Below are 113,904 nucleotides of genomic sequence, written 5' to 3' on the forward strand. Positions count from 1 at the left end.
TGAACCAGCCACGATGCTGGTCAGAACCTTCCAGATACATATCGGCGGCATGACCGGAGAACTCCGGACGCACGTCAACGACGGAGGAGTGGGTAGACCCGGAGTCGAACCACACGTCCAGGGTATCCGGCACTTTCTCGTAGCTATCGGCGTCGGCGCCAAGGATGTCGCGCGCGTCGAGATCCCACCAGGCCTGAATGCCGTCGGTTTCTACACGTTTAGCGACTTCTTCCATCAGCTCCAGCGTGCGCGGATGCAGTTCCTGAGTCTCTTTGTGTACAAACAGGGACATCGGTACGCCCCAGGTACGCTGACGAGAGATACACCAGTCAGGACGGTTAGCAACCATTGATTCAATACGCGCCTGGCCCCAGTCCGGGATCCACTGCACGCCTTTGATCTCTTTCAGCGACTGCGCGCGCAGGCCTTTCTGATCCATGCTGACGAACCACTGCGGTGTCGCCCGGAAGATGATCGGCGACTTGTGGCGCCAGCAGCATGGATAGCTGTGCTGCATTTTTTCAACGTGCAGCAGCGCACCGCTTTCACGCAGCATCTCAACGATGATGTCGTTCGCTTTAAAGACGTTAATGCCGTCCAGCGCCGGGTAAGTCCCCGCCAGGTAAGCACCATCCGGTCCTACCGGGTTGGCGATTTCCAGACCGTACTTCTGGCTGATGGTGTAGTCATCCGGACCGTGGCCGCCGGCGGTATGCACCGCACCGGTACCCGCATCCAGAGTCACGTGATCGCCGAGGATCGCCGGCACGTCAAAGCCGAGGAACGGATGCTTAAAGCGCATCAGTTCGAGTTGATCGCCCTGCACCGTCGCCAGGATGGTGTAATCCGCGATGCCCGCGCGTTTCATCACGCTTTCAACCAGGTCTTTCGCCACAATCAGCGCCTGACCGTCAACCTGCACCAGCGCATAGTCGAATTCCGCAGACAGGGAGATTGCGCGGTTTGCCGGCAGGGTCCACGGGGTTGTGGTCCAGATAACCAGGGAAACCGGACCGTTGACGTCGGCCACGCCGAATTTCGCCAGCACCGCCGCTTTGTCTACCGCGTTGAAAGCCACATCGATAGACGGAGACGTTTTGTCGTAGTATTCCACTTCGGCTTCCGCCAGCGCGGAACGGCAGTCTACGCACCAGTGCACCGGCTTCGCGCCTTTGTGCAGGTGACCGTTGCCGATGATTTTACCCAGCGCACGGATGATGTTGGCTTCGGTTTTGAAGTCCATGGTCAGGTACGGACGCGACCAGTCACCCAGCACACCCAGGCGAATAAAGTCTTTACGCTGCCCGTCAACCTGCGTCGCCGCGTATTCGCGGCACTTGGCGCGGAATTCCGCGGCGGTGAATTTCTCACCTGGCTTGCCGTATTCCTGCTCGACTTTCAGCTCGATCGGCAGACCGTGACAGTCCCAACCCGGAACGTATGGGGAATCATAGCCCGTCAGCCCTTTGGACTTAACGATAATGTCTTTGAGAATCTTGTTAACCGAGTGACCAATATGAATGCTGCCATTCGCATATGGAGGGCCATCATGCAGAATGAAGGTTTTTTTGCCTTTTTTCGCTGCACGGATGATGCCGTACAGGTCATCATCGGTCCAACGCGCCAGCATTCCCGGTTCGCGCTTGGCGAGATCGCCACGCATCGGGAACCCTGTTTCCGGCAAATTCAGGGTCGATTTATAGTCACTCATCAGATTCTCGGTTCCGTATTTCGGTTTGATAAACACCAACAGGCTTATGCCTGCCTGGCCAGCCCAAAGAACTCGCGGGCCGTTAACTCATCTCGTGCAATTTGCGCCTTTAGCTCATCAAGCGACGCAAATCGCTGCTCGTTACGTATTTTCTTACGCAGTATTACATCTATATGGCGACCATAGAGGTCCATTACAACGTCCAGAAGATGCACTTCCAGCTGCTGGCGCACGCCGGCAACCGTTGGACGGGTGCCAATATTGGCGACGCCCACTAGCGGTTTGTCGCCTAAGCCTGTTACTTCAACCGCATAGACCCCTTTCACCGGGGAAACCTGACGGCGCAGCGGTAGGTTCGCCGTCGGAAAACCAATGGTGCGCCCCAGCTCATCGCCGTGAACCACTCGCCCGGATATAGCAAAAGGATGTCCCAGCAGGGTTTCAGCCTGTTCGAGGTCGTCATCCGCCAGCGCCTGACGCACCGCGGTGCTGCTGATACGCACCCCGCCTTCACAAAAGGTTTGGGTACTGGTTACGTCAAAGCCGTATTCTGTTCCTGCTTTTTGTAATAGCAAGAAATCCCCCTGGCGACCAGCGCCAAAGCGGAAATCATCGCCGACCGCAAGGAACTGCACGCCCAAACGGCGCACCAGCAGTTCACTGATAAAATCCTGTGCGGTCAGCGCGGCAAAGCGTCGGTCAAAACGCACGCACAGCACATAGTCAACGCCGCTCTCAGCCAGATAGCTCAGTTTTTCCCGTAGCCGCGTTAAACGCGCGGGTGCTTTATCGGCTGCGAACAACTCCAGCGGCTGTGGTTCGAAAATCATCACCACCACCGGTAAACCACGCTGGCGGCCCTCTGCGCGCAAACGCTGCAGCAGCGCCTGATGCCCGCGATGCACACCGTCAAAATTACCAATGGTCAGCACGCACCCGTGCGGCGCCTGACTGAGATTATGTATGCCGCGTATCAGCTTCATGTCTGGCTCAAAACAGTGAAAATCGTCCGAGTATACCTTGTACAACTGACGACGTTAACCAGCGATTGCACCTCTTCACCGAAAGATCCCGGTAATTCATCAACTCAGCGTAGGAATGCGGCAAAAACTCGCCGGGGTCATCGATTTTTATGGTGGAAAGGCTGTATTCGCCAGCAACAAGCTGGTAGAATCTTGCGCCATCACTACGTAATAAAGCGTTGTTGTTTTAAGCGGCGCTTATTTGCACAAATCCATTGACAAAAGAAGGCTAAACGGGCATTCTCCTCGGCCTTTGAATTGTCCATATAGAACACATTTGGGAGTTGGACCTTGGCTAATATCAAATCAGCTAAGAAGCGCGCCGTTCAGTCTGAAAAGGCCCGCAAGCACAACGCTAGCCGTCGCTCTATGATGCGTACTTTCATCAAGAAAGTATACGCAGCTATTGAAGCTGGCGACAAAGCTACTGCACTGAAAGCATTTAACGAAATGCAACCAATCGTGGACCGTCAGGCTGCTAAAGGTCTGATCCACAAAAACAAAGCTGCGCGTCATAAAGCAAACCTGACCGCTCAGATCAACAAACTGGCTTAATCGCCCGTCTGTTATCGCTTTGAAAAAAACCCGCGAAAGCGGGTTTTTTTATGCCTGTTATCCGCGCCCGGCAACGCCGGCCGCGCGCAATACTTTACGGCTGCGGTACGGTGAAGAGCGACGAGTAGTCGCGATTGCAAATACGCTGCACCGCCGGATGCTGAATCATCCTCTCGGCAAAAATGGCGTGATACTCTTCCATCACATTATCCATCCGGCCGATCTCAATAATTGACTCATCCTGATAGAAATCGTGGGCGTAGAGCGTCGGCGCGACGAAAATCGCGTTGTGTGCCGCCCCAAATGCCTTCATCAGTGCCGCATCGTCAAACTCGCCGAGGATCTCAACCTTCAGTCCCTGCGAATTGAACCAGTTGAGAAGCTTGCGACCGAGCATTGAGCGACGGCCAGGGATCAGCAGGCGGCGCTCCTCAAGACAGGCGGGGAACGGTTTCTCTGGCGGTGGGTTCATGCACCAGAAGCTCACGCTGCACTCGCCGATACGCACCGAAAACAGCCCTTCCTGTTGGGTAGAGTCGATAGGACAGTCAGAGATAATCATATCCAGCTTGTGCTGGCTGAGCTGCTCCAGCAGCATTTCGTGGGTCGACTCAAAACAGCGTAAATGAATCTGCTCATCCTCAACCACTGCCGCATCCAGCACGCCGCTCACCAGACGCTTCGACAAGGCATCGGCGACGCCAACGTCGAACAGCAGGTTAGACTCTTTGCGGTAATTCACGATATCGAGCATTTCCTGGCTGAGGGTGAACATCCGGTCCGCATAACGGAATACCAGCTCGCCCAGCTCACTCGGCTCCAGCCCTCTGCCCTTACGCTTAAACAGCTTCCCCTGTAAACGCTCTTCAAGCGCTTTGATTTGCCCGGTGATGGTTTGCGGCGTCAGGAACAGAGCCTCCGCCGCGCCAACAACGGAACCTTCCTTATAAACGTGCCAGAAGTAATACAGATGGTTGTAGTTAATATGCGACATGTTTCGCTCCCTGATAATGCCAGGGAGAGCCACCACAGGCTCTCCCTCAAATGTTAGACAGCAGCCGTATTCGCAACGCGCTGGCGAAGGATCATGTACCCGGTAACCGCCGAGAGGACGGAACCAATCAGGATACCCAGCTTAGCCCAGTTGATGAGTCCAGGATCGACGTTACCGAAGGCCAGGCTGGCGATGAAAATCGACATGGTGAAGCCGATACCACACAGGATCCCGACCGCCACGATTTGTTTGCAGGTGGTGCCTTGTGGCAATGAAGCCCACTTTAATTTCAGCGCCAGCCAGCAGAACAGACCGATACCCAGCGGCTTGCCGATAAACAACCCGGCAATGATGCCCATCGGCAGCAGCGAGGTCAGCCCTTCAATTGTCACGCCCTGCAGCGAGACCCCGGCGTTCGCAAAGGCAAACAGCGGCAGAATCAGATACGCCACCCACGGGTGCAGCACGTGCTCAAGCTGCTTCGCTGGTGACTTGCCTCCCTGCTCTTTCAGCGGGATCATAAAGCCGACAATCACCCCGGCGAGCGTTGCGTGAACGCCGGATTTCAACACCGCGGTCCATAGCACGGCGCCCACCAGAATATAGATACCGGTGCGCCGCACGCCGCACAGGTTCAGGGCTGCCAGCACGATGATGGCTCCCGCCGCAACGACCAGCGACAACACGGAAAGATCGTTGGTATAAAACAGGGCGATGATGATAATGGCCCCTAAATCGTCGATGATCGCCAGCGCCATCAGGAAGATTTTCAGCGCCGGTGGCACACGGCTGCCGAGCAGTGCCAGCACGCCCAGGGCAAACGCGATGTCGGTCGCCGCCGGAATAGCCCAACCCTCACGGGTGATCGGATCCTGGGCGTTAAACGCCAGGTACACCAGCGCAGGAACCACCATGCCACCCAGCGCGGCCACCACAGGGAAAATAGCCTGACGGCGGCTGGCCAACGCGCCCTGCATCATCTCGCGCTTCACTTCCAGACCAATCAGCAGGAAGAAAATCGCCATCAGCGCGTCGTTAATCCACAGCAGCATGTTCTTGTTGATTTCTAATGCGCCAACACGCAGCTGCACGGGAGTGTCTAAAAAGGAGTGATACAGGCCGGTGGTGGCACTGGTATTAGCCAGCAGCATTGCCAGCACGGCCGCACAAATGAGGATAATGCCCCCTGAAGCATCGCTACTGAAAAAACGCTGCAGATGTTTCACTTTTACTCTCTCTATTAAGGCTAATTCATCGATTAAACTATTCTAGTCGCCATAATATTTCGAAAAAATAAGATTATTATTGCTGAATAGATCGGTTTTAACGATCTAATCGTAGCACATCATCAAAGCGCAACACGGAAATCGGGCATCACTCAGGTAGCGTGAGTCAGAAACAAAAAAGCCACTTAACGATGAAGTGGCTTTTTTAAATAACAGCAGCTTAGCGGGTCAGGTCGTCGAAGAATTTCTTCACACCATCAAAGAAATTTTTGGAGCGCGGGCTGTTTTTCTCGCCCGTTGGTCCGCCAAAACTTTCCTGCAGGTCCTTCAGCAGCTGTTTCTGCTTATCGTTCAGCCCGACTGGTGTTTCAACCACCACGCGGCACAGCAGGTCGCCCTGAGCACCACCGCGCACGGATTTCACACCTTTACCGCGCATGCGGAACAGTTTGCCGGTTTGCGTTTCGCCAGGCACTTTGAGATTCACCCGGCCATCCAGCGTCGGGACTTCAATCTCGCCGCCGAGGGCTGCCATGGTGAAGTTAATAGGCACTTCGCAGTACAGGTTATTGCCTTCACGCTCAAAGATGGCGTGCTGCTTAACCTGGACCTGAACGTACAGATCGCCTGCTGGTGCACCGTGTTCGCCCGCTTCGCCTTCTCCTGACAGACGAATACGATCGCCGGTATCCACGCCCGCCGGGATTTTGACCGACAGGGTTTTGGTTTTCTCAACGCGACCGTGACCGTGACATTTGTTGCACGGATCTTTAATCAGCGTACCGCGCCCCTGACAATGCGGACAGGTCTGCTGAACGGCGAAGAAGCCCTGACGCATCTGCACCTGGCCCTGACCATGACAGGTCGGACAGGTCTGCGGTTTGCTGCCAGATTTCGCGCCGCTGCCGTGGCAGACGTCGCACTCTTCCAGCGTCGGGATACGAATCTCTTTGGTCACGCCGCGAACGGCTTCTTCCAGCGTAAGATCCATGTTGTAACGCAGGTCAGCGCCACGCGCCGCACGCTGACGACCACGACCGCCGCCAAAGATATCGCCGAACACGTCGCCAAAGATATCGCTGAAGTCGGCGCCACCGCCAAAACCACCGCCGCCACCGCCCATGCCACCTTGTTCAAAGGCGGCGTGGCCGTATTGATCGTAGGCCGCACGCTTCTGGTCATCAGTCAGGATTTCATACGCTTCTTTGATTTCTTTGAATTTCGCTTCGGCTTCTTTATCACCCTGGTTACGGTCCGGGTGGTATTTCATCGCCAGGCGCTTATAGGCCTTTTTGATTTCACGCTCTTCCGCTGTTTTGGAAACGCCTAAAATCTCGTAATAATCTTGCTTTGCCATTGGTGTTTTTCAGCCCCTTAACATGCGTGCACGGGCGGAGAGGAAACCTCTTCGCCCGTGCCAGTGTTTTACCCGTTCAAAGGGCGATTATTTTTTGTCTTTCACTTCTTCAAACTCGGCGTCAACGACGTCGTCGTCTTTCGCGTTGCTTTCGGAAGCTTCAGCACCGCCAGCCTGCTGCTGAGCGTGTTGCTGTTGAGCAATTTCCATCAGCTTCTGAGAAGCCTGTGCCAGCGCCTGCATTTTCGCTTCGATATCGGCTTTATCTTCACCTTTCAGGGAAGCTTCCAGCGCGGTCAATGCAGATTCGATCGCAGTTTTGTCGTCAGCCGGCAGTTTGTCGCCAGCTTCTTCAACCTGCTTACGGGTGCTGTGCAGCAGATGGTCACCCTGGTTGCGGGTCTGAACCAGTTCTTCGAACTTACGGTCAGATTCAGCATTCGCTTCCGCATCGCGAACCATTTTTGCAATCTCTTCTTCGTTCAGACCGGAAGAAGCTTTGATGGTGATTTTCTGCTCTTTACCGCTATTTTTGTCTTTCGCGGACACGTGCAGGATACCATCAGCATCGATGTCGAAGGTGACTTCGATCTGCGGCATACCACGCGGTGCCGGGTTAATACCATCCAGGTTGAACTGACCCAGTGATTTGTTATCAGAGGCGCGTTTACGCTCACCCTGAATCACATGGATAGTTACCGCAGACTGGTTGTCTTCTGCAGTAGAGAACACCTGGCTGTGTTTAGTCGGGATAGTGGTGTTCTTGTTGATCAGCGCCGTCATCACGCCGCCCATGGTTTCGATACCCAGCGACAGCGGAGTAACGTCGAGCAGCAGAACGTCTTTCACTTCACCGGTCAGTACACCACCCTGAACCGCAGCACCGATCGCCACTGCTTCATCCGGGTTAACGTCTTTACGCGGCTCTTTACCAAAGAATTCAGCAACTTTCTTCTGAACCATTGGCATACGAGTCTGACCACCGACCAGGATAACGTCCTGGATATCGGAAACGGACAGGCCCGCATCCTGCAGAGCAACTTTCAGCGGCTCGATGGAACGGTTCACCAGGTCTTCGACCAGGGATTCCAGTTTCGCACGAGTCACTTTGATGTTCATGTGTTTCGGACCGGTGGCATCTGCAGTGATGTACGGCAGGTTCACGTCGGTCTGCTGTGCGGAAGACAGCTCGATTTTCGCTTTTTCTGCTGCTTCTTTCAGACGCTGCATCGCCAGCGGGTCGTTACGCAGGTCGATGCCCTGATCTTTCTTAAACTCGTCAACGAGGTAGTTGATCATACGGCTGTCGAAGTCTTCACCACCCAGGTGGGTATCACCGTTGGTTGCCAGAACTTCGAAGGTTTTTTCGCCGTCAACTTCGTCGATTTCAATAATAGAGATATCGAAAGTACCACCACCGAGGTCGTAAACCGCGATAGTACGGTTGCCGACTTCTTTATCCAGACCGTAGGCCAGTGCAGCAGCGGTCGGTTCGTTGATGATACGTTTGACTTCCAGACCTGCGATACGACCGGCGTCTTTGGTTGCCTGACGCTGAGCATCGTTGAAGTAAGCAGGTACGGTGATAACAGCTTCAGTTACCGGCTCACCCAGGTAATCTTCCGCGGTTTTCTTCATTTTTTTCAGCACTTCAGCAGAGATCTGCGGCGGTGCCATTTTCTGACCTTTCACATCAATCCATGCGTCGCCGTTTTCGGCGCCGATGATTTTGTACGGCATGATGGATTCGTCACGCTGAACTTCTTCGTCCTGGAAGCGGCGACCAATCAGGCGTTTAATCGCAAACAGGGTGTTTTGCGGGTTAGTCACTGCCTGACGTTTAGCCGGCTGACCTACCAGGATTTCGCCGTCCTGAGTGTAAGCAATGATAGAAGGCGTGGTGCGGTCGCCCTCGGCGTTCTCCAGCACACGAGCAGTAGTACCATCCATAATCGCGACACAAGAGTTGGTTGTCCCCAGGTCGATACCAATAATTTTACCCATCTAAACGTCTCCACTAAAAATTCGATCAACATGTGGTTGTGAACCTGTAATAAGGGCGAAACCTACGGTTTCAACTGCCCGGTCATGATTTTTTTCAGGTTCATTCACTGCGGTTGACTACAAGATGGGGTCGCCTGCCGCTTCATCAAGGGGGGAGATTAAAAATTTTTTATCTTTATCTCATTGAGTAGGGCACAGGAATTCAGGATATCGGCGTAAATCGCCAGTGGAAAAGGCAGAACCAACGCCGACGATAACCCCGTCAGACGGCGATTGAGCCAGACAGCTGGCGCTGAATCTTCCGTATTTTCCGGTACCTGCGTAAATTGGCGAAAAATACCTCGCCAGATCATAGACAGTTATCCCGCGCCTCATTATTATGCCGCGCCCCGCCACCGAGTCGCGGGGTAATGCTTCCCTTTCTAATCATTATTTTGAGGAATTATGGGCAACACTAAGTTGGCTAATCCGGCACCGCTGGGCCTTATGGGTTTCGGCATGACCACTATTCTGCTTAACCTGGCAAATAGCGGCCTGTTCGCGTTTGATGTAGCTATCCTGGCGATGGGCATTTTTTACGGCGGCATTGCGCAGATTTTCGCAGGCCTGCTGGAATTTAAAAAAGGCAATACCTTTGGTTTAACGGCTTTTACTTCCTACGGCGCCTTCTGGCTGACGTTGGTTGCCATTCTCCTGATGCCGAAAATGGGCCTGGCAGAAGCGCCGAACGCGCACTTCCTGGGCATGTATCTCGGACTGTGGGGCGTCTTTACCCTGTTTATGTTCTTCGGCACGCTAAAAGCTGCACGTATGCTGCAGTTCGTGTTCCTGAGCCTGACCGTACTGTTTGCACTGCTGGCAATCGGTCACCTGGCTGATAACGAAGGCATCGTAAAAATCGCGGGCTGGATTGGTTTAGTCTGCGGCGGTAGCGCCATTTATCTGGCGATGGGTGAAGTCCTGAACGAGCAGTTTGGTCGCACCGTACTGCCTATCGGCGCGCCTCACTGATAGTACATACCCTCGTCCCGGCGGGACGAGGGTTGTCATGCATTAAGGCAGATGCGGCACTTCACCGCCTTTTGCCGCCACATCACGATACTTTTCCTGGCGCAGCCAGATCCCCAATCCTAATCCCATCAGCGACAGCGCCAGTACGTACCAGGCAGGAGCCATCGGCGACACCCCCATTAACATGGTGACTGCAATCGGCGTCAGGCCGCCGAAGATCGCGTAAGAGACGTTATAAGAGAAGGAGATACCGGTAAAACGCACTTCTGCCGGGAAGGCCCGCACCATTACGTAAGGCACCGCCCCCACTACGCCCACACACAATCCTACCGTGCCGTACAGCAGGAACAGCTGCTCCGGGCTGTCGCCGGAGAGGTGATAGAACGCCCAGCTGGACGCCGCCAGTAACAGGCTACCGACAATAAACGTGCGGCTGGCACCGAAACGATCTGCCGCCAGCCCCGCCAGCAGGCAGCCGAAGCACAGCATAATCGTCGCAATGCTGTTGGCCTGCAGGGTAATCGCCGGCGCATAGCCGTAATGTTTTTGCAGCCACACCGGTGACATCAGAATCACCACCACGATGCCGGCAGATAACAGCCAGGTCAGCAGCATGGAGACCACCACCGCTTGCTGATGCTTCAGCACCACCGATTTCACCGGCAATTCCTGCGCTAACGCTTTACGCTGCTGCATCTCGAGGAAGATCGGCGTCTCCTGCAGCCAGCGGCGTAAATACATCGCCACCAGGCCAAACACGCCGCCCAGCAGGAAAGGAATACGCCAGCCGCCATCATGAACGCCCTGTGGCGTCAGGCTGGTATTGATGAGGGTAGCCACCACCGAGCCCAGCAGAATACCGACCGTCAGACCGGCGGTCAGGGTCCCGCAGGCGATGCCAATCCGTTTTTCCGGGACGTGTTCGGCAACAAACACCCAGGCGCCAGGCACTTCACCGCCAATGGCCGCCCCTTGCAGCAGGCGCATCAGCAACAGCAGTAACGGTGCCGCAAGCCCGATCGACGCATAGGTCGGCAACAGGCCAATCGCCAACGTCGGCAATGCCATCAGCAGAATGCTCAGGGTGAACATTTTTTTGCGCCCGACCAGATCGCCAAAGTGGGCCATGATAATGCCGCCTAACGGACGAGCCAGATAGCCGGCGGCAAAAATGCCGAACGTCTGAACCTGGCGCAGCCATTCCGGAATATCAGCCGGGAAGAACAGCTCGCCAACGACGGCGGCGAAGAAGACAAAGATAATGAAGTCATAAAACTCCAGCGCGCCACCCAATGCAGCCAGCGTCAGCGTTTTATAATCCTGTCGATTCAGAGGTCGGGTATGTTGTGACATAACGAGCAATTCATCCAGAGGTGTGTAGAGTTATCACGCAATGTGTAAAGTAAAAAACACTATATCGTAAATAAAACAGCACACCACCGACATTGCAGGTTATGTCAGGAAAGTATTAAATTCAGGATAAAGTTTCGCGTCTTGCACTTTTAGGGCGAAAAGCCGCTACGACATCGCCGTCTGTCTCGACATAAGGCCCTTCAAGCAACTGTACACAATACGGTACACTTGCGAATACCCCATGCACCAGCACCTTGCCCTCGGCATCTTTGACGCCTTCAAGTGTTTCCTGAATGGCTTTCGGCTGGCCTGGCAGATTCAAAATGAGCGCCTGCTTGCGGATCACGCCCACCTGACGAGAAAGGATCGCCGTTGGCACAAAGTGTAGGCTAACCTGGCGCATTTGCTCGCCAAAACCCGGCATAACGCGATCGGCAATGGCCAGCGTCGCATCCGGCGTGACGTCGCGTCTGGCAGGACCGGTCCCGCCGGTGGTTAACACCAGATGGCAGCCCATCTCGTCCACCAGCTCACACAGCGTCTGTTCGATAATCACCTGCTCATCAGGGATTAAGCGGGTCTCCAGCTCAAAGGGGGTCGTCAGCGCACGCGCCAGCCACTCTTCAAGTGCCGGGATGCCTTTATCCTGATAGACGCCGCTGGAGGCGCGATCGGAGATGGAAACTAAGCCGATTCGTAAGGTATTCATCGTTATTCCGTTCAAACTGTGCAATTAGACGGAATGATACACGCTGGAGGGAAATACAGACAGGGTTCAAAAGAAGTAGCGTGACCGGAAGCCCGGTCACGCCGCAATGATTACAGCAGGTCGCCGATCATTTTTTCCAGTTTTTCCTGGTCGATCGCAAACTTACGGATACCTTCCGCCAGTTTGTCTACCGCCATCGGATCCTGGTTGTGCTGCCACAGGAACTGGGATTCAGTGATGCGTTCCGGGCGTGCTTTCACTTCGCCGCTGAACGTCAGTTTGCGCTCGATAGCGCCTTCGCTTTCTGCCAGCTCTTTCAGCAGAGCCGGTGCGATGGTCAGGCGATCGCAACCAGCCAGCTCAAGGATTTCGCCGACGTTACGGAAGCTTGCACCCATCACCACGGTTTCATAACCGTGCTGCTTGTAGTATTCGTAGATTTCGCTGACGGACACCACGCCCGGATCTTCAGCCGGCGCGTACTCTTTCTTATCCGTGTTTGCTTTGTACCAGTCGAGGATACGGCCAACGAACGGAGAGATCAGGAATACACCTGCTTCCGCACAAGCGCGAGCCTGAGCGAAGGAGAACAGCAGCGTCAGGTTACAGTTGATGCCTTCTTTTTCCAGCTGCTCGGCGGCACAGATGCCCTGCCAGGTAGAAGCCAGTTTAATCAAAATGCGGTCGTTACCAATGCCGGCGTCGTTGTACAGCTTGATGATGCGTTTCGCTTTGGCGATAGAAGCCTGCGTGTCGTAGGAGAGACGCGCATCAACTTCAGTCGAAATACGGCCTGGAATCAGCTTAAGAATTTCGAGACCAATGTTCACCGCCAGCTTATCGGAAGCATCGATAATCTGCTGCGCGCGATCGCTGCTCTGGCTACGAGCCCATACGACAGCGTCATCAATCAGCTTACGGTACTCAGGAATCTGAGCCGCGCCGAGAATCAAAGAAGGGTTAGTTGTGGCATCCTGAGGCTGATACAGCTTCATTGCCGCAATATCTCCGGTATCAGCTACGACAGTGGTGTACTGACGCAGAGAGGTCAATTTATCCGTCATGATAGTGTTTCTCTTAAACAGCAGTTAAGGGGATGTAACCGGTCTGCCAAGATGATAACACGCTGCATCTTCAGCGCAACAGCGGACCATGCAAGAGCGCAGAGTGTGATAAACTGGATAAATTAATTCTCTGAATGCTAAGGGATTGTCACTAAAATGGTAACGCTTACATTAGCGGGCCTGCATGGACAAGAGGATAATTGATGCCTGACTTTTTCTCTTTTATCAACGAAATACTCTGGGGCTCGGTACTGATTTATCTGTTACTGGGCGCCGGCATTTGGTTTACCTGGCAAACGAAGTACGTGCAGTTTCGCTATGTTCGCCAGTTTGGGAAAAGTCTAAAAAAGAGCCTCCTGCCGCAGCCAGATGGACTGACCGCTTTTCAGGCCCTGTGTACCAGCCTCGCCGCCCGCGTCGGCAGCGGTAACCTGGTCGGGGTGGCGTTGGCTATCTCAGCGGGCGGGCCCGGTGCCATCTTCTGGATGTGGGTTTCCGCCCTGCTCGGCATGGCCAGCAGCTTTGCCGAATGCTCCCTCGCCCAGCTCTATAAAGAGCGCGATGCGCAGGGGCAATTCCGCGGAGGTCCGGCCTGGTACATGTCCCGGGGCCTGGGAATGCGCTGGATGGGGGTGATGTTCTCTATCCTGCTGCTGCTGGCCTATGCCGTTATTTTTAATACCGTGCAGGCCAACTCGGTCGCCCATGCCATGTCCTATGCCTTCGGGCTGCCTTCCCTGCTGACCGGCGGGGCGCTTGCCGTCCTGACGCTGCTGGTGATTATGCGCGGTTTACGGGGCGTGGCGCGGCTGATGCAGTGGATTGTGCCGCTGATGGCCCTGCTGTGGGTTGCCGCCAGCCTGCTCATTGGCCTGTGGCATATCACGGCGCTGCCGGCGATTTTCGACACCATTTTCCGCTGCGCATTCGGCTGGCAGGAAGCCGCCGCCGGCGCAGTGGGCTACACCATCAGCCAGGCGCTCACCAGCGGTTTTCAACGTGGTATGTTCTCGAACGAAGCCGGGATGGGCTCGACCCCTAACGCCGCGGCAACCGCCGCCTCATGGCCTCCGCATCCGGCGGCGCAGGGGATCGTGCAGATGATCGGCGTCTTCATCGATACGATTGTCATCTGTACCGCCAGCGCGGTGATTATCATGCTGGCCCCGCCGTCAGAGGTGGAAAATAGCACCCACGGTATCCAGGCAATACAGCACGCCATGACCGGCATTGTCGGCAGCGGCGGCGCGGGTTTTGTCGCCATCATCGTCCTGTTTTTCGCCTTCAGTTCGATCGTGGCGAACTATATTTACGCCGAAAACAATCTTATCTTTCTGCGCCTTAACCGCCCATGCCATATCTGGGCGCTGCGCATAGTCACCATACTGATGGTGCTCATCGGCACGCTGGTCGGTTTACCGGTCGTCTGGCAGCTGGCGGATACCATCATGGCGCTGATGGCCATCACCAACCTGACCGCCATTTTACTGCTATCACCCACGGTGCGGATCCTCGCCGGCGACTATCTCCGACAGCGACGACTGGGCGTGCAGCCGACCTTTGACGCCACGCGATACCCGGAAATCAATCAGCAGCTGGCGCCCGGCACCTGGAATGACCTGCCGCATGAATAATGCGGCAATCGCAGCTATCGATCCCTCCGTGACCTTTTTTTGTTAAAGTCACGGATAAAACACCTGCAAGGACTGGATATGCTGATTCTTATTTCACCGGCAAAAACGCTCGATTACCAAAGCCCGCTGGCGACATCGCGCTACACGCAGCCTGAACTGTTGGAATATTCCCAGCAGCTGATCGGCATCGCGCGCCAGCTCTCTGCACCGCAGATCGGCAAGCTGATGAGTATCAGCGATAAGCTGGCGGACCTGAACGCCACCCGTTTTCACGACTGGCACCCGGACTTTACGCCGAAAAACGCCCGCCAGGCGATTCTGGCCTTTAAAGGTGACGTCTACACCGGGCTGCAGGCGGAAACCCTCAGCGAAGCCGATTTTGATTTCGCCCAGCAGCATTTGCGCATGCTTTCCGGCCTGTATGGCGTGCTGCGCCCGCTGGATCTGATGCAGCCCTACCGCCTGGAAATGGGGATAAAACTGGAGAACGCCAAAGGCAAAGATCTCTACCAGTTCTGGGGGGACGTAATTACCAATACGCTGAACCAGGCGCTGCAAGCCCAGGGCGATGACATCGTGATTAACCTGGCCTCTGACGAATACTTCAGGTCGGTCAAAACAAAACAGCTGCAGGGCACGTTGATTAAGCCGGTGTTCCTCGATGAGAAAAATGGCCAGTTTAAAGTGATCAGCTTCTACGCCAAGAAGGCCCGCGGTTTAATGAGCCGCTATATCATTGAAAACCGTCTGAGCCATCCGGAGCAGCTTACCCGCTTCGACAGCGAAGGTTACTATTATGATGCCGACGCTTCCGGTGCCGGTGAAATGGTCTTTAAGCGCCACGAGCGTTAATCCCCTCCCCGGCCACCAAATGGCAGACCGGGGAGAGCGCATTAGTGATGATGCCAGTCGCGATCCGGGCCGCGCCCGCGATCGTGGTCATCATGGCGATCGCGGTCGTGGCGACGATCGTCATGCGGCCGCCAGTGGTTATCACGCCAGTCGTAATGACGGCCCCACCATTCGTGGTCGCGCCAGTGGCCGCCATCCCAGTAATTTCCGTGATTGTCGCGATCGCCGATTTGCAGTTTAATGGCCGGCACCAGCGTAATTTCCGATGCGTGAACCACAGCAGGAGCCACCAGCGACATCGAAAGCGCAAGGATCACAGACTTCAGTGTAGACATAGGTTTCTCCTTTCTTAACAGTCCCCTCGATGGGGCGATAACAAAAGATTAACCTCGCGCAACACCGCACGTTATTCTCCGCAATCCTAATCTTTGCGCGCCGGCATTTAATGGTCATTCATCCATTTTTTCTGCCACTTATCTGCATAATTCCTCCTTTTTCGCCCATAAAAAAACCGGGCGCAGAGGCCCGGTTTGCAAACATCGCACAACGATAATCGCCGTTATGCTTTGCCCATCATCAGCTGACGCAGTGCGGCGAAATCGGCCGGCAGATTATGCGACAGCAGCGGCAGGTCGGCACGATCGGCCAACGCTTTCGGCAGCGGCAGCGTCTCCTGCAGGATCTCTTCCACGCTCTCTTTAAACTTAGCCGGATGCGCGGTGCCAAGGAACAGACCGTATTCACCCGGTTGCAGCTGGTCACGCAGTGCACGCCAGGCAATCGCCGCATGCGGTTCCGAGGTGTAGCCAATGGCTTGCAGCTCGCGCATGGCCGATTTCGTGGTTTCATCATCCACCGCCGCGTAACCCAGTTCATTGAGACGCCAGACTTTACGGCGGAACAGCTCTTCCACGCGCGGCCAGTTGTTAGGCTGGCTGACGTCCATGGCGTTGGACAGCGTCGCCTGGGTTGCTTTTGGCGCCCACTGACCGTCCTGCAGGAAGCGTGGCACGGTATCATTGGCGTTGGTCGCCGCGATAAAGCGTTTGATCGGCAGACCCAATGACTTCGCCAGCAGGCCGGCAGTCAGGTCGCCAAAGTTACCGCTCGGCACCGAAATCACCAGCTGGTTGCGCGCTTCCTGCGGCAGCTGGGCCACCGCTTCGAAGTAGTAGCAAATTTGCGCCAGCAGACGGCTGATGTTAATGGAGTTCGCCGAATTTAAGCCGAGAGCCAGCTTCAGCTCTTCGTCGTCAAAGGCCTGTTTCACCAGCGCCTGGCAGGCATCGAAATCGCCATCGATGGCCACGGTTTCGATATTACCGCCCAGGGTGCAGAACAGTTTTTCCTGCAGCGGGCTGATCTTGCCGCGCGGATAGAGAATCACGACCTTCACATTCGGCAGACCGTAAAACGCGTGCGCAACCGCAGCACCGGTATCACCTGAAGTTGCCGTCAGAATGGTAACCGGTTTGTCGCCGGCGATTTGGGTCAGCATCTGCGCCATAAAGCGGCCGCCGAAATCCTTAAACGCCAGGGTCGGGCCGTGGAACAGCTCCAGACAGCCGATATCATCCTGCACCTTGCTCACCGGCGCCGGGAAGGTGAATGCCGCCGCGATACGCGCTTTCAGCACATCCAGCGGGATCTCATCGCCAATAAACGCCGAGAGAATTTTGGCGCTGCGGGAGACCAAATCCATCTCCAGCATGTCGTCGATGTCAGTCAGGCTAAATTCCGGCAGATCGTGCGGGAAGAACAGCCCCTGTTGCTTGCCAAGCCCCTGCGTGATGGCCTGCGCAAAGCTGACCTGTTCGTTATGATCTTTTAAGTTATAGAGTTTCATTGGTTTCCCACTACGCGTGCGCCCGCCGTGTCCAGCCGGCAAATATGAACGAAGCCTTCCTGATTCTGCAGATAATGTGTCGCCAGCCAGTCGGCAACGCGTTGCGCGGTTTCTGGCTTATCGCACAGCGCAAACAGCGTTGGGCCTGAACCAGAGATGCCGCACGCCTGCGCGCCGATCTCCATCGCCGCCTGTCGCGCTTCGCTGAAGCCCGGCAGCAGTTTGGTACGATACGGTTCGGCAATCACATCTTTCATTAATTTCGCTGCCAGCTGCGGCTGGCGGGTATAGCAGGCATGAATAAAGCCCGCCAGGTGACGACCGTGGGCGATACAGTCCTGGCGACGATACTGCGCCGGGAGTATCGCACGCGCTTCCGCCGTCGAGACTTTGATCCCCGGATAGGCCAGCACCCACAACCATTCGTCAAAACCGGGAACCTGCTGGCTGATGATGCCATTCTCTTCAATCATCAGTTGCATACCGCCGAGGTAGCACGGTGCGACGTTGTCATAGTGGATACTGCCGGAAATACGCCCTTCCATCTCGCCCATCAGCGCCAGCATGCGCGTCTCATTCAGCGGCTTACCGCAGAATTCATTCATCGCCACCAGCGCGGCAACGACGGAGCAGGCGCTGGAGCCGAGGCCAGAGCCGATCGGCATGTTTTTTTCCAGCACCATCGAAACCGGGACGTTTTTACCGATTTCCTGGCAGAAGCGCTCCCAGCACTGGTAAACAATGTTCTCCTGCGGAGCGGTAGGCAGTTTGCTGGCAAAGCGGCCAACGTTTTGCAGACTAAAATGTTCTGCCGCCTCAACCGAGACGTTATCCCCCAGCAGCGTACCATCGACTGGCGTCACCGCCGCGCCCAGCACATCAAACCCGACGCTCATATTGGCACTGGAAGCCGGGGCATATACTTTGACCATCTTAAACTCCTAACTTCCATGACAGGGTGCGCAGCAGATCGGCAAACACACCGGCCGCCGTAACATCGTTACCCGCACCATAACCGCGCAGCACCAGCGGCAGCGGCTGATAATAGTGGCTGTAAAAGGCCAGGGCGTTCTCACCATTTTTCACTTTAAACAACGGGTCGTTCCCGTCAACTGCGGCAATTTTCACTCGACAGGTACCATCCTCTTCGATGTTACCGACGTAACGCAACACTTTACCTTCATCACGCGCTTTGGCGACGCGAGAGGCAAATTCGTCATCGAGCGAAGGCAGGCGCGCCATAAAGCTCTCGACGTCGCCGCTGGCATCAAATTGCGCGGGCAGCACCGGCTCGATAACGATATCCGACAGCTCCAGCTCACGACCGGTTTCACGGGCCAGGATCAGCAGCTTGCGGGCAACGTCGACGCCAGAGAGATCGTCACGCGGATCGGGTTCGGTATAACCCATCTCACGCGCCAGCCCCGTCGCTTCAGAGAGATTCATCCCCTCATCGAGCTTACCGAAGATAAACGACAGCGAACCGGAAAGAATGCCGGAAAAGTGCAGAAGTTCATCGCCGGCGTTCAGCAGGTTCTGCAGGTTTTCAATGACCGGCAGACCCGCACCCACGTTTGTATCGTAGAGGAATTTACGGCGTGAGCTGCTGGCAGCATGACGCAACTGGTGATAGTAATCCAGCGAGGACGTGTTGGCCTTTTTGTTCGGCGTGACGACGTGGAAACCTTCACGCAGGAAGTCGGCGTATTGATCGGCAACCGCCTGGCTGGAGGTACAATCGACAATCACCGGGTTCAGCAGGTGATACTCTTTAACCAGACGAATCAGACGGCCCAGATTCAGCGACTCTTTCGCTTCAGCAAGCTCCGCACGCCAGTTTTCGAGGTTCAGGCCATGCACATTGGTCAGCAAGGCCTGTGAATTGGCCACGCCGCAAACGCGCAGGTCGATGTGTTTGTTCTTCAGCCAGCCCTGCTGGCGCTTGATTTGCTCAATCAGCGCCCCGCCGACGCCGCCGACGCCGATAACAAAGACCTCAATCACCTGATCGGTGTTAAACAGCATCTGGTGGGTCACGCGCACCCCGGTGGTGGCATCGTCATTGCTGACCACCACGGAAATAGAGCGCTCAGACGAGCCCTGGGCAATGGCCACGATATTGATATTTGCGCGAGCCAGCGCCGCGAAGAACTTCGCGGAGATCCCGCGCAGCGTGCGCATACCGTCACCCACAACGGAGATGATCGCCAGACGATCCATGATCGACAGCGGCTCCAGCTGCCCCTCTTTCAGCTCCAGATAGAACTCATCTTCCATCACTCGCTTGGCGCGGGCGCAGTCGCTCTGCGGTACGCAGAAGCTGATGCTGTATTCCGAAGAGGACTGGGTAATCAGAACCACGGAGATCCCGGCGCGGGACATCGTTGCGAAGACGCGGGCGGCCATGCCGACCATGCCTTTCATCCCCGGACCGGAGACGTTGAACATCGCCATATTGTTGAGGTTGGAGATGCCTTTCACCGGCAGACCGTCTTCATCGAGGCTGGCACCAATCAACGTGCCCGGCGCCTGCGGATTGCCGGTGTTTTTGATAAGGCACGGGATCTGGAACTGAGCGATAGGAGCAATGGTGCGCGGGTGCAGCACTTTCGCGCCGAAGTAAGACAGCTCCATCGCTTCCTGGTAGGACATCGACTTCAGCAGACGGGCGTCGGGAACCTGACGCGGATCGCAGGTATAGACCCCATCAACATCGGTCCAGATTTCGCAGCAGTCAGCGCGCAGGCAGGCAGCCAGCACGGCGGCAGAGTAGTCAGAGCCATTACGCCCCAGCACCACCAGTTCGCCTTTCTCATTGCCGGCGGTAAACCCGGCCATCAGCACCATGTGGTCAGCGGGGATCTGGCTGGCGGTAATGCGACGGGTAGATTCCGCGATATCGACGGTAGACTCGAGGTAATGACCGACAGCCAGCAGTTTTTCGACAGGGTTGATCACGGTAACTTTGTGGCCACGCGCTTCCAGCAGGCCCGCCATCACGGCGATCGATAACTTCTCACCGCGGCAAATCAGCGCGGCATTGACGCTATCCGGGCACTGCCCGAGCAAGCTGATCCCGTGCAGAACATGTTTAATCTGAGCAAATTCCTGGGCAACAAACGCTTTCAGCTGTGCCAGCGGAAACCCCGGTTGCGCGTCCGCGAGGCCCTGCAGCAGTTCGGCAAAAATGCGTTCAGCGTCAGCGATATTGGTGAGCGCATCCTGACCGCCGATGGTTTTTTCAATCATCGCGACCAGATGGTTGGTAATCTTCGCCGGGGCAGACAGGACGGTCGCTACCTGCCCCTGCCTGGCATTGCTCTCCAGAATATCGGCAACTCGCAGAAAACGTTCTGCATTTGCCACTGATGTACCGCCGAACTTCAACACGCGCATGGTTGTTACCCCTAGATTTTTTGTCGAAAAAAAAGCCCGCACTGTTCAGGTGCGGGCTTTTTTCTTTGTTTCCTTTACGCGTCAGCCCGCACCGTTACCTGTGGTAATGGTGATGGTGATAATGGTTGTCATCATGCTGATGCGTTTCATGGATGTTGTGTGCTCTGTCATTGTTATCTGTCTGTGTCCTGCCTATATTGGTTAAAGTATCTGCCGGTCTAAGTCAACGAATTTCTACATTTCACCCTTTCAGACACATCCGGGCAATGCGCCACAACGACCGGATAAAACATCCTGATCCGCCAACTTTCACCGTTACGAATCGGCATGTATCACCATAATCAAAACTTATAACAGAGCTTTATTCTGGGAGGTTTTTTTCAATATCGTGCAGTAATCGGTGCAACATTGCCGTGTCTCGCTGCTGCAAAAGCCCGATCCGCTGCTGCAACCAGTCGGTCAGTTTGACGTCCTCAGCAACGCCCAGCCGGGTCAATAATTCGAGCGTCCGCAGACGTAATGCCTGGAGCTGGTTATCATCGACGCTGGCAGAAACAGGCGGCGCCTGCTGCAGCAAAGTGGTCAGTTGATAGCAGTAGACCATCACCGATTGCCCTAAGTTAAGCGAAGGATAGTCCGCCACCATTGACACCCCGGTCAGCACATCCGCCAGCGCCAGTTCGTCGTTGGTCAGCCCGGAATCCTCCCGGCCGAATACCAGCGCCGCGTGGTTCATCCACTGCGCCTTTTCCTCCATCAACGGCAGCAGCTGCTGCGGTGTGGCGTAGTAATGGAATCGCGCCCGGCTACGTGCCGTCGTCGCCACGGTAAAGTCGACATCATGCAATGCCTGTTCAAGCGTCGGATAGACCTTGATGTTATCGAGAATATCGCCGGAACCATGCGCCACCCAACGTGCCGCAGGTTGCAGATGGGCTTCGCTGTCGACAATACGCATGTCGCTAAAGCCCATCGTTTTCATCGCGCGTGCCGCCGCGCCGACATTTTCTGCCCTGGCCGGGGCCACCAATATGATAGATATGCGCATTGTGGTCTCTTCTACTCTCATACGTCGCGTAAATGAAAATCATCCCATTTTACGCGTCGAAAATTTACAAAATTGCAACAAAAATCACTAAAATTGCCGTTGATTACCGTTAAAAAAGCCTAAACTATTTCCATCAAACCACGACCCGAGGTATGTTAACAGAACGCATTTATCCATATGTTTGCCAATGATATTTCGCGTTATGCCTTCGGACGAGCATTAGATTCGACAAATTTATTAATTTACCAGCGTAACCATTTGAGTCGTGTAAAATTTGTGACTATAAATAGCATTTCAACACGATGATTTCACAACACTGTTAACGTGCTACAATTGAATTTGATATATGTCAACGAAGCGTAGTTTTATTGGGTGTTCAGCCTCTCTTAGCCTGTTATATTGCTGTTAAAATGGTTAGGATAACAGCCGTTTTTGACACCGTCGGGTCCAGAGGGAAAGTACCCACGACCAAGCTAATGATGTTGTTGACGTTGATGGAAAGTGCATCAAGAACGCAATTACGTACTTTAGTCATGTTACGCCGGACATGTTAATTTGCGACATGTACCAGGCAGGTCAGGGACTTTGGTACTTCCTGTTTCGATTTAGTTGGCAATTTAGGTAGCAAACATGCAGACCCCGCACATTCTTATCGTTGAAGACGAGTTGGTAACACGCAACACGTTAAAAAGTATTTTCGAAGCAGAAGGTTACGATGTGTTCGAAGCCACCGATGGCGCGGAAATGCATCAGATCCTGTCTGAAAATGATATCAACCTGGTGATCATGGACATTAACCTGCCAGGTAAAAATGGTCTCCTGCTGGCGCGTGAACTGCGTGAACAGGCTGACGTCGCACTGATGTTCCTTACCGGTCGCGACAACGAAGTTGATAAGATTCTCGGCCTCGAAATCGGCGCAGATGACTATATCACTAAACCGTTTAACCCTCGTGAACTGACGATTCGCGCACGCAACCTTCTCTCCCGCACCATGAACCTGGGCACCGTGAGCGAAGAACGTCGCAGCGTAGAAAGCTACAAGTTCAACGGATGGGAACTGGATATCAACAGCCGTTCACTGGTCAGCCCGCAGGGCGAGCAGTACAAGCTGCCGCGCAGTGAGTTCCGCGCGATGCTGCATTTCTGCGAAAACCCAGGAAAAATTCAGTCTCGTGCTGAGCTGCTGAAGAAAATGACCGGTCGTGAACTTAAGCCGCATGACCGTACCGTCGACGTGACCATCCGTCGTATTCGTAAGCATTTTGAATCTATTCCGGATACGCCGGAAATCATCGCCACCATTCACGGCGAAGGTTACCGTTTCTGTGGCGATCTGCAGGAATAAGACGGTCTTTTAGAAACACGGCGCTTCGGCGTCGTTTTCTATATTATTGAAATGATAACCCTGGTTATCAATATGGTACTGCTCTCTTTTTTCACCGTTTTCCCGCCTGAATCCTAAAATCCCGCTTACTCGATCCATCCTGCATGTTTTACTTCCTGGACCCGTTTTTCCGTTGACCTGCGTCGCATATCCACCCCTCTTCCCCCTGACTGGCATACCTATTGCTCTTTGAAAAGCTTCCTGAAAGCCGGAGAAAAGCGATATGCAATTAAGCAATGAAACACCCATCAATCACGTTTCGTTCTTTTCTAAAAAGCGAATAATAGCCAAACCCGGGTTTAACCGATGGCTGGTTCCTCCCGCGGCCCTGGCTATTCACCTGTGCATCGGTATGGCCTATGGTTTTTCAGTATTCTGGCTACCGATGTCTAATTTGATCGGAAAGACCTGTGCTCCGGAGTCCTCAGTCTGGCAGCAGCTCTTCACGACAACCTGCGACTGGCGAATTTCCCTGCTTGGCTGGACCTACACGCTGTTCTTTATCTTCCTGGGATGCTCTGCCGCACTTTGGGGACAGTGGCTGGAAAAAGTCGGCCCTCGCAAGGTCGGCATGGTAGCCACATTTTCGTGGTGCGGAGGATTGCTACTGGCCGCGCTTGCCATCAATCAGCACCAGCTTTGGCTTTTATGGCTAGGTGCCGGGGCTATCGGCGGAATTGGGCTAGGGCTGGGTTACATTTCCCCCGTCTCTACGCTGTTACGCTGGTTTCCCGATAAGCGAGGGATGGCTGCAGGAATGGCCATCATGGGATTTGGTGGTGGCGCAATGATTGGCGCCCCGTTTGCCAATAAACTGATGGCCTTTTATGCCGAGGGAGCTGAAAAGGGAGTCTGGCAAACGCTGTTAACGCTGGCGGCCATTTATTTCATCTTCATGCTTGCAGGTACGCTCAGCTACCGGCTACCGCCCATGGGCTGGAAACCGAGGGGCTGGCAGCCTTCCCCGACGCAATCCGACCTTAATGTGCACTATTCCGTTCACGTCAGCGTCGCCTGTAAAACGCGCCAGTTCTGGCTGCTTTGGCTGGTGCTGTGCCTTAATGTCACCGCCGGAATTGGGATTCTGGGCATGGCATCCCCCATGTTGCAGGAGGTTTTTGCCGGAAAATTGCTGGGTAACGACCTGAGCTGGCAGCAGCTGGACGCCCCCGCGCTCACCAGAGTCGCCGCCGTAGCCGCGGGTTTTACCGGTCTGCTGAGCTTGTTTAATATCGGAGGGCGCTTCTTCTGGGCCTCGATTTCAGACTATCTGGGAAGGAAAAAGACGTTCACGCTGTTCTTTGTGCTTGGCGCTATCTTGTATCTATTGACCATATTTGCGGCAAGTTCGAATAGCTTATGGCTGTTTGTGCTGACCTTCTGCATCATTATTTCGATGTACGGCGGCGGCTTTGCCACCATCCCGGCCTACCTCGCCGACCAGTTCGGCACACAAATGGTTGGGGCTATTCATGGTCGCCTGCTGACGGCCTGGTCCGCCGCCGGAATATTTGGCCCGGTCCTCGTCAACTACTTACGCGAATACCAGCTTGCCCAGGGCGTTGCTCCCGCCAGGATTTATGACGTTACGCTTTACAGCCTGGCCGCGCTGTTATGCGTTGGCTTTATTTGCAATATCCTGGTGACCCGGGTGCCCGAAAAGTACGCGATGAGCGATGAGGAGCTAAAACAGGCCGCCTCAACCTACAAGGTGGATCCCAACACTCCCCTTGAATGGCAGGCGAACCGTTCAAGCTATCCCTGGGCTGTGCTCGCCTGGCTAGTCGTCATGCTTCCGCTGCTGTGGGGAATTGCCATCACCCTGCAGCAGAGCATCCATCTTTTCACGTAACAGGAAGAGCTACTGTTGCGCGCGTTAACAGTACTGCTTCTGTCTTTGGCCATCGGCCTGGTGACTCAGCGGACGACCCGGTGGTTTCTGGCATACTTCGCCGAAAGCCGAGAAGACCCGCTGATTGACCTTATACTGACGCTAACCATCGCCGGCGGTTCGCTGGCGGCAGCGCTGTATATCACGCGCCACTGGCGTCAATGAGCCTCCACGCCCCACGGCATGATCGGCACGGCGCTGATGGCATTTTTCGGCGAACCGTCGACCACTTTATCCGAATAGCTCATGTAGACCAGCGCATGACGTTTGCTGTCGTAAAAACGGACCACCTGCAGTTTTTTAAACACCAGAGAAGTACGTTTCTGGAATACCACACTCCCTTCGGATTTGCCGTTTTTGATTTTGTCGTTCAGTTCAATTGGGCCAACCTGCTGGCAAGAAATTGCCGCATCAGAGGTATCTTCCGCCAGTCCGAGACCGCCCTTAATCCCGCCGGTCTTCGCCCGGCTGATATAGCACGTCACGTTCTGAACATCGGGATCGTCAAATGCTTCTACGACGATCTTATGATCAGGACCAAAAAATTTGAATACGGTATCCACGGAGCCAATTTGTTCCGCATGAACAACCTGAGACCCCGCCAGTAACAGCAGCCCCGCAACTAACTTCTTGTATTTCATATTGTTACCATTGTATTAAAATTTCACTAAATAACGATCGTCGACTTAGCAGAAAATATTTAAAGATCACAGCGTTACAAATAAAAGTATAAGTCTCGCCGATAAATCGCATTTATAAGCAAAAAAAACACTGAATGCTAAAAGATCAAAAAATGCTATTATCCGCTACCTTAGTAGCAGGCACCTGAGTTTATGGATGAGGACATTTTATGGATCAAGCAGGGATTATTCGCGATCTCCTTAGCTGGCTGGAAGGTCACCTCGATCAGCCACTTTCACTGGATAATGTGGCAGCCAAGGCGGGTTATTCCAAGTGGCATTTGCAAAGAATGTTTAAGGACGTGACCGGCCATGCCATCGGTGCCTATATCCGCGCTCGTCGTTTATCAAAATCCGCGGTCGCCCTGCGCCTGACTGCTCGCCCTATTCTCGACATCGCGCTACAGTATCGCTTTGATTCACAACAAACATTCACCCGTGCGTTTAAAAAGCAGTTTTCTTTAACGCCTGCGCTGTATCGTCGCTCGCCGGACTGGAGCTCTTACGGGATGCGCCCGCCGCTGCGTCTGGGCGAGTTCACCATGCCGAAGCATGAATTCGTCACGCTAAGCAACACGCCGCTGCTGGGCGTAACCCAGAGCTACACCTGCAAGCTGGAGGAGATCTCCGACTTCCGCAGCCAGATGCGCGTGCAGTTCTGGCGGGATTTTCTCGGCAATGCGCCGTCGATTCCGCCGACGCTATACGGCCTGCATGAACCGCGCCCGAGCCTTGAGAAAGACGATGAGCAGGAGGTTTTCTATACCACTGCGCTGACGCCGGAGATGGCCAACGGTCACCTGCAAAACTCCCATCCGGTCATGCTGGAAGGCGGCGAGTATGTGATGTTCACCTACGAAGGTTTAGGCACCGGATTACAGGATTTCATCCTGACGGTTTACGGCACCTGCATGCCAATGCTGAACCTGACCCGTCGCAAAGGTCTGGATATCGAGCGCTTTTTCCCTGAGGATGACAGCCGGGACCAGGAAACGCCGATTCAACTGCGTTGTGAATACCTGATCCCGATTCGTCGTTAACGCTGCAGTTCATCCATGGCGGGGGCGTCAAGATGCGAAATATCCCCCGCCGTCTCCACCACCCAGCCAGGCGCCAACCACAGGCTCTCCTGATAATCCACACGCGAAATAGAGCAGTTACGCAGGCGTAGACGACGCTCTGCATGTGCCGGCAGTCCGAGGATCGTACTCACCAGGCAGCCCAGCGCAATACCGTGGCTGACCAGCAGCGGACGGCTTCCGGCAGGCAGCTCCAGACAGGCGGCCAGTGCCGCGTGCATACGCTCGCTCAGCTCCTGCATAGATTCGCCCTGCGGAATGCGACCATCCGGGGTTCCGTCAACCAGACGACGGCGCCATGCCTCTTCTTCCACGCTCAGTGAATCGATATGGCGCTTCTCAAGCACCCCCATATCCAGTTCACGCAGTCGCGAATCCAGAATGACATCACAACCGCAGGCTTCTGCGATAATTTCAGCCGTCCGGCGCGTACGCCCCAAATCACTGGCGATGATATGCGTGATGTCCAGCGTTCTGGCGCGCTCGCCGACCTGCCAGGCCTGTCGCTCACCGTGGGGGGTTAACGGGCTGTCTGACTGCCCCTGAATGCGCCTTTCGGCGTTCCACTGCGTTTCGCCATGGCGAACAAGGTGTACCTGTAACATGCTATTTTTCCGTTCTCTGCTCTTCACAATTTCGGCTGCAGGTCTCTCGCGCTGCAACGAAAACGATTTGGAGTATACCCGTCATACTTCAAGCGACATAGGTGTTGGCTGCGCCCGCGCCCCCAGTCACTTAGCGGTGTAAGCTGCTGGAAATTTGCGGCCTTACCGCCTTTATGCAACTTGAATTATTTAGGGTATATACTACGACGACGTAAATTTATTCTGAGTCGTTTGATTATGCACCATGTTGTCTCAGCTACCACTAATCCCGCCAAAATTCGCGCAATTCAACAGGCTTTTAACGAGATCTTCGGCGAAGGATCCTGCCACATTGAGTCCGTCTCCGTCGAGAGCGGCGTGCCCGAACAGCCCCTTGGCAATGAGGAAACGCGCGCTGGCGCACGAAACAGGGTCGCCAATGCCCGAACAGCGCAGCCGAATGCTGACTACTGGGTGGCGATTGAAGCCGGGATCGATGATGGCAGCACGTTCAGCTGGGTCGTTATTGAGGATCGTCATCAGCGCGGGGAAGCGCGATCGGCAACGTTGCCCTTACCCGCCGTTATTCTGGAAAAAGTGCGCGCTGGCGAAGCGCTAGGACCGGTGATGTCGCAGCAAACCGGCATTGATGAGATTGGCCGTAAAGAAGGGGCTATCGGCGTCTTTACCGCGGGTAAACTCACCCGCAGCAGCGTCTATCACCAGGCGGTGGTGCTGGCGCTCAGCCCGTTCCATAACCTTATTTACCGCTAGCGTTCAGCAGCGCCTGCTCCAGCCACTGTCGCAGCTCGGGTGGAGCGGATTTTAAGCTGTTAGAACCACGTGTAATGGTGGCAATCCCGGCGCCAAGTTCGCTTTTCAGCTCCCGCTGGCTCATTTCTCCACGCAGCAGCTCTTCAATGATGCGCACGCGAGTGCCCAGCGCTTCACGCTCGTCCGGGGTCAGCATCAACTGCAGTAAAGGCAGATGCAGATCGTCGCTGTAGGCCTGCTGAAGCAGGGCGACGAAGCGCAGCCATTCCTGATGACGCTGTTCGGCCACAGCCGTTGAATAAGGGGATTGTTGGGTCATGTTACGCCGCCTTGTTGGAACAGGCGGCCATGGCCGCCTGTCGGTGTACTCACTAACGAGTACAAAGCATAACATACTCCGCTCAATACTCTATGGATTTCGCGCCATCCACCGGCGGCAGGCCGGGTACATGACGCGAAACCTCAGCGTATCAGTAGCGCTGCTTCCACTCCGCGTCGCTCAGCATCGGGGCCGTTTGCCCCATGAAGTAACGGTAGTAGGCATCGTAGGACAGCACGTTCTTCACGTAGCCACGGGTTTCCGAGAACGGAATGCTCTCGACAAACGCCACCGCATCAATGCGCCCGGCGCTGTTGCCCTGCCAGGTGCGTACTCTTCCCGGACCGGCGTTGTAGGCCGCGGAAGCGTAGATACGGTTATTCCCGAACTGCTTGTAAACATATTGCAGATAGCTGGTACCAATATTGATATTGGTTTCCGGATCCAACAGCTGCGACGGGCTGCTGTAGCCAGGGATGTTGAACATACTGACCGTATGGGTCGCCGTTCCCGGCATGATTTGCATCAGGCCGCTGGCACCAACCGGTGAACGGACTTTCGGATTCCACGCGCTCTCCTGGCGAGCGATCGCCATCGCATAGCTTTGGGGAATATCTTTGCCGCTGACATAACGAGAGAACAGATCGTTGTAGGCCAACGGGAAGCGCTCTTCCAGTTGATCCCACAGCTTCCCGGCGATCGTCGCCTGAACGCTGAGATCCCACCAGTGCTGATTGAACGCGTAGCGCGCCAGCTGCGCCTGCTGATCTTTGGTCCGGCTGGTCACCAGGTTCGCCCACTCGCTACGCGCGGTGTTGTCCATATTCCAGTACATCAGCTCACGTACCCTGGCCATTTCCGGTCCGGATGTCAGTGCGGAGTCGAGATTCGCCGGGGCTTTATCGATGCGGAAGGTGAAATCCTCTCCCAGACGCTGGGCGGCAATCATCGGGTAGAAACCGCGCTGCTGCATCAATGAATGAAGGATCGCTTTGGCCTCGTCGTCGCGCCCGCGCTCCATCAGCAGATCCGCCTGCCAGTAACGCCACTCATCTTTCTCTTTCGCTTCCATCGGCAAGCGGGCCAGCCAGGTGTTTAATCCATGACGATCCCCGGCCCCCAGCGCCATTCGCACCCGACGCTCCACCAGCGAAGTGGACTGCGAGCGCATAATGGCATCATCGCGCCAGATAGCCTGCTCTTCGGTAACATCGTTGCCCATCAGACGCCAGGCGACGATATCCCGCAGCTCCTGGGTTTGATCGTCATTAAGCTGCTGCGCCTGCACCAACGACGGGATCATCAGGCGGGCGTTTTCAGCATCCTGACGGGCCACGCTGGCAAAGGCCACCGCTGCCATCTGGCGGGTGAAGTCCGTCGCTCCGGTGGTGCGGGCAAAGGTCATCACCGTATTGGGATCGTTTGCCAGCGCAACAACCGCGGAGGAAATGGTCTGGTATTCCGGCGGCATCTGCTGCGCCAGTACCCTCACCAGGGCGGTATTGCCGGCCTTCATGGCCAGACGGATACGTTCGAGGTACGCCAGCGGATCCTGCTTCCCGGAGGAACGCCAGGCGCTAAACAGCGCGTCACAGGCGTTAGGTTGGCTTTTACCGGTCAGCCACAGCGTTTTCGCGCCATCCCAGGCTTCCTGCGTCTGGCCGACGCTCAGCTTCGCGTAGTAGTAATTACACTGCGCTTCGGTGCTGGTTGGTTTATCGGGACTGAATGCCAGCAGGCCGTTCCAGTCGGCGCGGCGTGCCAGTTCATTAACGAAGCGTGATTTCAGCGAGCGAGCCGGCGGCAGCGTCGGGTTCGCCTCAATAAAGTTTTTCACCACCAGCGTCGGCTGGTTCATCAAATCGTCCGTTATCTGCCGGTATTGCAGATAAGGGTATAGCGGATAGCTCGCCAGCGTAGGCATCAGCTGTTCGACAACGGACATCTGCCGGCTGTCCCACGCCTGTTTAATTTGAGCATAGCGGTTGCGCTGTTCATCCAGTGAATCCGCATGCACCAGTTGACTGAACGTCAGCAGACTGATGCTGGCCGCCAGAAGACGCCATGCCATTGTTTTGGCTTTTTCCACAAGCTCTTCCCCTATTTAAGTACATCTGTTTACATCAGAGCAGCATCGTGCCGCGTGTAAAATATCCCAGTGTCGCATATAGATATGCTAACCAGACAACGCCAAACGTGCCACGTCCTGGACATTTTTTTACGCTTCTGTGAATCCTATCGCCTCTCTGGGATTACCGTGCGAAAAAGGCTACACTTCGCCTTTGAAAACTATTCACTACTCTACTCAACATCATTCTGACTGCATCAGGGCGGCAACACAGGAATTCCCAGGGAGCATAGCTCACTATGTGACCGGTGTTTCAGATGTCGCCAACACCGAGGCAGCCTGAAGGATAACGAGTATATAAAAGAGGCGAAGTCCAACGTGGCTCAATTCGTTTATACCATGCATCGTGTCGGCAAAGTGGTTCCGCCGAAACGTCATATTTTGAAAAATATCTCTCTGAGCTTCTTCCCTGGCGCGAAGATCGGTGTTCTCGGTCTGAACGGTGCAGGTAAGTCTACCCTGCTACGCATTATGGCCGGCATCGATACCGATATCGAAGGTGAAGCCCGCCCGCAGCCTGGCCTGAAAATTGGCTATCTGCCGCAGGAGCCGCAGCTGAACCCGGAGCAAACCGTTCGTGAGTCCGTGGAAGAAGCGGTCGCCGAAGTGGTTAACGCGCTGAAAGGGCTGGATGAGGTGTACGCGAAGTATGCTGAGCCAGATGCCGATTTCGATAAACTCGCCGCGCAACAGGGCAAGTTTGAAGAGATCATTCAGGCTCACGATGGCCATAACCTGAACGTTCAGCTGGAGCGGGCGGCCGATGCCCTGCGTCTGCCGGACTGGGATGCGAAAATCGCGACCCTGTCAGGTGGTGAACGCCGCCGCGTGGCGCTGTGCCGCCTGCTGCTGGAAAAACCAGACATGCTGCTGCTCGACGAACCGACCAACCACCTGGATGCCGAATCCGTGGCCTGGCTGGAACGCTTCCTGCACGACTTCGAAGGGACCGTAGTGGCGATTACCCACGACCGTTACTTCCTCGACAACGTCGCCGGCTGGATCCTCGAGCTGGACCGCGGCGAAGGCATTCCATGGGAAGGCAACTACTCCTCCTGGCTGGAGCAGAAAGATCAGCGTCTGGCTCAGGAAGCCTCTCAGGAAGCGGCCCGCCGTAAATCCATTGAGAAAGAGCTGGAGTGGGTACGCCAGGGCGCGAAAGGCCGTCAGTCGAAGGGCAAAGCCCGTCTGGCGCGCTTTGAAGAGCTTAACAACGTGGAATACCAGAAGCGTAACGAAACCAACGAACTGTTTATTCCGCCGGGAGCCCGTCTGGGGGATAAAGTCGTTGAAGTCAGCAACCTGCGTAAGTCTTACGGCGACCGCGTGCTGATTGACGATCTGACCTTCTCAGTACCGAAGGGCGCGATTGTCGGGATTATCGGGCCGAACGGCGCCGGTAAATCCACGCTGTTCCGCATGATGTCCGGTCAGGAACAGCCTGATGCCGGTGCTATCACCCTCGGTGAAACCGTGAAGCTGGCGTCCGTCGATCAGTTCCGTGATGCGATGGATAACAGCAAAACCGTGTGGGAAGAAGTCTCCGGCGGTCTGGATATCATGAAGATTGGCAACACCGAGATGCCAAGCCGCGCCTACGTCGGTCGCTTTAACTTTAAGGGCGTCGATCAGGGTAAACGCGTGGGCGAACTCTCCGGTGGTGAGCGCGGTCGTCTGCACCTCGCGAAGCTGCTGCAGGTTGGCGGCAACGTGCTGCTGCTCGATGAACCGACCAACGACCTGGATATCGAAACCCTGCGCGCGTTAGAAAACGCCCTGCTGGAATTCCCGGGCTGTGCCATGGTTATCTCGCACGACCGTTGGTTCCTCGACCGTATCGCGACCCACATTCTGGATTACCAGGATGAAGGTAAAGTCGAGTTCTTCGAAGGTAACTTTACCGAATACGAAGAGTACAAGAAACGCACTCTCGGCGCCGATGCGCTGGAGCCAAAGCGAATCAAGTACAAGCGTATCGCGAAGTAATAAAAACGGGTGGCAAATGCCACCCGTTTTTTTTCACCCCGACAAGCGGCTCACGTCGCCCCGTTCAGGATAGTAGCGTCAGCGCCTTATCCGGGCTACATGGCGAGCGGTTCACCCATTAGCTGCTTCACCAGATCGACACAGCACAGGAAGCGCGCATCGTAGTCCGACTCCTTCACATGCACGAAGTCGATCTCATTCTCTTTAAGCAACGATATCAACAGCGTCTGGAACTCTTTGCGATCCACCGAGCTCCCCAGACTGCGCAGGCCATCGGCCACCCACGGGGTGTTGTTCTCCAGCAGAATCACCAGGTCGAAGCGGTACTCGTCGATCAGCGCCTGAACAAAAGGATGCTCGCGCCCTTCATACTTCAGACAAAACGCCTGAGTACTGACAAAATCCGTATCGATAAACGCTACTTTATTGGCATATTTTACTGCAAAATCAATATACTGCGCATGGCCCAGTGCGATTTTGTCATAGTCAGAATACTGTAGCGCCATCTCATCGCCGCCAAGATGCGAAAACACATAGTCGCGGCCATATTCCCAGGCGCTGGTGGTATTGAAGATGTTGGCGAGCTTGTTCACCAGCGTCGATTTGCCGCTCGATTCGCCGCCGAGGATCGCCACCGTGCGCACAAAGAACGGCTTCACTTCCGTCGGGATATATTCCCAATAGCGGAAGGGGTTTTCACGAATCTGCCCGCCGCTGATGCTCATAAAGGTACGCTTCGGATCGATCAAGACGGTTTCAATTCCCAGATGCTCGAGATACTGCGCCGCATCGCCCTCCTCCGAGGTATAGATCCAGTTGGGCTCAATGCCTTTTTCATCCATAAAGGCGCGGATCCCATGGCTCCAGACGTCCCAGCCGTGCGGATAAGGCTCCATCCCCTCTTCATTGAAGGCGTGGATACGAATGTTTTTTTGATATTTAAAGGTCTGCAGCAGCCAGCGCAAACGATCAGGCACGGTCGGCTGCTGCGACATCGCACTCTTTTCAAACAGCTCGCGGTCACGGGGATCGTCGTAGCCCATGATGATATGCAGTTCATCCACCTGGCTACAGGCGCGCTGGATAAGATAGATATGCCCGGTGTGCAGCGGATAAAATTTGCCAAACACCACGCCTACGCTCTTTTGCCGGCGCGGGAATTCAAGCCCCAGAAAACGGTGCAGCGCTTCCAGCTTCTGCGCGCTGGGGCTTTTGATCTTGGCATTCAGCAATTGGCTCAAATAGCCTTTGGTCATTCCGCTGGCTTCCGCAACCTGCTGCAGTGTACAGCCCTTCTGCTTTATGGCGGTTTTGAGATAGTCGAACGATGACACAAGAGCCTCCTGCTTTAGCAAAAATAAAGAAAATACCCGGGGCGACGGGTATTTAATTATAAGTCGTCAAACACACTTAGTGCGTCTGAAAGCTTTTTCACACCAAAGATTTGCATCCCTTCTGGTGCTTTTTTCGGCACGTTGGCTGCCGGAACAATCGCGCGGCGAAAACCGTGTTTTGCCGCTTCGGAAATCCGCTCCTGGCCGCTCGGCACCGGACGGATCTCACCTGATAACCCCACTTCACCGAAGACCACCAGATCCTGCGGCAACGGGCGATCGCGCAGGCTGGAGACCATCGCCAGCAGCAAGGCCAGGTCGGCGCTGGTTTCTGCCACTTTCACCCCGCCGACGACGTTAACAAACACGTCCTGGTCGGCCATCTGCAGGCCGCCGTGGCGATGCAGTACCGCCAGCAAAATCGCGAGACGGTTCTGCTCCAGCCCCACTGCCACGCGGCGCGGGTTTGACATCATCGAGTGATCGACCAGCGCCTGGATCTCCACCAGCAGCGGACGGGTGCCTTCCCAGACCACCATCACCGAGCTGCCGGAAGTGACTTCATCGCCCCGGCTAAGGAAAATCGCCGACGGGTTGCTGATTTCACGCAGCCCCTGTTCGGTCATCGCGAAGACGCCTAGCTCATTCACCGCGCCAAAACGGTTTTTATGGCTGCGTAAGGTACGAAAGCGTGAGTCGGCGTCGCCATCCAGCAGCACCGAACAGTCGATACAGTGCTCCAGCACCTTCGGCCCGGCCAGCGAGCCGTCTTTGGTCACATGGCCAACCATGATAATCGCCACGTCGCGGGTTTTGGCGAACCGGGTCAGATAGGCGGCGGTTTCACGCACCTGAGCGACGCTGCCCGGCGACGACTGTACGTCAGCCATATGCATCACCTGGATCGAGTCGATCACCATCAGCTGCGGCTTTTCGTCATCGGCTATCTGGCAGATTTGCTCGATGCTGGTTTCCGAGAGCATGTTGAGATTGGCCGTCGGCAGCCCCAGACGATGCGCGCGCATCGCCACCTGCTGCAGCGACTCTTCCCCGGTGACATACAGCGTTTTCATATTTTCAGACAGCCGGCACAGCGTCTGCAGCAGCAGCGTTGATTTACCGGCGCCGGGGCTGCCGCCAATCAGAATCGCGCTGCCTGGCACCACGCCGCCGCCCAGCACGCGGTCGAACTCTTTAAAGCCGGTGGAGAAACGCGGGAGCGCCTCGAGGCTGATCTCCGACAGTTTTTGCACTTTCGACACGCCGGCATTCCCGGCGTAGCCCGTCAGACGCTCGTTTCTCGCCACCTGCGGCGAAGCGGCAATGCGCATCTCGGTGATGGTATTCCAGGCCTGGCAGGCGCTGCACTGTCCCTGCCAGCGCGGGTAATCCGCACCACATTCATTACAGACAAATGCGCGTTTTGGAGCTTTCGCCACGTGTTACCTCTTACTTTTGATTCATGCTGCCCGAGAGGATACAGAAGACCCCCATCAGATCGGCGTGACGAATGGTCACTTCCGACTGTTCGTTCACTTTTGGCTTGGCATGATAGGCGATCCCCAGCCCCGCCGCCTTGATCATCGGCAGATCGTTGGCGCCATCGCCAATTGCCACGGTTTGCGTAGGCTGGATTTCATATTTTTCCGCCAGCTTCTTCAGGGTCGCGGCTTTGTATTTCGCATCGACGATATCGCCGATGACGTTGCCGGTCAGCTTGCCGTCCATGATCTCCAGTTCGTTGGCGACCACGGTATCAAGATGCAGCTTATCGCGCAGGTATTCGGCAAAGAAGGTGAAGCCGCCGGAGGCAATCGCCACCTTCCAGCCCAACGTTTCGAGCTTCAGCACCAGTTGGGTCAGGCCCGGCATCAGCGGCAGCGACTCACGGACCTGCAGCAGAATACCGGCATCGGCATCTTTCAGCGTCGCTACGCGCTGGCGCAGGCTGGCGGTGAAGTCCAGCTCGCCGCGCATCGCGCGCTCGGTCACTTCCGACACCAGTTCGCCGGTGCCGGCCAGCTTAGCGATTTCGTCGATACACTCGATCTGAATCGCCGTTGAGTCCATGTCCATCACCAGCAGCCCCGGAGTGCGCAGATGAGGGATTTTGCCTAACGGCGCGACATCCAGCCCCGCATCGTGAGCCAGCCGGGTTGCCCGCTGCGTCAGGGAGCCCGCCAGACGAATCACCTGATAGTCGTCGACCGCCCAGGAAGCCACAATCACCAACGCCGCCCCCAGTTCACGCTGCCAGTCCGTCAGACGGCGTTTATCCAGGCCGCGTCCGTACAGCAGCCAGCCGCTACGTCCGGCGTGATAATCCAGCGGCATGACCTCATCACCGCTCAGCGAAAGCGGTAATCCAGGCCACAGGGAAACATCTTCGGGCAGATCGCACCAGGTCAAACTGTTTGGCATTACGGCTCCACATTTCTTTATTCAAGCCAGGAAAATAACGCATGAGGCTACCTTGTAACCAGCGCTTCTGGCAACATTAAGCTGTAAATATTAAAGGTGGAATATGGTACGCGCAAAACTGAAATTCCGACTGCATCGCGCGGTCATTGTTCTTATCTGTCTCGCGCTGCTCGTTGCTCTGATGCAGGGCGCGTCGTGGTTCAGCCAGAACAGCCAAAAGCAACGTAATCCACAGTTAGAAGAACTGGCTCGCACCCTTGCGCAGCAGGTTACTCTGAATCTGGCCCCGATGATGCGTAGCGAAACGCCTGATGAAAAGCGCATCGGCCAGCTGCTGGAGCAGCTCACTCGCCAGAGCCGGATCCTCGATGCCGGGGTCTATGACGATCAGGGCGATCTGGTTGCCCGCTCGGGCGAAGGGGTTAATGTCCGCGACCGGCTGGCGCTGGATGGCAAAAAAGCGGGCGGCTACTTCAATCAGCAAATCGTGGAGCCAATTGAAGGTAAAAACGGCCCGCTCGGCTACCTGCGCCTGACACTGGACACCCATACCTTAGCGACCGAGGCAAAACAGGTGGATAATACCACCAACATTTTACGCCTGATGCTCCTGCTATCGCTGGCTATCGGCGTGGTGCTGACTCGTACCCTGCTGCAGGGTAAACGCACCCGCTGGCAACAATCCCCCTTCCTGCTGACCGCGAATAAACCGGTGCAGGACGAAGACAAAGATGAATCAGAATAAGGAAATCGCTGATGTCGACGCTCCGCTTGCTGCTCTCAGACTCCACCGATCCGTGGTTTAACCTCGCGGTCGAGGAGTGCATCTTCCGCCAGATGCCCGCCACTCAACGGGTGCTGTTCCTGTGGCGCAACGCCGACACGGTGGTGATTGGGCGGGCGCAAAACCCGTGGAAAGAGTGCAACACCCGTCGTATGGAAGAGGATAACGTGCGCCTGGCCCGTCGCAGCAGCGGCGGCGGCGCGGTATTCCACGACCTGGGCAATACCTGCTTTACCTTTATGGCCGGTAAACCGGAGTACGACAAAACCGTCTCCACCCGGATTGTGCTGGCCGCGCTTAACGCGTTGGGCGTTACAGCAGAAGCGTCCGGGCGCAACGACCTGGTGGTGAAAACGGCCGAAGGCGATCGCAAAGTTTCTGGCTCCGCCTACCGCGAAACCAGTGACCGCGGCTTTCACCACGGCACGCTACTGTTGAATGCCGATTTGAGCCGTCTGGCAAATTACCTCAATCCGGACAAGAAAAAGCTTCAGGCGAAAGGCATTACCTCGGTTCGCGGCCGGGTGGCAAACCTGGTCGAACTGCTGCCGGGCGTCACCCACCAGCAGGTGTGTACCGCAATTGAAGAGGCCTTTTTCGATCACTACGGCGAACGCGTCGCCGCCGAAGTCATTTCACCGGATAAGACCCCGGATCTGCCGAATTTTGCCGATACCTTCGCGTGCCAGAGCAGCTGGGCATGGAATTTTGGCCAGGCACCGGCCTTTTCACACCTGCTGGATGAGCGCTTTAGCTGGGGCGGCGTCGAGCTGCATTTTGACGTCGAGAAGGGGCATATCACCCGAGCTCAGGTCTTTACCGATAGCCTGAATCCGGCACCGCTGGAGGCGCTGGCTGAGCGATTACAAGGCTGCGCGTATCGGGCTGAGGTATTGCAACAAACCTGCGAGACGTTGCGGGACACCTTCCCGGAGCAGGAAAAAGAGTTGAGTGAGCTGGCCACATGGATCGCGGGGGCGGTGCGGTAGTACTGGCAGGTGACGTTCCCGCGACCGCGCCAGGCGCGCCGCGGGAAACAGCGTCCCTCTCCCACGGAGAGGGACGAGATACGATTACTCTTGATCGCCCAGCAGAACGGATTCCAGCGCGATTTTGATCATATCGTTGAAGGTGGTCTGACGCTCGGCAGCGGTGGTCTGCTCGTGGGTACGGATATGATCGGAAACGGTACAGATGGTCAGCGCTTTCGCACCGAACTCTGCCGCCACGCCGTAGATCCCGGCAGCTTCCATTTCCACACCCAGGATGCCGTATTTTTCCATCACGTCGAACATTGACGGATCCGGCGTGTAGAACAGATCGGCGGAGAAAATGTTCCCCACGCGCGCGTCTACGCCCAGTGCTTTTGCCGCATCAACAGCGTTGCGCACCATGCCAAAATCGGCAATTGCAGCAAAATCATGGTCTTTAAAGCGCAGGCGGTTGACTTTAGAGTCGGTGCACGCGCCCATCCCGATAACGACATCACGCAGTTTCACATCAGCACGTACCGCGCCGCAGGAACCCACACGAATAATCTTCTTCACGCCGAAATCGGTGATCAGCTCTTTGGTGTAGATGGAGCAGGACGGGATACCCATACCGTGACCCATGACGGAGATTTTGCGGCCCTTGTAGGTACCGGTGAAGCCCAGCATGCCGCGCACGTTGTTCACTTCACGCACGTCTTCAAGGAAGGTTTCCGCGATGTGCTTCGCACGCAGCGGGTCGCCCGGCATCAGCACGACGTCAGCGAAATCACCCATCTCGGCGTTAATATGTGGAGTTGCCATCTTCAGTTCCTTTTAATTTGAATTTTTGTGCCGGGTGGCGCTGTCGCCACCCGGCAATGACCTCAGAACATGGCTTTGCCATATTCCATGTCAGAAGTACCAAAGTATTTTGCCAGGGTCTGACCGATATCCGCGAAGGTTTCGCGGTGGCCCAGGGAACCGGCTTTCACTTTCGGGCCGTACACCAGCACCGGAATATGTTCGCGGGTGTGGTCGGTACCCTGCCAGCTCGGGTCGCAGCCGTGGTCGGCGGTCAGGATCAGCAGATCGTCTTCGCCCACCAGCGCCATCAGCTCCGGCAGACGGCGGTCGAAGAGCTCCAGACCCGCAGCATAACCGGCGATATCGCGACGGTGGCCCCAGGAAGAGTCGAAATCAACAAAGTTGGTGAAGACGATAGTCTTATCACCGGCTTCTTTCATCTCGGTGATGGTGGCGTCAAACAGCGCATCCAGGCCCGTTGCTTTCACTTTTTTAGTGATCCCGCAGTTGGCGTAGATATCGGCGATTTTCCCGACCGACACCACGTGGCCGTCTTTCTCGTCCACCAGTTTCTGCAGCACCGTCGCCGCCGGTGGTTCCACCGCCAGGTCATGACGGTTACCGGTACGCTGGAAGTTACCGGCTTTGTCGCCGATAAACGGACGCGCAATAACGCGGCCGATGTTGTAACCGCCTTCGGTCAGCTCTTCACGGGCAATTTCGCACAGCTCATACAGCTTATCGAGGCCGTAGGTCTCTTCATGGCAGGCGATCTGGAACACCGAGTCAGCAGAAGTATAGAAAATCGGCTTGCCGGTTTTCATATGCTCTTCGCCCAGTTGATCGAGAATCACGGTGCCCGAGGAGTGGCAGTTGCCGAGATAGCCTGGCAGATTGGCACGCTTAACCAGCTTGTCCAGCAGCTCCTGCGGGAAGCTGTTTTCGTGATCGGAGAAGTAGCCCCAGTCAAACAGTACCGGCACACCGGCGATTTCCCAGTGGCCTGACGGGGTATCTTTACCGGATGAGAGCTCGTGGGCCCAGCCGTACGCGCCGATGACTTCGGCGTTGCCGTCCATACCCGCAGCAATTTTACCGGTAGAGCCTTCATGGGCTTTCACCAGACCCAGACGGGTCAGGTTTGGCAGATTCAGCGGGCCTTGACGACCATGGTCTGCTTCCCCTTTCGCACACGCCTCAGCGATATGCCCCAGGGTGTCTGCGCCGACGTCGCCAAAGCGAGCGGCATCTTCAGTCGCACCGATGCCGAAAGAGTCCAGCACCATAATAAATGCACGTTTCATATTATTCTCCGTACCTTTTGCGCTGCAAAAAAGCGATCAGATCAGTATACCGCTATTCGGTGATTCGGCGATAGACCGTCGGGGTTTCTTTCGGTGCCGTATCGTCCAGTTTAATTGCCGCTTTTACGGCTTTGGCTGCTTCCTGCCAGCTGCTTTCGTCTTTCGCGTGGATCACCGCCAGCGGTCGCTGTCCGTCGATGCTGTCGCCCAGACGAGCCATATCGGTAAAGCCGACGCTATAGTCAATCAGGTCAGAAGCCTGACGACGACCGCCGCCCATCGAGACCACGGCCATTCCCAGCGCACGGGTGTCCATTTCCGCCACAAACCCTTCGCCATCGGCGTAGACCGCTTTGCTCAGCATGGCGGTTGGCAGGTATTTCGCATAGTTTTCAACGAAATCGTTCGGCCCTTTCTGGGCGGCAACCATGCGGCCAAAGACCTCTGCCGCCTTGCCGTTGTCCAGCACCGCCTGCAGTTTCGCCCGCGCGTCGGCGTCGTCCCGGGCCAGTTTGCCGGAGATCAGCATTTCGACGCACAGCGCCATGGTCACATCAAACAGCCGCGGGTTACGGTATTCACCGGTCAGGAATTGTACCGCTTCGCGAACTTCGACTGCGTTACCGGCGCTGGATGCCAGCACCTGATTCATATCGGTCAACAGCGCGGTAGTGCGCACGCCGGCGCCGTTGGAGACGCCAACGATCGCTTCGGCAAGCGCCGCAGAGAGTTCATAGGTCGGCATAAACGCACCGCTGCCGACTTTCACATCCATCACCAGCGCATCCAGGCCTTCCGCCAGTTTCTTCGCCAGAATAGAGGCGGTGATGAGCGGGATAGAATCCACCGTCGCGGTAATATCGCGGGTGGCATAAAAACGTTTGTCGGCCGGCGCCAGCGAGCTGGTCTGCCCGATAATCGCAACGCCAACGTCTTTAATAATGTCGCGGAAACGCGCGTCATCCGGGAAGATATCGAAGCCAGGAATGGCTTCCAGTTTGTCGAGCGTGCCCCCGGTATGGCCCAGACCACGCCCGGAAATCATCGGCACATAGCCGCCGCACGCCGCCACCATCGGGCCCAGCATCAGTGACGTCACGTCACCAACGCCGCCGGTGGAGTGTTTATCCACAATCGGGCCGTTCAGGTTCAGGTTTTTCCAGTCGAGGACGGTTCCGGAGTCCCGCATCGCCATGGTCAGCGAGACGCGTTCCGGCATGCTCATATCATGGAAGAAAATGGTCATCGCCAGGGCGGCAATCTGCCCTTCCGACACGGTGTTATCACGAATGCCGTTGATAAAGAAACGGATTTCTTCATCGCTCAGCGCGTGACCATCGCGTTTTTTACGAATAATTTCTTGTGCGAGAAACACGGTACCCCCCGAGGAATCAGGTTAAGTGCGGCGGAAAACCCGCCGCGAAAGGAGAATTAATAGGCGCTTGCGCTCTTACCATCGCCGTGGCCCAGCGCTTTCAACAGGCTGGCCAACAGGCTGGATGCGCCAAAACGGTAGTGGCGAGAATCAGCCCAGTCTGCACCAAACAGCTCGTCGGCAATCGCCAGGAACTGCTGTGCGTCTTCGGCGCTACGCACGCCGCCCGCAGGTTTAAAACCAACGGTTTTCTGAACGCCCATATCGCGGATCACTTCCAGCATGATGCGTGCGCTTTCCGGCGTGGCGTTAACCGGCACTTTACCGGTAGAGGTTTTGATGAAATCCGCACCCGCTTTGATAGAAATTTCAGAGGCTTTGCGGATTAACGCTTCTTCTTTCAGCTCACCGGTTTCGATGATCACTTTCAGCAGTACGTTCGCCGCTGCACAAGCGTCTTTACAGGCTTTAACCAGATCGAACCCGATCTGCTCGTTACCGGCGATCAGCGCACGATACGGGAAGACCACGTCGACTTCGTCCGCGCCGTAGGCGATAGCCGCGCGGGTTTCTGCCAGCGCGATATCGATATCATCGTTACCGTGCGGGAAGTTGGTTACCGTCGCAATGCGGATGTCCGGGGTACCCTGCTCGTTCAGCGTTTTACGGGCAATCGGGATAAAGCGCGGATAGATACAGATAGCGGCAGTATTTCCTACCGGCGTTTTCGCCTGATGGCACAGCGCGATCACCTTTTCATTGGTGTCATCGTCATTCAGCGTAGTCAGGTCCATCAGTTTCAACGCGCGCAGGCTGCTTGCAGATAAATCGGTCATTTCATACTCCGAGGGCGTAGTGCCGTTCAATGGTTTGTTCACCTTGCGAGTCTGTTACTATTGTAACATCGCCTCGCGGTTACACTTCGACATTCATCACAGTTAATGAAAACTCATTGCGAATTTGCATTACTTTAATGTGACATTCATCACTTAAACAAGCGCAGCATCTCTCCTGCGGGCGACAGGTTTTCTTTAAGTCTGCTTTAAGCATAACCAGAATTCCTCATCGCGTGAGGATGTTATTATAATAACATAAAGATGTGAGAGATCTCGACCGCAACCAACATTCGTCGCATAGTAAATCGCCTAAAAAACACTTAGCCATTGAAAGTAAGCGATTTTATTTCAAAGTCGCGCGTGATGGAATTATCACATAGAGAAGGGGGTCCGGCGGCACATTGCCGCCGGTACGGCTACCGGCACGATGCCGGTAACCTCACTACAGGGCGAGGAACACCCCGGCGATGGTGGCGCTCATCAGATTAGAGAGCGTACCCGCAGCCACGGCACGCAAGCCAAGCTGCGCGATCTCCTGGCGACGGTTCGGCGCCATGCCGCCCAGTCCGCCAATCAAAATCGCGATAGACGACAGGTTGGCAAACCCGCACAGCGCAAAGGAGATGATGGCTTTGGTCTGGGCCGAAATCACCTGCAGGCCCGCCGCCGCAACGTCGGCATCGGCTTTCAGGTACTCGCCAAAGTTCATGTAGGCCACAAACTCGTTAATAATCAGCTTCTGACCGATAAAGGAACCGGCGACATTAGCCTCATGCCATGGCACGCCAATCACCCATGCCAGCGGTGAGAAGACCCAGCCGAGGATCATCTGCAGCGACAGATCCGGATGATTAAACCAGCCGCCGACGCCGGACAGAATACCGTTAAGCAGAGCAATCAGCGCGATGAAAGCCAGCAGCATGGCGCCGACGTTCAGGGCTAACTGCATGCCGGAGGCCGCGCCGGATGCTGCCGCATCCAGTACGTTTGCCGGAGCGTCCGGATCCGCAACGTTTTTATCGCGGGAAGGTCGGTCGTCTGGGGTCTCGGTTTCCGGCACGATAATTTTGGCAAACAGCAAGCCACCCGGCGCCGCCATAAAGGAGGCGGCAATCAGATACTCGAGCGGCACGCCCATCTGGGCATAACCGGCCAGCACCGAACCGGCCACCGACGCCAGACCACCGCACATCACCGCAAAGAGTTCAGAGCGGGTCATGGTCGCGATATAGGGACGGACCACCAGCGGCGCTTCTGTCTGCCCGACGAAGATATTCGCCGTCGCGGACAGGGATTCCGTACGCGAGGTCTTTAAAACCGCACGCAGCGAGCCACCAAGAATACGGATAACAAACTGCATAATGCCCAGATAGTAGAGCACGGCAATCAGCGAGGAGAAAAAGACGATAACCGGCAGGACGCGCAGCGCGAAGACAAACCCGCCGCCGCCAAAGACTTCAAACATCTTGTCGGAGACCAGGCCGCCGAAGATAAAGCCGATACCTTCATTGCCATAGGCAATCACGTTGGCAACGCCTTCGGACATCGCCAGCAGCACCTTGCGCCCGGCAGGAACATAGAGCACTAACGCCCCGATCCCCACCTGAATCATCCAGGCGCCAAAGACGGTGCGCAGGTTAATCGCTTTTCGGTTATTGGAGAGGAGCACGGCAATAGCTAACAGCACTACCATGCCGATAAGTCCCATGATGATTTGCATACAGAGTCCCTGTGTATTGATAGTTCAGCACTAAAAACAGGATTATAACGGCATGAAACTATCTTTCTTGCCTTAACTCTCAGTTTTAAAGCAAAACAATGAGATAAAAAGGCAAGAATGAGACTCGCATCACCAAAAGGGATTTACGCCAGGGTAAACAGCGCGGTGGTATTGTCGAGCAAGGCCTGCGCGATGACCTCTGGCGGCTCGCGGCGGAGCTCACACAGAACGGTAAACACCCGTGCCGCCTGTTCAGGGCGGTTAGGCGCCCCCTGAAAACCATTGAGCGGCATATCCGGGGCATCCGTTTCCAGCAGCAGCGCCGACAGCGGCAGCCGCGCCATCACCTCCCGGGTCTTACTGGCACGCGGATAGGTAATGGTCCCGCCAACACCGATTTTGTAGCCGGACTGCACGAAACGTTCCGCCTGCTGCAGGCTGCCCGCAAACCCGTGGACCACCCCGGTCCGCGGCAGAGCGTGTTTTTTCAGCAGCATCGCCAGCTTATCGTGGGTGCGACGGGAATGAAGGATCACCGGCAGATCGTAACGCTTCGCCAGCCGCAGTTGTGCTTCCAGGATCTGTACCTGGCGGTCAAACTGCGGCTCTTCACGATACAGATCGAGGCCGATTTCGCCCACCGCCACCAGCTTGTGGTGACGCGCTTGCAGGCAGGTTTCGAGCTGTTCAAGGCTCTGCGCATCGTGCCGTTCAATGACGATGGGGTGCAGCCCAACGGCGGCATACAGCGCCGTATGCTGCTCCGCCAGCGCCAGCACGCACGGGAAATGGTCCGCCTCAATGGCCGGAACAATAATCCGCGTGACCCCTGATTGCGCCGCCCTGGCGATGCTATCAGCTTCATTCCCGCTAAAAGGGGGAAAATCAAAATGGCAATGGGTATCAACAAACTGCAGCGTCATGCCAGGTCCTCGTTATCGAAGCGGGCATCATTGGCCTGCTCGGTGGCGATAAAAGTAGCCGGCTGCGAATCGTTGGCCACCGCGGCTGGCGGCACGACCACCGCCGTCGGCTGGGTGACGCGTGGCAGATGACGCACCAGTGGCGGGCTGTCGGCAAGCAGTTTGCCCACCGTCGCCAGAAAATAGCGGCCGCACTGGCGCCCGGTCTTGTAATCATCCCGCAGCGCCGGCAACCGGCTGCCCAGAGCCATACTTTTTAGCGGTTTGGGTGGGAAGATTTCCAGGATCCGCAACTTCCCAGGCGGCGTCTCGATAAACTGTTGGGTCGCACGGTAGGTCGCTTCATGATGCTGCACCAGATTCACCAACGGCTGCAGGCTGCTTTCTCCCAGCCAGCGTTCCATTCGTTTAAACCATTGCGGGGTGTAGTACATCTGCGAGGGAACCGTGCGGATCACCACAATGGTTTGCGCCCCGCGACGGGCGGCTTCCTGAACGGGAATAGGATCGCTGACGCCGCCATCCAGATAGCTGATGCCGTCCAGGGTGACGCCGCTACGGTAAAAACCGGGAATCGCGCTCGAGGCGCGGATCAGATCGAGCCAGGTGGTCTGCGTCGGGGAGAAGTAGCTGGCCGTGTAATCATCGCCACGACAGGCACACAGCCACAGTTCCTTGCCCTGGGCGAACCGCTCCAGCGCGTAATCCATCGCCAGCGGCATTTTCTGCGCCGTCACCTCCAGCAACCAGTCGAGGTCAATCAGGTTGCCGCCACGCACAAAACGCATCGGATCGAAAAACTCACGGGCGGTGGTATAGCGCGTGATCACCTTGCGAGCATAGCCCTGTTGGTTGCAGATATAGGCCGACAGGTTCTGCGCCCCGGCGGAGGTCCCCAGCATAATGTCGAAGGGGTTAAACCCGGCGCGCATGAACTCATCCAGCACCCCGGCGGTAAAAATACCCCGCTGACCGCCACCCTCACACACCAGGCCAAGTTTGCCCGGTCGAAATGGTTCTACGGATAACGGCGTGATATTGCCAAGCGTTACGGGAATTCGATGCCCCACCCTGCTTTCCTGTTCTGTTTATTCTAAAAGCGCAAAAATGATCCACTACGCTACAAGCCGCCAGCGCGACAACCTGCCTGGCCTGCGATCATCGCCAGGAGTTCTCAATTATTACCCCCCAGAAAGCACGAAAGCCAGTCCTGAGGACTGGCTTTATGTAAAACGCTATGTCATACAACGGCGTTTCGCCGGTTATGCGGCAGGGAAAACACGCTTGCTATGGACGCTTGCGCCCGGTAAACAGGCTGATCAGGAACAGAATAATACCGACGACAAAGACGATTTTCGCCGCCCAGGCTGCTGTACCTGCCAGGCTACCAAATCCTAACGCTGCGGCAATCAGTGCGATGACCAGAAAAATAATGCCCCATCGAAACATAGTCTACTCCTTACCATAGTGAGTAACGGTTGCATTGCCACACGCTGAAGACGCGCGGGTATCAACCCTGTCGTGCTCTTTTTATTCAACGGCTGCTCGCCATACTTCATATTACGGCCATCAAAGCGGTATCCGTTTTTTCGGGTTAATCGCGCCAATGCGCACCCGGAAATATTGCCGTTTACCGCTCGTCCGTAATGCAGAACCTGGAGATAAAAATGGCTATAACATTATTAATGTGAATGGTTTATTTAACGCTGAGATTATTTTCGACGCTTTTCACGCCGGAAATGGCTTTCGCAATATCCGCTGCGCGATCCGCCTGCTGGCGGGTTTCTACGCTGCCGGATAACTGCACCACGCCGTCACTGGTTTCCACCGTGATGTTTCGCGATGGCACCATGTCATCCGCCAACAGTTTCGCTTTGATTTGACTGGTGATAGCGGTGTCGCCGGCATACCCTTTCAGGCTGGCGGACTGCTCTTCACTGACGCTTAGCTTGTCGGTAACCGTGGTAACGCCTTTGACGTTTTTCGCCACGCTCAGCGCCTGCTCCTTCTGGGCAGTGCTGTCGACTGAGCCGCTTAGGGTCACCACTTTATTCTCCGTTTTCACGGAGATACCGGCACTGCTAATACTTTTATCGTCAATCAGCGCCGCTTTCACCCGGGCGGTGATGGTGCTGTCATCCATAAAGTCGCCGACTTTATTCAGTGAGCTGTCAACCGCCTGACCGGCGCTGTTAGCTACCGATTTTGCACTGTCTGTCGTTGAGTTTTCTGCATATGCCGAGACACTTATCATGGCTGAGCCTAAGAAGAGAGCCACCAGCGCTCCGGCATTCTTTAGTCTTGTCATCATTATGTCCTCGTTATTTCTATATGGGTAAAGCTAAATAAGTAGCTTATTAAGCCAGAATCTTAAAAATTACTTATTAAATATAGTAGAAGGTGATGAGGGAGGCGGGAAATATGCACAAAAAATCACGGCAAGGCGGATCTTTAAGAACTTTCTATAACGTAAATCAGGGGAAATTAACGAGAAAAAATAGCGTGGAGCGCGGCCAACACCGCGCTCCGGGAGGGATTAGTGCTCGCGGGTTTTACGGAACAGAACTTCAGGATAACGTTCCTGAGTCAGATTCAGGTTCACCATGGTCGGGGCGATATAGGTCAGGTTATCACCGCCATCCAGGGCCAGCTGAATTTCGTTTTTACGCTTAAATTCCTCAAATTTCTTCACGTCGGTGGATTCCACCCAACGCGCGGTCGCCACGTTGACGGACTCGTAAATCGCTTCAACGTTGTACTCGCTTTTCAGTCGGGCCACGACCACATCAAACTGCAGCACGCCCACCGCGCCAACGATCAGGTCGTTATTGGCAATCGGACGGAAGACCTGCACCGCGCCCTCTTCGGAAAGTTGTACCAGCCCTTTCAGCAGCTGTTTCTGCTTCAACGGATCCTTCAGACGAATACGACGGAACAGTTCCGGCGCGAAGTTCGGGATACCGGTGAACTTCATCGTTTCGCCCTGGGTGAAGGTATCGCCGATCTGAATAGTGCCGTGGTTGTGCAAGCCGATGATATCGCCAGGCCAGGCTTCTTCCACGTGCGAACGGTCGCCCGCCATAAAGGTCAGCGCGTCGGAAATCACCAAGTCTTTACCGGTACGTACCTGGCGCAACTTCATGCCCTTTTCATACTTCCCGGAGACCACACGCATAAAGGCCACGCGGTCACGGTGTTTCGGGTCCATGTTGGCCTGGATCTTAAAGACGAAGCCGGTAAATTTCTCTTCTTCTGCCGTCACAACACGGGTGTCGGTTTTACGCGGCATCGGCGCTGGCGCCCACTCCACCAGACCGTCCAGCATGTGATCCACGCCGAAGTTGCCCAGAGCGGTACCAAAGAAGACCGGCGTAATTTCACCGGCAAGGAACAGCTCTTTATCAAATTCGTTTGACGCACCCTGCACCAGCTCCAGCTCGTCGCGCAGCTGCTGTGCCAGATCCTCTCCCACCGCCGTATCGAGTTCCGGGTTATTCAGCCCTTTGACGATCCGCACTTCCTGGATGGTGTGGCCTTTACCGGTCTGATAGAGGTAGGTTTCGTCTTTATACAGATGGTAGACGCCCTTAAACAGCTTACCGCAGCCAATCGGCCAGGTGATCGGCGCGCAGGCAATCCGCAGCTCGTTCTCAACTTCGTCCAGCAGCTCCATCGGGTCGCGGATGTCACGGTCGAGTTTGTTCATAAACGTCAGAATCGGCGTGTCGCGCAGACGGGTAACTTCCATCAGCTTACGGGTACGATCTTCAACGCCTTTTGCCGCATCGATAACCATCAGGCAGCAGTCCACTGCCGTCAGGGTACGGTAGGTATCTTCGGAGAAGTCTTCGTGGCCCGGGGTGTCCAGCAGGTTCACCAGGCTGTCGTGATACGGGAACTGCATCACCGAGGTGGTAATCGAGATACCACGCTGCTTTTCCATCTCCATCCAGTCTGATTTTGCATGCTGGCTGGAGCCACGGCCTTTTACCGTCCCGGCGGTCTGAATCGCCTGTCCGAACAGCAGCACTTTCTCAGTAATGGTCGTTTTACCGGCATCCGGGTGAGAAATAATGGCAAAAGTGCGGCGTTTAGCCACCTCTTGCAAATAAGGAGACAACGTCATAATTCAATCTTCTTAGTAAACGCGGCCAGCGGGCCACGCATGTGGAATACAAAATTGCGGCTATTTTACCCATCAACTGGGGGAGGCAATCAGTGTTTACACAGGAGCTGCTCCAGTTCGCTTAACGAGGTCACCGTCCAGTCAGGCTGGAGGTCCGCAGGCAATTCACGCTGATGAGCATTCAGCCAGCAGGTCGCCAGGCCGGCGTTGACGCCGCCGCGAATATCCGACTCTGCCGTATCCCCCACCATCAGCACGCGAGAACGGTCGGGATTGCCCGCCTGCGCCAGCGCGTAATCAAAAATACGCGCATCGGGCTTGGCTACGCCGACCTCTTCAGAAATAACCAGTAAATCAAAGTGATGACCTAAACCGGTACGTTCCAGACGGATTTGCTGCAACGATGTAAACCCGTTGGTGATGATGCCCATTTTCACCTTGCCGTGCAGCGCGTTCAGCAGCGATACCGCCCCTGGCAGCGGCGAGCAGATCTCGGCCATCGCATTCATAAAGGCGTCGTTGAGCTCACCCGGCGGCACGCTGAGGCGCTCGGCCCAGTTATCAAAACGCTGATGCTGTAGCTGGGATGCGGTGATAGCCCCGTTTTGATAATCCACCCACAGCGGCTTATTCACGGCCTGGTAGTCCTGAAAATCTTCGGCGCTAAACGTCACGCAATAGTCGAGAAACATCCGCTGTAAACCACTGAAAGCGTCAAACGTAAACAGCGTTTCGTCGGCATCAAAGAAAATCCAGTCCCACTTCATCGTATCACCCTGTCATTACTCGCCCGTAGGCCATTACATACTGATTGGCAGCGCCATGATGATCGCATCCTCACGCCCGTCGGCGGTGGGGTAATAGTTGCGACGAATGGTTGCCTCGTTAAAACCGATATCCTCGTACAGCGCAATGGCGGCCGCGTTGGAGGCCCGGACTTCGAGCCATAACGTCACGACGCCACGCTGTTCGACCTCATCAATAACCTGCTCCAGCAGCGCGCGCCCAAGGCCACGTCGCTGGAAAGCCGGGTCGACGGCGATGTTAAACAGCGTCGCCTCGTCCAGCACAATTTGCGTAATCGCGAAGGCGGCCATCTCGCCATCAACCGTCAGCTGAAGATTGAGATAGCGCTCACCCTGGTTACTGGCAAAGGTTTGTTCACTCCACGGAAAAGCGTGGGCGCGTTGTTCTATTTGCCAGGCACGGGGCAAATCAGCCGTGTTGAGGGTAGAAATCGTGTTCATGTGCGCAGATTTGTTGCCAGAGCGCCATTCGGGCAGGCACGCTGGTCTGGAGTTCATCAAAAGCAGGCGTGGCGACCTGTGCGCCCGCCAGCAGTAACGGCGTCTCGGTACCCAGCCGCCAGCTGTTGCAGCGACTATCCTGCGGCAGCATGGCGACGCGATCGGGGGCAAGCTGCAGCACCTGATCCGGCGTCAGCGCCAGGGCCCGTAAAATATCGCTGATTAACGGTTCCGTTAATGACGGCATTGGGTCTGCCACCATCACCAACCGAATATGCCCGGGAAGCGAGATAGCGATTTCGCCCTGCAACGCCCCGGGGCGACGCAGCGACCACTGGGTAATACCCAGCTGCTGTAATTGCCAGTCTCGTCGGGAAGTCATAGCGAAACACTCCTGTTAATCAAGCGCGCAATATAGCAAATTCGTCGTATCTGCGCCAACAAACAACGTACATCGCGCACGCCAACAAAGAGGCAGCGTTAAGGATAACGTGTATAATCGGCGCCAGTCTTAATGAAGGAGTGTTTCATGTCTGCTTTTACCCCGGCAAGTGAAGTCTTGCTGCGCCACAGTGATGATTTCGAACCCGCACGCGTTCTGTTTGCCGGTGACCTGCAGGATGACCTGCCAGCACGTCTGGACACCGCGGCCAGCCGTGCCCACACCCAACAATTTCACCACTGGCAGGTCCTGAATGGCCAGATGGGAGATAACGCCCGCTTTAGCCTGGTCGCGCAAGCCGAAGACGCGGCCGATTGCGATACGCTGATTTACTACTGGCCGAAAAACAAGCCTGAAGCACAGTTCCAGCTTATGAACCTGCTGTCACTGCTGCCGGTGGGTACCGATGTTTTCGTGGTCGGCGAAAACCGCAGCGGCGTTCGCAGTGCTGAACAGATGCTGGCCGAATACGTCCCCCTGACCAAAATCGACAGCGCGCGCCGCTGCGGGCTGTATCACGGGCGTCTGGAAAAGCAGCCGGCCTTCGATCCAGAACAGTACTGGGGTGAATACCCGCTGGAAAACCTGACGATCAAAACCCTGCCTGGCGTATTCAGCCGCGACGGGCTGGATATCGGCAGCCAGCTGCTGCTCTCCACCCTGACGCCGCACACCAAAGGGAAAGTGCTCGATGTCGGCTGCGGCGCGGGTGTCCTGGCAACCGTCCTGGCCAGCCATTCCCCGAAAGTGCGCCTGACGCTCTGTGACGCCAGTGCGCCAGCGGTCGAAGCCAGCCGCGCAACCCTTGCCGCCAACGGCATTGAGGGCGAAGTCTTCGCCAGTAACGTGTTCTCGGAAGTGAACGGTCGTTTCGACATGATCATCTCCAACCCACCGTTCCATGATGGCCTGCAAACCAGCCAGGAAGCGGCTCAAGCGCTGATTCGCGGGGCGGTACGTCATCTGAGCAGCGGCGGCGAACTGCGCATTGTTGCCAACGCCTTCCTGCCGTATCCGGATGTGCTGGATGAGATCTTCGGCTTCCATGAAGTGATTGCCCAGACCGGCCGCTTTAAGGTTTACCGCACCGTCATGACTCGTCAGGCGAAAAAGTAGTTCCTTGCGCACATCGGCGGCTGGGTCACCATGCCGCCGTCACTTCCCGCCCCGCTCGGCCATTTTTGCAACAATCAATCCGCGCTACACAATTAACTATTGACGAATAGTTGAAAACCACTAGAATGCGCCTCCGTGGTAACGATACTTTCTGAGTATCGATGGTATGCGACGGTGGCGGAATTGGTAGACGCGCTAGCTTCAGGTGTTAGTGTCCTTACGGACGTGGGGGTTCAAGTCCCCCCCCTCGCACCATATACCACATAGATATCGCTCGCACTGTGCGAAGGTGGCGGAATTGGTAGACGCGCTAGCTTCAGGTGTTAGTGTCCTTAGGATGTGGGGGTTCGAGTCCCCCCCCTCGCACCAACGAGGCGATATCAACAATTAAGAATACTGTGCGAAGGTGGCGGAATTGGTAGACGCGCTAGCTTCAGGTGTTAGTGTCCTTAGGATGTGGGGGTTCGAGTCCCCCCCCTCGCACCACTATTCTTAACCTTCCCGAATTATCCCATCAGCTTTAAATTCAACGTCATCAGCATTATCCCACTGATCAACGCGACACAAGATGGCAGCAAGATAAAGTGGCGCAATTGACGATGCCAGATCATCAATGCCGACAATAATAACCCGACCGTCACCAGCCCACGCCAGGCATCTACCGACAGATCGGCAAATCCCAGAACAGCAATCAGTACGCCAGGAAGCAGCACTCCCCATCCACTGCCTAAAGTTCGCTGTAACATGCCTCACCCCAAGACGATAATGATAACCAATATCATATGATAATATTTATCATTTGTCATGTTATGACATTCCGGATGCACGGTTCTTTACGTTCGCGCTAATGACAGACATTCATGAAGGTGATAAATTACACGGGCAACAGCAATACATTAAATCATCTGATAATTTAACAAAAACCTTACTCTGTATATCGTTTTTTAACGTTCTTTCTTTGCAGCCATCATGTTGAAATTTATGGCTAATAGCGACACGTTCAATATGACTGCACAATCCTGGCAAAAGCATTACGAAAAAAAATATCAATATTCCTTACGGCTATTTTTGCTGTTGAATTTCATTTCTGCGCTTTTTGCGTTGGCTAGCCCGTTGTTTACCAGCACCCGATTCACGCTGCCCTGCACCCTGATAGTGCTGTTCAGCAGTGCCTTAATGCTTTGGCACTGGAAGTACTCGCAACGCAAAATTAATATTTCTTTTATTTCTCTGATATTTGGTGTGCTGTGGGCATGGCACGTCGCAGATAAAGCCCTGTTACAGGCGCCACCGCAATTTAACTTTTTGGTTATTGCCTTATTAAGTATATTGTTTATTGGCACTATCGCCTTTCCCAATAATATCATTGCGTTTACGCTACACACTTTACCCACGTTTATCGTTAGTCTGGTTTTTGCCGAGACCGCACAATGGCCGCGGATGTTATACTGTTTTGCCCTCCCTATTGCCGGTATTACGCTACAGAATATGATTCAAAAACGTAGCGATACCTTTACCCAGGGGCTGATGGATAAACTGCTGCAGGAACGTAACACGCTGAACGATCTCAGTATGTTGGATCCCCTCACCGGCTTATATAACCGACGTGGCTTACAAAACCGACTGGATGCCATGCTGGCAGCAAACGACATGCGCCATCACGTGCTGCTGCTGGATATCGACCACTTTAAGGCCTACAACGATCACTACGGGCATATGATGGGCGATCAGGCGCTGATTCAGGTCTCCGCAGCCATTCGCAATGCCGTGCGCTCACGTGACATCGTAGCCCGGTTTGGCGGAGAGGAGTTTATGGTCCTGCTGACCAACAGCACCGCAGAAACCGCCTCGCTGGCCGCAGAGCGCATTCGCCAGCAGGTCTATGATTTAAAAATTCCCCACATGTTCAATGAAAGCGTCGCCACCAACGTCACCATCAGCATCGGCATGACCCCGTTGATTGATGCTGACATCGATGGCGCGCTGAAAAGAGCCGATACCGCGCTGTACGAAGCGAAAAGCCTCGGACGCAACATTATTCTCGCCAGCTGATTCCCGCGCTGCGCCGGTACACACGGCGCAGACAAACCGCTTGCCATCATCCAGACAACTAACTAGTATTACTAATCATTATCATTTAGATTAATATCTGGCAATCTGATGGCTTACCGTTCCCTTTCATTCAGCAATGAGATCATCTGGCAGGCGCCGTTCCGCCAGGCTGAATGCGCATTGGCGAATGCCATTCGGGAAAAAATCACCACCCTACGCCCCCATTTGCTGGATTTTCTCCGTCTGGACGAGGAAGCGCCGCATCACGCGCTAACGCTGGCCGAGTGGTCAGCCCCCAGCGCGCTCAGCTCGCTGCTGGCGACCTGGTCCGATCATATCTACCGTCATCAACCGACAATTCCGCGCGAGCAGAAGCCTCTGCTGTCGCTGTGGGCGCAGTGGTATATCGGTTTGCTGGTGCCGCCGCTGATGCTGGCGCTGCTGACCGAAAAGACCGCTATCAGCCTGATGCCAGAACACTTCCGCGTGGAGTTTCACGAAACCGGCCGGGCCGCCTGCTTCTGGATTGACGTGCATGCCGAACCGGCCAGCAGAATAGATTCTCCGCAGGCCCGCATGGAAATGCTGATCGTCCGCGCTCTGCAGCCGGTGGTGCAGGCTCTGGAAGCGACCGGCAATATCAATGGCAAGCTTATCTGGAGCAATACCGGCTATCTGATTAACTGGTATCTCGGCGAGATGAAAACGCTGTTGGGAGATGACCAGGTTGCCGCCCTTCGCCAGCACTGTTTCTTTGAAAAGCAGTTTGCTGACGGCCAGGACAACCCGCTGTGGCGGACGGTAATCTTACGCGAAGGGTTACTGGTGCGGCGTACCTGCTGCCAACGTAACCGACTGCCAGACGTTCAGCAGTGCGGTGACTGCACGCTAAAATAATCCCGATGCGACGGGCGGCAGCAATGCCGCCCGTCTGCTTTGTTACGCGGTCTGTTGGCTCTCTTGCGCCACGCGTTCCGCTTCTTCAGCTTCCTGCGCTAACAGCTGTTTCTCGTACACCTTAAAGAACGGGAAGTAGATAATCGCCGAGACGCAGGCCAGGACTACCACCAGTATCGCCGCCCGGAAATCCCATCCCAGCGCCCACGCGCCGCCAATCGGTGCCGGCGCGGTCCACGGAACCACTGAAATGACCCGTCCAATCAGATCCAGCTTCATTGCCGCCCAGGCCAGCACGGCGTTCACCATCGGCGCCAGCAGGAACGGGATAAAGAACACCGGGTTCATAACGATAGGCGTCCCGAAGATAACCGGTTCGTTAATGTTAAACAGGCTGGGTACCACGCTCAGACGGCCGATAGATCGCAGGTGCGCCGAACGACTGCGCAGGTAGCAGAAGACCAGGCCCATGGTGGCGCCAGACCCCCCGATGACAATGAAGAATGTCCAGAACGCCTCCATAAAGATATGCGGAAGTGGTGCGCCTTGCGCCAGCGCCTGCTGGTTCATCCCGAGGTTTGTTAACCAGAACATCTGCAGCATGCCAGAAACAATGGCCGCACCGTGGATCCCGGCGAACCACAGCAGGTGACCAATCAGCACCGCCAGTAAAATTGCCGGTAATGAATCCGCTGCGGACACCAGCGGTTTAAAGATAGCCATGATGGCCTGCGGGATCAGCATGTCAAAGTGATGCTGAATAAACAGGCTCAGCGGATACAGGGTCAGTACCACCACCAGCACCGGAATCAGCAGGTCGAAAGAGTTTTTGATCATCGGCGGCACCTGATCCGGCAGGCGAATACCGATATTGTGTGCCTTCAGGAAGCGCATCATTTCAACGCAGTAGACCGCCACCAGGATCGCCGTAAAGATCCCCGTGCCGCCAAGGCTATCCACCGGCAGGTTACCGTTGGTTTTTGGCGCCGCCACCAGCAGGAATGCCATGATTGACAGCATGCTGCACATGAAAGGATCGAGCTGATTAGATTTTTCATAGTGCTTGCCGAGGTTATAGGAGATGGCAGCACAAATGTAGATAGACATAATGCCCATCGTCATATCGAACGGCGTCAGAATACGCCCTTCAAACTCTTTCGCTAAATCCAGCCAGGCACGAGCAAATCCCCAGGTGGTATCTGGCGAAAACGGCGGATACGCAAACACCAGCAGGAACGAGCCGACAATCATAAACGGCATCGCCGAGATGAAGCCGTCACGAATCGCCATCACGTGACGCTGCGATGAGATTCGCCCGGCAACAGGGCTAATATAATTTTCTACAAAGCGAAATATCAGATTAAACGCAGCATGGTTAGCAGACATAGCAGCCCTCCTGACAGGCTTTAGACACAGGCCCAACAACGATTATCCTGCCGTGGCGATGAAATATGTTCTGTGAACGGATCCCCACTGCGGCCATCTCATTGGCTATACTGTTCAGATCAGCACGATTCATACACGGCTCTTTTGTTATAAGTGATACAGGGTAGTTACCCGCTCAGTATTCATCCGAGTGAGGATAACAGCAACCGGTTACAGTAACCGGTTGCGGTGATTGTGAAGAAGATCCAGAAATTGGAATAATTCCGGATTACCCATCGACAATATTTACACTCCGCCAGGCTTGTGACAGATTGGCACGGACATGAATCAGGAGATCCCCATGAGTCTGCAGTCCGTGCGGCAGTTTTTTGCCAGCCATGCCCCCGACATCGAAATCATCGAACTCAATCAAAGTACGGCAACCGTCGCACTCGCGGCCGCGGCACATCGCGTTGAGCCTGGCCAAATCGCGAAGACCCTCTCTTTAAAAGTGAAAGAGCAGGTGATCCTGGTGGTCGCGAGCGGTGACGCCCGGCTGGATAACAAGAAGCTGAAGGAAGCGTTCGGCGCGAAAGCACGGATGCTCAGCAGTGATGAAGTGGTCACGCTTACCGGGCATCCGGTCGGCGGCGTATGCCCTTTCGGGCTGGAAAACCCGCTGGTGATCTATTGCGATATTTCGCTGAAGCAGTACCCGGAAGTGTTACCGGCGGCCGGCGCCATTCATAGTGCGGTCCGCATTTCTCCTGACAGAATGGCCCAACTGACGGATGCCACCTGGGTTGACGTCTGTCAGTAGCGTTTTGCGGTCCGACTACGCGACAATAGCATGCGCGTTGGTAACGCTTTCTGGCGAGAGATGAACCAGAATATCGCCGGCGCTCAGCAGAGCTAGATCGGAACTGATCCCCAACTTGATCATCGCGTTGCACTTATGGGCGCGAATGGTTTTGATATTGCGACCTAACTGCAGCGCGATCTCCAGCAGAGAATAGCCATAGGTCATATAGCAGAGAATGCTATGCTCGGTTGGGCTGAAGATTTGACACACGGCAATCTGGCTATTGAGCGGCTGATCCACCGGTTGAGCGGGTTGAAGAAGCAGCAGAAATAATTCTTGCTGCAACACCTCGCGACAGGTCGCTTTATTGATAATCCCGTGCAGGCAGGAAGGCGTCAGTTTCTTGATGAGGTTAACCTCGCCATTGTCTTTCGCCAAAATGATTCGCCGAACTTCAGGATGAGAATAAGCAATATCACGCAGGTAAAGCAGACTATCAACCCGAAGCCAGCGCTGACCGGAAAGTGAAAAAATAACCGCGGTAATATCCCGAACACGCAAAGTACGCCTTAATGAGTGAACATCTTTAAAAAAATGAACACAATAATTTCCGGTACTGTACTCATTCAGGATATGCCGAAGCCCTATTTCCGTCATCGCACAGGGTTCGACCACGGCAATGCAGCGTGTAGTGTTCGGTTGTCCCATTTCGGCTACTCTCCAAAAGCTGAGTATACATTCAGCTCTTTTATTCCTTGTGTGCTATTAATCCAGGCATACATTTGCGCATTGCTGCGCAAAGACAAACGACGCATTGCGCTATTCTTTTGTGCGCTGATGGTCTTATTACTTTTCTTCAGCAACGAAGCAATCTGATTAATTCCCCAGCCTTTTGCCAGCAGTCGGAGCACCTTTCGCTCGGAGAAGGTCAGCACTCTCAGCTTCTCATGGCTAATGGTAAAATCTCTCGCCCCCACGGCAACCACCGGGTGCACAGGGGTTACACCCGGCTCAGCCCCCGTACTGACGGCTTCCCTGATGCAGAGGACTTCACCCAGACGAGTCACTGGCTCACGGTCGGAAATACAGGTACTTTCAGGTCCGACAAATAATGCTTCCGCATGGGGAGAGCAGGAACGACCAACCATATAGATCCAATGAATATTTTTAAAACGAACCATTAGAGAACAATAGTGCCGACATATTTCCTGCGGTCGTTCTGTTTCTCCGGATAAATCAACAATAACCACCGTTGCCAGATTCACCGGAAGCTGCATGAGTGTCTCCAGCGAATAACAATGACTGAAGATATAATGAGGAAGGTACTCGCTGGTGATTGCACTTAATCCGGATTGCATCACCGGCATTTTGCTGATGATAATGCCGTACTTACCCTGTCCTGGTAACATAAATCCTCCCTGTTTTGTAGAAGATTCACGCTGGCATAAAACAGATGGGCGCCTGGCAGCCATAATTTATTTACCAGGTGAATTCTTTATCACCCCTGGTGAACGTCGGCCTTACGCTCAGGTGCATCCTAAATTGCGGGGAACTAAAAATATATTATTGGCCTTAACAACAAATGACACTAGCACAAACGGCCAGCAATCATAAATTAGAAAAAATAAAAAATATTATTAGAAATAATTAATACAGATGCACGTATCTGGCTTTATTTAATTTCACTCCTGAATGTTTTTGGTGAGACGCCGCTATAGCGACGGAAAAAACGAGAAAAATAAGTCACGTCAGTAAACCCTAAATAATCAGAAAGTTGTGTTACTGTCATCGTGGTATATTGCAGATTACGCCGCGCTTCCAGCATCAATCGCTGGTGCAAAACGCTCAGCGCACTGCAGCCATGAAATTCACGACATAAATAATTAAGATGGGTCGCCGATAGCCCGACCAGCCGGGCATACTCCGCCAGCGGCAGATGTTCGCGATAATGGCTTTCGATGAGACGAGAAAAATGGCGCATAACGCTGCGCTTTCGTTCCGCTTTCCCTTCCGCAACCGGCGTCGGCAGACACTGCCGGTTCAGCCACACCAGCAGCGTACCCAGCAGAGAATGCAGCATCATTTCCCGGGCGTCCCGCTCTTCGCAATACTCTTCACGCAAGGCGGTAAACAGCGCGCGCACGTGCCCGCGGGATTGTTTAACGGGGACACATTGCGGCTGGCTGAGAACATCAAGCTGGCGGCCAAACTGGCTTTCAAGCCGGCTGAGCAACGGCAGCGCCAGCGATAACACATAACCCTGAGTGCCTGGCGAAAAACGAAATCCATGAACGCACAGTGCAGGCACGACCTGAATACAGGCATCGGTCATCACCGTTATCGTCCCTTCGATTTCGATTTCAGCCCGGCCCTTATGCAGGTACAGCAGCTGCACCATCCCGGCATGCTGATGCATCCGGATATGCCACTCATACAGGCTGCTGCGCTGCAAAATCGACTCACAGTGCAGCAGGTCGGGCGTAGGCCAGTCGCGCTCTTCGCCATACAAGGTAAAAACGGGAACGCTATTCGCAACCTGCATGGCAACTCCTGCTGTCTTCAACGCTATGCCACGCGCTCCATCGGCAGACCAACATAGTTTTCCGCAATGGTGGTCAACCCGGCGCGCGAGCCCAGATAGTAACGGCGATCTGCCGCCTGCATTTTTTTATCGAACTCGCTCTGCTGCGGGAAGTCATGCAGCAAACGGGTCATAAACCAGCTAAACCGCTCACCCTTCCACACCCGGTCGAGGGCAAAGCGAGAATAGCTCTCCAGCAGGTCGGCACGACCACGATGGTAATATTCACGCAGGATCCGCCACAGATAATTGACGTCTGAGGCAGCCAGATTCAGCCCTTTTGCCCCGGTGGGCGGTACGATATGCGCCGCATCCCCGACCAGGAACAGCCGCCCGTATTGCATCGGCTCGACCACATAGCTGCGCAGCGGGGCGATGCTCTTCTCAAGTGAGTGACCAGTTACTAACTTGCCAGACAGCTCCTCCGGCAGGCGACGCTTCAACTCTCCCCAGAAACGTTCGTCCGACCACGCGTCCACCTTGTCGCTCAGCGGTACCTGCAAATAGTAGCGGCTGCGTGTTAGTGAGCGCTGACTACAAAGCACAAACCCGCGCTCATGGTGCGCATAAATCAGCTCCGGGTTCACCGGCGGCGTATCCGCCAGTAGCCCCAGCCAGCCAAACGGCCAGACGCTTTCGTACTCTTTAAGGATCTCGCGCGGAATGCTCTGGCGCGACACACCGTGAAAACCATCGCAACCGCCAATAAAATCACACTCGAGCCGGCAGGTCTCGCCGCCGCTGACATACGAGATAGACGGTCGGTCGCTCTTCGCATCTTCAATCACCACGTCGCTGACGCCATAAATAATCGGCGCCCCGCTGTCAGCACGTGCCGCCATTAAATCCCGGGTCACTTCGGTCTGGCCGTAGACCATCACGCTTTTCCCCCCGGTCAGCTCGCTCAGGGCAACAGGCACCCGCTGCCCCTCAAACAAAAACTCCACCCCATGATGCACCAGGCCTTCCGCATCCATTCGCTGTGATACACCAGCTTCGCGCAGTAATTCGACGGTTCCGCTTTCGAGGATCCCCGCGCGGATACGCCCCAGCACGTATTCCGGTGTTTGCCGCTCGAGGATAACCGTACGGATGCCGGCAAGATGCAGCAATTGACCCAACAGCAGCCCGGAGGGGCCAGCGCCAATAATCGCGACTTGTGTTTTCATAGGGTTGTCTCACCTTCAGATAGTTAATTATTTGTTTGTTTTTTGTTTAATAAAAGTTCCTTGCTGCATTTTTGATAACTCAGACGTGAAAAAGAAGGCCATAATTCGTTCAAAAATTGCACTTTCCAACAGTTTTACGAAAGTGTGGCAGCGCTCAAATTTCATTTCGTCCGCCCCAGGCGTCTTTTTGCACATTGTTTGATCCCGTCCCCCCCAGATACCACGGGAGTTCAGATTAAAGTATCGACAAACACTTTGGGATTGGACGTGGGGAACAGCGGGTACTTATGCAAGCAGATCGGGCAGTTCAGCGCGCTATTACGCGGTTGTGCATTCAGTGTGGGCTTTTCTTATTGCAGCACGGCGCCGAAAGCGCCCTGGTGGAGGAACTCTCAACCCGCCTGGGACGGGCGCTGGGTATGGACAGCGTCGAAAGCGCCATCTCCTCGAATGCCATTGTGCTCACGACGATTAAAGATGGCGAATGCCTGACCTCCACACGTAAGAACGTCGATCGCGGCATCAACATGCATGTGGTGACGGAAGTGCAGCATATTGTGATTATGGCCGAGCATAAGCTGCTGGATTATAAAGACGTAGAGAAGCGCTTTGCGCAGATCAAACCGCTACGCTACCCGCGCTGGCTGGTGGTGCTGATGGTTGGCTTATCCTGCGCCTGCTTCTGCAAGTTAAATAAAGGCGGTTGGGACGGCGCATTGATCACTTTCTGCGCCAGTACCGTCGCGATGTATATTCGCCAGCTCCTGACCCACCGTTCGATGCACCCGCAGATTAACTTCTGCATCACGGCGTTTGTCGCCACCACCATTTCCGGGCTGATGCTGCACCTGCCGGCATTTACCGCCACCTCAACGGTCGCAATGGCCGCCAGCGTCCTGCTGCTGGTTCCCGGTTTTCCCTTAATCAACGCCGTGGCGGATATGTTTAAAGGGCACATCAATACCGGCCTGGCGCGCTGGGCGATTGCCAGCCTGTTGACGCTGGCCACCTGTATCGGGGTCGTGATGGCGATGACCATGTGGGGGCTGCGAGGATGGGTATAATGACGTATATTTTTGCACTGCTGCAGGATATGGCGCTATCGGCCATTCCGGCGGCCGGCTTTGCGATGGTGTTTAACGTCCCACAGCGCGCGCTGCGCTGGTGTGCGCTGCTCGGCGCCATCGGCCATAGCTCGCGCATGGTGATGATGGATGTCGGGTTCAATATTGAGTGGGCGACGTTTCTCGCCGCGCTGCTGGTTGGCAGCATCGGTATTCAATGGTCCCGCTGGTATCTGGCGCATCCGAAGATTTTCACCGTGGCCGCAGTGATCCCGATGTTCCCCGGTATCTCGGCCTACACCGCGATGATCTCGGCGGTAAAAATCAGCCACTTTGGCTACTCCGATGAGCTGATGATCATGCTGCTGAGCAATTTCCTGAAGGCCTCTTCTATTGTCGGCGCCCTCTCCATTGGCCTTTCTATCCCGGGCCTCTGGTTGTACCGTAAGCGCCCGCGGGTATAGCACAGAGATTTGGCTGAACCCTGTGCTACTATAGCCAATAGATTTCGATGTGTTTTACTGCGGCGCCGGAAGGCATTCCGACAGGCTTACTGGACTAAGCGATGCCGTCCACCGGGCGCCGCCGGTCAAAAACGACTGGAAAGACAATCGGTTTAGCCCCCTCTATATGTTGTTCAGAGTTGAGATAGCGTTATGTCTTCGCGAATGTTAACCACCGATTTTAGCGGCCTGGATGATTTCATCCAGGACCCTGCGGCCGTACTCGCAAAATCGGCCAGCGGCGCCGTCGCCGTTTTTGCCAACAATTCCCCGGCGTTCTACGCGCTGACGCCGGAACGTCTGGCTCAGCTGCTTGAGCTGGAAGCAAAGCTGGCACGTCCCGGCAGCGATGTGGCGCTGGATACGCAGTTTTTTGATGAGCCCGCCGCCGCGCCAACCGCCATTCCCATGGGGAAATTCGCCATGTATGCCGACTGGCAGCCGGATGCCGATTTTCAGCGCCTCGCCGCGCTCTGGGGCATCGCCCTCAGCCAGCCGGTGACCCCGGAAGAGCTGGCGGCTTTTGTCGCTTACTGGCAAGCGGAAGGCAAAGTCTTTCATCATGTGCAATGGCAACAAAAGCTGGCGCGCAGCGTCCAAATCGGCCGGGCCAGCAACGGCGGCCAGCCGCGACGCGATGTGAATACGGTCAGTGAACCGGATAGCCATATTCCACGAGGTTTCAGAGGATGAGCATGAAAAACGTTGGCGACCTGATGAAGCGTCTGCAAAAAATGATGCCGGCCCATGTCGAACCGGCGTTTAAAACCGGCGAAGAGCTGCTGGCCTGGCAAAAGGAGCAGGGCAAGCTGCGTTCTGAAGCGCTGGAGCGTGAAAACCGCGCCATGAAGATGCAGCGCACGTTTAACCGTTCCGGCATCCGACCGCTGCATCAGAACTGTTCCTTTGAGAACTACCGGGTAGAGTGCGAAGGCCAGATGAACGCCCTGTCCAGGGCGCGTCAGTACGTTGAAGAGTTCGATGGCAATATCGCCAGCTTTATCTTTTCCGGCAAGCCGGGCACCGGTAAGAACCACCTTGCCGCCGCCATTTGTAATGAGCTGCTGCTGCGCGGGAAGTCGGTATTAATCATTACCGTCGCCGATATTATGTCAGCAATGAAAGACACTTTCGGCAACCGGGAAGTCAGCGAAGAGCAGCTGCTGAGCGATCTGAGCAAGGTCGATCTGCTGGTCATCGATGAGATCGGGATGCAAACAGAATCGCGCTACGAGAAGGTGATCATCAATCAGATCGTCGACCGCCGCTCGTCGTCAAAACGCCCGACCGGCATGCTCACCAACAGCAATATGGAAGAGATGAACAAGCTGCTCGGCGAACGCGTCATGGACCGCATGCGTCTCGGCAATAGCCTGTGGGTGATTTTCAACTGGGACAGCTATCGTCATCGTGTTACCGGTAAAGAGTATTAAGATATTTCCGAACCCGGGCGGGGTTATACTACAGGGATGCTTAAGTAACTATGACGAGTACACTCATGAAAACTGCTCAATTTTTGTTCCGCACCACCTTGATTGCCGGTGTTTTTCTTAGCGCCGGCGTCCACGCTGCCTCCTGGCAGGATTCCCTTTCCAGCGCGGCCAGCCAGCTAAGCAGCCAGGGCGACTCTCAGCAAAGTGGCGGCATGTCGGTCTCTTCCCTGACCAGCCTGCTGAGCAACGGCAACCAGTCCCTGACCTCCAGCAGCATGAACAATGCCGCCGGGATTATGTCCTATTGCGCGAAGCAGAAACTGTCTTCGGTGACCAACACCGAAAACGTCAAAAACCAGGTGCTGGATAAACTGGGCCTCAGCACTCCGGAAAAACAGAAAGAGGACACCAGCTACCTTGACGGTCTGCAGGGGCTTCTGAGCAGCAACAGCGGCCAGAAACTGGATCTCAACAGTCTCGGCAGCAGCTCGATGGCTGAGAAAGTGAAAACCAAAGCCTGCGATCTGGTCTTAAAACAGGGTGTTAGCTTCCTCTCCTGATCCCCGCCTCAGAGGCCGCGTTTAACGCCTTAGGGCCGACAACGCGGCCGCAGTCGCGATTTTCACCCTTTTTTGTTCCGCCTCCCCCCGCCACACAGGATGAGTCATTATCCTGGAATGACCATTTCTAAACCAATTCTGAACCACAGCACACTTTCATGACTCTACAATTGCAGCGATATGGCACTGCAATTACAGTGTACCGTGGAAAGTGATCTCTCCTGCCGGTTTTCAACAGGTACCATTTAGAGGGTGTACGTACTGTGTCAGAGTTGTTATCCATCGCCTTGTTTCTCACTTCGGTGGTGATCTATGCCTTAAAAGCGGGTCGCAATACCTGGTGGTTTGCCGCCACGTTGACGGTATTGGGTCTGTTTGTGGTGCTCAACATCACCCTCTACGCCAGCGACTATTTCACCGGCGATGGGATCAATGACGCGGTCCTCTATACCCTGACCAACAGCCTGACCGGTGCGGGCGTCAGCAAATATATTCTTCCCGGCGTCGGGCTTGTCGCGGCGCTGGTCGCCGTCTTTAGCGCCTTAGGTTGGGTGCTGCGCCGCCGCCGTCATCATCCGCACCACTTTGGCTACAGCCTGCTGGCGCTGGTGCTGGCGCTGGCCTCCGTTGATGCCAGTCCGGCATTCCGCCAGATCAGCGAACTGGTAAAATCCCAGTCCCGCGATGGCGATCCCGACTTTGCCGCCTATTACAAAGAGCCGGCGAAAAGCATCGCCGATCCGAAGCTGAACCTGGTCTACATCTACGGGGAAAGCCTCGAACGCACCTATTTCGATAACGACGCATTCCCTGACCTGACGCCGGAGCTGGGCAAACTCAAAAACGAAGGCCTCGACTTCAGCAACACCACCCAGCTTCCGGGTACCGATTACACCATCGCCGGCATGGTGGCCTCGCAGTGCGGCATTCCGCTGTTTGCGCCGTTTGAAGGCAACGCGTCGGCCTCGGTCTCCAGCTTCTTCCCGCAAAATATCTGCCTCGGCGATATTCTGAAAAATTCCGGCTATGAAAACTATTTCGTGCAGGGCGCGAACCTGCGCTTTGCCGGCAAAGATGTGTTTCTGAAATCACACGGTTTCGACCATCTCTACGGCGCCGAAGAGCTGAAAACCACGGTGGCGGACCCGACCTACCGCAATGACTGGGGCTTCTACGATGACACCGTTCTCGATGAAACCTGGAAAAAATTCGAACAGCTTTCCCAGTCCGGCAAACGCTTCTCGCTCTTTGCCCTGACGGTCGATACCCACCACCCGGACGGCTTTATCTCCCGCACCTGCCAGCGTAAAAGCTATGAGATGGGTGGGAAAAAGAACCTCTCCTTTAGCGCCGTCGCCTGTAGCCAGGAGCATATCGCCGCGCTGATCGAGAAGATCAAAGCCTCACCGTATTTCAAAAACACGGTGATCGTGGTCTCTTCCGACCACCTGGCAATGAAAAACTCCGCCTGGGACTATCTCAACAAGCAGGACCGCAGCAACCTGTTCTTTATTCTGCGTGGCGACCAGCCGCAGCAGGATACGCTGGCCGTGAAGCGCAACACCATGGACAACGGCGCCACGGTGCTGGACATCCTCGGCGGCGATAACTTTATCGGCCTGGGCCGCAGCAGCCTCTCCGGGCAGTCTCTGTCCGGCATCTTCATGAATATGAAAGAGAAAGTGCTGGCGTGGAAGCCGGATGTCATCCGCCTGTGGAACTTCCCGAAAGAGATGAAAAACTTCACCGTCGACGCCCAGAAGAGCATGATCTCATTCTCCGGCAGCCACTTCCGCCTGCCACTGCTGCTGCGGGTGTCCGACAAACGCGTCGAGCCGCTGCCTGAGAGCGAATATTCTGCCCCGCTGCGCTTCCAGCTGGCTGATTTCGCCCCACGCGATAATTTCGTTTGGGTCGACCGCTGCTACAAAATGGGCCAGCTGTGGTCGCCAGAGCTGGCGCTCTCAACCGACTGGTGCGTTTCGCAGGGCCAGCTCGGCGGCGAGCAAACCGTGCAGCACGTCGATAAACCTCAGTGGCAGGGCAAAACGGCCTTCAAAGATACCGTGATCGATATGCAGCGCTATAAAGGCAACGTCGATACGCTGAAGATTGTCGATAACGATATTCGCTACAAAGCGGACAGCTTTGTCTTTAACGTTGCCGGCGCCCCGGAAGAGGTCAAACAGTTCAGCGGCATCTCTCGTCCGGAATCGTGGGGCCGCTGGTCCAACGCCCAGCTGGGCAGCGAAGTGAAAATTGAATTTAAGCAGCCGTTACCGGAAAAATTCGATCTGGTGATCACCGCCAAGGCCTACGGGCCGAACGCCAATAAACCGATCCCGGTGCGCGTCGGCAACAGCGAACAGACCCTGACCCTGGCCAACGATGTCTCCACCACCACGCTACATTTCGACAACCCGTCGCGCAGCGATACGCTGATTATCGTGCCGCCGGACCCGCAATCCACTAACGAGGGCAATATCCTCGGCCATTCGCCGCGTCAGCTGGGGATTGGCATGGTGGATATCAAAGTGGTGAAAAGCGACGGTTAAGCTTAGCGCCGGTTACCGCACTCAAGACGCTGCCGGCGATCATGCACGCAGCGTCACGCACATTTCATACTGCTTCAGCGTCAACGTCGCATATCCCGCGGCGTTGAACAGCGGCGTAAAAGATTCCGGGATGGTCACCGTGGTGCTCAGTCCCGGATATTGTCGCGCCAGGGTGGTGAGCATCTCCCGCCCTAACCCGCGTCCTCGCGCTGCGGGCTCGACCCACAAGAACTGCAGCTGCGGTTTGTGGTTCAGGGTCGCCAGCACCGCAAAAGCCTGTTGATGTAACGTCAGCGTCCGGCACGGCAGCGTGGCGAAGGTTAGCGGATCCATCAGCCACGGCAGCCGACCATTGACCTCGGCCCCGGCTTTGCGGATCAGCGCCAGGCCATCACACACCGCCAGCCCCGCCGCGCTCTCATTCTGCGGCTGGGTACTGACAAAGCCGCATAGCCCGTGGCGCACCGTAAACCCCAACGCCTGGTACAGCGCCACCGCCGCCAGGTTATCGCGGATCACCTCGAGCCACATCTGCCGCACGCCCTGCTCCCGCAGCGAAGCCATCAGCGGCGTCATCAACTGGCGACCCAGTCCTTTTCCACGATACGCGGGCCGCACCGCAAATGCCGCGAGTCTGGCCTCATCGCCACGCCGGGAAATCACCGCCATCGCCGCAGGCACATCGCCATCCAGCCAGACGCAGGAATCCAGCAGGCTCATGCCTTCGGCGCTAAAACGCTGAACAAACACCTCCACCGACAGAGTGACGGGGACCAGATAATCCTCAAAACAATCGCTGAGAATGGCTGCCAGCCGGTCGATACTGAACCGGGTGGCAGGAACGGCGATGAGCTCCATACATTGCTCCCGAACGCTGTGATGCTGAACCGATGAAAGCCAATACTATAATCGCCATGACGAGATTTCGCCTGGCTCAGGAGGGCAATATCGTGCTGCTCCAGCCATTGAACGTGCCGCACCATGAGGCTCATCCTGCACACCTTCCCCGGCCAGTGCTGCGTTTACTGGCTAAATATGGTACAAAGTATCATCCTGAATTTTCCGCCTGGTACCTGCGATGGCCTACTCGATAGATATCATCTCCTGCATCACCGACCGCTTTCTCGAGCTCACCGTCAGCGAAAAGCGTATTGCCCAGTTTATCCTCGATGATGTCGCCGCGGCGGCAGAATTGCCGATCGCCGAAATCGCCCGTTTAACCGGTACCAGCCAGGCGTCAGTGACCCGGTTTGCCCGGGCGTTAGGGTGCAAGGATGTCCGCGAGCTCAAGATGAAGCTGGCGCAGTCCCTGGCGGTCGGCCAGCGTTTTATTCTCGATGTGCCGGATCTGGAAGGCGTTCAGGGCATTTACGAGTCGATCATCGGCGTGCTGGAAACCAACCGCCGGGCGCTGGATATTGAGGCCTTAAAGCGAGCCGTCTCCTGGCTCAGCGACGCGCGGCAAATCCTGGCTATCGGCATGGGCGGCGGTTCAACGATCTGCGCCCAGGAGATCCAGTATCGCCTGTTCCGTCTTGGTCTGCCGGTTGTCAGCCAGAACGACGGCCTGCTGGTGCGAATGATGAGCTCTGCCGTGACGCCCAAAGATGTGGTGATTGTGCTGTCGCTTGGCGGGTATACCAAAGAGATGATTGAGAGCGCGGCCATCGCCAGACAGTATGGCGCGAAGGTGATCGCGATTACCCCGGCAGAAACCCCGCTGGCGGAGCAAGCGGACCTGGTACTGCCGCTGCTGGTACGTGAGAACGACTATATTTTCAAACCCAGCACCTCGCGCTATGCCATGCTGGCGATGGTAGATGTGCTGGCCACCGAACTGGCGATGGCCAACAAACCTCAGGCGAAAGATCGGCTGCGCCGTATCAAGCTGGCGCTGGACAGCCACCGCGGTGGCGTCGACCGCCAGCCCTTAGGCGATTAAGCGAGGCTGGCGGCAATAAAGCGCCCGGCCTGCTCGCGGGTACGATCCAGCGACTGCCCGGCGCGATACAGATCGCTGCCCAGCCCGGCCCCGGCGCACCCCGCCTGCACCCAGCAGTCCAGGTTTTCCGGCGTCACGCCACCGACGGCCAGCACCGGCACTTCCGGCGGCAACACCGCCTTCAGCGCGCGAATGTAGTCCGGCCCGAAGCTGGATGAAGGGAAAATCTTCAGCCACTGCGCCCCGGCATCAAGGGCAGTAAACGCCTCTGTCGCGGTGGCGCATCCGGCGCACACCAACATGCCCTGCGCCACCGCCCGACGGATCACTGCCGGCTGCGTATTGGGCGTCACAACCAGCTTCGCGCCCGCCTCAGCCAGCACATCCACCTGCCCGACATTCAGCACCGTGCCTGCGCCAATCATCGCCTGCGATCCAAACTGCTGCACCATCTGCGGAATACTCTGCTGCCAGTCCGGGGAATTAAGCGGGATTTCAATATACCGAAAGCCAGCGCTAATCAGCGTATCCACATGCTCTGCGGCTTCTGCGGGACGGATGCCGCGCAAGATCGCGACCAGTTTAAGCTTGTTCATTCATTATCCTCGCAATACCGCGTAAAAATGCCTCATCGCCCGGACAGCAGTTAACCGTCACTCCCCGGGCCGCCAATGCCTGTCGGTAACGTCCGCTCAGCGCCGGTTCCCCCACCAGGGTTACCTGCGTCGCGCGATAGCGCTCGCTGAACGTTGCCACCTCAGAGCCAATCAGCAGCCCTGAAAGATAGTCACTGACCGATGTCGGCGGCAGAATGCCCAACACCCGTGCCGCACGGGCGCCGAACAGGTTCGCGACCAGAGACGGCATCGCCATGCCTTTTTCCAGCCCCAGCGTCAACGCCGCCTCATCAGGCTGCTGGTCGGGCAGCTGTTTGCCAATCAGCGACTGACTGAGCAGCAGATGGTGCAGCTCCCCGGTCATCGCGGTAGAAAAATGGCGTACCACCCCCGCTTCAACCTGCACCCATTTGCAGTGCGTGCCGGGCATGACGTAGCACTCCGCCGGAGCGATCTGCGATGCGCCAAGCAGCTGCGTCTCTTCACCACGCATCACGTTGCAATCACCGTCCCGCTCAACCTTCAGACCGGGAACAATCCACACCCTGTCAGCCACGGCCGTCAGCTCGCGCCCTGGCGCATCAAGCGCCGCCGGGCAGGCCAGATAAGGCACCGACTGCCAGCCAGCATCGCTGCCCACCATCCCGGCCATCACGACCGGCAGCGCTGCGTCGCCGCGCCACGGCGCCAGATACTGATGAAACACCGCCTCCGGCGTTTGCCCGTTCAGCCGCGCAATCCCGAGCGGGTGCTGCAGGGTCTCCACACATTTCCCATCACGAATCAACCAGCCGCGGAGCTGTGTCGAGCCCCAGTCGACGGCAATATAACTGTGCATGACGCCTCCCTTAGCTCTGCGACGGATGACGTTTGCCAATCGGCAGCGCCGGAGCCGCCGGGCGGCTTTCACGTTCGCGAGTGATCATCTCCAGCGCCTCTTCACGGCTCATGCTGCTGGCCGGCGTCACCAGGGTTACCACCACGGAGGCCACCAGGCTGGTCAGCACCGACGGGATACACGGGTTACCCCAGAAGGCCAGCCAGTCGCTGTCCAGCAGCACCGCCACCGAGGCACCGGCACCACCGGCCAGGGCCGCGACCGCCCCCTGCCAGTTGAAGCGCGTCCAGAAGCGGCCAAGGATGGTGCAGATAAACATCCCGGACATGATCATCGAGATCATTTTGGTGATGTAGCTGATGATATCGTTAGAGGTCAGCGCGAAAAGCAGCGCCAGGGCGATAACCAGTACCAGGAACATCCGCGACAGGCGAATCGCTTTCTCCGGCGCGGGCATATGGCCGGTCACCAGGGTGTAGAGATCACGCAGCATAATCGACACTGCGGCAATAGCATCGGAGCTACCGGAAGACATATTGGCCGACATCCCGGCAATCAGGATCGCCATACCCAGCACCGGCGGCAGCACCTGGGTGGCAAACAGGAAAGCAAAACCGTTGTTTTCGAGGTTCGCATTCATGGTCCACACCGCCATGCCGATAATGGCCGGCAGGAAAGAGAAACCAAGGTACAGCAGGCCGGTGATGGTAAAGGACTGGCGCACGGAAGAGACGGTTTTCGCTGAGTAGATACGCTGACGATAGGATGGCGTTGCCAGGACACCGACGCCGATGACCACCGCCAGCGACAGCGCAGGAAGCACGCCGAGTTTATCCACGGCAAACAGGCTTTGCGCCGCCGGGTCGACCGCCTGCTGAATATGGCTCCAGCCTCCCACGTGCTGGACGGCAAAAATCGCCATCAAAATAAAACCAACGAACAGGATGATCGACTGGACGGTATCGATCCAGACCACCGCGGAGTAACCACCAATACCGACATACACCACAAACGCCAGCGCAATAATAACTTTAGCGACATTAATATCAATGCCGCTGGCCCATGCCAGATATAATCCGCCCCCTAATATATGAGCGCCAAGCCAGCCAATTGAGGCAATGAAAATCAGGATCGCGACCAGGTTTTTAATAATTTTACTGCCGCCGGTATAATAGGACATCTCTTCGCTCATGGTCATAAAGCGAAATTTACGCACCGGCGCAAATAACCACGCCACCAGCAGAATCCCCACCGCGCCGCCGAGGCCGTACAGCATCCCGGCCCAGCCGTTACTGTAGCCAAACCCCACGGCCCCGACGCTCGAACCAGTACCGACCATCGTGCCAACCGTCGAGCCGAGGGTCAGAAACATCGGCAGGGAGCGGCCCCCCAGTAAGAAATCATCACCGTTCTTCTGCTTACGCGACACATACCAACCGAGGGTAATCATCGCGCAGGCATAAACGGAAAACCAAATCAGGAATGACATATTATTCATTGCTCACATCCAGGCGTAATAAATAATATTCGTACCGCTGAATATTATGAGTTAATCGTAACGATGCCAGAAAAAAGGCAAAGTAACCCTGCTCGCGCCGATTGAGGTATTCAATCTGGCACGACTATCACATTTTTATGGTTAACGCCCCATCCGATGGAGGGGCGTTATTATTTATCCGCGCGCGGCGTTATAGCAGGTCACATCCACTTCGACTTTACAATCCACCACCAGATCGGCGACGCAGCAAATACGCGCGGGCGGATGCTCACCGAAGAACTCGCGGAACACTTTATTGAATGACTGGAAATAGCGTGAGTCAGTCAGAATCACTTTCACATGCACCACATCCGCCAGGGTGTAGCCGGCTTCGGTCATGATATCGACGCAGTTCTGAATCGCCAGGCGCGACTGTTCGACAATACCGCCTTCCACTACTTCACCGTTTTTCATCGGCGTCTGGCCGGAGACGTACAACCAGCCCCCGGCTTCTACCGCCCGTGCGAAAGGCAGATGCTGACCGCCGGTTCCGGTTCCGCCTTCGACGCCATAACGTTTAATGCTCATACTTCACTCCTTCGTCCATCTGGCGACGCAGGAAACGCCCTGCGCGCCCGGTAATTTTTTTATCGCTGCCGTAGCTCATCACACCATTTACCATCACCGCCTCAATCCCTTCTGCGGGCTGTTTCGGGTCGGAGAAGCTGGCCACATCCCGCACCGTCAGCGGATCGAACAGCACCAGGTCGGCAAAATAGTCCACTTTAACCAGCCCGCGCTGCGGCAGACGGAAACGCGCCGCCGACAGCCCGGTCATTTTGTGAATCGCCGTGGTCAGCGGGAACAGCTGTTCATCACGGCTGTAATGCCCCAGTACGCGAGGGAAAGCGCCCCATAAACGCGGATGCGGCATCGGATCGTTGGGTAACCCGTCGGAGCCGATCATCGTGACGGGATAGCGCATCACCCGCCGGACATCCTGCTCGTCCATGTTGTAATAGATAGCGCCGGCCGGCATCAGCTGTGCCGCCGCATCAAGCAGGCTCATCTGCCAGTCGCTGGCAATCTGCTTGAGCGTTTTACCCGCCTGTTCCGGCCGGGATTCCGACCAGGTAATCACGATATCGAACTCATCGGTCACCTGTTTCAGATCCAGCGTCGAGGAGCTGGCGGAATAAGGGTAGCAATCGCAGGCAATCTCCTGGTGCTCACGCATCTCATCGAAAAAGGCCAGCGTCTCGCGGGTCCGTCCCCAGTTTTTTGCCCCGGCGCATTTATGATGCGACACCACCACCGGAACGTTGCCGTGGCGCCCGATGCGAAACGCTTCGTCAAGGGCCTCCAGAATAGGCTCGAATTCAGAACGCAGATGGGTGGTATAGATGCCCTTCTCCGCCGCCAGCTCTTCCGCCAGCGCCATCACCTCTTCGGTGGTGGACTGAAACGCGCTGGCATAGGCCAGTCCGGTACTCAAACCCAGCGCTCCCTGACGTAACGCATCACGCAGCTGGACACGCATCCCGGCAATTTCGCGATCCGTGGCCGGACGGAACAGATCGTCCATATGGTTATTGCGCAGCGCAGTGTGGCCAATCAGCGTGCCGACGTTAAGCGACGGCCTGGCGGCTTCTACCGCGTGGGCGTAAGCCTCGACGGTAGGGTAGATAAACTGATCCTGTTCACCCAACAGGTTCATCGGATCGGGAACAGCACCGCGCATGGTCGCCATGGCGGCGCTGATCCCGCAGTTACCGACGATCACCGTGGTCACGCCCTGGCTCAGCTTTGGCAGATACTCCGGCATGCGAATGACGTTGATATCATCATGGGTATGCACATCAATAAACCCCGGCGCCAGCACGCGGCCCTCGCCGTCAATCTCGTGCCCGGCGTCCACCTTCAGTGCCGGAGCAATCGCCACAATGCGATCGCCCTTCACCGCCACATCGCCGCGATACTGCGGCCCACCGCTCCCGTCAATCACCGTGACATTCTTGAACAGCCAGTCAACCTTCATAGCAATTACTCCCTTTCGACTCTGCCGACAAGTTAACCATTTACAAGGTGAAAAAACAGTGGAAAACTACGCAAAATCCAGATCGTTTTGTGATACTTTTATTCATAACGGATAATATTTAAGTATTAAACCAATAATAATCAACAAGATATAAATGATACCCTGATAAACATCGAGTCTAAAACCTGAAAGGATAGTGTTATGAAATACCATTCCGCTACGCTTGTCCCGCACAAATCTGCCGTGATGGCCTCCCCGGCCAACCTGCTGGCAGAAGAGGTCTGCCTGCCCGCCGCGCTGGTGAAAAAAACGGCGCTGGAAAATAACATAAGCTGGATGCAGCGCTATGCCGATGCCCGCGGTGTGTCGCTGGCGCCGCACGGTAAAACGACGATGACGCCGTGGATTTTTCAGGCGCAGCAGCAGGCCGGGGCATGGGCTATCGGAGTGGGCAGCGCCTGGCAGGCCAGCGCGGCGATGGCCAGCGGCATTCAGCGCGTCCTGATGGTTAATCAACTGGTCGGCAAGGCCAACATGCAGGTGGTCTCGCAGCTGAAAGCGCATTACCGGACGGTGGATTTTGTCTGCTGCGTCGATAGCGAGGCTAACGCCCGAACCCTGTCGGCGTTCTTCAGCGCCCGTCAGCAAACGCTGGACGTCCTGATCGAGCTGGGCGTTCCCGGCGGGCGCTGCGGCTGTCGTAGCGTGGAGGATGCCCTGGCGCTGGCCCAGTTGGTAGCCGACCTGCCGGGCCTGACGTTACGCGGGCTGGAGCTGTACGAAGGGGTGCTGCACGGCGACGATCCGCAGCCACAGGTGGAAGCGCTGTTACAGCAGGCCGCCATCCTTGCCTGCCGGATGGCGCCGCTGGTTGACGGGGAATTTATTCTGACCGGCGCCGGCACCGTCTGGTATGACGTGGTCTGCAACGTGTGGCTGGCCGCGCAAAAACCACCGCGCTGCCGGATAGTGATCCGCCCGGGTTGCTACATCACCCATGACATGGGGATCTACGATATTGCCCAACGGGAGCTGATCGCCCGCGATCCGATCGCCTGCGATCTGGCGGGGGATCTGACCTCCGCGCTGGAGCTGATGGCGATGGTGCAGTCGGTTCCTGAAGCGGATCGCGCGGTGGTCAATTTTGGCAAACGCGATTGCGCCTTCGATGCCGGGCTACCGCAGCCTGTCGCCCACTATCGCAACGGCCGCGCGCTGCCGCTGCCTGCCAACGAGATCGTCAGCGTCGGGATTATGGATCAGCACTGCATGCTGCGCCTGGCTCCAGACTGCGATGTGCAGGTCGGTGACATTATCGTTTTTGGTACGTCGCACCCGTGCCTGACCTTCGACAAATGGAAAACCCTGCTGCTGGTCGATGACGAGTACACCGTGCTGGAAGAGCTGGACACCCTGTTCTGATCGGGCTCCCCGGTGGCGGTGTGACACCGGGGAATCCGGGCCGCGCGACTACGCGCTCAATGCGGCAATTTCATCAAACAGCGAACGGCTAATGGTCACCCCGGATCGTTCGCTCTGCGCACGGCAGAGATAGCGGCGTTCGCCGGGTAACCTGGCGCCTTGTGCCTGCATGTTGGTAAACAGCGTCTGCGCCCGGGCCAGGTGCGCATCGGCCTCCGCCCCAAGAAAACGTTGCGGATCCAGCGCCAGAATCAGCTCCCCGCCGTAGGGCAGGCCGCCCGCACCGTTATCCCAGGCCAGCGACTCCGCGCTGGTCATATCGCCAATCAGCGGCCCGGCCAACAGTTCCACCATCGCCGCCAGCGCCGAGCCTTTATAGCCACCGAAGGTCAGCATCGCCCCGGACAGGACTTCCCCGGCATCCGTGGTTGGCTGGCCCTGGCTGTCGATTCCCCACCCTTCCGGCAGCGATTTTCCGGCGCGCTGATGCAGCTGGATCTCACCGCGTGCCGCCACGCTGGTCGCCATATCAAAAATAAACGGCGGCGCCTCGCCCCGCGGCCAGCCAAAGGCGATGGGATTGGTGCCAAACAGCGGCAAAGTACCGCCGGCTGGCGCCACCCAGGCATGGCCCGGCGTACAGGCCAGCCCGACCAGGCCGGCCTCGGTTAAGGGTTCGATATCGGCAAACAGCGCCGAAAAATGCACACAGCGGTTGATCGCCAGCGCGGCGATCCCGCTATGACGCGCCTTCTCCACCAGCAGCGGCAGCGCCCGCTCAAACGCCAGTAACGAAAAGGCACCGCCGGCGTCGACCCGGACAATCCCCGGCGCCCGGTCGTCAATCTGCGGTTCGGCATCGGGAGACACCTTACCTTTATGCAAGGTGGCAATAATCCCCAGCAGCCGCCACAGGCCGTGGGAAGCGCAGCCATCGCGCTCCCCGCCGGTCACGTTGCGCGCCACTGCCGCCGCGTGTTCCTCACTGAATCCATTGCTGCTCAGCGCCCGCATTGCCAGCGCATAAGCTTCGGGTAACGAAAGGGTTACCGTTTCCATGACCTTCTCCTCTACTCTTCTTCGTCTCCGCTAAAGTTAGCCTGGGGAAGACAACTGCGCGCGCCCCAGTAATAAATGCCCAGCGACATTACCGCCACTATCACCGTATCCCAGGGATGGGGCAACGCATTAATCCCTCCAAAACTGCCGGCCCAGGAAAAGAGCATAATCAGCGCGTAGAAGACAATCAGCCACAGCGAAGACTTCACCTGCTGCGCCAGGCTGACGGTATGTACCGGCACCTTGCTTTTGCACAGGATGTAGACCACAAACATGACGATCTGCAGCCCCAGCAGCCAGGAGAGCGTGTTCCAGCCGGACCAGTAGACGATCAGCGCCGAGATCATAAACGACACCGGGCCAATGATAGCGAACGCCCGCACGCGGAACGGACGCGGCAGATCCGGCGCATTGCGACGCAGCCCGGCAGCGGTGACCGGCGCAATCGCATAGCTCAGCACCAGCGCCGCCGACACCACGCTAATCAGTTGCTCCCAGGAAGGGAACGGCAGCGTCCAGAAAATCGACAGGCCAAAGGTCAGCCACAACGCCGGACGCGGGATCCCGGACTCCTTATCAATGTAGGTAAAAGCTTTAAAAAAGGTCCCGGCTTTCGCCCAGCCGTAGATCACGCGCGGCGTGGCGTTCATATAGATATTGCCCGTGCCGCTCGGCGAGATAATCGCATCGCTGATGACCATAAAGGCCAGCCAGCCCATCCCCAACGTAATCGCGATGTCACGATACGGCAGCGAGAACTGTTTGCTCACCTCCGCCCAGCCGCCGCTTAACATCTCCGTCGGAATACTGCCGAGAAACGCCAGCTGCAGCAGCACGTAGATAATGGTCGACAGCACCACCGACAGAATCAGCGCTACCGGGATGGTGCGCTGCGGGTTCTGCACCTCGCTGGCGACGGAGATAATCGGCGTCAGCCCCAGATAGGCAAAAATGATCCCCCCGGCGCTGATCGCCGCTTCCACACCGGACATGCCGAACGGGGCAATCCCCTGAGCATGCAGGTTTTCCGGCTTAAAGAAGGTGAAGAGCGTGATGACCACCAGCAGCGGAACGAGGAACTTCAGCACGCTGATAAAGTTGTTCGAACGGGCGAAGGTTTTGACGCTGTAGTAGTTCAGACTGAAGAAAAAGCACAGCAGCAGAAACTGCACCACCCAGCCCAGCAGGGTTGGCGAGCTGGAACCCGGTTGCGTCAGCGCCGGGAACCAGGCCGCGGCATACTGACGGGCGGCGACGATCTCGATCGAAATCAGGCTTGAAAAGGCGATCAGCGTAATGAAACCCAGCAGATAGCCCATCAGCTCGCCGTGGGAAAAGACCGGATAACGGATAATCCCTCCGGCACGCGGCAGCGCCGCCCCCAGTTCGCAGTAGACAATCCCCAGCAGCAGCACCGCCACGCCGCCAATCACCCAGGAGGCGATGCCGGCCGGTCCGGCGATCGACGCCACGTGGCTGGCGGCAAATAACCATCCGGAACCAAAAATCGCCCCCAGGCCAATAAACGTCAGATCGGTTAACGTCAGTTGCTTTTTAAACTTACCCGACTCAGCCACGCGGGTTTGACTGTTATGCGTAGAGTGAATAGTCATCGTGATGCCCTTGCGTCAACATGAAGGGGAAATGGCTTCCCGGGTCCACTGGCCGTTCACCAGGCGCAGCAGGTTCAAAGGGTTAGCATCCTGCAAGGCCGGTGGCAGCAACGCGGCGGGGGCGTTCTGCAAGCAAACCGGTCGGAGAAAACGCTCTATCGCCCGGGTCCCTACCGAGGTGCCACGCGCATCGGTGGTCGCCGGCCAGGGGCCGCCGTGCACCATCGCATCGCACACTTCCACACCGGTGGGGTAGCCGTTAAACAGCACCCGCCCGGCTTTTTCACTGAGCAGCGGCAACAGTCGCCCCGCCAGCAGGCGATCGTCCGCATCCGCATGCAACGTGGCGGTCAGCTGTCCCTGTAGCGCGTTGACCACAGCCATCAGTTGGGCCTCATCCGCCACTTCCACCAGCACGGAGAGCGGGCCAAACACTTCGCGATGCAGCAGACTATCCGGCTCCAGCAGCTGTTCCGCCGTCGCCAGATACAGCAGCGCCTGCGCCTGTTGAGCGCCGGGCGCTATCCCACTAGCCAGCCGCTGTACGCCCGGACAAGCATCGAGGGCATCCACTCCGGCGTGATAGTGCTGCAGCGTCGGCGCGTTGAGTAACACCTGGGCAGGAGCCGCCTGCACCTGCTCGCACAGCGCCGCTTTCAGTGCCGTCAGCCCTTCCCCCTTGAGCGCCAGAATCAGCCCGGGGCGGGTACAAAACTGCCCGCCGCCGAGGGTAAACGACCCCACCAGCGCGTGTGCCAGCGACGTCGCCCGCACGGCCAGCGCCTGCGGTAAAATAATCAGCGGGTTAATCGCCGACATTTCGGCAAACAATGGGATCGGCTGAGGACGCTGCTGCGCCAGCTGGTACAGCGCTTTGCCCCCCGCCAGCGAGCCGGTGAACCCCACCGCCTGGATCGCCGGATGACGCACCAGATCGGCGCCAATATCGTGACCAAAAATCATATTGAAGACGCCGCCGGGTAAGCCGCATTTCTCAACCGCCCGGACGATGGCCTGCGCCGTCTGTTCCGCGGTAGCCATATGTCCCGGATGCGCTTTCACCACCACCGGGCAGCCGGCCGCCAGCGCCGAAGCGGTATCGCCGCCGGCGGTAGAGAACGCCAGCGGGAAGTTGCTGGCGCCGAACACCGCCACCGGGCCTAACGCACTCTGGAACTGCCGCAGATCCGGGCGCGGCAGGGGCTGACGTTCTGGCAGCGCGGTATCAATGCGCACTCCAAGAAAATCGCCGCGCCGCAGCACGTCGGCAAACAGCCGCAGCTGGCCGCTGGTGCGCGCCCGCTCGCCCTGCAGACGTGGCAATGGCAGCGCCGTCTCGGCGTGGGCCAGGGCAAAAAACGCCTCCCCCAGCCCGTCCAGCTCATCGGCTATGGTGTCGAGAAAATGCGCCCGCTGCTCTGGCGAAGTCGCGGAATAGACGCTAAACGCCTGCGCCGCCGCTTCTGCCGCCAGCGCGGCCTCCTCCCGGGAGGCCGAATAAAAACGCTGGCCAGTGGTCTCGCCATCCGCCGCCCGCAGGCTCAGCAGCGTGGCTTCACCGCTGGCTATACGACGGCCGGCAATAAACTGCCGCCCCGCCGTCATCGCTGTGTCGCTCATCATTGCCCCCTGACTCACAGGCCTACATCCGGCAGCACAGGACGCGTTGCCAGCGCCTGTTCCACAATCTTCACGACCTGCTGACGGGTTTCCCCTTCCAGCGCCAGACGTGGCGGACGGGTCACCTCGCTACCACGGCCCAGCAACGCTTCGCACAGCTTGATGCACTGCACCAGGTCCGGACGCGCATCGAGATGCAGCAGCGGCATAAACCAACGATACAGCGCCATCGCTTCGTCATAGCGTTTCTGCACGGCCAGACGGAACAGCGTCTCGCCTTCGCGTGGGAAGGCATTCGACATGCCGGAAATCCACCCTTCGGCTCCCACGGCAATGCTCTCCACCACCACATCGTCGAGACCGGCAAACAGCACGAAGCGGTCGCCCACGGTATTGCGCAGGTCGATGAAGCGGCGGGTATCGCCGGAGGAGTCTTTGAAGCAGACGATGTTGTCGCAGTCGGCCAGGGTGGCGAGGATGTCCGGCGTCACGTCGTTTTTGTAAATCGGCGGGTTGTTATAAACCATAATCGGCAGGTCGGTGGCGGAGGCCACGCTGCGGAAATGGGCGGCGGTTTCATGCGGTTTTGATGAGTAGACCAGCGCTGGCATCACCATAATCCCGTCGACGCCCACCCGCTCAGCCTCTTTCGCCATCTTCTGGGCAAAGGCGGTGGTGAACTCCGCAACGCCGGCGATCACCGGGATTTTGCCGCCCGCGGCATCCTTCGCCACTTCGATAATCTGCAGTTTTTCTGCGGTGGTCAGCGAGGTGTTTTCGCCGACGCTGCCGCACACCACCAGCCCGGACACGCCGTCTTTGACCAGGTTTTTCATCACCGCATGGGTGGCGTCTAAATCGAGGGAGTAATCTTGACGAAACTGCGTGCTGACTGCCGGAAATACGCCGCTCCAGTGAATCGCTTTATTGCTCATGCTCGGTTCCTTGTCGTCATTTTGTTAAGTCGAAGTGAATGAATGGTGAATTTTCACTGACAGATTGACGTTTCATGGACCCGGCGGCTTGTCGGTTTTCTTCCAATACGATGACGAAATTAGCACAATCGCTAAAAGTGTGAGCCGGCGATTACCCCGCCAGCGTCAGGCGGAAATCACGCGGCGTGGAGCCGGTCATCGCCTTAAATTGACGGCTGAACGCGCTGTGATCGGTATAGCCACACTGCAGCGCAATGTCGGTAATTGGCGTCTCTCCCGCCAGCAGTTCGGTGGCTTTTTCGAGACGAACTTTGTGGATCATCTGCCGGGGCGTGAGGTGAAAGATCCGTTTGCAGTAGCGTTCGATCTGCGCCACCGACATGCCACTTAATCCCGTCAGCTCCTCCATTGAGATCGGTCGATGATAGTGGCGGCGAATATGATCGTCGACGATCGCCAGCCGCTGCCACGCCGGATGGCGGGCATGCGCTTCCTGCAGATCGTGGGAGATCCCCGCCATACCGATCACCTGGCCGTGAATATCGCGCAGCGCCAGCTTTTGCGTCATGCACCAGCCGCGCTCGCGCCCGTTATAGAGGTGCATTTCCAGCTGGTCGCGCAGGGTCACGCCCTCTTTGAGCACCCGCAGATCCTGTTCGGTATAGCCCTGCCCCAGCGCCGATGGAAAGACGTCGGCCGAGGTTTTACCCAGCAGCGAGGTGACGCTTTTAAAGCCGCAGCGGCGGGCCAGCGTCAGGTTTGCCAGCAGATAGCGCGCCTGGGCATCTTTGATGAAAAAAACCACGTTGGGGATCGCATTCAACAGCGGCGCGATTAGCGCCAGCGCATTGAGCAATGCCGGCATATTTTCCGGACGTTGACGCGCCAGCCCTTCACAAATCTGACTCAGCTCATCGACGGCCAGATCCGTCGTGTCAGCCGGAGCAGACTCCGGTGCAGCAGCAGTAACGCAGAACATAAGACTTCCTCATGGCGGGTGACGGGAGGATATTTATTCACATACCAGTAACACATCAAGCAGCAACACCGCGTTTTGCGATCCTGACTGCGGATTCTGCTTTCCCCTTAATACGTCGCTGGCGTTCTGACGACTTTCGGTTTACCACAGCATTAAGTGAATGATTAATAATAAATAATTATGATTACCACGAGTAAGCAAGCACGGTGATTATGCTAATTTCGTCATTTTCTTTGATGAAAGCGCTCAAGCAGGAGACGGAATGTTGCGCCAGCATGATGAAACATACTGTTAACTTTCGGAGCGCATCATGACTGTGCCACGCCACGCTATTGAACTCAGGGCCATCGATTCTCATACCGGCGGCGAGCCGACCCGGCTGATTGTCGACGGCTTTCCGGACCTCGGCGACGGCAGCATGGCCCAGCGCCGCGAACGCTTTGCCCGCGACTTCGACCACTGGCGTCAGGCCGTTATCCTTGAGCCGCGCGGCAACGATGTGCTGGTCGGCGCGCTGCTGTGTAAACCCGTCTCTCCCGAGGCAACGGCAGGCGTGATTTTCTTCAACAACGCCGGTTTCCTGAACATGTGCGGGCATGGCACCATCGGGCTTATCGCCTCGCTGGCGTGGCTTGGGCGGATCCAGCCCGGCACGCATCTGATTGAAACGCCGGTAGGCAACGTCAGCGCCACGTTGCATGAAGATGGCAGCGTATCGGTGGAAAACGTCCCGGCCCGGCGCTGGAAAAAACAGATCAGCCTCAGCACCGCGGTGGGGACCGTCACCGGCGATATCGCCTGGGGCGGCAACTGGTTTTTCCTCATCAACGATCACCCTTTTACCCTCGAACCGGCACAGATCCCGGCCCTCACCGATTATGCGTGGGCGGTACGTGAAGGGCTGGAGGCCGCCGGGATCCGCGGCGATGACGGCGGCGAGATCGACCATATCGAACTGTTTGCCGACGACGCCGAGGCCGATAGCCGCAGCTTTGTGCTCTGTCCGGGGAAAGCCTGGGATCGCTCGCCCTGCGGCACCGGAACCAGCGCCAAGCTGGCCTGCCTGGCAGAGGACGGCAAGCTCCAGCCCGGTGAACGCTGGCATCAGGCCAGTATTATCGGCAGCCAGTTTAGCGCCCACTATGCCCGTCGCGACGGCGAGATTATTCCCACGATCCGCGGTGCAGCCTGGGTGTGTGGCGATACGCGCTTGATCCTCAACCCGGACGATCCCTTCTGCTGGGGGATCGTGCCGTGAACCACTGCGATGTCATCGTGATCGGCGCCGGGATCGTCGGCGCCGCCTGCGCCTGGCAGCTGGCGAAACGCGGGCAGAGCGTGATCCTGCTTGACGATCGCCAGCCGGGAGCCACCGCGGCCGGCATGGGACATCTGGTGTGTATGGACGACGATCCCGCCGAACTGGCGCTCTCCGCCTGGTCGCTGGCGCGCTGGCGCACCCTGACTCCGCGAATGCCCGAGCGCTGCGCCTGGCGCGGCTGCGGTACTTTATGGCTGGCGGAAACAGCGCAGGAGCTGGAGATTGCCCAGGAAAAACAGCGGCGCATGGCGGAATACCAGGCCACCAGCGAAATGCAGACGCCCGCACAGTTGATGCAGCGCGAACCGCAGCTGCGAGCAGGATTGCACGGCGGGCTGTGGGTTCCCGGCGACGGCATCGTGTATGCCCCCGAAGTCGCCCGCTGGTTTATTGCCGACGCCGGAGACAACCTGACCTGCCTGACAGAAGGCGCCACAGAGCTCGACGAACCGACGGTGGTGCTGAGCAGCGGAAAACGGCTGCGGGCCGCGGCGATCGTGGTCGCCTGCGGGCTTAACGCCAACGCGCTGCTGGCGGAAAACTGGCTGCGGCCCAAGAAAGGCCAGCTGGCGATCACCGACCGCTATGGCCCGTTGCTCCACCACCAACTGGTCGAACTGGGCTACGGCGCCAGCGCCCACGGCGGCGGCACCTCGGTGGCGTTCAACGTTCAGCCGCGGCCCACCGGCCAGCTGCTGATCGGCTCGTCGCGACAGTTTGATACCACAGAACGCCAGCTCGATTTACCGTTGCTGGCGCAGATGCTCGACCGCGCCAGGCACTTCCTGCCGGCGCTGGGCGAGCTCAATATTATCCGCTGCTGGAGCGGCTTTCGCGCCGCCTCCCAGGATGGCAATCCCCTGATTGGCCCGCACCCGACGCGCCGCGGAGTGTGGCTGGCGCTGGGTCATGAAGGGCTTGGCGTCACTACCGCGCCTGCCAGCGCAGAGCTGCTCGCCGCCCAGCTGTTGGGCGAACGCTGCCCGCTCGCCCCGGACGCCTGGCTGCCGGAGCGCCTGCTGAAGAAAGAGGCTATCGCATGAGTGAAACTATCCCGGTGGTGATTGAAGGCGAACGCTGTGAAGTGCCGCCAGGCATCAGCGTCGCGGCGGCGCTGGCGTTAACCGCAGATCCCACCACCCGGGTGGCCGTCGGCGGTCAGTCCCGCGCCCCTTTTTGCGGCATGGGCATTTGCCAGGAGTGCCGGGTGACCGTCAACGGGCGGCGGATGCTGGCCTGTCAGACGCTGTGCCAGCCGGAAATGACCATTGAAAGGAGTCCCCATGCAAGCGCTGCGTTGTGACATATTAATTCTCGGCGGCGGACCGGCAGGCCTGGCCGCCGCGCTGGCAGCCGCCTCCTGCGATAAACAGGTGGTGATCCTCGACGATAACCCGCTCCCCGGCGGGCAAATCTGGCGCGATGGCCCGCAGGTCGCCCTTCCCGCCCTGGCGCATCGCTACCGTGCGGCCGTTGCCGCCGCGCCCAACATCACCATGCTGAACGGCGCCCGACTCATCGCCCGTCCGTCAGCCTGCAGCGTGCTGTTTGAAACCGCAGAGACCAGCGGGATTGTTGAGTGGCAAAAACTGATCCTCTGCTGCGGGGCGCGGGAGCTCTCGCTGCCGTTCCCCGGCTGGACCTTACCCGGCGTCACCGGCGCCGGCGGACTGCAGGCGCAAATCAAACATGGCCTGACAGTCCAGGGCCAGAAGGTGGTGATCGCCGGCAGCGGCCCGCTGCTGCTGGCGGTGGCCAACACGGTGACCAACAGCGGCGGCGAGGTGCAGCAGATCGTCGAGCAGGCTGAGCTCAGCGCGTTGGTGCGTTTTGGCGCGGGCCTGTGGCGCTGGCCGGAAAAACTCCGCCAGCTGGCGACGCTCGCCCCGCGGCGCTATCTCAGCGGCGGCCAGGTGATCCGCGCTCACGGAGAGACGCAGCTGGAAGCGGTGACGCTGCGCCACCGGGGAATTGAGCGGACGATCCCCTGCCAACGGCTGGCGATCGGCTATGGCCTGGTGCCTAATATTGAAACCGCGCTGCTCTTCGGCTGTGCGGTTGCCGACGACGCCGTTGAGGTCAATTGCTGGCAGCAGACCAGCGTCGCGGAGATCTATGCCGCCGGCGAATGCACCGGCTTTGGCGGCAGCGAACTGGCGTTGATCGAAGGCGAAATTGCCGGCTATGCCTGCGCCGATGCCGGTGAGCAGGCTCAGGCAGGCTTTGCCCGCCGCGCACGCTGGCAGCGCTTTGCCGACGCGGTAAACCGCACTTTTGCCCTGCCGGACAGCCTGAAAAGCGCCGCCACCGCGGATAGCCTGCTGTGCCGCTGCGAGGATGTCCGCTGCGGCGAAGTGGCCGATGCCGAAAGCTGGCAGCAGGCCAAGCTGAGCCGCCGCTGCGGCATGGGCGCCTGTCAGGGCAGAACCTGCGCGGCCTCCGCCCGCTGGCTGTACGGCTGGCCGTTACCGCAGCCGCGAGAGCCGCTCTCTCCCGCCCGAGCCGAAACGCTGATTGCGTTAGCCGGACACCGCACCGAACGCTGACCTACTCCTCTTCGTCACCGCGCCCGGCCTGCTGACCGCCGCCGAGCGCAATAAACTCCTCCAGTAACCCGGTCAGTTGCTGCATTTTTTCCCGGGTGAACTGGGCTTCAATCTGGCGGTAAGCCTCTTCTACCTGCGCCTGCGCGCTTTCGTACAGCTTGTTGCCCGCCGGCGTCAGCGACACGTACAGCTTGCGCTGATCGTTAACCGGCTTGAGGCGCAGCACCAGGCCGTCACGCTCCATGCGGGTCAAAATACCGGTCAGGCTCGGGCGCAATATACAGGCGCGAAACGCCAGATCGTGAAAGTCCATCGACGGGTTTTCCGCGAGGATACGCACAATACGCCACTGTTGTTCGGTGAGATTATGGCGTTTGACGATCGGCCGGAAATGGCCCATCGCGGCTTCCCGCGCCTGCAACAGCGCAATGGTTAACGAATCATGCATTACATATCCCCACGGTCACACACTCAATTCTATTAATAAGTTAATAATTAGCGCCTATCCTGCCATGACGCAACCGGTTTCTGCACCTGAAAAGTACCAGTCTTCGGCGTTTAATTTGATAACAACATGATTATAAACAAATAAAATTTTCAGGTGTAAATTTATTGTTAATCAGATCACAAAACATTCACTTCTGTTTGCCAAACCTTCTCACAAGGAATAAAAGATGATCATTAACATATTAATGAATGACACTTAGCATCCGACATCCGTACCAGAGGAGTGGTGAATGAAAGGTACTATCTTCGCCGTTGCGCTCAACCATCGTAGCCAGCTCGACGCCTGGCGCGATGCGTTCCAACAGGCCCCTTACAAAACGCCGCCGAAGACCGCGGTCTGGTTTATCAAACCTCGTAATACCGTGATTGGTAGCGGCGAGGCGATCCCACATCCACAGGGCGAAATCGTGCAGAGCGGCGCCACCGTGGCGCTGATTGTCGGCAAAACCGCGCGCCAGGTTCCCGTTTCTGAAGCCGGGGCGTTTATTGCCGGCTATGCCCTGGCCAATGACGTCAGCCTGCCGGAAGAGAGCTTCTACCGCCCGGCGATCAAAGCGAAATGTCGCGATGGTTTCTGCCCGATCGGCGCTCTGGCCCCGGTACACAACGTGGACAATCTGACCATCGTCACCGAAATCAACGGCCGCGAAGCGGACAGCTGGAACACCGGCGATCTACAGCGTAACGCCGCCGAACTGTTAAGCGCGTTGAGCGAGTTCGCCACCCTGAACCCCGGCGATGCCATTCTGATCGGCACCCCACATACCCGCGTGACGCTGCAGCCAGGCGACCGCGTCCGGATCCTCGCCGCAGGATTTCCAACGCTGGAAAACCCGGTGGTCGCAGAAGGAGAGCTGGCATGAAACAGGCACGTATTGAATGGCAAGGCCAGCGCTACGACGTCCAGGTTGATGAACGTGAGCAGGTGCGCCTCAGCGATGGCACCCTGCTGCAGGCAGGCGAATTCCGTTGGCTGCCTCCCGCTGACGGCACCCTGTTCGCGCTGGGTCTGAACTATGCCGATCACGCCAGCGAGCTGGAGTTTACGCCGCCGGAAGAGCCGCTGGTCTTTATCAAAGCGCCGAACACCTTTATCGGTCATCAGCAAGAATCGGTGCGCCCGGACAACGTCGAGTACATGCATTACGAAGCCGAACTGGTGGTGGTGATGGGTAAAACCGCGCGCCACGTCAGCGAGGCTGACGCCATGGACTACGTCGCCGGCTATACCGTCTGCAACGACTACGCCATCCGCGATTACCTGGAAAACTACTATCGTCCGAACCTGCGGGTGAAAAGCCGCGATACCTTAACCCCTATCGGGCCGTGGATCGTGGCGAAAGAGACGATCCCGGATCCGCATAACCTGACCCTGCGCACCTGGGTCAACGGCGAACTGCGCCAGCAGGGCACCACGGCGGATCTGATCTTCAGCGTCCCGTTCCTGATCGCGTACCTGAGCGAATTTATGACCCTGCAACCCGGCGACATGATCGCCACCGGCACGCCGAAAGGGCTGTCCGATGTGGTGCCGGGTGACGAGGTGATCGTCGAAGTCGAAGGCGTCGGCCGTCTGGTCAACCGCATCATCAGCCAGCAGGCGTATGAGGAGAAGCTGTCATGAAAAAAATAAACCATTGGATTAACGGCAAAAATGTCGCGGGCACCGAGTATTTCCATACCACCAACCCGGCGACCGGCGAAGTGCTGGCGGAAGTCGCCTCCGGCGGTGAAGCCGAAGTAAATCAGGCCGTGGCCGCCGCCAAAGAAGCGTTCCCGAAATGGGCTAATCTGCCGATGAAAGAGCGCGCGCGTCTGATGCGCCGCCTGGGGGATCTGATCGATCGCGACGTCCCGGAGATCGCGGCCATGGAAACCGCCGACACCGGCCTGCCGATCCATCAAACCAAAAACGTGTTGATCCCGCGCGCGTCGCACAACTTCGAGTTTTTCGCCGAAGTGTGCCAGCAGATGAACGGCAAGACCTACCCGGTTGACGACAAGATGCTCAACTACACCCTCGTGCAGCCGGTTGGCGTGTGTGCGCTGGTGTCGCCGTGGAACGTGCCGTTTATGACCGCCACCTGGAAGGTTGCCCCGTGCCTGGCGCTGGGCAATACCGCCGTGCTGAAGATGTCCGAACTGTCGCCGCTGACCGCCGATCGTCTGGGCGAGCTGGCGCTAGAAGCAGGTATTCCGGCCGGCGTGCTTAATGTGGTGCAGGGCTACGGCGCCAGCGCTGGCGATGCGCTGGTTCGTCACCATGACATCCGTGCCGTGTCGTTTACCGGCGGCACCGCCACCGGGCGCAACATCATGAAAAACGCCGGGCTGAAAAAGTATTCGATGGAGCTGGGCGGCAAATCACCGGTGCTGATTTTTGAAGATGCCGATATCGAGCGCGCGCTGGATGCCGCGCTGTTCACCATCTTCTCGATCAACGGTGAGCGCTGCACCGCCGGCTCGCGCATTTTCATTCAGCAGAGCATCTACCCGGAGTTCGTTAAACGCTTTGCGGAACGCGCTAACCGCCTGCGGGTCGGCGATCCGACCGATCCAACGACCCAGGTCGGGGCGCTGATCAGCCAGCAGCACTGGGAGAAAGTCTCCGGCTACATCCGCCTGGGGATCGAAGAAGGCGCCACTCTGCTGGCCGGCGGCCCGGACAAACCGTCCGACCTGCCTGCCCATCTGAAAAACGGCAACTTCCTGCGCCCGACGGTGCTGGCGGATGTCGATAACCGGATGCGCGTCGCGCAGGAAGAGATTTTTGGCCCGGTGGCGTGCCTGCTGCCGTTCAAAGACGAAGCGGAAGGGCTGCGCCTGGCAAACGACATTGAGTACGGCCTGGCCTCCTACATCTGGACTCAGGACATCAGCAAGGTTCTGCGCCTGGCGCGGGGTATCGAAGCCGGCATGGTGTTCGTCAACACCCAGAACGTCCGCGATCTGCGCCAGCCGTTTGGCGGCGTGAAAGCCTCCGGTACCGGTCGTGAAGGCGGCGAGTACAGCTTTGAGGTGTTCGCCGAAATGAAGAACGTCTGCATTTCCATGGGTGACCATCCGATCCCGAAATGGGGCGTGTAACCGTCATCCGTCGAGCCGCGTCAACGTTGACTGCGGCTCAAACTATTCAGGTTATGTAAGGAGAACACCGCATGGGAACATTAGCCTTAGCTGCCAAAATCACTCACGTGCCGTCGATGTACCTCTCAGAACTGCCGGGGAAAAACCATGGTTGCCGTCAGGCGGCCATCGACGGTCATAAAGAAATTGGCAAGCGCTGCCGCGAAATGGGCGTCGATACCATTATCGTTTTCGATACCCACTGGCTGGTTAACAGCGCCTACCACATTAACTGCGCCGACCATTTTAAAGGCGTCTACACCAGCAACGAACTGCCGCACTTTATCCGCGACATGACCTATGACTACGACGGTAACCCGGAGCTGGGTCAGCTGATTGCTGACGAAGCGGTCAAGCTGGGCGTGCGCGCCAAAGCGCACAACATCCCCAGCCTGAAGCTGGAGTACGGCACCCTGGTGCCGATGCGCTACATGAACAGCGATAAACATTTCAAAGTGGTGTCGATCTCCGCGTTCTGCACCGTTCACGATTTTGCCGACAGCCGCAAGCTGGGCGAAGCCATCGTCAAGGCCATCGAACAGTACGACGGGACCGTTGCGGTATTCGCCAGTGGCTCGCTGTCGCACCGCTTTATCGACGACCAGCGCGCCGAAGAAGGGATGAACAGCTACACCCGCGAATTTGACCATCAGATGGATGAACGGGTGGTGAAGCTGTGGCGTGAAGGCAAGTTCAAAGAGTTCTGCACCATGCTGCCGGAGTACGCCGACTACTGCTACGGCGAAGGCAATATGCACGACACGGTGATGCTGCTTGGGGTGCTCGGCTGGGATAAATACGACGGCAAGGTGGAGTTTATTACCGACCTGTTCGCCAGCTCCGGCACCGGCCAGGTCAACGCCGTGTTCCCGCTTCCGGCCCAGGCGTAAGGAGCCTTTATGCCGCACTTTATCGCCGAATGTAGCGACAACATCCGCGAACAAGCCGATTTACCCGGCCTGTTCGCCCAGGTGAACCAGGCGCTGGCCGCCACCGGCATCTTCCCGATTGGCGGGATCCGCAGCCGCGCCCACTGGCTGGATACCTGGCAGATGGCCGACGGAAAGCACGATTACGCCTTTGTGCACATGACCTTAAAAATCGGCAGCGGGCGCAGCCTGGAGAGCCGACAGGAAGTGGGCGAAATGCTGTTTGGGCTGATCAAAGCCCACTTCGCCGCCCTGATGGAAAGCCGCTATCTGGCGCTCTCCTTCGAGATTGAAGAGCTGCACCCGACGCTGAACTACAAACAGAACAACGTGCACGCGCTCTTTAAATAGCGCCCGAAGCCGGTCCCGGCGGCGATTCGCCGGGCTACCCGATGATGCCCATTTTCCGGTAATGCTACAGGAAGCCACTATGCTTGATAAACAGACCCGCACGCTGATCGCCCAACGGCTGAATCAGGCCGAAAAACAGCGTGAACAGATCCGCGCGATCTCCCTGGATTACCCATCGATCACCATTGAGGACGCTTACGCCGTCCAGCGCGAGTGGGTCGAGATGAAGATCGCCGAAGGCCGGGTGCTCAAGGGCCATAAGATCGGCCTGACCTCCAAAGCGATGCAGGCCAGTTCGCAAATCAGCGAACCGGACTACGGCGCGCTGCTCGACGATATGTTCTTCCACGACGGCAGCGATATTCCTACCGACCGCTTTATCGTGCCGCGCATTGAAGTTGAACTGGCTTTCGTGCTGGCGAAACCGCTGCGCGGGCCGAACTGCACGCTGTTCGACGTCTATAACGCCACCGATTACGTGATCCCGGCGCTGGAGCTGATCGACGCCCGCTGCCACAACATCGATCCTGAAACCCAGCGCCCACGCAAAGTGTTCGACACCATCTCCGATAACGCCGCCAACGCCGGGGTGATCCTTGGCGGTCGGCCGATTAAACCCGATGAGCTGGATCTGCGCTGGATCTCCGCGCTGATGTATCGCAACGGAGTCATCGAAGAGACCGGCGTTGCCGCAGGCGTGCTGAATCACCCGGCCAATGGCGTCGCCTGGCTGGCGAATAAGCTGGCAGCCCACGACGTTCAGCTGGAAGCCGGGCAGATTATCCTCGGCGGCTCGTTTACCCGTCCGGTACCGGCGCGCAAGGGCGACACCTTCCACGTCGATTACGGCAACATGGGCGCGATTAGCTGCCGCTTTGTGTAAGGGGAAAGAGATGAACAACACCTTTAAAGAAGCGCTCCAGGCCGGGCGCCCGCAAATCGGATTGTGGCTGGGGCTGTGCAGCAGCTACAGCGCCGAGCTGCTGGCCGGGGCCGGATTCGACTGGCTGCTGATCGACGGCGAACACGCGCCAAACAACGTTCAGACCGTACTGACCCAGCTCCAGGCCATCGCGCCTTACCCCAGCCAGCCGGTGGTGCGCCCGTCGTGGAACGACCCGGTGCAAATCAAACAGCTGCTGGATGTTGGCGCGCAAACCCTGCTGGTGCCGATGGTACAAAACGCTGACGAAGCGCGGCTGGCGGTGAAAGCCACCCGCTATCCACCAGCCGGTATTCGCGGCGTGGGCAGCGCCCTGGCGCGGGCTTCCCGCTGGAACCGTGTCCCGAACTATCTCCAGCAGGCCAACGATGCCATGTGCGTGCTGGTGCAGATTGAGACCCGCGAGGCGTTAAAAAATCTACCGCAGATCCTCGACGTGGAAGGGGTCGACGGGGTGTTTATCGGCCCGGCGGATCTCAGTGCCGATATGGGATTCGGCGGCAACCCGCAGCACCCGGAAGTACAGGCGGCCATTGAAAGCGCCATCGTCCAGATTCGCCAGGCAGGCAAAGCCCCGGGCATTCTGATGGCAAACGAGCAACTGGCAAAACGCTATCTCGAACTCGGCGCGCTGTTTGTCGCCGTTGGCGTAGATACCACCCTGCTGGCCCGCGGTGCAGAAGCGCTGGCGGCACGCTTTATCGACGCAGCAACCACCACAACCGATAACAATAAATCCGTCTATTAAACGGATAATGTGGAGCGCATTATGACAACCTCAACCCTGCAAAATAGTGAGAATAACGCCCCCGAACAACGGGTGATAAAGAAGCTGTTCCGTCGTCTCATTACGTTCCTGTTTGTGCTCTTTGTCTTCTCGTTTCTCGACCGTATCAACATCGGCTTCGCCGGCCTGACGATGGGCAAAGACCTCGGTCTGACCTCCACCATGTTCGGCCTTGCCGCCACGCTGTTTTACGTCACCTACGTGATGTGTGGGATCCCCAGTAATATGATGCTGGCGAAGGTCGGCGCTCGCCGCTGGATCGCCGGGATCATGGTGGTGTGGGGGATTGCCTCAACCTGTACGATGTTCGCCACCAACCCGCATACGCTTTATCTTCTGCGGATGCTGGTGGGCATTGCCGAGGCCGGTTTCCTGCCGGGGATCCTCGTCTATCTGACCTGGTGGTTCCCGGCCTATCACCGCGCCCGCGCTAACGCCCTGTTTATGATAGCGATGCCGGTGACCATGATGCTCGGATCAATCCTCTCGGGCTATATTCTGGCGCTCGACGGCCTGTGGAACCTGAAGGGCTGGCAGTGGCTGTTCCTGCTGGAAGGGCTACCGTCAGTGGTGCTTGGCGTCGTCACCTGGTTCTACCTGAACGATACCCCGGATCAGGCCAGCTGGCTGGATCAGGAGGAGAAGCAGGCGCTGAAAACCATGATTGAGCGCGAGCGGGAAAGCGCCACCGTGCTGCCGACCTCGGGCCGCTCGACGCTGCGCGAAGTGCTGACGCCGGCGGTGCTGATGTACACCCTCGCCTACTTCTGCCTGACCAATACCCTGAGCGCGATTAATATCTGGACCCCGCAGATCCTGCAAAGCTTCAACACCGGTAGCAGCAACATTGTGATCGGCCTGCTGGCGGCGATCCCCCAGTTCTGTACCATCTTCGGGATGCTGTGGTGGAGCCGGCGATCCGACCGGCGTAAAGAGCGCAAGATGCACACCATCCTGCCCTATCTGTTCGCCGCTGCCGGCTGGCTGCTGGCCTCTGCCACCAACCACAGCCTGGTTCAGCTCATCGGCATCATCATGGCGTCCGTCGGCTCCTTTACCGCGATGGCGATTTTCTGGACCACGCCGGATCGGGTGATTAGCCTGCAATCCCGGGCGGTGGCGCTGGCGGTGATCAACGCCATCGGCAACATTGGATCCGCCGTCAGTCCGCTGTTGATCGGCATCCTGCGCGACACCACCGGCAGCTTTAGCTCCGGGCTGTGGTTTGTCGCCGGACTGCTGATCGTCGGTGCGCTGGTGCTGACCAGGATCCCAATGAGCCAGCGGGATGATGCCGCGGCGGCGGCCGGACTTGCCGCACAGAAAAGCCATTAAGGAGTACGTATGTGCCAGCCCTCCATCGCGAATATCGATATCAACAAAGATTACGATGAGAGTCTGGGGACCGAAGACGTGCACTACCAGTCGTTTGCCCGTATGGCGGCCTTTTTTGGCCGCGATATGCAGGCGCATCGGCACGATCGGTACTTTCAGATGCATTTTCTCGATACCGGGCAGATTGAGCTGCAGCTCGACGATCACCGCTACTCGGTGCAGGCGCCGCTGTTTGTCCTGACGCCGCCGTCGGTGCCGCACGCGTTTATCACCGAGTCCGACAGCGACGGGCATGTGTTGACGGTGCATGAGGATCTGATCTGGCCGCTGCTGGAAGTGCTCTACCCCGGCACCCGGGAAGCCTTCGGCCTACCGGGTATGTGCCTGTCGCTGGCCGATAAACCCGATGAGCTGACGGCGCTGGCGCACTACTGGCAGCTGATTAAACGCGAGTCGACGTCACAGCTGGCCGGGCGTGAACATACTCTGGCGCTGCTGGCGCAGGCGGTGTTCACGCTACTGCTGCGCAACGCCCGGCTCGACGATCATGCCGCCAGCGGGATGCGCGGCGAACTGAAGCTGTTTCAGCGTTTTAACCAGATGATCGACAGCCACTACCACCAGCACTGGACGGTGCCGGACTATGCCAATGAGCTGCATGTCACCGAATCAAGGCTGACCGATATCTGCCGCCGCTTTGCCAACCGGCCGCCAAAGCGGCTGATCTTCGACCGTCAGCTGCGCGAAGCTAAACGGCTGCTGCTGTTTTCCGATAGCGCGGTCAACGAGATTGCCTGGCAGCTCGGCTTTAAAGACCCGGCCTATTTCGCCCGCTTTTTTAACCGCCTGGTGGGTTGCTCACCGAGCGCGTACAGAACGCAAAAAGTCCCGGTATCTTAAGACCCCCCGGAGGCGGTGCTGCGCACCTGTCCGGGCTACCACCGATGCCAACTCCGGGGGAAATGTCCCGGATGGCGGCCCGCGGCCTGATCCGGGTTACCTACCAGCACCAGTCCGTAGCCCGGTCAGCGCAGCGCCGCCGGGGAAAACAGGGGCCTCCAGGCTGAAAACATCGCCTGGATCACAGAACCAAACCCAGCATGAAAAGTACCTGCCGTTGACCCAAAAGTCTCTTCACGAAACCGCGTTTAACCGCTTCAATTGAACAACAAAAAAAATACATAAATTTAACATTTTATCCCTTGAAAGCGTTCGGCTACCGCCACTCTACGGCGTCCGACGCAGGACGGGAGATTCCGATAAATACTGAAGAGGCCCCTATGAAACCTGAAGATTTCCGCGCAGACGCTAAACGCCCGTTAACCGGTGAAGAGTACCTGAAGAGCCTGCAGGACGGCCGCGAAATTTACATCTACGGCGAGCGCGTCAAGGATGTCACCACGCATCCGGCATTCCGCAACGCCGCCGCCTCCGTCGGACAGTTGTACGACGCCCTGCACAAACCGGAGCTGCAGGATTCGCTGTGCTGGAACACCGATACCGGTAGCGGCGGCTATACCCATAAATTCTTCCGCGTGGCAAAAAGCGCCGACGACCTGCGCCAGCAGCGCGACGCCATCGCCGAATGGTCCCGCCTGAGCTACGGCTGGATGGGCCGCACCCCGGATTACAAAGCCGCCTTCGGCTGTGCTCTCGGCGCTAACCCGGCGTTTTACGGCCAGTTCGAGCAGAACGCCCGCAACTGGTACACCCGCATTCAGGAAACCGGCCTGTACTTTAACCACGCGATCGTCAACCCGCCGATCGACCGCCATAAACCCGCCGACGAAGTGAAAGACGTCTACATCAAGCTGGAAAAAGAGACCGACGCCGGGATCATCGTCAGCGGCGCAAAAGTGGTGGCCACCAACTCGGCGCTGACCCACTACAACATGATCGGGTTTGGCTCTGCTCAGGTGATGGGTGAGAATCCGGACTTCGCCCTGATGTTCGTCGCCCCGATGGATGCCGAAGGCGTGAAGCTCATCTCCCGCGCCTCTTACGAGATGGTCGCCGGCGCCACCGGATCGCCATACGACTATCCGCTCTCCAGCCGTTTTGACGAAAACGACGCGATCCTGGTGATGGATAAAGTGCTGATCCCGTGGGAAAACGTGCTGATCTATCGCGACTTCGATCGCTGCCGTCGCTGGACCATGGAAGGGGGCTTTGCCCGTATGTATCCGCTGCAGGCCTGCGTGCGTCTGGCGGTCAAACTCGACTTTATCACCGCCCTGCTCAAGCGCTCTCTGGAATGTACCGGCACCATGGAATTCCGCGGCGTGCAGGCCGACCTCGGGGAAGTCGTCGCGTGGCGCAATATGTTCTGGGCGCTGAGCGACTCGATGTGTTCAGAAGCCACCCCATGGGTGAACGGTGCCTGGCTGCCGGATCATGCGGCGCTGCAAACCTACCGCGTGATGGCGCCGATGGCCTACGCCAAGATCAAAAATATCATCGAGCGTAACGTCACCAGCGGCCTGATCTACCTGCCTTCCAGCGCCCGCGATCTGAATAACCCGCAGATCGACCAGTACCTGGCAAAATATGTCCGCGGATCTAACGGTATGGATCACGTCGAACGTATCAAGATCCTCAAACTGATGTGGGACGCCATCGGCAGCGAATTCGGCGGCCGTCATGAACTGTATGAAATCAACTACTCCGGGAGCCAGGACGAGATCCGCCTGCAGTGCCTGCGTCAGGCACAAAGCTCCGGCAATATGGACAAAATGATGGCCATGGTCGACCGTTGTCTGTCCGAGTACGACCAGCACGGCTGGACGGTGCCGCACCTGCACAACAACTCTGATATCAATATGTTGGATAAGCTGCTGAAGTAATTCGCAGCAGGAGGTCACAATGCAATTAGATGAACAACGCCTGCGTTTTCGCGATGCTATGTCCAGCCTGTCGGCTGCGGTCAACGTCATTACCACCGAAGGCGAAGCCGGCCGCTGCGGTATCACCGCGACGGCGGTGTGCTCGGTGACCGATACGCCGCCGTCGGTTATGGTCTGCATCAACGCCAACAGCGCCATGAACCCGGTGTTCCAGGGGAACGGCAAACTGTGTATTAACGTGCTGAACCATGAGCAGGAAGTGATGGCCCGCCACTTCGCCGGGATGACCGGCATGGCCATGGAAGAGCGCTTCAGCCTCTCCTGCTGGCAAAAAGGGGCGCTGGGACAACCGCTCCTGAAAGGATCGCTGGCCAACCTTGAAGGTGAAATAAGCCAGGTACAGACCATCGGTAGCCACCTGGTCTATCTGGTTGAGATCAAAAACATCGTCCTGAGTCAGGAAGGCCACGGGCTGATTTACTTCAAGCGCCGTTTCCATCCGGTGATGATGGAGATGGAAGTGGCGGTCTGATTCGCTCGCTTTCTCTCTGATTCACATTTCCCTCCCCTCCGCGGGGAGGGAAGAACCGCAAGAATACATGTGATCTCAATCACATATTGCCGTTCTGCTCATTTCCTGCCCAACCGCTTATCCTGCCAAGTGACCGCTCAGCCCCCCATATAACCACTCACAAACTTACCCAACTTTACGCGGCCAGCGTTCTGGCAGAATGCCCTCTGACAGAGCAATCAATACCTCCGCAAACATTACTCAACCTTAAACGGTTTCGGCCAGTTATTAATCAAAAAACCGGGTCTACTATGGACACAAAAAAACTCTTTAAACATATACCCTGGGTGATTCTTGGAATCATCGGGGCATTTTGCCTCTCGGTCGTCGCCCTGCGCCGCGGTGAGCACGTCAGTGCCCTGTGGATTGTCGTGGCGTCGGTTTCCGTCTATCTGGTGGCCTATCGCTACTACAGCCTGTACATCGCCCAGAAGGTGATGAAGCTTGACCCCACGCGCGCGACGCCGGCGGTCATCAACAACGATGGGCTGAACTACGTTCCTACCAACCGCTACGTGCTGTTCGGCCACCACTTTGCCGCTATTGCCGGGGCAGGTCCGCTGGTCGGCCCGGTGCTGGCCGCGCAAATGGGCTACCTGCCCGGCACCCTGTGGCTGCTGGCGGGCGTGGTGCTGGCGGGGGCAGTGCAGGACTTTATGGTGCTGTTTATCTCCTCGCGCCGTAACGGGTCATCCCTCGGGGAAATGATCAAAGAAGAGATGGGGCCGATTCCGGGTTCTATCGCCCTGTTTGGCTGCTTCCTGATTATGATCATCATCCTCGCGGTACTGGCGCTGATCGTAGTAAAAGCGCTGGCAGAGAGCCCGTGGGGCGTCTTTACCGTCTGCTCAACCGTGCCGATCGCGTTGTTTATGGGGATCTACATGCGCTTCCTGCGCCCCGGTCGCGTGGGCGAAGTGTCGGTGATTGGTATCGTGCTGCTGGTGGCCTCTATCTATTTCGGCGGTGTGATTGCCCACGACCCGTACTGGGGCCCGGCGCTGACCTTTAAAGACACCACCATCACCTTCACCCTGATTGGCTATGCGTTTATCTCCGCGCTGCTGCCGGTATGGCTGATTCTGGCACCGCGTGACTACCTCGCGACCTTCCTGAAAATCGGCGTTATCGTCGGCCTGGCGCTGGGGATCGTTATCCTCAACCCGGACCTGAAAATGCCGGCAGTGACTCAGTACATCGATGGTACCGGTCCGCTGTGGAAAGGCGCGCTGTTCCCGTTCCTGTTTATCACCATCGCCTGTGGTGCGGTCTCTGGCTTCCACGCGCTGATCGCATCCGGCACTACGCCGAAGCTGCTGGCGAATGAAACCGACGCCCGCTTTATCGGCTACGGTGCCATGTTGATGGAGTCCTTTGTGGCGGTGATGGCGCTGGTCGCAGCCTCTATCATTGAACCGGGCCTCTACTTTGCGATGAACACCCCGCCGGCCGGTCTGGGCATTGTGATGCCGAACCTGCACGAAATGGGTGGCGAAAATGCGGCAATGATTGCTGCGCAACTGAAAGAAGTCACCGTGCATGCGGCGGCAACCGTCAGCTCCTGGGGCTTCGTCATCACCCCTGAGCAGATCCTGCAAACGGCGAAAGATATCGGCGAACCGTCGGTACTGAACCGCGCAGGTGGCGCACCAACGCTGGCCGTCGGTATCGCCCACGTGTTCCACAAAATCATCCCGATGGCGGATATGGGCTTCTGGTACCACTTCGGTATTCTGTTTGAAGCGCTGTTTATCCTCACCGCACTGGATGCCGGTACCCGTGCCGGTCGCTTTATGCTCCAGGATCTGCTGGGTAACTTCGTGCCGTTCCTCAAGAAAACCGACTCGCTGGTGGCCGGGATTGTCGGCACCGCTGGTTGCGTAGGCCTGTGGGGTTATCTGCTGTATCAGGGCGTTGTCGACCCGCTCGGCGGCGTCAAGAGCCTGTGGCCGCTGTTTGGTATCTCGAACCAGATGCTGGCAGCCGTGGCGCTGGTGCTGGGTACCGTGGTGCTGGTCAAAATGCAGCGTACTAAATACATCTGGGTCACCGTGATCCCAGCCGCATGGCTGCTGCTGTGCACCACCTGGGCGCTGGGTCTGAAACTGTTCAGCACCAACCCGCAGATGGAAGGCTTCTTCTTTATGGCTCAGCAGTACAAAGAGAAGATTGCCGCCGGCGGTGAACTGAGCGCGCAGCAGATTGCCAACATGAACCATATCGTAGTGAACAACTACACCAACGCCGGGTTAAGCATTCTGTTCCTGGTGGTGGTTTACAGCATCATCTTCTACGGCATCAAAACCTGGATCAACGTGCGTAACAACAAAGTGCGCACCGATAAAGAGACGCCGTACGTACCGGTACCGGAAGGTGGCGTGAAGACCTCTTCGCATCACTAACCCCTCATGCCCGGTGCAGCTGATTGCACCGGGTTTTATCTTTATATCCAATGGATTTCGGGCGGTATCAAGGCGGTAACGCAGATGCCGCCCGAAAGACAAAAGGGTATATCTGGATGGCACTATGTTTGGTAACTTGGGTCAGGCAAAAAAATACCTCGGTCAGGCGGCGAAGATGCTGATTGGCATTCCGGACTACGATAATTATGTCGAACACATGAAAGCCACCCATCCGGATAAGCCGTACATGACCTACGATGAATTCTTTCGCGAACGCCAGCAGGCCCGCTACGGCGGTGACGGCAAAGGTGGCGTGCGCTGCTGTTAAATGGAGGCAAAATGGCACCGATTGCAGTGACCCTGTTGACCGGCTTTCTTGGCGCGGGAAAAACCACCCTGCTGCGCCATATTCTCAATGCACAGCACGGGTTTAAGATTGCCGTCATTGAAAACGAATTTGGTGAAGTCGCGGTAGACGATCAGCTGATTGGCGACCGCGCCACCCAGATCAAAACCCTGACTAACGGCTGCATCTGCTGCACCCGCTCGAACGAGCTGGAAGATGCGCTGCTCGACCTGCTCGACAGCCGCGATCGCGGCGAGATTGATTTTGACCGGCTGGTGATTGAGTGCACCGGCATGGCCGACCCCGGCCCGATTATTCAGACCTTTTTCTCCCATGAGATACTGTGCGAGCGCTATCTGCTGGACGGCGTGATTGCGCTGGTGGATGCGGTCCATGCGGATCAGCAGATGAGCCAGTTCACCATTGCCCAGTCGCAGGTGGGCTATGCCGACCGTATTCTGCTGACCAAAACCGACGTCGCAGGCAACAGCGACGCCTTACGTGAACGGCTGACGCGCATCAACGCCCGGGCGCCGATATATACCGTCACCCACGGTGATATCGATCTGAGCCTGCTGTTTAATACTAGCGGCTTTATGCTGGAAGAGAACGTGGTCAACAATAAACCGCGCTTCCACTTTATGGCTGATAAACAGAACGACGTCGCCTCTATCGTGGTCGAGCTGGATTACCCGGTCGATATCAGCGCAGTCTCCAGGGTAATGGAAAACCTGCTGCTCTCTTTCGCCGAACAGCTGATGCGCTATAAAGGGATGCTGTGGGTTGATGGCGAGCCGAACCGCCTGCTTTTCCAGGGCGTCCAGCGCCTGTACAGCGCCGACTGGGACCGCCCCTGGGGTGACGAAACGCCACACAGTACGCTGGTGTTTATCGGCATTAATCTGCCGGAAGAAGAGATCCGCGCGGCGTTTGCCGGCTTGCGTTGATAACCGCTCACAACCTGCGGCAGCTATCGTGGCTTCCGGGCGAATATCGCCCGGTCATCGCGATCCGGTAATCTCCTCTTTGGGCAGGCCGGTAATTCGCAGAACCCTCTCCAGCGCAAGTCCTTCCGCCAGCAGGGTGCGGGCAATACGCACCGCTTCCGCACGCTGGCCTTCGAGCCGCCCTTCAAGCCGCCCTTCCTGCTTTCCTTTTCGGCGTCCTGCTTCACGAAGTCTTTCCGCAATCGTCATCAGCTCCTCCTTGTGTTGCGGTACCCGTCGGGCAAGTTCCTGAATAAACTGGCCAAAACGGCGAGTATCGCCGGAATACACCAGGTAATTAAACAGCGTTTTCAACTGGCTGTCATTAGTATATTCCTTAACCAAGGGACGAAAAGTTACCACGACTCTACCTGCCAGCAAGCCTTAATACACCTCACCGTTTCAGGGTTTGCGAGCCGGGCTGGAAACGCTTTTTCCCCGGCGGTAATCACGGCATATTTTCTGCAGCCTGCTCGCAGATATTCACCAAAACAGACCGAAGACAGCCCCGGGCAGGCGTGCTATAAACGAGCCATCCCCTCAGCACAGGAGCGTGCCGTGAGCCACACCCGTGATATTGCGCAGACCTTCTGGCGCGACGAGACACTGCCCTGGCTGGAGCTGCGCAGCACCCGGCATAGCCGTCAGGCCTATAAACGCCATCGCCATCCGCAGCTGTCGCTGGGGGCCATTATCGCCGGGGAAACCTGCTGCCAGTGCGACGGGCAAACGTATCTGCTGCAGCCGGGCGATCTGATCGTTATCCCGGCCGACGCTCCACACAGCTGTAACCCGTGCGACGGTCGGCCACGCAGCTACCATATGTTGTATCTCGACGTGACGTGGTGCCTGCAGCAGCTGCCGCCTCTCCCGCGCCAGACGCAACTGCATGCGCCGCAACCGGTGATCCGGGACCCTCAGCTTTTCGAGCGCTATCAGCAGATAGTGACCCTGATGACGCAGCAGCAAACGGCAGAGCTGCCCGCGCTGGTGGCGCAATTGCTTCGCTCGCTGCCGCTGTCCCCCACCGACGTGCCGCCGCTGCGCGACACCAGCTCGCAGCTTTTTCATCGCCTGGCGACTGACCCGCAAGCCCCGCCTTCACTCGATGTCCTGGCCCACGAGTTCGCCCTGCGTAAAGAGACGCTGATCCGCACCTTCAAGCAGGATACCGGCCTGACGCCCGCCAGTTATATGAACATGACGCGCATCGAATTTGCCAAAGCGCGGCTGCGCGCCGGGGATGAGATCGCCGACGTCGGCTATCAGGCCGGTTTTGCCGACCAGAGCCACTTCCATAAAACCTTTGTCAGCTATACCGCCGCCACCCCGCGTCAGTACGCCGCAAGACCGATCAATATCAAACAATAAGTCATGTTTTCTCTGACGTAGGCTGACCACTGATTTGTTCAGAGGTCGCTATGGATATGTTAACGTCGCTTTTCCCGCCCGCCTTTCCGGCGCTGGCGCTCTCCCACTTCGTTGCCCTGCTCAGCCCAGGACCCGATTTCTTTTTGCTGATGGGTTACGCCCTGCGCTATCGCCTGCGCGGCAGCGTCGGCCTGTGCCTTGGCATCGCCGTCGGCAACGGGCTGTACATTGTGCTGGCGATTATCGGCTGGGGCGTACTGCGTCAGGCTCCGCTGCTGTTTACGGTGGTTGAACTGCTGGGCGCGGCCTACCTGCTGTGGATTGGCCGCCAGTTGCTGAAAAGCGCCCCGGCCACTCTGGAGTGGCAGGCCGCGCGCGCTTGCCGTCCCTCGCCGGGTAAACAGCTGCTGCTGGGGCTGGGTTCATCGCTGCTCAATCCCAAGAACGTCCTGTTTTATCTGGCATTAATGACCTCGCTGCTCGGTCCCGATGTCACCTTGCTCCAGCAGACAAGCTGCGGCATCTGGATGGTCAGCGTGGTGCTGATATGGGATCTGTTGCTGGTCTCGCTGATGGCGCTGGGGCCAGTCCAGCATCGCTTATCCGGCGTGATCTGGCGCGTCGAGCGGACGGCGGGCGCGGTCCTGACAGGTTTTGGCCTGTGGATTGTGTGGCAGTTTTTGCACGAGTCCGCCGTCAGGTTATATGCTTAAAGCCTATGGAAAAACTCGCTGAACTGAAACGCGCCAAACTGCTGGCGCTGTCGCTACTGCTGATTGCGGTCGCCATTTTTATCACCACGCTGCTGCTGCCACCGACGCCGTGGGTCAGCGCGCTGAAGGCTGTCTCCGAAGCGGCGATGGTCGGAGCGCTGGCCGACTGGTTTGCGGTGGTGGCGCTGTTTCGCCCGATTCCGCTGCCGTTTATCTCCCGGCATACGGCGATCATTCCCCGCAACAAAGACCGGATCGCCGATAACCTCGGCTATTTCGTGCAGGAGAAGTTTCTCGATACCCCATCGCTGGTGGCGCTGATCCGCCGCTATGAGCCGGCCCTGATGCTCGGCAACTGGTTCAGCCAGCCGGCAAACGCCCGGCGGGTGGGCCATCACCTGCTACAGGTGATGAGCGGTTTTCTGGAACTGACCGACGACGCCCGCATTCAGCGCCTGCTGCGCCGGGCGGTGCATAAGGCCATCGATAAGGTCGACCTGACGCAGACCAGCGCCATGATGCTGGAGGGATTAACTCGCAATAACCGCCATCAGAAGCTGCTGGACTCGCTGATTTCCCAGCTTATCGCCCTGTTACAGCGCGACAGCTCGCGCGCCTTTGTGGCCCGCGGGATCGTCCGCTGGCTGGAGACCGAACACCCGCTGAAGGCCAAAATCCTGCCCACCGAATGGTTGGGCGAGCACAGCGCTGAAATGGTCACCGATGCGGTGAATACGCTACTCGACGAGGTCACCCAGGATCGCAGCCATCAGATCCGTCAGGCCTTCGATCGGGCGACGTTGAAACTGATCGACAACCTGAAAACCGATCCGCTGATGGCGGAAAAAGCGGAGAACATGAAGGCCTGGCTGAAAAATGATGAGACCTTTAACCGCTATCTCGGCGAGGTATGGGCCGACCTGCGGGCATGGATTAAAAACGATGTCAGCAGTGATGACTCGCGGATCCAGCAGCGGATTGCCGATGCCGGGCAGTGGTTCGGCGAGACGTTAATCCATGATGAGGCGCTGCGCGAATCGCTGAACGAACACCTTGAGCAGGCGGCCCATCGGGTTGCTCCGGAGTTCGCCACCTTCCTGACCCGTCATATCAGCGATACGGTGAAGAGCTGGGACGCGCGGGATATGTCGCGGCAGATTGAACTCAATATCGGCAAAGACCTGCAGTATATCCGCATCAACGGCACCCTGGTCGGCGGCAGCATCGGCCTGGTCCTGTGGTTGCTCTCGCAGATCCCGGCGCTGTTCCTGCATTAAGCGACCAAAACGGTGGCCCCGCCGCGCTGGCAGGGCCCTGCAGTTAGCCGATGCGGGTAAAGCCAGCATCCAGATCGGCAATCAGGTCATCAACATCTTCCAGCCCGATATGTACCCTGATCAGCGTCCCGCTGAAATCAACATCCCCGGCCGGGCGAATGCTGTTCAGCTCCTCCGGCTGGTTCGCCAGAATCAGTGACTCAAACCCGCCCCAGGAGTAGGCCATATGGAACAAGGTAAAGTTATCGAGAAACGCCGCCAGTTGCTCGTCGGTCAGCCGTTTTTTCAGGATGAAAGAGAACAAACCTGAACTGCCCGTGAAGTCACGTTGAAAACAGGCGTGTCCGGGGCATTCGGCCAGCGCCGGGTGATTCACCCGAGCCACCTCCGGTCGCGCCGACAGCCAGCGCGCGATCTGGATGCTGCTCGTTTCATGTTGTTTAAGACGCACCGCCAGCGTGCGTAACCCACGGCTGCCGTTATAGGCAGTGTCGGCATCCAGCGTCTGGCCCATCAGGTAGGAGTTTTCGCGTAAACGATCCCAGCAGCGGGCGTTGGACACCGCCGTCCCCAGCATCGCATCCGAATGGCCAACGATGTACTTGGTGCCTGCCTGAATAGAGATATCCACGCCGAGATCCAACGCCCTGAACAGCACGCCTGCCGCCCAGGTGTTATCGATCATGATGACGATCTCCGGATTCACCGCGCGGATCGCTTGCACCATGCCCGGTACATCCTGTACTTCCATGGTGATCGAGCTGGGGGACTCCAGAAAGACCACTTTCGTTTCAGGGCGCAGCAGGCGAGTAATGTCTGCGCCGATCAACGGATCGTAATAGGTGGTTTCTACGTTGAATTTGCTGAGGATCTTATTGCAAAAATCCTGCGTCGGTTCATAGGCCGCGCCGGTCATCAGGATATGGTCGCCGCTTTGTACAAACGCCAGAATGGCATTGGTCACCGCCGCAGCGCCACACGGATAAAGCGCGCAGCCCGCGCCGCCTTCCAGCTCGCTCATTGCCTGCTGAAACGCAAAATGGGTGTAGGTCCCGCGGCGGCCGTAAAACAACTCGCCGTTGGCACGATTGGCGGTGGCGAATTTTTTGTCTTTCACCGTCTCAAAGACCAGTGAAGAGGCGCGCTGGATAACCGGATTCACCGCGCCCTGGGTGTAGCGCTTGTCGCGTCCGGCGATAACTAACTGCGTGTCGAGTTTGAGTTTCTTGTTCATAACGTCTCCTGTGACATCCTTTTATCCGTGGGCAAATTTATGCGGCAGCCGCCGTGGAATTCAGCTCAGTGTGTGCCTGCTTTTTTCCGGCGAAGCGCTCCACAATTTGCGCGGCGTTCAAATCATGAATTACGTTGATCAGGGTAGCCGGGGCATCGGTGATGGTGCCGAGCACCACCAGCATCGGGATCGCTTCCATCGGCAGTCCCAGCGTGGTGACAATAAAAATTTCCCCGAGGAAGGCCCCGCCCGGCACACCGCCGACGATGATGGCGGAAAGCACGGCGATCAGCATGGTCAGGAAGAAGGTTTCGGTGGTGAATTCCATCCCCAGCACCGAATAGATAAAGACGATCTTCAGCGCGGCAATCATCGCCACCCCGCCCTTATTGAGATTCACCAGCAGCGGAATAGAGACATCGACGATTTCCGGGTTAATGCCCATCGCTTTACCGGCGCGCAGCGTGACGGGCAGCGTCCCTAATGAGGAGCAGGTTCCGAGCGCGGTCGCAGAAGGTTCCACCGCATTGCGCCAGAACGCCTTCACTGCCGGTATGCCGCCCCCGATCCAGGAATATAAAATGGACCCGAAGATAAAATAGACCAGCGTGGCCACCATAAACAGGCCAATCGCCCGCGCAAAGGTCAGCAACAGCCCGGAATCCTGGCTGGCCATCGTCGCGGCGAAGTAGCAGCCGAGGCCGATTGGCGCGACTTTCATAATGATCGAGACAATCTTCATAATGACGGTATTGGCATCTTCCAGCAGCGAGGCGATGCGTTTACCCGCCTGCTCAGATTGCCCAATGGCGACGCCGGCAATAATCGCCATCACGATCAGCGCCAGAATATTGGACTTCGAAAACAGCCCAATAAAATCGCTGGTGGTAATCATGCTGACAAAATCCATCTGCCCGCTGCCCGCCTGTACCGACTGCGAGAGATCGATAGTGACGCCCTGCGCCGGGTTGTACCATAACGCCAGCGCCACGATACCTGCTGCCGGAATAAACGCCATCGCGATCGAGACAATAAAGATAATCGCCATAATACGCCCCAGCCTTTTCAGGTCGGTCATACTGGCAATCGACGACATCACGCTGATACCCACCAGCGGAACAATAATCATAAATAACAGGTTGAGGAATATCTGACCTATCGGTTGCAGTTTACCAGCCAGCCCCGGGGCGTAAATACCTGTCAGGCCGCCAATCACCAGAGCAATTAATAAAATAATAGAAGATTTGTAGGGTTCGAGTCGTGACCACATAACCGGTACCTTTAATTAAAATTATATTGATGAGATGAAATTCACAAAGTAATAACTTTCTGGGCCGCCTCCTTTTATTTTGTGATGCAACTCACTTAACTTGTTATTTTTTCATTTTGCCAGCAAGTTGTTTCCTGTGATTCAATAGTCACATGATTTACACGCGAATGTAACGGCTCATTCGTACCGTTTTTGCAAATCACTTGTGAATTAAAGGAAAGAATGAGCAATCCTGTCTCGTTAAAGCACCTGGAGTTTTTTATTAAGATTGTCGACTGCGGAGGACTATCAGAAGCCGCCGCACAGCTTAACGTCTCCCCCTCGGCGGTCAGCAAAAGCCTCTCCGCGATGGAAGATACTCTGGGAACCACCTTAATTAAACGCACCACCCGCAGTATTACCCTGACCGATGCCGGGCAATATTTGTTTAATCGCGCCAATAAGTTACTAAAAGAGTTTGATGACACCTTAAATACCACCTCCGGCTATTATCACAGTCCGCAGGGTGAATTACGTATTACCTGTTCTATTGCCTTTGGTTACTCCCGGTTGGTCAACCTGGTGGATAAATATCGTCAGCAATATCCCGATGTGAATCTCTATATCGATTTGAACGATAATTTCGTCAATCTCAATGACACCGATTTTGACATCGCCTTACGTATTTCCACCGCCCCGCCGCAAAACTACGCCATGCGCAAGCTGGTCCCCATCCGCTGGGCCTATTGCGCATCGCCAGGCTACCTTGCGAAGAAAGGCATGCCCGTAAGACGCAGCGATCTGGTGAATCATGACTGCCTGGTGTACCCCGGTCTGACGCCAGTCCTGAAGGTGGCCGATGAGCAGGATCGTCTGCATCAGCTGAAGCTGCACATGCCGATCCAGGCCAACAGCAGCCTGGTGCTCTTAAAATCGGTCCTTGAAGATCAGGGTGTGGCCTACCTTCCTACCTATTTGATCGGCGATCATATTCAGAAAGAAGAGGTCACGCCGCTGATCCTCGATGGCACCATTACCTGCGAAACGCATACCCTGTATGCGCTCTATTTCCCCAGCAAATACAGCAATCCTAAGGTACGATCGTTTATCGATTTTCTGGTGGCAGAATTAGGCCCGGTGCCGGCATGGGACAGTTGGATCCCGCACTAGCGCCAGCCTCCTGCGATCCGTATTTTATGGTGACTTCAGACCCCTTTTAAGGAGCTAAAAATGGCTGACATCAACCTGACCTCCGCCGAACGCGACCTGTTACGCGAAAAGCTATGCGCCTACTGCGAAAAGAATTTTGACCTTGAACTGGAGCAGTTTGACGCAGAATTCTTTGTCGATTTTATCGCGAAAGAGCTGGGGCCAATGTTCTATAACGCCGGCATTGAAGAGGCGATTCGCACCCATGTCGCCTACAGCGAACGCATTCAGGAAGAGATGGATTTGAAAAAAGTCTATTAGCGCGATGGCGCGATAGCTCGACATGGGCGGGAGATCAACAAACACACACTATTATCATGGTTATAATGCGAACACTTTCATCATCTCCCGTGTACGGGGAAGGAAAACCATGTCGCTTATTACCGACCTGCCCGCCATTTTTGATCAGTTCTCCGAAGCCCGTCAGAAGGGCTTTCTTACCGTGATGGAACTCAAAGAGCGCAATATTCCGCTGGTGGGGACCTACTGCACCTTTATGCCCCAGGAGATCCCGATGGCGGCGGGCGCCGTCGTTATCTCGCTGTGCTCCACCTCCGACGAAACCATCGAAGAGGCGGAAAAAGACCTGCCGCGCAATCTCTGTCCGCTAATTAAAAGCAGCTATGGCTTTGGCAAAACGGACAAATGCCCCTACTTCTACTTTTCGGACCTCGTGGTCGGCGAAACGACCTGCGACGGCAAAAAGAAAATGTATGAATACATGGCGGAATTTAAAGCGGTCCACGTGATGCAGCTGCCAAACAGCGCCAGCGATGCCGCTTCCCGCGCGCTGTGGAAGGCGGAAATTGTGCGTTTGCAGCAGGCGGTGGAAGCGCGTTTTGGCACGCCGGTGACTGAAGCAGCGTTGCGTGAAGCCGTCGCGCTCAAGAACCGCGAGCGCCGGGCGCTGGCGAATTTCTACCGCGTCGGGCAACTGAATCCGCCCGCGCTCAGCGGCAGCGACATACTGAAAGTGGTCTACGGCGCGACCTTTCGTTTCGACAAAACGGCACTGATCGACGAGCTTAACGCCATGGCTGAGCAGGTTCGTCAGCAGTGGCAGTCTGGCAGCACACGGCTGGCGCCGCGCCCGCGGATCCTCATCACCGGCTGCCCGATTGGCGGCGCGGCCGAAAAAGTGGTGCGCGCCATCGAAGAGCATGGCGGTTGGGTGGTCGGCTTTGAAAACTGCACCGGCGCCAAGGCCACCGAACGCTGCGTGGATGAGACCGGCGACGTCTACGACGCCCTGACCGACAAATACCTCGCCATCGGCTGCTCCTGCATCTCGCCCAACGACCAGCGCTTGACCCTGCTCAGCCAGATGGTCGAGGAGTACCAGGCGGATGGCGTCGTGGACGTGATTTTACAAGCCTGCCACACCTATGCGGTGGAATCGCTGGCGATTAAACGCCACGTCCGCCAGCAGCACAACATTCCCTATATCGCGATTGAAACCGACTATTCAACGGCTGATATCGGCCAGCTCAGCACCCGCGTCGCGGCGTTTATTGAGATGCTCTAAGGAAGGGTTGTGGTGTTTACAGTAGGTATTGATTCAGGTTCCACGACGACCAAAGGCATCCTGTTGGCTGACGGCGTGATTCAGCGCCGTTTCATCTGCCCGACGCCGTTTCGCCCCGCCGACGCCATTGTCGACGCGTGGGAGGCCCTCAGCGCCGGGCTGGCCGAACGCCCTTTTTTGACCTTAACCGGCTACGGCCGCCAGCTGGTGGATTTTGCCGATAAGCAGGTGACGGAAATTTCCTGTCATGGGCTTGGAGCGCGTCTGTTGGCTCCGGCAACCCGCATGGTGATTGATATCGGCGGTCAGGACAGCAAGGTTATCCAGTTAGATGACGCCGGCAATCTCAGCGATTTCCTGATGAACGACAAATGCGCGGCGGGGACCGGGCGCTTTCTCGACGTCATTTCCCGCACCCTCGGCGCCAGCGTGGAGCAACTGGATACCATCATCGAGGACGTCGCGCCTCACGCCATCACCAGCATGTGCACGGTCTTCGCCGAATCGGAAGTGATCAGCCTGCGCTCGGTGGGCGTTTCGCCGGAAGCGATTCTTGCCGGTGTGGTTAACGCCATGGCCAGACGCAGCGCCCATTTTATCGCCCGGTTGTCGACCGAGGGGCCGCTGCTGTTTACCGGCGGCGTCAGCCACTGCGCGACCTTTGCCCGCATGCTGGAAAACCATCTCGGCATGACGGTGCACCGCCACCCGGATGCCCAGTTCGCCGGCGCCGTGGGCGCCGCCTGCATCGGCCAGCGCCAGAGGCGGCAACGATGACGGCGCATCTGTTTTTATTCCATTCGACGGTGGGCGTGGTCCGGACCCGCAAAGCCCTGCAGGCGGCGGACATCCCCTTTCAGGTGCAGGATATTCCGCGCCAGCTGCGCAGCGGCTGCGGGCTGTGCATCCTGCTGCATTGCCCACTGGGGGAAGAAACCCGCTGGGTTATCCCCGGCCAGACGGCCGCCATTTATCGCCACGATGACGACGAATGGCGCTGTGTATCGACCTGGCCGGCCTGAAGCTATTCGCTGAAGATAAAACGCGTCGGGGCAAAGCAGTTGAGGATGCGGTGGACCAGAAAGACCAGCGTCAGGGTCACGATCAGCGATGTCGTCACCGAAGTGATGCGGTAGAGATCGCTGAAGATCAGATCCTGGTCCGGATGCAGGTTCTGGCCGAACATAATCCCGATGGTGGTGATACTGGCAAAGCCCACCCCGGCGCCGACCTTTTCCATCACATGCAGGCGGGCGCTAAAGGCCAGGCCCAGGCCAATCAGCGGCATCATCAATACCATATGGTTGCTGAAATCGTAGATAAGCAGCTGCACCACCAGGATATAAAGGCAGGAGAGCACCACCCCCACCACACGCCACACCGAACTGATCACCGCGCCGCGATAGTGCATCGGGAATAAAATCAGGATCCCGGCCATCAGCGCCGAGAGAGAATCGCTAAGATCGCACATCTGGAAGACCACAAAAATCAGGGTCGCAACGGTGCCGGAGAGGAGCGATTCGTGGCGCACGCGGGCGGCATCTTTCTCGATCCTCGGCGGCGGCTTACGCGGTTCGACGTCGGGGATCAGGTAATTCATCAAGGCGCTGAGCGCCACCGCCATCACGCAGGCTTCCATATTCGAGAACAGCAGCGTGTGCCAGTTGCTGCTGGTATAGCTCATAAAGTTGAGCATGGTGCTCTGACAGACCACGCCCATCGACCCCAGCAGGAACAGCGGACCCTGGCTCATAAAGCGAAAACGCATCACGTAGAGGCCAAACACCACCAGCGTCATAACAATCGGCCATTGCGACAAATAGCCGACGATCAGCACCATTTCAACGCAGTTCACCGCCGCACTGAAGATAAACTGCCTGGCGACGTGCCGGTTGAATACCGGCACCAGCGACAGCAGCATCAGCGGGTAGACCACGAAGAAAACGCCGTACTGCACGTCGTAGAAGGTCGATATGCTCAGCGATATCATCCCGGCAAAGGCGATACGCAGCGTCTGGCGGAAATCATTCGCCGTGTAGACGATATTGCCGTGCGGGGTGAAGACGCGCGCCAGCGTATTAATAGACATAATGCAGCAGGCTCACCAGATGGATCTGTAGGCCAGCAAAGGTGCGGGCGAACGGCCCGTCGCTGTTGTAGAGCTGTACCGTGGCTCGCGCACCGGTCGGCAGCGCTTTCTCCAGCGGCGCATCGAGGGCCACATGAATACGCATACGTTGGGCATCACGCACCCAGCGCGTGGATTGCTCCGGCTGCGAGAGCTGGCCGTTGACCTCTTCCTGACCGGCTAAAATCCCGGCGTCGCTGCTGGTAACGTGTGCCGGAAACACCTTGCCCGGCAGGGCGTCAAAGACCACGGCGGCATCGGTATCTACGGCGGTATGGCGCAGGCTTTTTTCGCGGAAATCGGCGACGATATCGGTATGGTTGCTGACCAGCGCCAGCAGCGGCGTGGCGGCCGTGGCATACAGGCCCGGATTGAGCTGCAGGTTGCTCACCATCCCGTCCGTTTCCGCATGGACTTTACTCCAGCCCAGATTGAGCTGCGCCTCTTCCAGCGCGTTGCGGTATTTTTGCAGCGTCACGTTACGGCTATCGTCGCGCTCTCCGCGCTGGATCAGCAGGTTCTGAATGCTGGCATTCAGCGCGCTGACCGATTGCTCGCTGGTCTGCCAGGTGGTGCGCACCTTATCCAGATCCGATTGCGAGACGTTTTGCATGGTGCTCAGGCGCTGATAGCGGTCAAGGGTCACTTTATCGTTGCGGGCGGTGTATTGCGCCGTGCGCAGGTTGGCACGCGCGGCGGCAATCTGCGCATCCAGCTGCTGGTTACTCAGCTTCGCCTGTTCAAAGGCAATCTGCGCGGCCTGGACTTTGTTGATAAACGGCGTGGGATCCAGCTCATAGAGCAGATCGCCTTTTTTCACCTGGCTATTGTTGTGGACATAGACCTGGGATACGTAGCCGGAGACCCGAGGCGATACCGGCGTCACCACCCGCATCACGGTTGAATCCGGCGTCAGCGGGATCCAGATATCGGCAACAATAAACCAGGCGAATATGGCAAGGAAAGCGGCAATACTCACCCTTACCCAGCGGGCAAACTTTTGTTCTGGCGTCATCATAGTGTGTTAGATCTTGTTATCTTCTTCGCGGATTGTCCGCAAATTGCAGGCGATTTGATTTAATGTGGCACTGAAAGTCTCGAGGTCAGCCTCGGGAATGGTGCGGGTGACGCGGGCCTGATAAACCTCAATCACGCGGTTCAGCGTTTCCAGCGTCGAGCGACCTTCCGCCGTGAGCGTCAGCAGACGTATGCGTTTGTCATAGGGAGAGGTTGAACGCACCAGGTAGCCCTGGTTTTCAAGCTGCGTGAGGGTGCGCATCAGCGGCGGCAGTTCAATGCCCTGCACTTCCGCCAGTTCGCTGACCGAAACGTTGCACCCCAGTTGATGCAGCTGCATCAGTACCGTCCAGCTTGACTGAGTCAGGCCGGTATCGGTGATGGCAGCGTCGATGGTCGCACGCCACTGGCGTACTACCATCGCCATCCGCATCCCCATCGGGCGGCGGGCGAACAGTTCGTCTTCGGTCATGTTTCTTTCCTCAGTAAGCTGAGAAGAAAATAATACTTATCAGGGTAAGTATCAAGAAACAGCCGACATGGCAGCATCAATTGATAAATATTGTGAATGCATTCGCGCCGCCATCAGGGAATCCCCCGATGGCGCTACGCTTACCGGGGGGACCAGCCAGATCGCATTTTTTAATTGACCTGATCCCGCCGCAATCCTACGTCCTTCAGCTGTTCGTCGCTCATTCGCTGCAATACCCGCCGCGTTCTCTGCCTGATCCACCATTTTCTGATCATCCGCCCCATCAAAATGAAGCCGATAAACGGCTGTCTTGCCCGGTTCTCATGAAATTCCATACTCCACCTCCTCACCTTGCCAGAGGCTTTATCTTCACGGATCCGAGGCCCAACAATACAGATGCACAAAACACTTTTCTTTAACATACAGATTGGCTAAAACGGTATCTGCGTGGCGTTTTCTCCACCCATCTGTACTGGTTTATTTATCTGTATGGCGACAACAAGGGATACAGCATGACGCGTTACCAACATCTGGCCAATCTGCTGGCGGAACGTATAGAACAAGGTCTGTATCGCGACGGCGAAAAGCTGCCTTCGGTGCGCAATCTGAGTCAGGAGCACGGCGTCAGCATCAGTACCGTCCAGCAGGCCTACCAGACCCTGGAACAGCAGCGGCTGATCACCCCGCAGCCTCGCTCCGGCTATTTTGTCGCCCCGCGTAAGGCCCAGCCGCCGGTGCCGCCGATGTCGCGTCCGGTGCAGCGCCCGGTCGAGATCACCCAGTGGGATCAGGTGCTGACCATGCTCGACGCGCGTAATGACAAATCGATAATTCCGTTCGGCGGCGGCTCACCGGATGTCACCCAGCCCAGCCTGAAACCACTCTGGCGCGAACTCAGCCGGGTGATACAGCATAATCTCAGCGAAGTGCTCAACTATGACGAACTGGCGGGGCGTCGCGAATTGCGGGAACAGATTGCCCGCCTGATGCTCGACGGTGGTTCCGTGGTCACCGCCAACGATCTGATAATGACCAGCGGCTGCCACAACGCCCTGTCTCTGGCCCTGCTGTCGGTGTGCCAGCCCGGTGATATCGTCGCCGTCGAATCACCCACCTATTACGGCACGATGCAGTTGCTACGCGGGCTGGGGATCAAAGCCATCGAGATCCCGACCGATCCGGA

The 113,904-nt window shown here is 56.9% G+C and carries 110 protein-coding genes, 3 tRNA genes, 3 pseudogenes and 1 other annotated feature (2 of these 117 cut by a window edge); of the genes and pseudogenes, 55 read left to right on the forward strand and 61 right to left on the reverse strand.

Annotated elements, in window-relative coordinates:
- Both ileS and ribF read right to left on the reverse strand, forming a co-directional pair.
- On the reverse strand, positions 1-1,711 hold the 5' portion of the coding sequence (ileS, locus tag EDF82_RS21750) for an isoleucine--tRNA ligase (protein WP_123757707.1). It extends 1,106 nt beyond the left edge of the window; 1,711 of the gene's 2,817 nt are visible here — the first part of the coding sequence; the start codon lies at positions 1,709-1,711; the stop codon falls past the left edge of the window.
- A 44-nt stretch (positions 1,712-1,755) separates the two neighbouring features.
- A complete protein-coding gene (ribF, locus tag EDF82_RS21755) occupies positions 1,756-2,694 on the reverse strand; it encodes a bifunctional riboflavin kinase/FAD synthetase (protein WP_123757572.1) in 939 nt (312 codons plus the stop codon).
- A 330-nt stretch (positions 2,695-3,024) separates the two neighbouring features.
- On the opposite strand from ribF, the gene rpsT reads away from it, so the two are divergent.
- Positions 3,025-3,288: a 30S ribosomal protein S20 gene (gene rpsT / locus EDF82_RS21765; protein WP_003018940.1), complete on the forward strand. Its 264-nt coding sequence runs from the start codon at positions 3,025-3,027 to the stop codon at positions 3,286-3,288.
- Positions 3,289-3,382: 94 nt separating this feature from the next.
- Here the strand turns inward: rpsT and nhaR are convergent, their stop codons facing one another.
- The 4 genes from nhaR to dnaK all read right to left on the reverse strand — a co-directional run bounded on the left by nhaR (position 3,383) and on the right by dnaK (position 8,869).
- Positions 3,383-4,282, reverse strand: coding sequence for a transcriptional activator NhaR (gene nhaR / locus EDF82_RS21770; RefSeq protein ID WP_123757573.1), 900 nt, complete (start codon positions 4,280-4,282; stop codon positions 3,383-3,385).
- A gap of 53 nt (positions 4,283-4,335) precedes the next feature.
- Positions 4,336-5,508, reverse strand: a complete 1,173-nt coding sequence (gene nhaA, locus EDF82_RS21775) for a Na+/H+ antiporter NhaA (RefSeq protein WP_123757574.1) — start codon at positions 5,506-5,508, stop codon at positions 4,336-4,338.
- A gap of 220 nt (positions 5,509-5,728) precedes the next feature.
- Positions 5,729-6,865 (reverse strand): molecular chaperone DnaJ, encoded by a 1,137-nt coding sequence (dnaJ, locus tag EDF82_RS21780; protein WP_123757575.1) that lies wholly within the window; start codon positions 6,863-6,865, stop codon positions 5,729-5,731.
- Positions 6,866-6,952: 87 nt separating this feature from the next.
- Positions 6,953-8,869, reverse strand: coding sequence for a molecular chaperone DnaK (gene dnaK / locus EDF82_RS21785; protein ID WP_123757576.1), 1,917 nt, complete (start codon positions 8,867-8,869; stop codon positions 6,953-6,955).
- Between the two features lie 444 nt (positions 8,870-9,313).
- Between dnaK and satP the strand changes: the two genes are divergently transcribed.
- Positions 9,314-9,880 carry an acetate uptake transporter gene (satP, locus tag EDF82_RS21790; RefSeq protein ID WP_045860029.1) on the forward strand — a complete coding sequence of 189 codons (567 nt, stop codon included), beginning with the start codon at positions 9,314-9,316 and terminating at the stop codon, positions 9,878-9,880.
- Positions 9,881-9,922: 42 nt separating this feature from the next.
- On the opposite strand, the gene EDF82_RS21795 is transcribed toward satP, so the two are convergent.
- The 3 genes from EDF82_RS21795 to tal form a co-directional block, all read right to left on the reverse strand.
- Positions 9,923-11,233, reverse strand: coding sequence for an MFS transporter (locus tag EDF82_RS21795; RefSeq protein WP_123757577.1), 1,311 nt, complete (start codon positions 11,231-11,233; stop codon positions 9,923-9,925).
- A 121-nt stretch (positions 11,234-11,354) separates the two neighbouring features.
- A complete protein-coding gene (mog, locus tag EDF82_RS21800; protein WP_123757578.1) occupies positions 11,355-11,942 on the reverse strand; it encodes a molybdopterin adenylyltransferase in 588 nt (195 codons plus the stop codon).
- Positions 11,943-12,052: 110 nt separating this feature from the next.
- Positions 12,053-13,006 (reverse strand): transaldolase, encoded by a 954-nt coding sequence (tal, locus tag EDF82_RS21805; protein WP_123757579.1) that lies wholly within the window; start codon positions 13,004-13,006, stop codon positions 12,053-12,055.
- Between the two features lie 203 nt (positions 13,007-13,209).
- On the opposite strand from tal, the gene EDF82_RS21810 reads away from it, so the two are divergent.
- The gene (locus tag EDF82_RS21810) at positions 13,210-14,640 is read left to right on the forward strand and encodes a sodium:alanine symporter family protein (protein WP_123757580.1); all 1,431 of its coding nucleotides are present in this window, start codon (positions 13,210-13,212) and stop codon (positions 14,638-14,640) included.
- A 78-nt stretch (positions 14,641-14,718) separates the two neighbouring features.
- Positions 14,719-15,492 carry a peroxide stress protein YaaA gene (gene yaaA, locus EDF82_RS21815; RefSeq protein WP_123757581.1) on the forward strand — a complete coding sequence of 258 codons (774 nt, stop codon included), beginning with the start codon at positions 14,719-14,721 and terminating at the stop codon, positions 15,490-15,492.
- 41 nt (positions 15,493-15,533) lie between these two features.
- On the opposite strand, the gene EDF82_RS21820 is transcribed toward yaaA, so the two are convergent.
- The 7 genes from EDF82_RS21820 to yjjY all read right to left on the reverse strand — a co-directional run bounded on the left by EDF82_RS21820 (position 15,534) and on the right by yjjY (position 22,317).
- Positions 15,534-15,827 (reverse strand): DUF2502 domain-containing protein, encoded by a 294-nt coding sequence (locus EDF82_RS21820; RefSeq protein WP_123757582.1) that lies wholly within the window; start codon positions 15,825-15,827, stop codon positions 15,534-15,536.
- 224 nt (positions 15,828-16,051) lie between these two features.
- Positions 16,052-17,338: a threonine synthase gene (gene thrC / locus EDF82_RS21825; protein WP_123757583.1), complete on the reverse strand. Its 1,287-nt coding sequence runs from the start codon at positions 17,336-17,338 to the stop codon at positions 16,052-16,054.
- Complete coding sequence (gene thrB / locus EDF82_RS21830; protein ID WP_123757584.1) at positions 17,335-18,270, reverse strand: homoserine kinase; 936 nt, start codon at positions 18,268-18,270, stop codon at positions 17,335-17,337. Before thrB ends, thrC begins: the two co-directional genes overlap by 4 nt.
- 1 nt (position 18,271) lies before the next feature.
- Positions 18,272-20,734: a bifunctional aspartate kinase/homoserine dehydrogenase I gene (gene thrA / locus EDF82_RS21835; RefSeq protein WP_123757585.1), complete on the reverse strand. Its 2,463-nt coding sequence runs from the start codon at positions 20,732-20,734 to the stop codon at positions 18,272-18,274.
- A 25-nt stretch (positions 20,735-20,759) separates the two neighbouring features.
- Positions 20,760-20,877: a sequence feature (Thr leader region), on the reverse strand.
- Positions 20,816-20,884 (reverse strand): thr operon leader peptide, encoded by a 69-nt coding sequence (thrL, locus tag EDF82_RS21840; protein ID WP_071824685.1) that lies wholly within the window; start codon positions 20,882-20,884, stop codon positions 20,816-20,818. Its footprint overlaps the feature before it by 62 nt.
- 211 nt (positions 20,885-21,095) lie before the next feature.
- On the reverse strand, positions 21,096-21,782 hold the full coding sequence (locus tag EDF82_RS21845; RefSeq protein ID WP_123757586.1) for a tRNA/rRNA methyltransferase: 687 nt from the start codon (positions 21,780-21,782) through the stop codon (positions 21,096-21,098).
- Positions 21,783-22,176: 394 nt separating this feature from the next.
- Entirely contained in the window at positions 22,177-22,317 is a 141-nt protein-coding gene (gene yjjY / locus EDF82_RS21850) for a protein YjjY (protein WP_049268126.1), read from the reverse strand.
- 95 nt (positions 22,318-22,412) lie between these two features.
- Here yjjY and arcA point away from each other — a divergent pair, with 95 nt between their 5' ends.
- From arcA to EDF82_RS21865, 3 genes are all read left to right on the forward strand, one after another.
- Entirely contained in the window at positions 22,413-23,129 is a 717-nt protein-coding gene (arcA, locus tag EDF82_RS21855; RefSeq protein ID WP_123757587.1) for a two-component system response regulator ArcA, read from the forward strand.
- Between the two features lie 262 nt (positions 23,130-23,391).
- A complete protein-coding gene (locus tag EDF82_RS21860; RefSeq protein ID WP_123757588.1) occupies positions 23,392-25,020 on the forward strand; it encodes an OFA family MFS transporter in 1,629 nt (542 codons plus the stop codon).
- A 15-nt stretch (positions 25,021-25,035) separates the two neighbouring features.
- Positions 25,036-25,224 carry a hypothetical protein gene (locus EDF82_RS21865; protein ID WP_123757589.1) on the forward strand — a complete coding sequence of 63 codons (189 nt, stop codon included), beginning with the start codon at positions 25,036-25,038 and terminating at the stop codon, positions 25,222-25,224.
- On the opposite strand, the gene creA is transcribed toward EDF82_RS21865, so the two are convergent.
- Positions 25,218-25,700, reverse strand: coding sequence for a protein CreA (gene creA / locus EDF82_RS21870; protein WP_123757590.1), 483 nt, complete (start codon positions 25,698-25,700; stop codon positions 25,218-25,220). The genes EDF82_RS21865 and creA overlap by 7 nt on opposite strands.
- A 209-nt stretch (positions 25,701-25,909) precedes the next feature.
- On the opposite strand from creA, the gene robA reads away from it, so the two are divergent.
- Complete coding sequence (gene robA / locus EDF82_RS21875; protein WP_123757591.1) at positions 25,910-26,779, forward strand: MDR efflux pump AcrAB transcriptional activator RobA; 870 nt, start codon at positions 25,910-25,912, stop codon at positions 26,777-26,779.
- Here the strand turns inward: robA and gpmB are convergent.
- Positions 26,776-27,423 carry a 2,3-diphosphoglycerate-dependent phosphoglycerate mutase GpmB gene (gpmB, locus tag EDF82_RS21880; protein WP_123757592.1) on the reverse strand — a complete coding sequence of 216 codons (648 nt, stop codon included), beginning with the start codon at positions 27,421-27,423 and terminating at the stop codon, positions 26,776-26,778. The two genes, robA and gpmB, sit on opposite strands and share 4 nt — an antisense overlap.
- Positions 27,424-27,660: 237 nt before the next feature.
- On the opposite strand from gpmB, the gene yjjX reads away from it, so the two are divergent.
- Positions 27,661-28,176 carry an inosine/xanthosine triphosphatase gene (yjjX, locus tag EDF82_RS21885; protein WP_123757593.1) on the forward strand — a complete coding sequence of 172 codons (516 nt, stop codon included), beginning with the start codon at positions 27,661-27,663 and terminating at the stop codon, positions 28,174-28,176.
- Here yjjX and trpR read toward each other — a convergent pair.
- Together trpR and sltY are read right to left on the reverse strand one after the other, a co-directional pair.
- Positions 28,163-28,495: a trp operon repressor gene (trpR, locus tag EDF82_RS21890; protein ID WP_123757594.1), complete on the reverse strand. Its 333-nt coding sequence runs from the start codon at positions 28,493-28,495 to the stop codon at positions 28,163-28,165. The two genes, yjjX and trpR, sit on opposite strands and share 14 nt — an antisense overlap.
- 151 nt (positions 28,496-28,646) lie before the next feature.
- Complete coding sequence (gene sltY / locus EDF82_RS21895; protein ID WP_123757595.1) at positions 28,647-30,584, reverse strand: murein transglycosylase; 1,938 nt, start codon at positions 30,582-30,584, stop codon at positions 28,647-28,649.
- Between the two features lie 357 nt (positions 30,585-30,941).
- On the opposite strand from sltY, the gene ettA reads away from it, so the two are divergent.
- A complete protein-coding gene (ettA, locus tag EDF82_RS21900; protein ID WP_123757596.1) occupies positions 30,942-32,609 on the forward strand; it encodes an energy-dependent translational throttle protein EttA in 1,668 nt (555 codons plus the stop codon).
- A gap of 95 nt (positions 32,610-32,704) precedes the next feature.
- On the opposite strand, the gene nadR is transcribed toward ettA, so the two are convergent.
- The 3 genes from nadR to serB are packed head-to-tail and all read right to left on the reverse strand — an operon-like array spanning position 32,705 to position 36,364.
- On the reverse strand, positions 32,705-33,943 hold the full coding sequence (gene nadR / locus EDF82_RS21905; protein ID WP_123757597.1) for a multifunctional transcriptional regulator/nicotinamide-nucleotide adenylyltransferase/ribosylnicotinamide kinase NadR: 1,239 nt from the start codon (positions 33,941-33,943) through the stop codon (positions 32,705-32,707).
- Between the two features lie 56 nt (positions 33,944-33,999).
- Positions 34,000-35,382 (reverse strand): DNA repair protein RadA, encoded by a 1,383-nt coding sequence (gene radA / locus EDF82_RS21910; RefSeq protein WP_123757598.1) that lies wholly within the window; start codon positions 35,380-35,382, stop codon positions 34,000-34,002.
- Positions 35,383-35,392: 10 nt separating this feature from the next.
- Positions 35,393-36,364, reverse strand: coding sequence for a phosphoserine phosphatase (gene serB, locus EDF82_RS21915; protein ID WP_123757599.1), 972 nt, complete (start codon positions 36,362-36,364; stop codon positions 35,393-35,395).
- A gap of 103 nt (positions 36,365-36,467) precedes the next feature.
- On the opposite strand from serB, the gene EDF82_RS21925 reads away from it, so the two are divergent.
- Both EDF82_RS21925 and lplA read left to right on the forward strand, forming a co-directional pair.
- Positions 36,468-37,109, forward strand: coding sequence for a YtjB family periplasmic protein (locus EDF82_RS21925; RefSeq protein ID WP_123757600.1), 642 nt, complete (start codon positions 36,468-36,470; stop codon positions 37,107-37,109).
- Positions 37,110-37,120: 11 nt separating this feature from the next.
- On the forward strand, positions 37,121-38,137 hold the full coding sequence (gene lplA, locus EDF82_RS21930) for a lipoate--protein ligase LplA (protein WP_123757601.1): 1,017 nt from the start codon (positions 37,121-37,123) through the stop codon (positions 38,135-38,137).
- 84 nt (positions 38,138-38,221) lie between these two features.
- On the opposite strand, the gene deoD is transcribed toward lplA, so the two are convergent.
- The 13 genes from deoD to EDF82_RS21995 form a co-directional block, all read right to left on the reverse strand.
- Positions 38,222-38,941: a purine-nucleoside phosphorylase gene (deoD, locus tag EDF82_RS21935; RefSeq protein WP_041143950.1), complete on the reverse strand. Its 720-nt coding sequence runs from the start codon at positions 38,939-38,941 to the stop codon at positions 38,222-38,224.
- 62 nt (positions 38,942-39,003) lie between these two features.
- Positions 39,004-40,227, reverse strand: a complete 1,224-nt coding sequence (gene deoB / locus EDF82_RS21940) for a phosphopentomutase (protein WP_123757602.1) — start codon at positions 40,225-40,227, stop codon at positions 39,004-39,006.
- 52 nt (positions 40,228-40,279) lie between these two features.
- The gene (gene deoA / locus EDF82_RS21945) at positions 40,280-41,602 is read right to left on the reverse strand and encodes a thymidine phosphorylase (protein WP_123757603.1); all 1,323 of its coding nucleotides are present in this window, start codon (positions 41,600-41,602) and stop codon (positions 40,280-40,282) included.
- Positions 41,603-41,658: 56 nt separating this feature from the next.
- The gene (deoC, locus tag EDF82_RS21950; protein ID WP_123757604.1) at positions 41,659-42,438 is read right to left on the reverse strand and encodes a deoxyribose-phosphate aldolase; all 780 of its coding nucleotides are present in this window, start codon (positions 42,436-42,438) and stop codon (positions 41,659-41,661) included.
- 442 nt (positions 42,439-42,880) lie between these two features.
- A complete protein-coding gene (locus tag EDF82_RS21955; protein ID WP_123757605.1) occupies positions 42,881-44,158 on the reverse strand; it encodes a NupC/NupG family nucleoside CNT transporter in 1,278 nt (425 codons plus the stop codon).
- Between the two features lie 143 nt (positions 44,159-44,301).
- Complete coding sequence (locus EDF82_RS21960; protein ID WP_123757606.1) at positions 44,302-45,081, reverse strand: TatD family hydrolase; 780 nt, start codon at positions 45,079-45,081, stop codon at positions 44,302-44,304.
- The gene (locus EDF82_RS21965; RefSeq protein WP_123757607.1) at positions 45,078-46,151 is read right to left on the reverse strand and encodes a patatin family protein; all 1,074 of its coding nucleotides are present in this window, start codon (positions 46,149-46,151) and stop codon (positions 45,078-45,080) included. The genes EDF82_RS21960 and EDF82_RS21965 overlap by 4 nt, the downstream gene beginning before the upstream one ends.
- A 217-nt stretch (positions 46,152-46,368) precedes the next feature.
- Positions 46,369-46,530, reverse strand: coding sequence for a DUF1328 domain-containing protein (locus EDF82_RS21970; RefSeq protein ID WP_123757608.1), 162 nt, complete (start codon positions 46,528-46,530; stop codon positions 46,369-46,371).
- A gap of 247 nt (positions 46,531-46,777) precedes the next feature.
- Positions 46,778-47,389, reverse strand: coding sequence for a molecular chaperone OsmY (gene osmY / locus EDF82_RS21975; RefSeq protein ID WP_123757609.1), 612 nt, complete (start codon positions 47,387-47,389; stop codon positions 46,778-46,780).
- Positions 47,390-47,617: 228 nt separating this feature from the next.
- Positions 47,618-49,207 carry a peptide chain release factor 3 gene (gene prfC / locus EDF82_RS21980; protein WP_123757610.1) on the reverse strand — a complete coding sequence of 530 codons (1,590 nt, stop codon included), beginning with the start codon at positions 49,205-49,207 and terminating at the stop codon, positions 47,618-47,620.
- A gap of 89 nt (positions 49,208-49,296) precedes the next feature.
- Positions 49,297-49,974, reverse strand: a complete 678-nt coding sequence (yjjG, locus tag EDF82_RS21985; RefSeq protein WP_123757611.1) for a pyrimidine 5'-nucleotidase — start codon at positions 49,972-49,974, stop codon at positions 49,297-49,299.
- Positions 49,975-50,007: 33 nt separating this feature from the next.
- The gene (rimI, locus tag EDF82_RS21990; protein ID WP_123757612.1) at positions 50,008-50,454 is read right to left on the reverse strand and encodes a ribosomal protein S18-alanine N-acetyltransferase; all 447 of its coding nucleotides are present in this window, start codon (positions 50,452-50,454) and stop codon (positions 50,008-50,010) included.
- A complete protein-coding gene (locus EDF82_RS21995; RefSeq protein WP_123757613.1) occupies positions 50,423-50,836 on the reverse strand; it encodes a DNA polymerase III subunit psi in 414 nt (137 codons plus the stop codon). The genes rimI and EDF82_RS21995 overlap by 32 nt, the downstream gene beginning before the upstream one ends.
- A gap of 147 nt (positions 50,837-50,983) precedes the next feature.
- Between EDF82_RS21995 and rsmC the strand changes: the two genes are divergently transcribed.
- From rsmC to EDF82_RS22015, 4 genes are all read left to right on the forward strand, one after another.
- A complete protein-coding gene (gene rsmC, locus EDF82_RS22000; RefSeq protein ID WP_123757614.1) occupies positions 50,984-52,012 on the forward strand; it encodes a 16S rRNA (guanine(1207)-N(2))-methyltransferase RsmC in 1,029 nt (342 codons plus the stop codon).
- A gap of 168 nt (positions 52,013-52,180) precedes the next feature.
- A tRNA-Leu gene (locus EDF82_RS22005) sits at positions 52,181-52,267 on the forward strand.
- Between the two features lie 28 nt (positions 52,268-52,295).
- Positions 52,296-52,381, forward strand: a tRNA-Leu gene (locus EDF82_RS22010).
- 31 nt (positions 52,382-52,412) lie between these two features.
- Positions 52,413-52,498 (forward strand) — tRNA-Leu (locus EDF82_RS22015).
- Between the two features lie 20 nt (positions 52,499-52,518).
- Here the strand turns inward: EDF82_RS22015 and EDF82_RS22020 are convergent.
- Complete coding sequence (locus EDF82_RS22020) at positions 52,519-52,758, reverse strand: DUF1435 domain-containing protein (protein WP_123757615.1); 240 nt, start codon at positions 52,756-52,758, stop codon at positions 52,519-52,521.
- Positions 52,759-53,017: 259 nt separating this feature from the next.
- On the opposite strand from EDF82_RS22020, the gene EDF82_RS22025 reads away from it, so the two are divergent.
- Together EDF82_RS22025 and fhuF are read left to right on the forward strand one after the other, a co-directional pair.
- Positions 53,018-54,064: a GGDEF domain-containing protein gene (locus EDF82_RS22025; RefSeq protein ID WP_123757708.1), complete on the forward strand. Its 1,047-nt coding sequence runs from the start codon at positions 53,018-53,020 to the stop codon at positions 54,062-54,064.
- 108 nt (positions 54,065-54,172) lie between these two features.
- A complete protein-coding gene (gene fhuF / locus EDF82_RS22030; RefSeq protein ID WP_123757616.1) occupies positions 54,173-54,961 on the forward strand; it encodes a siderophore-iron reductase FhuF in 789 nt (262 codons plus the stop codon).
- Positions 54,962-55,003: 42 nt separating this feature from the next.
- Here the strand turns inward: fhuF and EDF82_RS22035 are convergent, their stop codons facing one another.
- Positions 55,004-56,347: a PTS sugar transporter subunit IIC gene (locus EDF82_RS22035; RefSeq protein WP_123757617.1), complete on the reverse strand. Its 1,344-nt coding sequence runs from the start codon at positions 56,345-56,347 to the stop codon at positions 55,004-55,006.
- Positions 56,348-56,687: 340 nt separating this feature from the next.
- Between EDF82_RS22035 and EDF82_RS22040 the strand changes: the two genes are divergently transcribed.
- Positions 56,688-57,146 carry a YbaK/EbsC family protein gene (locus tag EDF82_RS22040; protein WP_123757618.1) on the forward strand — a complete coding sequence of 153 codons (459 nt, stop codon included), beginning with the start codon at positions 56,688-56,690 and terminating at the stop codon, positions 57,144-57,146.
- 15 nt (positions 57,147-57,161) lie between these two features.
- On the opposite strand, the gene bglJ is transcribed toward EDF82_RS22040, so the two are convergent.
- The 4 genes from bglJ to pobA all read right to left on the reverse strand — a co-directional run bounded on the left by bglJ (position 57,162) and on the right by pobA (position 60,878).
- A complete protein-coding gene (gene bglJ, locus EDF82_RS22045) occupies positions 57,162-57,836 on the reverse strand; it encodes a DNA-binding transcriptional activator BglJ (RefSeq protein ID WP_227540160.1) in 675 nt (224 codons plus the stop codon).
- Between the two features lie 5 nt (positions 57,837-57,841).
- Complete coding sequence (locus EDF82_RS22050; RefSeq protein WP_123757620.1) at positions 57,842-58,537, reverse strand: LuxR C-terminal-related transcriptional regulator; 696 nt, start codon at positions 58,535-58,537, stop codon at positions 57,842-57,844.
- Between the two features lie 263 nt (positions 58,538-58,800).
- The gene (locus EDF82_RS22055) at positions 58,801-59,670 is read right to left on the reverse strand and encodes a helix-turn-helix domain-containing protein (protein ID WP_123757621.1); all 870 of its coding nucleotides are present in this window, start codon (positions 59,668-59,670) and stop codon (positions 58,801-58,803) included.
- A 23-nt stretch (positions 59,671-59,693) separates the two neighbouring features.
- Positions 59,694-60,878: a 4-hydroxybenzoate 3-monooxygenase gene (gene pobA, locus EDF82_RS22060; protein ID WP_123757622.1), complete on the reverse strand. Its 1,185-nt coding sequence runs from the start codon at positions 60,876-60,878 to the stop codon at positions 59,694-59,696.
- 287 nt (positions 60,879-61,165) lie between these two features.
- Here pobA and EDF82_RS22065 point away from each other — a divergent pair, with 287 nt between their 5' ends.
- The 6 genes from EDF82_RS22065 to opgB all read left to right on the forward strand — a co-directional run bounded on the left by EDF82_RS22065 (position 61,166) and on the right by opgB (position 66,993).
- Positions 61,166-61,942, forward strand: coding sequence for a threonine/serine exporter ThrE family protein (locus EDF82_RS22065; protein WP_123757623.1), 777 nt, complete (start codon positions 61,166-61,168; stop codon positions 61,940-61,942).
- Positions 61,933-62,406 (forward strand): threonine/serine exporter, encoded by a 474-nt coding sequence (locus tag EDF82_RS22070; RefSeq protein ID WP_123757624.1) that lies wholly within the window; start codon positions 61,933-61,935, stop codon positions 62,404-62,406. The genes EDF82_RS22065 and EDF82_RS22070 overlap by 10 nt, the downstream gene beginning before the upstream one ends.
- 192 nt (positions 62,407-62,598) lie before the next feature.
- Entirely contained in the window at positions 62,599-63,138 is a 540-nt protein-coding gene (dnaT, locus tag EDF82_RS22075) for a primosomal protein DnaT (protein WP_123757625.1), read from the forward strand.
- 2 nt (positions 63,139-63,140) lie between these two features.
- The gene (dnaC, locus tag EDF82_RS22080) at positions 63,141-63,878 is read left to right on the forward strand and encodes a DNA replication protein DnaC (protein WP_123757626.1); all 738 of its coding nucleotides are present in this window, start codon (positions 63,141-63,143) and stop codon (positions 63,876-63,878) included.
- A gap of 65 nt (positions 63,879-63,943) precedes the next feature.
- Positions 63,944-64,438, forward strand: a complete 495-nt coding sequence (locus EDF82_RS22085) for a DUF2501 domain-containing protein (RefSeq protein ID WP_123757627.1) — start codon at positions 63,944-63,946, stop codon at positions 64,436-64,438.
- 263 nt (positions 64,439-64,701) lie between these two features.
- On the forward strand, positions 64,702-66,993 hold the full coding sequence (gene opgB, locus EDF82_RS22090) for a phosphatidylglycerol--membrane-oligosaccharide glycerophosphotransferase (protein WP_123757628.1): 2,292 nt from the start codon (positions 64,702-64,704) through the stop codon (positions 66,991-66,993).
- Positions 66,994-67,032: 39 nt separating this feature from the next.
- On the opposite strand, the gene EDF82_RS22095 is transcribed toward opgB, so the two are convergent.
- Positions 67,033-67,851 (reverse strand): N-acetyltransferase, encoded by an 819-nt coding sequence (locus EDF82_RS22095; RefSeq protein WP_123757629.1) that lies wholly within the window; start codon positions 67,849-67,851, stop codon positions 67,033-67,035.
- A 220-nt stretch (positions 67,852-68,071) separates the two neighbouring features.
- Here EDF82_RS22095 and EDF82_RS22100 point away from each other — a divergent pair, with 220 nt between their 5' ends.
- Entirely contained in the window at positions 68,072-68,935 is an 864-nt protein-coding gene (locus EDF82_RS22100) for a MurR/RpiR family transcriptional regulator (protein WP_123757630.1), read from the forward strand.
- Here EDF82_RS22100 and EDF82_RS22105 read toward each other — a convergent pair.
- The 5 genes from EDF82_RS22105 to EDF82_RS22125 all read right to left on the reverse strand — a co-directional run bounded on the left by EDF82_RS22105 (position 68,932) and on the right by EDF82_RS22125 (position 73,905).
- Positions 68,932-69,531 carry a 2-dehydro-3-deoxy-6-phosphogalactonate aldolase gene (locus tag EDF82_RS22105; protein WP_123757631.1) on the reverse strand — a complete coding sequence of 200 codons (600 nt, stop codon included), beginning with the start codon at positions 69,529-69,531 and terminating at the stop codon, positions 68,932-68,934. The two genes, EDF82_RS22100 and EDF82_RS22105, sit on opposite strands and share 4 nt — an antisense overlap.
- Entirely contained in the window at positions 69,518-70,390 is an 873-nt protein-coding gene (locus EDF82_RS22110; RefSeq protein WP_123757632.1) for a 2-dehydro-3-deoxygalactonokinase, read from the reverse strand. Before EDF82_RS22110 ends, EDF82_RS22105 begins: the two co-directional genes overlap by 14 nt.
- Before the next feature lie 10 nt (positions 70,391-70,400).
- Complete coding sequence (locus EDF82_RS22115; protein WP_123757633.1) at positions 70,401-71,888, reverse strand: sodium:solute symporter family protein; 1,488 nt, start codon at positions 71,886-71,888, stop codon at positions 70,401-70,403.
- A gap of 174 nt (positions 71,889-72,062) precedes the next feature.
- On the reverse strand, positions 72,063-72,455 hold the full coding sequence (locus EDF82_RS22120) for a RidA family protein (RefSeq protein ID WP_123757634.1): 393 nt from the start codon (positions 72,453-72,455) through the stop codon (positions 72,063-72,065).
- On the reverse strand, positions 72,445-73,905 hold the full coding sequence (locus EDF82_RS22125; RefSeq protein ID WP_123757635.1) for an amidohydrolase family protein: 1,461 nt from the start codon (positions 73,903-73,905) through the stop codon (positions 72,445-72,447). The genes EDF82_RS22120 and EDF82_RS22125 overlap by 11 nt, the downstream gene beginning before the upstream one ends.
- On the opposite strand from EDF82_RS22125, the pseudogene EDF82_RS25320 reads away from it, so the two are divergent.
- Positions 73,883-74,027, forward strand: a pseudogene (locus EDF82_RS25320) (hypothetical protein). The gene EDF82_RS22125 and the pseudogene EDF82_RS25320 overlap by 23 nt on opposite strands.
- A gap of 79 nt (positions 74,028-74,106) precedes the next feature.
- Positions 74,107-75,327, forward strand: a complete 1,221-nt coding sequence (locus EDF82_RS22130) for an amino acid deaminase (protein ID WP_123757636.1) — start codon at positions 74,107-74,109, stop codon at positions 75,325-75,327.
- A 48-nt stretch (positions 75,328-75,375) separates the two neighbouring features.
- Here the strand turns inward: EDF82_RS22130 and EDF82_RS22135 are convergent, their stop codons facing one another.
- The 5 genes from EDF82_RS22135 to EDF82_RS22155 all read right to left on the reverse strand — a co-directional run bounded on the left by EDF82_RS22135 (position 75,376) and on the right by EDF82_RS22155 (position 81,533).
- The gene (locus EDF82_RS22135; RefSeq protein WP_123757637.1) at positions 75,376-76,386 is read right to left on the reverse strand and encodes an Ldh family oxidoreductase; all 1,011 of its coding nucleotides are present in this window, start codon (positions 76,384-76,386) and stop codon (positions 75,376-75,378) included.
- An 11-nt stretch (positions 76,387-76,397) separates the two neighbouring features.
- Entirely contained in the window at positions 76,398-77,999 is a 1,602-nt protein-coding gene (locus EDF82_RS22140) for an APC family permease (protein WP_123757638.1), read from the reverse strand.
- A gap of 15 nt (positions 78,000-78,014) precedes the next feature.
- Positions 78,015-79,619 (reverse strand): aldehyde dehydrogenase (NADP(+)), encoded by a 1,605-nt coding sequence (locus tag EDF82_RS22145; protein WP_123757639.1) that lies wholly within the window; start codon positions 79,617-79,619, stop codon positions 78,015-78,017.
- A gap of 14 nt (positions 79,620-79,633) precedes the next feature.
- Positions 79,634-80,554: a dihydrodipicolinate synthase family protein gene (locus tag EDF82_RS22150; RefSeq protein WP_123757640.1), complete on the reverse strand. Its 921-nt coding sequence runs from the start codon at positions 80,552-80,554 to the stop codon at positions 79,634-79,636.
- 151 nt (positions 80,555-80,705) lie between these two features.
- Positions 80,706-81,533 (reverse strand): AraC family transcriptional regulator, encoded by an 828-nt coding sequence (locus EDF82_RS22155; protein ID WP_123757641.1) that lies wholly within the window; start codon positions 81,531-81,533, stop codon positions 80,706-80,708.
- Positions 81,534-81,843: 310 nt separating this feature from the next.
- On the opposite strand from EDF82_RS22155, the gene EDF82_RS22160 reads away from it, so the two are divergent.
- The 4 genes from EDF82_RS22160 to EDF82_RS22175 are packed head-to-tail and all read left to right on the forward strand — an operon-like array spanning position 81,844 to position 85,400.
- A complete protein-coding gene (locus EDF82_RS22160; RefSeq protein WP_123757642.1) occupies positions 81,844-82,791 on the forward strand; it encodes a 4-hydroxyproline epimerase in 948 nt (315 codons plus the stop codon).
- On the forward strand, positions 82,788-83,897 hold the full coding sequence (locus tag EDF82_RS22165; RefSeq protein ID WP_123757643.1) for an FAD-binding oxidoreductase: 1,110 nt from the start codon (positions 82,788-82,790) through the stop codon (positions 83,895-83,897). The genes EDF82_RS22160 and EDF82_RS22165 overlap by 4 nt, the downstream gene beginning before the upstream one ends.
- On the forward strand, positions 83,894-84,157 hold the full coding sequence (locus tag EDF82_RS22170) for a 2Fe-2S iron-sulfur cluster-binding protein (protein ID WP_123757644.1): 264 nt from the start codon (positions 83,894-83,896) through the stop codon (positions 84,155-84,157). The genes EDF82_RS22165 and EDF82_RS22170 overlap by 4 nt, the downstream gene beginning before the upstream one ends.
- Positions 84,138-85,400 carry an FAD/NAD(P)-binding oxidoreductase gene (locus tag EDF82_RS22175; RefSeq protein WP_123757645.1) on the forward strand — a complete coding sequence of 421 codons (1,263 nt, stop codon included), beginning with the start codon at positions 84,138-84,140 and terminating at the stop codon, positions 85,398-85,400. Before EDF82_RS22170 ends, EDF82_RS22175 begins: the two co-directional genes overlap by 20 nt.
- 1 nt (position 85,401) lies before the next feature.
- On the opposite strand, the gene hpaR is transcribed toward EDF82_RS22175, so the two are convergent.
- Positions 85,402-85,848 carry a homoprotocatechuate degradation operon regulator HpaR gene (gene hpaR, locus EDF82_RS22180; protein WP_123757646.1) on the reverse strand — a complete coding sequence of 149 codons (447 nt, stop codon included), beginning with the start codon at positions 85,846-85,848 and terminating at the stop codon, positions 85,402-85,404.
- A gap of 289 nt (positions 85,849-86,137) precedes the next feature.
- On the opposite strand from hpaR, the gene EDF82_RS22190 reads away from it, so the two are divergent.
- The 14 genes from EDF82_RS22190 (at position 86,138) to yjiA (ending at position 100,487) form a co-directional block, all read left to right on the forward strand.
- Positions 86,138-86,770: a fumarylacetoacetate hydrolase family protein gene (locus tag EDF82_RS22190; RefSeq protein ID WP_123757647.1), complete on the forward strand. Its 633-nt coding sequence runs from the start codon at positions 86,138-86,140 to the stop codon at positions 86,768-86,770.
- Positions 86,767-87,531 (forward strand): fumarylacetoacetate hydrolase family protein, encoded by a 765-nt coding sequence (locus tag EDF82_RS22195; RefSeq protein ID WP_123757648.1) that lies wholly within the window; start codon positions 86,767-86,769, stop codon positions 87,529-87,531. The genes EDF82_RS22190 and EDF82_RS22195 overlap by 4 nt, the downstream gene beginning before the upstream one ends.
- Positions 87,528-88,994, forward strand: coding sequence for a 5-carboxymethyl-2-hydroxymuconate semialdehyde dehydrogenase (gene hpaE, locus EDF82_RS22200; protein WP_123757649.1), 1,467 nt, complete (start codon positions 87,528-87,530; stop codon positions 88,992-88,994). The genes EDF82_RS22195 and hpaE overlap by 4 nt, the downstream gene beginning before the upstream one ends.
- A 71-nt stretch (positions 88,995-89,065) precedes the next feature.
- Positions 89,066-89,923, forward strand: a complete 858-nt coding sequence (hpaD, locus tag EDF82_RS22205) for a 3,4-dihydroxyphenylacetate 2,3-dioxygenase (RefSeq protein WP_123757650.1) — start codon at positions 89,066-89,068, stop codon at positions 89,921-89,923.
- A 9-nt stretch (positions 89,924-89,932) separates the two neighbouring features.
- Positions 89,933-90,313, forward strand: a complete 381-nt coding sequence (locus EDF82_RS22210; RefSeq protein WP_123757651.1) for a 5-carboxymethyl-2-hydroxymuconate Delta-isomerase — start codon at positions 89,933-89,935, stop codon at positions 90,311-90,313.
- 79 nt (positions 90,314-90,392) lie between these two features.
- Positions 90,393-91,196 (forward strand): 2-oxo-hept-4-ene-1,7-dioate hydratase, encoded by an 804-nt coding sequence (hpaH, locus tag EDF82_RS22215; protein ID WP_123757652.1) that lies wholly within the window; start codon positions 90,393-90,395, stop codon positions 91,194-91,196.
- Positions 91,197-91,206: 10 nt separating this feature from the next.
- Positions 91,207-92,004, forward strand: coding sequence for a 4-hydroxy-2-oxoheptanedioate aldolase (gene hpaI / locus EDF82_RS22220; RefSeq protein WP_123757653.1), 798 nt, complete (start codon positions 91,207-91,209; stop codon positions 92,002-92,004).
- 21 nt (positions 92,005-92,025) lie between these two features.
- Entirely contained in the window at positions 92,026-93,378 is a 1,353-nt protein-coding gene (gene hpaX / locus EDF82_RS22225; protein WP_123757654.1) for a 4-hydroxyphenylacetate permease, read from the forward strand.
- A 9-nt stretch (positions 93,379-93,387) separates the two neighbouring features.
- Positions 93,388-94,278, forward strand: coding sequence for a 4-hydroxyphenylacetate catabolism regulatory protein HpaA (gene hpaA / locus EDF82_RS22230; protein WP_123757655.1), 891 nt, complete (start codon positions 93,388-93,390; stop codon positions 94,276-94,278).
- Between the two features lie 380 nt (positions 94,279-94,658).
- The gene (gene hpaB / locus EDF82_RS22235) at positions 94,659-96,221 is read left to right on the forward strand and encodes a 4-hydroxyphenylacetate 3-monooxygenase, oxygenase component (RefSeq protein ID WP_123757656.1); all 1,563 of its coding nucleotides are present in this window, start codon (positions 94,659-94,661) and stop codon (positions 96,219-96,221) included.
- A gap of 19 nt (positions 96,222-96,240) precedes the next feature.
- The gene (locus tag EDF82_RS22240) at positions 96,241-96,753 is read left to right on the forward strand and encodes a 4-hydroxyphenylacetate 3-monooxygenase reductase subunit (protein WP_123757657.1); all 513 of its coding nucleotides are present in this window, start codon (positions 96,241-96,243) and stop codon (positions 96,751-96,753) included.
- Positions 96,754-97,043: 290 nt separating this feature from the next.
- Positions 97,044-99,194, forward strand: a complete 2,151-nt coding sequence (locus EDF82_RS22245; RefSeq protein ID WP_123757658.1) for a carbon starvation CstA family protein — start codon at positions 97,044-97,046, stop codon at positions 99,192-99,194.
- A 124-nt stretch (positions 99,195-99,318) separates the two neighbouring features.
- Positions 99,319-99,522 (forward strand): YbdD/YjiX family protein, encoded by a 204-nt coding sequence (locus tag EDF82_RS22250; protein ID WP_123757659.1) that lies wholly within the window; start codon positions 99,319-99,321, stop codon positions 99,520-99,522.
- Positions 99,523-99,533: 11 nt separating this feature from the next.
- A complete protein-coding gene (gene yjiA / locus EDF82_RS22255) occupies positions 99,534-100,487 on the forward strand; it encodes a GTPase (protein WP_123757660.1) in 954 nt (317 codons plus the stop codon).
- A gap of 54 nt (positions 100,488-100,541) precedes the next feature.
- Here the strand turns inward: yjiA and EDF82_RS22260 are convergent.
- Positions 100,542-100,853: pseudogene (locus EDF82_RS22260) on the reverse strand (ISNCY family transposase); the annotation flags it as partial.
- A gap of 231 nt (positions 100,854-101,084) precedes the next feature.
- Between EDF82_RS22260 and EDF82_RS22265 the strand changes: the two are divergent.
- The 3 genes and pseudogenes from EDF82_RS22265 to EDF82_RS22275 all read left to right on the forward strand — a co-directional run bounded on the left by EDF82_RS22265 (position 101,085) and on the right by EDF82_RS22275 (position 103,887).
- Positions 101,085-101,913, forward strand: a pseudogene (locus tag EDF82_RS22265) (AraC family transcriptional regulator).
- Positions 101,914-101,947: 34 nt separating this feature from the next.
- On the forward strand, positions 101,948-102,610 hold the full coding sequence (locus EDF82_RS22270; RefSeq protein ID WP_123757662.1) for a LysE family translocator: 663 nt from the start codon (positions 101,948-101,950) through the stop codon (positions 102,608-102,610).
- Positions 102,611-102,615: 5 nt separating this feature from the next.
- A complete protein-coding gene (locus tag EDF82_RS22275) occupies positions 102,616-103,887 on the forward strand; it encodes a DUF445 domain-containing protein (RefSeq protein WP_123757663.1) in 1,272 nt (423 codons plus the stop codon).
- Positions 103,888-103,930: 43 nt separating this feature from the next.
- Here the strand turns inward: EDF82_RS22275 and metC are convergent, their stop codons facing one another.
- Positions 103,931-105,121 carry a cystathionine beta-lyase gene (metC, locus tag EDF82_RS22280; protein ID WP_123757664.1) on the reverse strand — a complete coding sequence of 397 codons (1,191 nt, stop codon included), beginning with the start codon at positions 105,119-105,121 and terminating at the stop codon, positions 103,931-103,933.
- Positions 105,122-105,158: 37 nt separating this feature from the next.
- Positions 105,159-106,391, reverse strand: coding sequence for a dicarboxylate/amino acid:cation symporter (locus EDF82_RS22285; RefSeq protein WP_123757665.1), 1,233 nt, complete (start codon positions 106,389-106,391; stop codon positions 105,159-105,161).
- A gap of 222 nt (positions 106,392-106,613) precedes the next feature.
- Here EDF82_RS22285 and EDF82_RS22290 point away from each other — a divergent pair, with 222 nt between their 5' ends.
- From EDF82_RS22290 to EDF82_RS22310, 5 genes are all read left to right on the forward strand, one after another.
- Positions 106,614-107,540, forward strand: a complete 927-nt coding sequence (locus EDF82_RS22290) for a LysR family transcriptional regulator (protein ID WP_123757666.1) — start codon at positions 106,614-106,616, stop codon at positions 107,538-107,540.
- A 60-nt stretch (positions 107,541-107,600) separates the two neighbouring features.
- Positions 107,601-107,840 (forward strand): DUF2164 domain-containing protein, encoded by a 240-nt coding sequence (locus EDF82_RS22295; protein WP_123757667.1) that lies wholly within the window; start codon positions 107,601-107,603, stop codon positions 107,838-107,840.
- Between the two features lie 109 nt (positions 107,841-107,949).
- Positions 107,950-109,104, forward strand: a complete 1,155-nt coding sequence (locus tag EDF82_RS22300) for a double-cubane-cluster-containing anaerobic reductase (protein ID WP_123757668.1) — start codon at positions 107,950-107,952, stop codon at positions 109,102-109,104.
- Between the two features lie 9 nt (positions 109,105-109,113).
- On the forward strand, positions 109,114-109,881 hold the full coding sequence (gene yjiL / locus EDF82_RS22305) for a putative 2-hydroxyacyl-CoA dehydratase activator YjiL (protein WP_123757669.1): 768 nt from the start codon (positions 109,114-109,116) through the stop codon (positions 109,879-109,881).
- Positions 109,878-110,126 carry a DUF3343 domain-containing protein gene (locus EDF82_RS22310; RefSeq protein WP_123757670.1) on the forward strand — a complete coding sequence of 83 codons (249 nt, stop codon included), beginning with the start codon at positions 109,878-109,880 and terminating at the stop codon, positions 110,124-110,126. Before yjiL ends, EDF82_RS22310 begins: the two co-directional genes overlap by 4 nt.
- 2 nt (positions 110,127-110,128) lie before the next feature.
- Here EDF82_RS22310 and EDF82_RS22315 read toward each other — a convergent pair whose 3' ends face one another.
- The 4 genes from EDF82_RS22315 to EDF82_RS22330 form a co-directional block, all read right to left on the reverse strand.
- The gene (locus EDF82_RS22315; protein WP_123757671.1) at positions 110,129-111,193 is read right to left on the reverse strand and encodes a DUF2955 domain-containing protein; all 1,065 of its coding nucleotides are present in this window, start codon (positions 111,191-111,193) and stop codon (positions 110,129-110,131) included.
- Entirely contained in the window at positions 111,183-112,250 is a 1,068-nt protein-coding gene (locus EDF82_RS22320; RefSeq protein ID WP_123757672.1) for an HlyD family secretion protein, read from the reverse strand. Before EDF82_RS22320 ends, EDF82_RS22315 begins: the two co-directional genes overlap by 11 nt.
- A gap of 6 nt (positions 112,251-112,256) precedes the next feature.
- Positions 112,257-112,721, reverse strand: coding sequence for a MarR family winged helix-turn-helix transcriptional regulator (locus EDF82_RS22325; RefSeq protein ID WP_123757673.1), 465 nt, complete (start codon positions 112,719-112,721; stop codon positions 112,257-112,259).
- Positions 112,722-112,891: 170 nt separating this feature from the next.
- On the reverse strand, positions 112,892-113,056 hold the full coding sequence (locus EDF82_RS22330) for a DUF1127 domain-containing protein (protein WP_123757674.1): 165 nt from the start codon (positions 113,054-113,056) through the stop codon (positions 112,892-112,894).
- 177 nt (positions 113,057-113,233) lie between these two features.
- On the opposite strand from EDF82_RS22330, the gene EDF82_RS22335 reads away from it, so the two are divergent.
- Positions 113,234-113,904, forward strand: partial view of a PLP-dependent aminotransferase family protein gene (locus EDF82_RS22335; RefSeq protein ID WP_123757675.1) — the beginning only. It continues 754 nt past the right edge of the window; the window shows 671 of its 1,425 coding nt (coding positions 1-671); the start codon lies at positions 113,234-113,236; the stop codon falls past the right edge of the window.

The sequence above is a fragment of the Klebsiella sp. BIGb0399 genome (genome assembly GCF_003752615.1).
Lineage (GTDB): Bacteria > Pseudomonadota > Gammaproteobacteria > Enterobacterales > Enterobacteriaceae > Klebsiella > Klebsiella lignicola.

Bases quoted from the DNA above. Each gene is read 5' to 3' on its own strand.
- ribF (WP_123757572.1), bottom strand. From the start codon at position 2,694: ATGAAGCTGATACGCGGCATACATAATCTCAGTCAGGCGCCGCACGGG.
- nhaR (WP_123757573.1), bottom strand. From the start codon at position 4,282: ATGTCGCATATTAACTACAACCATCTGTATTACTTCTGGCACGTTTAT.
- dnaJ (WP_123757575.1), bottom strand. From the start codon at position 6,865: ATGGCAAAGCAAGATTATTACGAGATTTTAGGCGTTTCCAAAACAGCG.
- dnaK (WP_123757576.1), bottom strand. From the start codon at position 8,869: ATGGGTAAAATTATTGGTATCGACCTGGGGACAACCAACTCTTGTGTC.
- satP (WP_045860029.1), top strand. From the start codon at position 9,314: ATGGGCAACACTAAGTTGGCTAATCCGGCACCGCTGGGCCTTATGGGT.
- EDF82_RS21795 (WP_123757577.1), bottom strand. From the start codon at position 11,233: ATGTCACAACATACCCGACCTCTGAATCGACAGGATTATAAAACGCTG.
- mog (WP_123757578.1), bottom strand. From the start codon at position 11,942: ATGAATACCTTACGAATCGGCTTAGTTTCCATCTCCGATCGCGCCTCC.
- tal (WP_123757579.1), bottom strand. From the start codon at position 13,006: ATGACGGATAAATTGACCTCTCTGCGTCAGTACACCACTGTCGTAGCT.
- EDF82_RS21810 (WP_123757580.1), top strand. From the start codon at position 13,210: ATGCCTGACTTTTTCTCTTTTATCAACGAAATACTCTGGGGCTCGGTA.
- yaaA (WP_123757581.1), top strand. From the start codon at position 14,719: ATGCTGATTCTTATTTCACCGGCAAAAACGCTCGATTACCAAAGCCCG.
- EDF82_RS21820 (WP_123757582.1), bottom strand. From the start codon at position 15,827: ATGTCTACACTGAAGTCTGTGATCCTTGCGCTTTCGATGTCGCTGGTG.
- thrC (WP_123757583.1), bottom strand. From the start codon at position 17,338: ATGAAACTCTATAACTTAAAAGATCATAACGAACAGGTCAGCTTTGCG.
- thrB (WP_123757584.1), bottom strand. From the start codon at position 18,270: ATGGTCAAAGTATATGCCCCGGCTTCCAGTGCCAATATGAGCGTCGGG.
- thrA (WP_123757585.1), bottom strand. From the start codon at position 20,734: ATGCGCGTGTTGAAGTTCGGCGGTACATCAGTGGCAAATGCAGAACGT.
- EDF82_RS21845 (WP_123757586.1), bottom strand. From the start codon at position 21,782: ATGCGCATATCTATCATATTGGTGGCCCCGGCCAGGGCAGAAAATGTC.
- yjjY (WP_049268126.1), bottom strand. From the start codon at position 22,317: ATGACTAAAGTACGTAATTGCGTTCTTGATGCACTTTCCATCAACGTC.
- arcA (WP_123757587.1), top strand. From the start codon at position 22,413: ATGCAGACCCCGCACATTCTTATCGTTGAAGACGAGTTGGTAACACGC.
- EDF82_RS21860 (WP_123757588.1), top strand. From the start codon at position 23,392: ATGCAATTAAGCAATGAAACACCCATCAATCACGTTTCGTTCTTTTCT.
- creA (WP_123757590.1), bottom strand. From the start codon at position 25,700: ATGAAATACAAGAAGTTAGTTGCGGGGCTGCTGTTACTGGCGGGGTCT.
- robA (WP_123757591.1), top strand. From the start codon at position 25,910: ATGGATCAAGCAGGGATTATTCGCGATCTCCTTAGCTGGCTGGAAGGT.
- gpmB (WP_123757592.1), bottom strand. From the start codon at position 27,423: ATGTTACAGGTACACCTTGTTCGCCATGGCGAAACGCAGTGGAACGCC.
- yjjX (WP_123757593.1), top strand. From the start codon at position 27,661: ATGCACCATGTTGTCTCAGCTACCACTAATCCCGCCAAAATTCGCGCA.
- trpR (WP_123757594.1), bottom strand. From the start codon at position 28,495: ATGACCCAACAATCCCCTTATTCAACGGCTGTGGCCGAACAGCGTCAT.
- serB (WP_123757599.1), bottom strand. From the start codon at position 36,364: ATGCCAAACAGTTTGACCTGGTGCGATCTGCCCGAAGATGTTTCCCTG.
- EDF82_RS21925 (WP_123757600.1), top strand. From the start codon at position 36,468: ATGGTACGCGCAAAACTGAAATTCCGACTGCATCGCGCGGTCATTGTT.
- lplA (WP_123757601.1), top strand. From the start codon at position 37,121: ATGTCGACGCTCCGCTTGCTGCTCTCAGACTCCACCGATCCGTGGTTT.
- deoD (WP_041143950.1), bottom strand. From the start codon at position 38,941: ATGGCAACTCCACATATTAACGCCGAGATGGGTGATTTCGCTGACGTC.
- deoB (WP_123757602.1), bottom strand. From the start codon at position 40,227: ATGAAACGTGCATTTATTATGGTGCTGGACTCTTTCGGCATCGGTGCG.
- deoC (WP_123757604.1), bottom strand. From the start codon at position 42,438: ATGACCGATTTATCTGCAAGCAGCCTGCGCGCGTTGAAACTGATGGAC.
- EDF82_RS21955 (WP_123757605.1), bottom strand. From the start codon at position 44,158: ATGCAAATCATCATGGGACTTATCGGCATGGTAGTGCTGTTAGCTATT.
- EDF82_RS21960 (WP_123757606.1), bottom strand. From the start codon at position 45,081: ATGACGCTGCAGTTTGTTGATACCCATTGCCATTTTGATTTTCCCCCT.
- EDF82_RS21970 (WP_123757608.1), bottom strand. From the start codon at position 46,530: ATGTTTCGATGGGGCATTATTTTTCTGGTCATCGCACTGATTGCCGCA.
- osmY (WP_123757609.1), bottom strand. From the start codon at position 47,389: ATGACAAGACTAAAGAATGCCGGAGCGCTGGTGGCTCTCTTCTTAGGC.
- prfC (WP_123757610.1), bottom strand. From the start codon at position 49,207: ATGACGTTGTCTCCTTATTTGCAAGAGGTGGCTAAACGCCGCACTTTT.
- yjjG (WP_123757611.1), bottom strand. From the start codon at position 49,974: ATGAAGTGGGACTGGATTTTCTTTGATGCCGACGAAACGCTGTTTACG.
- rimI (WP_123757612.1), bottom strand. From the start codon at position 50,454: ATGAACACGATTTCTACCCTCAACACGGCTGATTTGCCCCGTGCCTGG.
- EDF82_RS21995 (WP_123757613.1), bottom strand. From the start codon at position 50,836: ATGACTTCCCGACGAGACTGGCAATTACAGCAGCTGGGTATTACCCAG.
- rsmC (WP_123757614.1), top strand. From the start codon at position 50,984: ATGTCTGCTTTTACCCCGGCAAGTGAAGTCTTGCTGCGCCACAGTGAT.
- EDF82_RS22020 (WP_123757615.1), bottom strand. From the start codon at position 52,758: ATGTTACAGCGAACTTTAGGCAGTGGATGGGGAGTGCTGCTTCCTGGC.
- EDF82_RS22025 (WP_123757708.1), top strand. From the start codon at position 53,018: ATGACTGCACAATCCTGGCAAAAGCATTACGAAAAAAAATATCAATAT.
- fhuF (WP_123757616.1), top strand. From the start codon at position 54,173: ATGGCTTACCGTTCCCTTTCATTCAGCAATGAGATCATCTGGCAGGCG.
- EDF82_RS22035 (WP_123757617.1), bottom strand. From the start codon at position 56,347: ATGTCTGCTAACCATGCTGCGTTTAATCTGATATTTCGCTTTGTAGAA.
- EDF82_RS22040 (WP_123757618.1), top strand. From the start codon at position 56,688: ATGAGTCTGCAGTCCGTGCGGCAGTTTTTTGCCAGCCATGCCCCCGAC.
- bglJ (WP_227540160.1), bottom strand. From the start codon at position 57,836: ATGGGACAACCGAACACTACACGCTGCATTGCCGTGGTCGAACCCTGT.
- EDF82_RS22050 (WP_123757620.1), bottom strand. From the start codon at position 58,537: ATGTTACCAGGACAGGGTAAGTACGGCATTATCATCAGCAAAATGCCG.
- EDF82_RS22055 (WP_123757621.1), bottom strand. From the start codon at position 59,670: ATGCAGGTTGCGAATAGCGTTCCCGTTTTTACCTTGTATGGCGAAGAG.
- pobA (WP_123757622.1), bottom strand. From the start codon at position 60,878: ATGAAAACACAAGTCGCGATTATTGGCGCTGGCCCCTCCGGGCTGCTG.
- EDF82_RS22065 (WP_123757623.1), top strand. From the start codon at position 61,166: ATGCAAGCAGATCGGGCAGTTCAGCGCGCTATTACGCGGTTGTGCATT.
- EDF82_RS22070 (WP_123757624.1), top strand. From the start codon at position 61,933: ATGGGTATAATGACGTATATTTTTGCACTGCTGCAGGATATGGCGCTA.
- dnaT (WP_123757625.1), top strand. From the start codon at position 62,599: ATGTCTTCGCGAATGTTAACCACCGATTTTAGCGGCCTGGATGATTTC.
- dnaC (WP_123757626.1), top strand. From the start codon at position 63,141: ATGAAAAACGTTGGCGACCTGATGAAGCGTCTGCAAAAAATGATGCCG.
- EDF82_RS22085 (WP_123757627.1), top strand. From the start codon at position 63,944: ATGAAAACTGCTCAATTTTTGTTCCGCACCACCTTGATTGCCGGTGTT.
- EDF82_RS22095 (WP_123757629.1), bottom strand. From the start codon at position 67,851: ATGGAGCTCATCGCCGTTCCTGCCACCCGGTTCAGTATCGACCGGCTG.
- EDF82_RS22100 (WP_123757630.1), top strand. From the start codon at position 68,072: ATGGCCTACTCGATAGATATCATCTCCTGCATCACCGACCGCTTTCTC.
- EDF82_RS22105 (WP_123757631.1), bottom strand. From the start codon at position 69,531: ATGAACAAGCTTAAACTGGTCGCGATCTTGCGCGGCATCCGTCCCGCA.
- EDF82_RS22110 (WP_123757632.1), bottom strand. From the start codon at position 70,390: ATGCACAGTTATATTGCCGTCGACTGGGGCTCGACACAGCTCCGCGGC.
- EDF82_RS22115 (WP_123757633.1), bottom strand. From the start codon at position 71,888: ATGAATAATATGTCATTCCTGATTTGGTTTTCCGTTTATGCCTGCGCG.
- EDF82_RS22120 (WP_123757634.1), bottom strand. From the start codon at position 72,455: ATGAGCATTAAACGTTATGGCGTCGAAGGCGGAACCGGAACCGGCGGT.
- EDF82_RS22125 (WP_123757635.1), bottom strand. From the start codon at position 73,905: ATGAAGGTTGACTGGCTGTTCAAGAATGTCACGGTGATTGACGGGAGC.
- EDF82_RS22130 (WP_123757636.1), top strand. From the start codon at position 74,107: ATGAAATACCATTCCGCTACGCTTGTCCCGCACAAATCTGCCGTGATG.
- EDF82_RS22135 (WP_123757637.1), bottom strand. From the start codon at position 76,386: ATGGAAACGGTAACCCTTTCGTTACCCGAAGCTTATGCGCTGGCAATG.
- EDF82_RS22140 (WP_123757638.1), bottom strand. From the start codon at position 77,999: ATGACTATTCACTCTACGCATAACAGTCAAACCCGCGTGGCTGAGTCG.
- EDF82_RS22145 (WP_123757639.1), bottom strand. From the start codon at position 79,619: ATGAGCGACACAGCGATGACGGCGGGGCGGCAGTTTATTGCCGGCCGT.
- EDF82_RS22150 (WP_123757640.1), bottom strand. From the start codon at position 80,554: ATGAGCAATAAAGCGATTCACTGGAGCGGCGTATTTCCGGCAGTCAGC.
- EDF82_RS22155 (WP_123757641.1), bottom strand. From the start codon at position 81,533: ATGTTCTGCGTTACTGCTGCTGCACCGGAGTCTGCTCCGGCTGACACG.
- EDF82_RS22160 (WP_123757642.1), top strand. From the start codon at position 81,844: ATGACTGTGCCACGCCACGCTATTGAACTCAGGGCCATCGATTCTCAT.
- EDF82_RS22170 (WP_123757644.1), top strand. From the start codon at position 83,894: ATGAGTGAAACTATCCCGGTGGTGATTGAAGGCGAACGCTGTGAAGTG.
- EDF82_RS22175 (WP_123757645.1), top strand. From the start codon at position 84,138: ATGCAAGCGCTGCGTTGTGACATATTAATTCTCGGCGGCGGACCGGCA.
- hpaR (WP_123757646.1), bottom strand. From the start codon at position 85,848: ATGCATGATTCGTTAACCATTGCGCTGTTGCAGGCGCGGGAAGCCGCG.
- EDF82_RS22190 (WP_123757647.1), top strand. From the start codon at position 86,138: ATGAAAGGTACTATCTTCGCCGTTGCGCTCAACCATCGTAGCCAGCTC.
- EDF82_RS22195 (WP_123757648.1), top strand. From the start codon at position 86,767: ATGAAACAGGCACGTATTGAATGGCAAGGCCAGCGCTACGACGTCCAG.
- hpaE (WP_123757649.1), top strand. From the start codon at position 87,528: ATGAAAAAAATAAACCATTGGATTAACGGCAAAAATGTCGCGGGCACC.
- hpaD (WP_123757650.1), top strand. From the start codon at position 89,066: ATGGGAACATTAGCCTTAGCTGCCAAAATCACTCACGTGCCGTCGATG.
- EDF82_RS22210 (WP_123757651.1), top strand. From the start codon at position 89,933: ATGCCGCACTTTATCGCCGAATGTAGCGACAACATCCGCGAACAAGCC.
- hpaH (WP_123757652.1), top strand. From the start codon at position 90,393: ATGCTTGATAAACAGACCCGCACGCTGATCGCCCAACGGCTGAATCAG.
- hpaI (WP_123757653.1), top strand. From the start codon at position 91,207: ATGAACAACACCTTTAAAGAAGCGCTCCAGGCCGGGCGCCCGCAAATC.
- hpaX (WP_123757654.1), top strand. From the start codon at position 92,026: ATGACAACCTCAACCCTGCAAAATAGTGAGAATAACGCCCCCGAACAA.
- hpaA (WP_123757655.1), top strand. From the start codon at position 93,388: ATGTGCCAGCCCTCCATCGCGAATATCGATATCAACAAAGATTACGAT.
- hpaB (WP_123757656.1), top strand. From the start codon at position 94,659: ATGAAACCTGAAGATTTCCGCGCAGACGCTAAACGCCCGTTAACCGGT.
- EDF82_RS22240 (WP_123757657.1), top strand. From the start codon at position 96,241: ATGCAATTAGATGAACAACGCCTGCGTTTTCGCGATGCTATGTCCAGC.
- EDF82_RS22245 (WP_123757658.1), top strand. From the start codon at position 97,044: ATGGACACAAAAAAACTCTTTAAACATATACCCTGGGTGATTCTTGGA.
- EDF82_RS22250 (WP_123757659.1), top strand. From the start codon at position 99,319: ATGTTTGGTAACTTGGGTCAGGCAAAAAAATACCTCGGTCAGGCGGCG.
- yjiA (WP_123757660.1), top strand. From the start codon at position 99,534: ATGGCACCGATTGCAGTGACCCTGTTGACCGGCTTTCTTGGCGCGGGA.
- EDF82_RS22270 (WP_123757662.1), top strand. From the start codon at position 101,948: ATGGATATGTTAACGTCGCTTTTCCCGCCCGCCTTTCCGGCGCTGGCG.
- EDF82_RS22275 (WP_123757663.1), top strand. From the start codon at position 102,616: ATGGAAAAACTCGCTGAACTGAAACGCGCCAAACTGCTGGCGCTGTCG.
- metC (WP_123757664.1), bottom strand. From the start codon at position 105,121: ATGAACAAGAAACTCAAACTCGACACGCAGTTAGTTATCGCCGGACGC.
- EDF82_RS22285 (WP_123757665.1), bottom strand. From the start codon at position 106,391: ATGTGGTCACGACTCGAACCCTACAAATCTTCTATTATTTTATTAATT.
- EDF82_RS22290 (WP_123757666.1), top strand. From the start codon at position 106,614: ATGAGCAATCCTGTCTCGTTAAAGCACCTGGAGTTTTTTATTAAGATT.
- EDF82_RS22295 (WP_123757667.1), top strand. From the start codon at position 107,601: ATGGCTGACATCAACCTGACCTCCGCCGAACGCGACCTGTTACGCGAA.
- EDF82_RS22300 (WP_123757668.1), top strand. From the start codon at position 107,950: ATGTCGCTTATTACCGACCTGCCCGCCATTTTTGATCAGTTCTCCGAA.
- EDF82_RS22310 (WP_123757670.1), top strand. From the start codon at position 109,878: ATGACGGCGCATCTGTTTTTATTCCATTCGACGGTGGGCGTGGTCCGG.
- EDF82_RS22315 (WP_123757671.1), bottom strand. From the start codon at position 111,193: ATGTCTATTAATACGCTGGCGCGCGTCTTCACCCCGCACGGCAATATC.
- EDF82_RS22320 (WP_123757672.1), bottom strand. From the start codon at position 112,250: ATGATGACGCCAGAACAAAAGTTTGCCCGCTGGGTAAGGGTGAGTATT.
- EDF82_RS22325 (WP_123757673.1), bottom strand. From the start codon at position 112,721: ATGACCGAAGACGAACTGTTCGCCCGCCGCCCGATGGGGATGCGGATG.
- EDF82_RS22330 (WP_123757674.1), bottom strand. From the start codon at position 113,056: ATGGAATTTCATGAGAACCGGGCAAGACAGCCGTTTATCGGCTTCATT.